Below are 115,343 nucleotides of genomic sequence, written 5' to 3'. Positions count from 1 at the left end.
TTGTTCAGGGTCGTTCTTTGAGAAGACCTTGATTACTTGAACCGTCATCGGCTCCGTAACAACGGCTTCATCGGAAGGTGTGAAGGTAACTGACTTGAAGTCCTCTTGGTCCAAATATGGCGACAACTTCGCCATGACTGTCTTGTCAATAACAGTACCCTTTTCGGCGATGATTTCACCAGATTCAGGATCCGCCAATGTTTCAGCCAACGTCAAACCGAGTAAACGAGTGTGTAAGTCAAGCTTTTTGTTAAGCTTGTAACGGCCAACTGGAGCGGTGTCGTAACGCTTTGGATCAAAGAAACGAGCCGTCAATAGACTCCGAGAAGAATCCGCTGTCTTAGGTTCACCTGGGCGCAACCGTTCATAGATATCTTTCAACGATTCTTCAACTCGAGAATCATCCGAATTCTTGTGAATATCCTTTTCTAAGGTGGCCATTAAGGCATCGCTTTGTCCTAAGATATCAATGATCTCATCGTCAGAACCGTAGCCCAACGCACGGACAAGTTCCGTCATGGGGATTTTCCGAGTCCGATCAATGCGGACATAAGAAATTTCCTTGGCATCGGTTTCGTATTCTAACCATGCACCACGGTTAGGGATGACTGTCGCACCGTAAATTTCACGGCCGTTTTTGTCTTCCTCTTCATTGTAGTAAACGCCTGGCGAACGAACCAGCTGGGAAACGATAACCCGCTCTGCACCATTGATGATGAACGTTCCTTGATCCGTCATTAACGGGAAGTCACCAAAGAATACGTCCTGGCTCTTGATTTCGCCAGTTTCGTGGTTGGTTAAGCGCAAGGTCACGTGCAGTGGCGCCGAATAGTTAGCATCGTGTTCGCGGGCTTCATCCACCGTGTATTTTGGTTCAAGTAACTGGTAGTCAACAAATTCCAATGACAAGTTGCCTTGGAAATCATCAATTGGCATGATGTCATCGAACATGTCACGCAGTCCTTCATCGAGGAACCATTGGTATGAATCCGTTTGGATTTCAATCAAATTCGGCAGATCAAGAACTTCTTTAATGCGTGCGTAACTTCTACGGGTCCGGTGTTTACCGTATTTAACTAAATGCCCTGCCAAGTTCTTCACTCCTTTGATATAAGTCTTCCAGTGAATAAGCTCGCCATATATATTACAAGTTGATTACAAAACACTTGAAACACAAATTTTGAGCATAAAAAAGGCAAAAGAAGCAATTCATTTCACAAAAAATGTAAGCGCTACTTTTGCTTTTCTATAAGGGCTTCAACGGACAATAGATCGCCTCGGCCATTTTTATTCACAGTGATATACGTTGATAAATATACGCCGTCAAGATGATTCTGTCAATGAGTTTGCATCCGTCGCTGCACGGTTTTTACTGTCGCCGCTAAGCAACCAAAATCATACATTCGTTTCATCAGCAACACCAAATAGAATCAATTTAAGTAACACTTGAATGCGTTCACGGTCGCTAAGGCCCGGTCCACCTAGTTGATGAAATTCCGCAAACAACGGCGCCAAACTCGTCATATAAAAATTTGCCGCAGTCATTGGATCTAGTCCCGACTTTAATGTCAGTTTATCTGAACTAAAAAAACGAACCAGTGGCTGCACGTAATCTTGACTAAAGATTCGTCCTAATTTCCCTTGATTTTCTGGCTTTAAATATTGGAAGCTACCATGAATCAGGCTAAAGGCATCACGGGGATGAATTGCAATCATAGCTTGAGACAAATCAGTCAATACCGTTAGACCATCGCCATCGCCGTCGTCAATAATTGCATTCATCCGCCCTGCCAATTCACGGCCAACTTCGCTGATTACTTCAATAAAGATAAGTTCCTTATCTGCAAAATGATGATAAAGGGCTGGTTGAGTTAACCCAACTGCGTTAGCAATATCACGCGTTGATGTTTCTGCATATCCTTTGTTCAAAAATAAGGTCCGAGCCGCGTCCAATATGCCTCGGCGCGTGTGGGCCAGTTGCTCCTCTCGACTCATAGGTACCTTCCTCACTCGCATAACTATTTACTCCAAGTTTGCCGGTTAACAGCCCAAAATGCAATTCACAAGGTTAACTTTCTGGATAAATCTTAACGATTTGCATTCATGTACCTAACAGACTAATGAGCTGTACTCAAAAAGAGCGCGGGGCATAAGTCGGTAAGTGACGAACACTAAGGGCGAACCGCCAATGATGATGGTTTTATTCATCGTTTGCCGTTCGCTTTTAGGCGGAGTCACTTGACTTATGTCCCGCATTTTGGCGATTTAGAATTAGAAATGAAATTTAGATTTTAGTTTTGTCCGAGATTCTTAAGCCTTTACTTCGGTTATGACTTGGCACTAACGGTTGTCTTTGCAGCTGGAACCGTTTTTGTTGTAATCGTTATCTTGCCAGATTTAGCGCCAACAGTCACCGCGTCGGTCGTCTTGATTTGACCAGCGATCAGTGCTTCGCTAAGGCGATCCTCAACCTGGGTCTGTAAGGCCCGGCGAATTGGCCGTGCACCGTACTCTGGATCAAACCCAGCTTCAGCCACCACATCAATCGCAGCTGGTGTAATTTTGACCTTGATTCCTTGGTCAGCCACCCGCTTCAAGACGATACCCGCCATTAACTTTACGATTTCGTGCAGTTCTGGCTTGGTCAAGGAGTGGAAAATAACCGTTTCATCAATTCGATTTAAGAATTCTGGACGGAACGTAAGTCGCAATGCCTGACGAATTTTATCGGACATTGCTTGGTAGTTGTCCGTTGCACTGGTTGCGCCGAATCCGACTTCTTTATCGTCTCGAACGGCAGTCGCACCCAAATTCGAGGTCATGATCAAAATTGTATTACGAAAATCAACCTTGCGTCCCTTCGAATCCGTTAAGAACCCATCATCCAATACTTGCAATAACAAGTTAAAAACATCGGTATCTGCTTTTTCGGCTTCATCCAAAAGTACCACTGAATAAGGTTTATTTCGAACCTGTTCAGTTAATTGACCCCCTTCGTCGTAACCGACATACCCAGGGGCTGCCCCGATCAACCGGCTAGAACTAAAGCGCTCTTGATATTCTGACATGTCAACCCGAATCATATTATCCTCTGAACCAAACATTGCCTCAGCCAAGGCTTTTGCCAGCTCAGTTTTTCCGACACCGGTAGGTCCAAGAAACATAAACGATCCAATTGGACGATTTGGATCTTTCAATCCAGATCGAGCACGACGAATCGCTCGTGCAACCGCAGAAATGGCTTCGTCTTGACCGACGACTCGTTCATGCAAAACTTTCTCTAGATTGAGTAGTCGTGACTCTTCATCTTTTCGAAGTTGCGTCAACGGTACGCCAGTCCATTCTGAAACAACTTCTGCGACATCTTCTTCAGTCACTTGCAGCTCGTAATGTGGCTGACCACTGAGCTTTTCATTGTCTTGTTCATCCAAGAGCTTATCAACACGCTTTCGCATTGCCATCTCTTTTTCACGAATCGCCGCAGCACCTTCAAAATCCTGATTCTCAATCGCAGCTTCTTTTTGTTGCTGTAAGTCGGTTAACTTATCTTCTTGTTTAGCTAATTTCGTCTTGTGACCAGCAGCGTCAATGCGTACTTTGGCACCCGCTTCGTCCATCAAATCGATCGCTTTATCAGGCAGAAAACGCTCCGTAATATACCGAGCTGATAGTTTAACTGCCGCATTGACAGCATCATCAGTAATCTCAACTTGATGATGTTCTTCATAACGTGGTTTCAACCCGGTTAAGATTTCCACCGCTTCAGCTTCTGTCGGTTCATCAACTTGAACCGTCGCAAATCGACGTTCCAACGCGGCATCAGATTCAATATACTTTTGATATTCACTTAAAGTCGTGGCGCCAATTGTTTGTAGCTCACCACGAGCCAAGGCGGGCTTCAAGATGTTAGAAGCGTCAATCGCACCTTCAGCACCGCCGGCCCCAATTAGTGTGTGTAACTCATCAATGAATAAGATCACATGTCCGTCATTGTAAATTTCTTCAATAACTTTCTTTAGTCGATCTTCAAATTCGCCTCGATACTTAGTGCCGGCGACCAATGAGCCCATGTCGAGCATCATCAAACGTTTGTCGCTTAAGTCTTCTGGTACGTCACCAGCGACAATCTTTTGCGCTAATCCTTCAGCAATCGCTGTCTTCCCAACCCCAGGCTCCCCAATTAAAACGGGGTTGTTTTTGGTTCGACGGCTCAAAATTTGAATGACCCGTTTAACTTCTTTACTACGACCAACAACTGGATCCATCTGATTATCCGCAGCCAAAGCCGTTAAATCACGTGCTAACGAATCTAGTGTTGGTGTCCCTTCTGCTTGCTGCTTATTGTTAGCAGCCTTGTTCATTTGTTGCCGGCGTCGTGGTGAGTCAGTAATTCCTAGCTTTCGCAGAATCACTTTGCGCGCTTGGGCTAAGTCAAGATTTAGTGTGACTAAGATACGCGAAGATAAAATACTTTCATCGGAAAGTAGTGCCAATAATAGGTGCTCGGTCCCAATCTTAGTCGCACCCAGTCGTTTTGCTTCATCACCAGCAATCGTGAGGATTTCCTTCGCCTTTGGTGAATAAGGAAGATAGGTTTCTTTGTCAACATTGGTTAACGTACCATAGCCGGTGAAACGTTCGATTTCTTCACGAACGTCCTCTTCAGTAATATTGAACTGTTGTAAAACTTTACTAGCGATCCCATTTTGTTCGATGGTTAAAGCAAGGAGCAAATGCTCAGTGCCAACCGCCTGGTGTTTAAAATACTTTGCCTGTTCTTGCGCCAAAACAAGTACGTCTTTGGCACTCGGGGTAAATAAATTATCCATTTGCTGTCCTGCCTTTCATTAACGCTCAGTCTTCAAACCGTAAACGATTCAGCACACCAATCAGGATGCGGGCACGCAGCGTATTTTCCACCTCATGGTCAGCCACGGCCAAGGTGTCTTTATCAATTGCCGCTAAAATAATATTGGCCTCGCGTTCCTTGAGTACACCGTCGTTGAATAATGAATTAATAATCGCGTAGGCGTCATGTTGATTAATGGCATCGCCCACGACATCGCTAAGCAGACTGTCAAGCACATCCGTATCTGCCAATAAATTAACTTTTTCGATCCGGATATAGCCGCCGCCGCCTCGCTTACTCTCTACGATGTAGCCATTCTGGATGGTGAAGCGGGTTTTGATCACGTAATTGATTTGCGAAGGAACGACATTAAATTGGTCGGCAATGTCAGAGCGGCGAATTTCCACCTGTTCTTCATCAGCCAAGATGCCCTTCAAATATTTCTCAATCACATCCGAAATGTTAGTTGGTCCTTCCATGATTGCTCACCCCAGTCTTTGACTAATATTGACTATATTATACGAACCCTGACTAAATTTGCAATCATAAAGGATTCAAAGGCTTCGGTAAGGTCTAAATAAACAAAATGCTAGTGCCACACGCAGAAGAAGATCATAAGCGAGCGCAAACGCAGGACATGAGTCAAAACCCATGTCCCGCGATTTGGCTTTTTAGCTTTGGCAATGAATTTTGTCTTCGTTTCAACCTTGCCCTTGCTGATCTTCACAAGCAAAACAGCTTCGTCATACGAGGCCCAGTATGGTAACAAAAATAATCATGGCTGCCATTGTTGCTGGTCAAGCGCCATTTGCCAAAAATTGAGTTCAAAGTACGTGCTCCGCGCAAAAGCGGCCATCATTTGTGCGCGTTCTGCCTGATCTGTTGCTGCCGCAACTTGGTCGGTTAATTCAATTTGAGTCGCCACAGCATCTGTGTAATCGGCTGCCTGATAACTATCTAACCAGGCCTGATAGACAGGCACCGGCGAGCTCACCCCTTGTAAGGCAGCACCAATATCCGCATACAGCCAAGCACATGGTAGTAGACCGGCGATGGCGGCGGCTGGCCCCGCTTGTGAGAGCGTCCGGTACATGTGCGACGTATAAGCATAGGTTGTTGGTGCCATCGGCGTCTGTCTCACATCGGCTGGCGTAATCGCTAATGGTTTAAAAAAAGTCGTTTGGGTTGTGATTTCGCCAGCGCGCAGGCCGTTTGCCAAATCTGTTAAAAGTTGTTTAACTTGTTTGTTTTCAGCCGCTTGCGCCGTTAAATCATGTACGCGTGCAAAGTCACGCAAATAGTGATGATCTTGAATAAGGTAATAACGAAAGGTTGCTTCAGGCAAGGTACCATCACGCAGTTGCTGAATGAATGGATGTTGAATGCTAGATTGCCAAAGTAACCGATTAGCTTGATATGCGGTCTGACTGAAAGACATGATAAAACTCCTTTACTGGGGAAAGCGCCATGTGTCTCAATCAGTATAGCTGATAAAACCCATGCCTTCATAAAGAAAGCACGGGTTTTACATAATCGATACTGGCTCTTTACAAACTGATCAAAACGTTAGCAAGTTCGCTTTGAGTCCGAGTAACAACGGGAAATCATGAATGGCCGACTTTCGCCCGACCATGATTTTGGGTTGGCCGCTCTTCAATGATGGCGAACGTATTTTGTCAGTGCACTACCGAAGTCTGATTAGTCAAATGAAACGACATTATCCGCCGTTCCTGTTTCGATTAACTGACGATTGTTATTTAAAGCAAATTGGACCATGTTACGAACCGCTGTCTTCGTATAGAACGCAATGTGTGGACTCACTAGGACATTGTCCCGTGACATCAAACGCTTTAGTCGGTCGTCTGGGATCGCATCAAACTGACCAAAATCGGCGTTGAAGATGCCAACTTCGCCCTCGTAAACATCCAAGGCTGCGCCACCGACTTTGCCAGAATCCAAAGCGGCAATTAAGTCATCGGTATCTAACAGATCACCTCGAGCTGGATTCAAGATGATCACACCATCCTTCATCTTACTGAAGGCCGCTGCATTTAACATGTGGTAGTTTTCTTTCGTGGCTGGTGCATGCAAAGAAATAACGTCAGCCTGCGCATATAATTCATCTAACGTGTCAACGTACATGCCCGTTTTTTCTAATTCAGGATTTTTGAAAACGTCATAAGCCACAACTTTAGCACCGAAACCTTGATAAATTTGAATGGCTGCTCGGCCAATTCGTCCAGTTGCGATGACCCCGACAGTCAATGTATTCAACTCAGTGGCAATATCTGGCGCCCAGCGTAAATCACCCTTTGCCTGCCGACGTTCGAATTGCTTCGTATGACGTAATAACCGCATTAATTCGGTGACGGTAAACTCCGCAATTGCTGCTGGAGAATAAGCCGGAACGTTGGTGACACGCAATCCAGTCCGTTTAACCGCTTCCGCATCAACATTATCCACCCCGACATTACGCAAAGACATATTTTTGACACCCAGCTCTGCTAAACGATCAATAACAGTCGCCGTATATGGTTTTTGTTGATAAACGACCGCCCCATCAAAACCGGCAGCTTGATCCACAGTGTCTTCAGTTAACAACTCACCAGTTGCTTTAACTTCAATTCCTTGGCTTTGCGCCCATTCATCCACATATGGCCGCTCGTCATCACGAATTCCGTAAGCAATAATTTTCATGTTAAAAACCTCCATTTGATTTCGGTAACAAACTGATTATACCACGCTTGAGTACGGTTCCATATGTTGCTAGGTCATCGATTGAATTATCTCGAATCAACTCGTTTAGTTCATCAATTTGGCTTTTTATAGCCTAGCGTTAACATCACCACTGCTAAGATGATTAAACTACCCCCTAGGCCATCAGCCCACGAAAATGGAATATGTAGCACTGTAATTGAGATTACTGTAGCTGCCAGGGGTTCAAAGGCATCTAAAAGGCTAGCCGTGGTGGGCGAGACATACTGCAAACTAACGGAATACATCACAAATGCAATTAAAGTTCCAAATAAGACAACCAGACCGATAGCAAGAAGCGTACGTCCAGTTAACGGCGGTACACCAACCCATGCCGGTTGAATGGCATTCATTGCCATCCCACCAATTAAAAGTCCCCAGCCATTGACATTGACGGCTCCGAAGTGCGGCAATAGTGGTCGTGGCAGCAATGTACTGGTCGCCACGGCAATTGCTGACATTAGGCCCCAAAATAACAATCCTGGGGAGACGGCCAAGTGATCGATTCGGCCGTGAGTGACAACAAAAAAAGCACCAGTCAGTGCTAATAACATCCCAATACTTTCCGCACGAGATGGAATTACATGATGAAAAATCAGGTAATAGCCGGCAATGACTAATGGGCCGAGAAATTGCAAAATGGTCGCCAGAGCGGCATTCCCATATTGAATTGCCAAAAAATAGAAAAATTGAATGGGAATGAGGCCGACTAAAGCAAAAACAATCTGCTGAAGAGCGGTCCTTCGATGGCGCCACACCGCTAATGGTTGACCACCAGAGAGGACACTGTAAATCAACAAGATTCCGCCTGCCAGCATCATTCTGATGGTGGTTAGCCACGCTGGTGTCACGGGATGGTCTCCGGTAAACAAAATTTGGGCGATGACTCCAGAAACGCCCCAGAGCATCGCCCCACCACTGGCTAAAAGAATGCCATTTAGAACCTGTGCTTGCCGCTTGTTCAACTATTTCACGCTCCATTTCAACTCATTTGGTCATGATGGTCATCTAATCCGGTATTAAGCCATTGACGTTGTTCGTACACTCGACCATACCATAAAATACCCGTAATCACGATACTCAGAGCAACTAAAGCTAATCCCAAGCGAGCGATCCCATGTTCGGCAAACAAAGCTACTAATAACACAAACAAGCCGAAAACCACTGTCAATGCCACCATTGTTGCTAATAGAACCCTACCACGCAGTCGTTTTCGATAACGCCATCCGAAAACAAGTCCAAACGACGCTAAGATAAAGGCGATCCACCAGACAACTAAATTCGTTAGGTTCTGCTGCGAGTGCGCGGGCCAGATCGTTAAAATCAGCACAGACACCAGCATTAACCCCCAAATCAATTTCAATAATCTTCCGGATCTTTTGGCCATAATCAATGTCGCCTCCATTTAAATGTAACCTGATGAATTTGAGACAATTCAGACTCACGTAATTGTTCTGGCGCCAAATGAAGCTGAAAGTGTCGCTCATCATTTTCTGGCTGACCGACTAGTTGCTGTTGTAATTGGATCACAATCGTTAAAAATTGGTCATTGGCTAAACCAGCAAGACAGTTCGCTGTGCCAATCGTTTCATCATCCCATTGAGCAACACCGCAACCAGACTCTTGGTCCAAAACAATTTCCATTAGCAGGCCAATGTTACTAAAAATTTGACTATGAGCCGATGTCAGCGCCTGTTCAAACCAGTGTTGAACTCGGATTGCGTCTCCTGTCAAAATCTGGTTATGGAAAGGACATGTTAACAAGCACGCTAAAAAGTCCTCATTGGGCAACACCATTGCGGCTTGAGCCGCTGCTAAATCATCAGTTGACTGAGTCACCTCTGTGGTTACTAAATTATCTAAATACGCCAACTGCCGCACCAGGCGCGCTTTACGGTGCTGCTTAAACGCTTGATCTAACCATGCAATTAGCACTTGCTGGGCCACTTGATTACGATTCGCCACTTGATCACTCCCTGTCAGTCAGTTAACTCGCCTATTTTCCATTAACATCAAGAGTTACTGTGCTTGACGCCATTCATGTACAATGGTTACCAGTTGATGGATCATTTCCTTAACTTCATCTAGATTGGCTGCTGTCGCGCCACTAGCTAATTCGTGACCACCACCGCGATGTTGCTTGGCCAGCTCATTAATAACTGGCCCCTTTGAACGTAAATGAACCCGATAGTCACCAGCCGGCGTTTCCACAAAAATTTGCCAGGCAATCACGTCAGCCAATCGACCAGGCGTTGATACCAGTTCATGGACAGCTTCGGTAGAAACGTTCAATTCATGCAGACGTTTTTGGGACACCACATAACTAGCTGCACCATCTGGATCAATGGTTAACTGATTCAAAATGTCTCCCATCAGCTGACCAATGCCTCGACTTAGCTCACTATCATGCCGGCTAACCGTTGCGGCATCAATTCCCGTCTCCAATAATTCGCTAGCAACGGCAAATGTATGTGCACTGGTAGCTGGGTATAAAAAGCGACCAGTATCTCCCACAATTCCAGCATATAACGCGATTGCGGCCGTTTGATTAAGTTTTAAAACACCATGACTGTCATTAACTAAATCAACAATCAATTCTGAGGTGCTGGAGGCTTTTGGTAAAACCCACATTGGCAATCCATAAGCGTCATCATTAGGGTGGTGATCGATTTTAATTAACTGATTACCAGTGGCGTACCGTTCATCATCAATTCGTTCGGTATTAGCCGTGTCGAGGACAATGACCAGTGCATCTTGATACTGTACGTCAGCAATTGTGTCCATAGTGCCAAGCCAGGCAAAATCTGCGGGCATTTCTCCCACTGCCCAAACAGACTTTTGTGGGAAAGCTGCCTGAATTATAGATTTGAGCCCCAGTTGAGAACCTAAGGCATCTAAATCTGGACGTTGATGACGATGTAAAATAATCGTTGGTGCTTCTTCAATTGCCGTTAAAATATCACTCGTTACACTCATGATCAATTCGCTCCTTACGCTGTTTGCTACTGCCATCATGCCATAACTAGACCCTTATTTCCAAAAAACGCCCCTATTTTTGTGCACTCTTCCCTTCATCACGTTATATCCCCCGTGTTCATCGCCTAATTGACTTGGCCTAGTCAAAAAAAATTACCATCAATTAGTGTTGGCAAATTAGTGGTAGTTGGCTGTTACAATGATCGAGCTTGGCTGGTTCAAAAAAAGCGTCAACACGATTGACCGTGTCGACGCTTTTTGTATGTAACGCTATATCTAATCGGGACAACAAGATTTGAACTTGCGACCCCTGCGTCCCGAACGCAGTGCTCTACCAAGCTGAGCTATATCCCGAAAAAGGAAGACCGCCACCAATTATTGGTGGCGGTCGCCAATGATGCACCCAGTAGGAGTCGAACCTACAACCTTCTGATTCGTAGTCAGACACTCTATCCAGTTGCGCTATGGGTGCATTCTCATAACAGACGTTACGAAAAGCGGAAGACGGGATTCGAACCCGCGACCCCCACCATGGCAAGGTGATGTTCTACCACTGAACTACTTCCGCATATTGTTGGTACAATGCCGACTAGAGGATTCGAACCTCCGACCCCCGCTTTACTAGAGCGGTGCTCTGACCAGCTGAGCTAAGTCGGCAAACGATGCGGATGAAGGGACTCGAACCCCCATGTCAAAAGACACTAGAACCTAAATCTAGCGCGTCTGCCAGTTCCGCCACATCCGCAGCATCTGATTCCGTTCCCTCATCAGACAACTATTAGATAGTATCATTTACGGTCAAAAACTGTCAACATGATTTCAGGGATTTTCTCGAAAAATGTGCAGAATTATGGCCGTTTTACCCAAAAATCAGAGTGAAGCCAGCTGGGTGATGTCGAACACTGACTGAACTTGACGAATTGGTGCTTTCTGTCAATCGGTCAGGCTGGCATAGCTCGACAAAAAAGGTGTTACAACCAGCAAGACAATTCTGGTTGTAACACCTCAAATAATTTAACAAACAGTGGATCCTTTAACTAACAACGCCCTTACTTGGCGTGTGCGTTTTCTTTGGTAATCTTCGTGATACCATGCATGTATGGCACAAGGGCTTCTGGAATCGTCACTGAACCATCCGCATTTTGATAATTTTCCAAAATGGCGGCAACTGTCCGACCAACGGCTAAGCCAGAACCGTTTAATGTATGCACTAAGTGAACCTTGCCATCTTCATCACGGTATCGAATTTGAGCACGGCGAGCCTGAAAGTCCTCGCAGTTAGAACAGCTGGAAATTTCTCGATAGGTTTCCTGATGTGGAATCCACACTTCTAGATCGTGAGTTTCCGCTGCCGTGAAGCTCATGTCCCCAGTTGCCAACGTAATCACATGGTAGGCTAAGCCCAATTTTTGCAAAATGTTTTCGGCGTTAGCGGTCATCTTTTCTAATTCATCATAAGAATTTTCTGGCTTAACGTATTTAACCATCTCGACCTTATTGAATTGATGCATGCGGATTAGCCCGCGAGTATCACGACCAGCTGATCCGGCTTCAGAACGAAAACTGGGTGTCAGCGCCGTCAAATATACAGGTAATTTTGCGACAGGCAAGACCTCATCACGGTAATAGTTTGTTAAGGGAACCTCCGCTGTTGGAATCAAAGTCAAATCTTCATCCTGGAGTTGATAAACATCTTCTTTAAACTTGGGAAATTGTCCCGTACCATACATCGATGCACTGTTAACCATGTACGGCGGGATCACTTCTTCATAGCCTTCTTCGGCATGCTGATCCAACATGAAATTATAAATGGCACGTTCTAACTTGGCACCCATGCCCATGTAATACACAAAGCGAGCCCCCGAAACCTTACCGGCCCGTTCAAAGTCTAGAATGCCAAGATCCTCACCGATTTCCCAGTGAGCTTTAGGTTGAAAGTCAAAATGTGGCAATGTGCCTATCTTGCGTTCTTCCCGCGAGTAATTCTCATCCGGACCAATCGGATCTGTATCGTGCGGAAAATTCGGTAATCGCGACATTTTATCATTAAATTCGGTCAAAACGTCATCTAATTTGTTATCCAACGCTTTAATGCGACTACCAACTTCGCGCATTTGAGCAATGGCTTCATCTGCATTCTCATGATTGCGTTTTGCAATACTGATTTGATCACTGGCCTGATTTCGCTCGGCCTTTAACTGTTCTGTCTGTTGCAGTAATTCCCGCCGCTGCTCATCCAAAGCCAACACGTCATCAATTTGTTCCGGTGCCACAGCCCGAGTTGCTAACTTTTCTTTTGCCTCTGCCGGATTATTACGAATTCGTTTAATATCTAACATCGCTGATAACCTCCATAAATTAAGTTGTATGCATAAAAAAAGCGCCATTCATCCCCCAAAAAAATTGGGACGAATGGCGTTAATTCGCGGTACCACCCAAGTTCATCGTAACCGATGCGCTCGAACAAGATAACGACTTTCGCCGTGTGGCATTACCCACCCACTTTTTTCGTTGCTGGAAAGACTGCTAATCGGTTTGCACCACCACCGACTCTCTGAACAAGCGTTGTCATAACAACTGTGTTTTAATCACTATTTAGTTAATTATTACAGATAGTGTAAGCCAAAATATTCTCCAGTGCAAGACACGTGACCAAAAGGATCGGATGGCTAGACAATTTCATCCAAAAACGTTGTCAATCAGTACCCTTGCACAATCAATTAAGACAGCCCGTCAACTATTGGTGTTGCCCACACGTTGAAATCTAGGTAGTTATTAAGCCGTGGCTAATTGCAATTGAGTCAACTTAGTGTCAATTTGTTGCAGTACAGCTTGAGCAGCATTGGGATCCTCGACGAAATCGAATTGATCCCCATCAATTTTCATCTTTGGTCCATGGTTGTATTGTTCATACCAGGCAGTGTACCGATGGTTGAGTTCTTGATAATATTCATACAAAGAGGGATCATTATCAATTTGTTCGTAGGCTCGACCCCGTTTTTGAATTCGATCAAGCATGGTATCAAAGGAAATATCGATATGAATAAGCAGGTCTGGATTCTTTGCATGCGTTGCATCGGGCAGTTCTTGCATCATGTTTTTCAGTAAGGAATCGTAGATGTTAACTTCGGTACCCGTTGACCGACCCAGATCAGCGTTTAGGTGAAACAACAATGAATCTTCATAAATGGAGCGATCCATCACACTATTATCATCAGCAAAGGACGCTTTGATCGCATCTAACCGTTTATTCAAGAAATAAATTTGAAGTAAAAAAGCGTACTTCTTTGGATCTTGATAAAATAACGGCAAAATCGGGTTGTCTTCCACTGACTCGTAGTAAGCCTGCGTATGCAGATGGTTTGCTAATAAATCCGTTAAACTTGTCTTACCCGCGCCGATCGTACCTGCTAAAACAATCATGTATAATCTCCCCTAAACTTCGTTGTTACCACGTTACGTGGTTAATCACCACACATCGTGAGCTCCATATAATCACCAATATATTGTAGCACGTCTCTTTTTTGCCGCCACATCTTGTAGCTTACAAGTGTAAAAGTAATCTGTTTGTCATTTAACCTTAGACCGGCCCATAAAAAAAGCTTACCCATCTTGCCGGGCAAGCTCACTTTTTAAGAACTAGCTAGTCACTCGTCTCCGAGGCAACCACGGAACCTTTAGAATCATGAGTAGCTGTTGAAGTTTGCGCAACGTTCTGTTGCTCAGCTTCATTGGCTGCTGCGTCATAACTTTCGCCAACTGTTCGTGGCGTTAAATCCACTTTTTCTAACGGAATCACGTGCGTATGATGCCGCAACTTATAATACAACCACAAAACTAAGAATAATGGCACACTCATATAGGTGATTAAAATGGCTTGAAAATCAAGCTGTGCAAAAGACTTTAAATCTTGGCCCACAATTACAACGATCCCTAAGACTAAGGCTAAGACGGGACCAAATGGGAACCATTTTGCATGATAACGTAGCTCCGATACTTGATGACCTTGCTTAATGAAGGCTCGTCGGAACCGATAGTGGCTAATGGCAATTCCTAACCACGCAATGAAGCCCGTCAACCCAGAAGCGGCCACCAAGTACATATAAATCATTGGTCCAAAAACACTTGTCAGGAACGTTAACAACCCCACAATGGTCGTTCCAATCAAAGACGCCATAGGAATCCCGCGCTTGTTGGTACGTCCAAAGAAGTCTGGCGCATACCCCTCATTCGCTAATGAATAAAGCATTCGCGTTGAAGCATACATGCCTGAATTAGCTGAAGAGATAACTGAGGTTAAAATAACCGCGTTCATGACACTGGCCGCAGCAGCTAACCCAGCTCGGCGAAAGACTAATGTAAATGGACTGATGGCAATATCAGAAGCACTCGATCCCAATAAATCTTTACTGGTATATGGGATAATACATGCGATGACAAAGATCGCTAAAATATAGAATAATAAAATCCGCCAAAAGACCTGTCGAATGGCCTTAGGAATACTCTTTTCAGGCGTGGCACTTTCGCCAGCTTCAATCCCGATCAATTCTGTCCCTTGGAATGAGAATCCAGCCACGACAAACACTGATAGCAAGGCCGGCACGCCGCCGACAAATGGTGCCTTGTGGTAGGTCAAGTTGCTAAAACCAGTTGCATGCCCACCCATGATGCCAAAAATGGTCAATGTCCCGACACCCAAGAAGACTAACACAGTGACCACTTTAATAATGGACATCCAATATTCAGTCTCTCCAAAAGAGCGGACAGATAGCGCGTTAATCGTAAAGATCAAGACTAAGGCAATCATACTAAAAATCCAAGCAGGCACATTAGGTAACCAAAATTGCATAACCAAAGCGGCCGTAGCAACATCAACCGCTAATGTAATTGCCCAGTTAAACCAATAGTTCCAGCCCATGGCAAACCCTAACGCTGGATCGACGAACTTTGTCGAATAGGCAGCAAATGATCCAGTCAATGGCATGTAAGTCGCCATTTCACCAAGACTCGTCATTAAGAAGAAGACCATGATACCAATTGCAATGTAGGCAACCAATGCCCCACCAGGACCTGCAGCGGAAATAGCGGATCCTGAGGCCACAAATAGCCCAGTTCCAATACTACCGCCTAACGCAATCATCGAAAGATGACGCGTCTTTAATTCACGCTTTACCGCGCGATTTTCATTTTCTGCCATATCGAGTTCCTCCCATTCATTAAAGAGAAGCACTTGATGTAATCTGAATAAATAAAAGGTCGGTCTGTTTGAAAGTGTTTTTCACACGCCAAACAAACCGACCACAACATTCATCCTGGTCAATCGTTGATAGCGCCCCGCAACGTTTTTATTTGCTGCGACAGTCCGTCAGCTGTTAACCAACGGCCCAACTAAGTCTTGAAACAGCAAGCCTTAATTTCGGCGACGCACCCTTTTGCCAGATGTCAACGAGTCTGTCCACTCTCAACCTGACGACTAATGATTGTCGCAACCTCTTCATTCGATATGTTCTGAGTATAGGAAGATGTTTAATAAAATGCAACCTTTATTTTCATTTTGTTTTAATGAAACCGGATTCATTAATCAACAAAATTCGTTTAATGGTTGTTGCTTGGCTCTTCGTGTAACAAATTGCGCAGTTTGCGAATAAAAAAAGCATAATTGTCCGTGCTTTCATTCCAATCAACCGTTGGAATGATTTCGGATTGAAGAATTCGCACCAACATTTGGTGAACTGAAACTTGCTCTAAAACAGTCCGATACTGGCGGTCAGCCATGGAAAATAAATCATTAAGCACTTGTGAGCCTCGATTTGCTAATGGCTCAACGTCATTAAACACACGGTCAATCAATCCGCTATTTGGAAACGAAGCAAAATCTCCCTCGACTGCAATGGCCGCATCCCAAACGGAAATTTGCCGAGCGTTGCGACCGATACTAAAGCCGCCCTGATTTCCAGAAACAGAGCGGACTAAGCCAGCAACGACTAGTTTACGCATAATCTTTCGCATATAAGTCTGTGAACCGCCTAAACGGGTGTGAATAACTTCTGACGTAATGGGCGCTGACGCATCTTGTGTGGCCAAGAGCGCCAAAATACAGGCGGCCTGTTCGACACCTTTAGTTAATTGCATAATTTCCCCTCCATTTGGTTAACCACTACCAATCGGCTCCCCATGACAAACCATTCATGAAGCTCCCATGGGGTTAGCTTGATAAAAGTCAGTAGCACTTAGACGATAAAAACATTCTTGTTTTCCAGGTGCAAAAAAATCATGTTCATTATGTTGTAACTGATGATCAAAACTAAAACCCATCTTTTTAAAAATATGCGCTGAGCGCTGATTATCTTCGAAGTAAGAGCCCCAAATATGCGTCAATCCCCGATTGAAAGCCTCGTTTAATGCAGCAGCGACCGCCTCACTCATGTAGCCATGACCCCAAACAGCCTCGTTTAACATGTAGCCTAAATCGCGCTGGTCATGAAGCAGTCGGCCCTCATCGTCTGTCTTGCCATAAAGACCGACTGTCCCAACAAATTGATTCGTCGACTTTACAACAATCCCCCATAGCCATCGCTGATGAAGTGTTTGGCGAATTAAAAAATGCCCCTCAAAGGAATTTTTAACCGGCTGAAAACCAGCCGGCAGGGCAACTTTAGGGTTGCTAACGATCGCTAAAAAAGCTTCATAGTCTGCTTCAGTTACGGCCCGCAGTCGTAACCGATCTGTTTCAATTGTCACAATCTTCAACCTACCCCGTCAATTAACTTTATTTCCATTCATAAAGTGACCTACTCGGTTGTACAATTAACCAAATTAGTTATGATTACAACTGAGGTGTTCTTCATGAAAACAATTCATCAATCATTAAATGGTCAAGCGTACTTCCACGGTTTTCTTCACGATTGTCCTGGACCGGCAGGACAAAAACATTTCCCAACTATCGTGATCGTTCCGGGTGGTTCATTTACCCATATTCCTGAATCTCAGGCAGAGCAAGTGGCACTGGCCTTCTTTGCTCGTGGCTTCAATGCCATTTATCTACGCTATTCATTTATCAGCGAGATAACGCCAATTTTACCAGTACCAATCATTGAATTGGGCCAAACAATGGTTCTACTTAAAGACCATTCTGACTGGCCAGTCGATGCAAATCAAGTCTTGATTTTGGGAATGTCCGCTGGCGGTCTTGTAACTGCTCTATATAACGACTATTGGTCGTCAAGTTGGTTAACAAATGCCATTGGCACGACCGCAGCCCAACTTGAGCCACGCGCCACCATCCTCTGTTATCCCGTCACTAATGTGCAACTTGGCTTTCCGACAACAGCAGCGACAATTGCCACTTGGACCAATGATCGCCAACGTGACGCCGCCGAAAGGCACGTAACGGCAGCCAACAAACCGACCTTTATTTGGGCAACCACCGAAGATCAGGCCGTGCCGATCACCAATAGTCTCGTCTACACCAAAGCGTTGTATGAACATCAGATTCCATTGGAAGCCCATATTTTCAATCACGGCCCCCATGGCTTAGCCCTGGCGGATCAGACGACTGCTTGGAAACCAGGGACCGATTTGCCACATGTCGCACACTGGTTTGAATTGGCTCTAGAATGGATCACCGATCTTTTAGCGGATGATTAAAAATGAGAGTTCAATAAGGCTACTTGTGATTTTTTCACACGTGCTATATCGACGCCTTTTCTACCTGTTTCATTTATGAAAATAATTAGTAGAAAATTAATGTCGAAAACGGTAGCCATTTTCATTTGAACCGTGTACAATGCTTTTTCGTGGTCACCTATTTGACCTTTTCATCAGGCAGTAGCCAGCCAATGAAAAGTGTAACTGATGAGGAGTTACCCACCCATAATATGGCTACTGTCATGATTCTTCGTGAATCAACCTGGCCGTTTTAACGGTACATTGTCCCGCGGAATTGTTTAGCACAATTCCTGAAAGGAGCGAGTCTCATGACATCATCCACTTTGAACGTTACATTACATTTTGCCGAAATCACTGATTTACCCGCAATTCAGGATATCATTAACGATGCTCGTGATTTTCTGGCTGATCAAAAAATCGATCAATGGCAAAATGGCTATCCAGAACCAGATGTTATCGCCAATGACATCAAACGCGGTGAGACGGTGGCCTTAAAAGACGATGAAGGTACCATTTTAGCCATCGCTTCTTTGGTCAAAGGACTAGATCAACCATACGAAGCCATCATTGATGGCGACTGGCGCGTTAAGGGGACAACAAATAATTATGTCTCCATTCATCGTGTGGCCATGGCGAAGGCCTCACGTGGTCATCACTTAACCCATGATTTTTTTGATCTCATGAAGGAGCAAATTGCTGCGGATTCCGACATTGAGAGTATTCGCATTGATACGCATCCAGAAAACTTTGGCATGCAACACGTTATCGAAACAAACGGTTTTGATTATATTGGTTTAGTCCCTGTGGTCGGTGGTCGGCCAGATGAAACTAATGTCGCTTATGATTTAGTATTAGACCGCGGCTAATTGCCTAATAATTCAAGCTAGTCTATAAAAAGTCCTTTCCGAAAAATCGGAAAGGACTTTTTATAACTATTTCAAAACTACTGTAAGCGGCTTACTGTTTTAAGCTAAGGCGCCCATTGGATCCCATGGTGCCAGTAATTCAGGGGTTTGTGCTTGTGCCTTCTGTAAAGCTTCTGGCATAAAGGTCTTGTTGACCACAACTTGGTAGCAATAAGCATCCATCCACGCGTCACTCATCACGAAGTAGCCCTTTTCACCAACTTTGTCTCCCCAAGAGTTTTCAACCTTCCATTTAGTTGGTTTACCATCTACCAGGTCAACACCGGTCAAGACCATGGCATGGGTCATCAAACTTTCACCATAGTCCAACCGTTCAGCCTTCGTCATGGCAAAATCAACGTCAAACAATTCGTCTTTGGCGTAAACTTGTAAATCCATAATCCCAGCTTTACGATCAGAACTTTGCCCAACATCACAACCAAACCAAACGCTCTGTCCCGCTTCAAGTTGTGCGATCGCCATCTGCTTAAAGTTAGCCATATCCACGTTTAAATGCTTCACTTGCCGGCCATTAACGACATTGCCAAGCATTTCAACGGTGTAAGTCTTATTGTAAGCTTTATCATCCGTTGGCGCGTTGATCACTGAGACGTATTGGGACAAATCCCAGTTAACATATTTGTCGTAAAAGGCTTTAGGCGTCAATCCTTGATCAATATGGTAAGTCTTATCCTGATCACGATACTCAAAGTCAAACTTCTGCGCGGGCTCACCTAAAGCATAAGCCAAAATCCGGTAAACTTCTTGTAGCTTACGATCTTTAATTTCGTCAATTTCCGCCTGTGTCGCATGATTAGCCACTAACTCACGTAAAGCGATCGCATCTTTACGCAACTTTTTGTTCAGCAACGCATTTAAGTCTGATGATGAAGATGAATTGAACGTCTCTGGCATCACTGACTTCGGCACAACGCCGTATTTTTCGATCACGGCACAAATCATGTCCCACTGCCCACCATCTTGCTGGGGCGTTGCCATCAAAAAGGCTACTTTACGATCATCCAACGGCTGATCCGCCGTGACCAAGACATTTTCGTAAAAGTAATTTGCTTTTTCAAACTTATCCCAGAAATTTGTGTAATTTTGGGACAATTCAAAATCGCCAGGCAAGTTAAAAGTATCCTTCATTGAGTGACGCATCGTATTTAAAGCAGCAAACATCCAGCAACGACCGCTTTGTTTCTGGTTAGCTACATGTCCCGTGTCTAAATCGATGGAAAAAACTGGCGTCAGATCGACATTGGCCGCATTATCTTGGGCGGTGGCTAAGATACCATTATGTTTAATTGACCGTTCAATCACCGCGGCATCTTTGCGATCCGCTAACTCTTCTTGGTACCGCTGAATTTGATCAGCTGTAATTTCACTACTCAAAACCCTCACACTCCTTTTCGTTGTTGGAATTAGTATACGACATTAGAAGTCGCTTAGAAAGCGAATCAGTTCCTAATCTCGTCGCAAATGTTTCTTTCTCCCTTTTTAAGCTAGCCTTATGCTGATCTTTTTATGCTGGTTAAGAATCAAAATCACGTCACACGAATGGAGCGATGCTCATGTTAAAAGATTCAGCCAACCTTATTGCTGCCAAAGTGGTCAGTGCTCATTGTCCACTGATCATCGCTGAAACAGAAACCGGGCAACGTTTTCAATTGCACCTAACCCGTCAGCAAAAACGGGATCCGTTATTTTGGGCAACGATGTTAGATATTTTGCAGGCCGAGATCTGGTTGCCCATCACCAAACATTATCATGAAGTCATCGATAGCGGCTGGCTGCTCCCCCAACCCGCAACTGCGGTCGCATCCGCGGAGATTTTCGACTACAATAAGCGTTAAGAAAGCTTACCTTTAGGAGGGGACCACCATGCAACAGCGCGCACGTGGCTTAATTATTGAAGACGATCATTCTGTTTCAGACGGCATTAAGGAATTGCTGGTTGACCTATTAGATTGTGATCAGGCCTTTGATGGCGAAGAGGGCGAATTTATGGCGACACAAGGGATTTATGATTTAATTATTCTCGACTGGATGTTGCCGTCTGAAAGTGGCTTAGATGTCTTAAAGGCTATTCGTACTCAGCATTTGGACGTCCCTGTTTTATTTTTGACAGCCAAGGACGGCCTTGATGATAAGATTCGTGGGTTTAACTTAGGCGCTGATGATTATTTGACGAAGCCTTTCCATCGTGAGGAACTAATGCTGCGTGTTCGAGCATTAATTAAGCGCACGGGGCACTTTCTGAACGAAAATGTCCTTCGGATGGGCGACATTGAGGTTAATTTGCAAAATCACGCGGTCATTATTCAAGAACAATCCGTCCAGCTAAATGGTAAAGAGTTTGATCTCTTAGTGTACTTCATTCAAAATCAAGGCACCATCGTGACGAAGGATCAAATCTTCGATCGACTTTGGGGGTTTGATTCAGAAACTTCTATCACAGTGGTTGAAGTTTATGTTTCTAATCTCCGAAAGAAATTAAAACCATTCGGTGCTGATCAATACATTAAAACATTGCGAAACGCCGGTTATTTGGTAGGAGTTGAGCCGTGAATAAAAAACAAGCAACACATGCCTTTGGTCGGCAACAATGGTGGCTATTCCTAAGCGAATTAATCAGCTTTGCCTTAATTTTTTTATCACTTGGCACGATTCTTTGGCGGGTCTTTCAGCCCTCGATTTACCAAGGTGTTGACCGCGGTATCCGGGTTCAACGTCAACTACTATTAAACAAACCGGTTACCGGTGGTGCACCAAGCCAAGACGCCTTTCGTGCGATCGCATTTCGAACCTCGATTCTCGTCTTTGATCGCAAAGGAAAATTACTGAATGGCGCTGTCAATACGCCAGCGACACGTCAACAGACCAGTCCCAGCGCTAAGAGCGATTCTAGCAGTTCCGCGCCCAATGGTCAGGATAACTATACGGCTGTTTTACAACAATTGAAGTTAAATAAGGGACATCTAAATGAGCTACACGATGTCCGTATCAATCAGCAAAACAATTTTCGAACGTTGACTTTTTATGTTCCCAAAACAAATTCAAACTTAGCTTACGCTGGCGACTACCTGATGATTGTCACCAATACTGATTCCGAAAAAGCTTCCATCGAAGTCTTCAAACGTGTATTAACGTGGTCCATGCTTATTTTTTGGGTCATTTCGATATTACTTAGCTATGTGCTAGCCCGTTTAAACATGCGACCGATCTTAAGGTCGTGGCAACTTCAACGCGAGTTCGTTGCCAACGCTGCTCACGAATTGCGTACGCCGCTAACGGTTATTCAAAATAAATTGGAATTAATGCTGACCCATCCTAATGATAAAATTATGGACCAAACTGAGCAAATCACCCTTTCATTGTCTGAAGTACGCCGGTTAAATTCTTTAACCAGTGATTTACTCTTACTTGCACGATCAGATTCAAATATGACGCAGATTCGTACAGAAACAGTGCCCATGAAGGCATTCTTAACTGAAGTAAGTCAGCCCTATTCCGAAATTGCTGCCAGTCAAGACAAACAATTCACCGAACAAATCGATCTAGATCGGCGTCTAACGATCGATAAACAGCGCATTCACCAATTAATCGTCATCTTTTTGGATAACGCACTGAAGTACACTGATCCAGGTGACACGGTAACCTTAATGGCACGTGTTGTGGGCACACGCTGGGAGTTACAAATTAAGGATACTGGCATCGGTATTGCTGATGCCGACAAACCACACGTCTTTGACCGTTTCTATCGCGTTGATAAATCTCGTAGCCGGGCAACTGGTGGCAACGGATTAGGCTTATCAATTGCGAAATGGATTGCCGATAGCCACCGGGGCCGTATTAGTATTACCGACAATGTGCCACATGGCACGATTTTCACAATTAGCTTCCCACTCACCCACCCCAAAAATTGAATTTCAATTCAGTCAAAAAGACCTGATTTTTCGTCAATGCGAAAAATCAGGTCTTTTACTTTTTAGCTGAATATTTGCTTGCGCAGTCAGCCATTCATTGGCTTAAAATTTCCTTATTAACAATCTGCATTTTGTGATTAAACGTATAGTGAATTGGCTGGCCATTAGGAACTTCAACTTGGCTAATCGCCTCATCGCTAATCTGCTCTAAATACTTGATCAAGGCTCTTAACGTGCTGCCATGCGCGACCACTAGCTGATTATGACCATCTAACAGATTCGGTACAATTACATCAGTCCAATATGGCTGTAACCGCGCTAACGTCATCGCCAGACTTTCTCCTCGCGTTAATACCGTCGCTGGTAGCTTCGCATATCGACGGTCCTGTTCATGGTCCGGATGGGCTAATAAGGGGGGTACGACGCGAAAGCCTCGACGCCATTGCGCAACTTGCCGCTCTCCGTACACTTGGCGTGTCCAATCTTTATTTTGGCCGCGCAACGCACCATAATGCCGCTCATTGAGACGCCAAGTCTTGTGTTCAGGCAACCACAGTTGGTTACATTCGTCCAAAACTAAATGGGTTGTTTCGATTGCCCGTTGTAGCAATGAAGTATGAACATCCGTAAAAGCAATCCCAGTTTGGGCGACAAGCTTTCCAGCTCGGTGTCCTTGCTCACGGCCACGTGGCGTTAGCGACACATCAGACCAACCTGTATAGATATTATCCCGATTAGCGGTACTTTCACCGTGGCGTAAGATAACTAACTCACTCATCATCCTAATCTTCTCTCTATGTTAATGATACTCATGCAATTGTATCGTAACATGTGAAAAATTTGTTGCAAACAAAAAAGGCCGCATCCATATCGGAACGGCCTTTAAAAATTGATTGATTTGCTTTAGAAATGAATGTAACCAGCTGCTTCGCTAGCAGAAATTGTTCGAGCATGATATGACATTCCACTAAAGTTACCTTCGATGATGTTAACTGTGCCGTTACCGTTAACACTAGTAACGTAAGCCACATGCATGTAACTAAAGTAAGCAACTGAGCCAGCCACTGGGTTGTGATCAACAGCTACGCCACGGGCAGCGGCGTTAGCACCCCAGGCATCCCCATTGCCAAGGTAAGTCCATTCAGAGGCTGGTACGCCAGAAGCTTGTAAGATACCGGCAACAAAGGCTGTACATTGACCTGCTGGATAACCTTGTACACCGCTGAAGAAGCCAGCTTCACCGGCAGCAGCAGCGTTACCGTAAACAGCTGCTGGTGCACTTGGATTAGTCGTTGGTGTTGTTGGAGCTGCATTGCTAGTAGCAGGCGCAGCACTTGGCTGTGCTTGACTAGTTTGTGATGCAGGGGCCTGGCTAGTTTGTGAAACAGGAGCTTGGCTAGCTACTGATGCAGGGGCCTGGCTAGTAGCTTCTGAAGAAGCAGGTGCTTGACTTGCTTGTGATACTGGTGCTTCACTCGCAACTGCACTGGCAGTGCCAGTAGTGTGAATTGTCTGGCCAACTAACAAGAAGTTCTGATTACTAATGTTGCTGTAAGCGGCAAGATCAGCGATAGACACACCAGTCTTTGCACTGATAGCTGACAAAGTGTCACCCGCTTGAACTGTGTAGTCACCATTAGCATCCACCGTAGTGGTTGCTGCAGAAGCCTCACTGGCTGTCGATGTTGCAGCAGCATCAGAGGCAGGCGCAGTGGATGCAGGAGCATCACTGGCCGCAGTAGTAGTTTGGGTGGCAGCTTCATCATTGGCGTCAGGAATAACCAATGACTGACCAACATAAATTAAGTTGGCATTTGAAAGGTGGTTAGCCTTAACAATGGCATCTACCGTTGTGTGGTTCTTTTGAGCAAAGTTCCAAACCGTGTCACCTTTAATTGTTTTGATCGTTGATGCATTTGCAGCGGAAACTCCAGCGAGAACACTGGCAGCACCGGCAGTAGTTAATAAAGCAGTTTTAATTGATTTTTTCACGTTAGTCACTCCTAGTCAATTCATCCCGTGTAACAGGTCGTATGTAACACTCACTGGTGAACATATTAAGCCATTCGTATGACAGGGCGATAGCAGCCATATAACACTTTGTTACGAACGTTACAAAAACATTACTTTTCTTCCTAAAAATACTTAAGAATCCCTTTGTATCAAGGTTTCACAAAGCATAAAGCTCATAAAAAAGTTAAGGATTTCTCAACTTTTATTCATTGGATCGCACCACTTAAGAACGAAGGCTTGTTAATTTTGTCACTTATTTCTCAAGTTTTCCCCGTCTTAACGTTTAATACATCTTTTGTTTTAATGTAACACGCTGTTGTTAATCAGCAATCAATGCCCGATGGGACCGTTCTTTAGCATTTTTTCAGTCACCTATATCTGCAAATATCGGTTGCTCGCCCGTGTCTTACTCTTTGCCACCCAGCTATTGGTTCTTTATCACTCACTACACAACATGTTGAATCACTAGCATCATCATGGGCACGAAAATTAAGGATAACAGAGTCGTTTCCGACACCATAATGGAGGCAAAATCTGCATCAGCGTGATATAGCTTGGCCACCACTGGGGCATTGGTCATCACTGGCATTCCTGCCTGTAAAATAAACACCTGTTTCATTAATAATGGAATATTGGCGGGGATGACCAATGCGAGCATTAACAATGGCGCAAAGATAAACCGACCCGCTAAAACACCCAAACTGCTTCGATTAAGCCGCATATTACGTAGCCCAGCATCAAAAACAGAAACACCGATAAATAACATGGACAAAGGAATTGTCAATCCACCCAAGTAGTTGAACGTTTGGTTGAGAAAATGTGGCAAGCGAATGTCCGCTAACACCAAAGCAACCCCAATTAAGAACCCAATTAGCGGTGCGGAAAAGATTTTTTTAAGCACCCCACTGACTGTTAAATGTCCATGCAACGCTCCGTCACGTTGAATAAACATCACGCCCAGCGTCCAAAAGATAGTGGTATTGGCCATGTAATAGACTAAAACATACGGCAAACTAGCACGGCCAAAAATCGCTAAATTGATGGGCAAACCGACAAAAACTGTATTTGAATTAAAGAACATTGATGTAAACAGGCCTCGACGACTTTCATCAATTTTTAAGACAAACACCAGTGCCCAGGCTAACCCCATTAGAATGAGCATTGATAGAACCGGAAATCGTAAGGCTGGTAAAAATTGGTCAAGCTGCCGCCGAGAAAAATCCTTCGTAATCGAAACAATCATGTACGGTGGTAACGCAACTTGGGTCACCAATTTGGCTAACAATTGTTTGGCAGATTCATCAAACCAGCCTCGCCACGCTAAAACGTAGCCTACCGCGACCATCAAGACGATCATGAACACACCTTGCGCGCTTTCAAAAAATATCGTCATTTTCTCATCTTCTATCTATTTGAGTTCTCGCTCAGTATAACACGCGCATTAACTGTAAAATTCTCAACTAAAATATCAAAAAGGCAACACCACCATGTTTGGTGAAATTGCCTTTTGAATCAAACTTAAACAACATTCAATTTTTTAATTACTTTAACCGTTTTGGCTCAGAATTTCGATGAAACAACCGTTTTAAATTGCGTCGCATCACTTGGAAAAAGGTCAGTGACCGTACAAGATGTTCTGCCGGGACATGCTCGCGAATTGCTCTTAAAACAACTTTGGGTTTTCTAGACGAAAATTTATAAGTGCCATTCTTCTTAGTCCGTAAAGCGTACCGGGGAATCCACCGTCCGCCAAACATCACCGAAGCGATGACGACATCTACTTCATCCCAAGGGATTTGAATGAATTTACTCGTATCCCGATCATTATAAAATTCAAACGCTTTATCACCGATCATGATTTGACCATAGTCACCAACTCCAAGGTAGGACGTCCCGGGTGTCGTCAATTCAACTTTTGCATTTAAGGATTCTACCATGTTACTCTCCTCATTCGATTAGAACTATGGTCATCAAACCATATTCTGTACCGTAAATCAATAGCGGCCGATTCTCACATTCCGTAAGATCCGACCGCTATCTGAAACTAATTCGTACAACAGCGACTGTTCAACTTAAAATTAGAACAATCCGATCACGTGTCCACCAACCCCGACAACGAAAATGCCTAAGATGATGACAATTGGTGAAACTTTCTTCTTCAATAACCACATGCACAAGAAAGTTAACAGTAAAGCCGCTAAGCCTGGAATCAATTGATCTAAGTTATCTTGTAAAGTCGTCACTTTAATGTTTGAAAGTGACAGCCCCTTCCCCAAATTATACTGGGTCAGCGCTTCTTGAATTCCTTTAGGACCTTTAGGCAACTTGTCCCATTCGATGTAAGCTCCTTTTTGTTGCTTAATCTTGGAGACCACCGGAACAAACTTAATGTTAACCCACCGTTCGATCAAGGCACCAATGACAAACATCCCCATCATTGAAGCCCCACGCGTAACTGATTGTAACAAACCACCAGATAAGTCTTCGGTGATTCGCGAACCAGCCCGGTAACCAAATTCTTGGGTGTACCACATAAAGCCCCAACGAATTAAGTTCCAGACGACAAAGAATAAGATTGGACCAAGAATGTTACCGCCTAATGCTAATGAAGCACCAAGCGCCCCAACAATTGGGCGAACCGTGTACCAGAAGACTGGGTCACCAACCCCGGCTAATGGTCCCATCATCCCAACTTTAACCCCTTGGATCGCAACATCATCCACTTCGGCACCGTTAGCCCGTTCTTCTTCCAAAGCTAATGTCACCCCGATAATCGGTGAAGCTAAGTATGGGTGAGTGTTAAAGAATTCCAAGTGTCGCTTGTAGGCAGCAATGCGGTCCTCTTTATTTTTGTACAATTTGTTCAATGCTGGAATTAATGAATAACACCAGCCACCATTTTGCATCCGTTCATAGTTCCACGACCCTTGAATAAAGGTGGAACGCCAAGCAACGTGCAGCCGGTCTCGTTTAGTTAGCGTAATTTTGTTATCAGCCATGTTCGTTTTCCTCCCTTAATCTTAATAATCGTCGAGGATATCGCCGAGTGGATCGCCAGTATTATTACTACCGCCACCCCCGTTATCGGAGTGACCACTGTCCAACTTCAAGTACATCAATGCTAATGAGAGACCTAATGTCCCGATCGCGATTAAAGTTAAGTCAGAAAGTGCAGCAATGACAAACCCAATGGCGAAGAATGGCCAAACTTCACTGGAAGCCATCATGTTGATGACCATGGCGTAACCAACGGCAACCACCATACCACCACCAATGGCCATCCCATCTGATAACCAAGCAGGCATTGCTTCTAGCATACTACGCACTTGACTAGCTGGAATAACTAGCAGTAAGGCAGCTGGAATTGCAATCCGCAATCCTTGTAGACAGATACAGACAATTTGCCAGAAATTGATCGATCGATAATTACCCTTTTCAGCAGCCGCATCCATCAAGTGAACAATTGCCACTGTAATCGTCCGAACAATCATCGTTAAGAATAAACCAGCAACGGCCAACGGAATTGCAATCGCAATCGCAGAACCGACACCTTTAGTACCTTGACCACCTTGAACCAAAATAATAGCAGATGCAACGGATGCTAAGGCAGCATCAGGAGCGACAGCCGCACCAATGTTGGCCCAGCCAAGCGCGATCATTTGTAATGAACCACCTAAAATTAACCCAGCAGCCAAGTGACCCGTAACTAACCCGATTAGCGTACAGGCAATGACAGGCTGATGGAATTCAAATTCATCCAAGATCCCTTCCATGCCGGCAAGGAATGCAACGAAAACAACTAAAATCATCGAAATAGCAGACATCTGAGAATCCTCCTTTTCTATGTGAACGCTTTATGCGTTATTTCCGAGGGCTTTGCGTGCCTTTTCGACGATTTCATCCATATTAGAGGAAGAATCATCTGGCACTTTACGAACGTCAAACTTCACACCGTCCGCCTTAAGCTTGTCAAAGGTTTCGATATCTTCCTTCCCCAATGACAGAACATTAGAAACAGCAACTTTACCAGCTGAGTGAGCCATTGAACCAATGTTTAGCGTCTTGATGTCAGCGCCACCTTCAATTGCTCGTAAAGCATCCTCTGGTGTTTCAAATAAAACCAAGGCTTTGGTTGCTCCGAAACGAGGATCCTTAGTGATTTCAATAAACTTGTCGATTGGAATCACATTTGCTTTCACACCAGGCGGTGTCGCCTCAACGATCATATTCTTTCGTAATGCATCTTTTGCCACATTATCAGAAGCAACAATGATCCGATCGGGGTTAACGGAACGCGTCCATGCAGTGGCAACTTGCCCGTGCAATAGACGGGAGTCAACCCGCGCCAATACGAACTTAATATGTCCATCGCCTAAGACTGTTCCTGGAGCGATGGCAGCTTTTGGTTGATTGTCATCAGTTGAAGCAGCAGGTGCTGCTGGTACCAATGACTCAGGCTTGGCCTTGACCCCATCCTTAGCCGTTTCGATGATGTGTGCCGCAATTTCTTGCGCCGAATCCATCGTCATTCGAGAACCATAAGCCTCAATCACCATCGGCAAATTCATCCCGGTGACAATTGCCCAAGTATCTTTATGTTCCTCAAAGAGGTTGCTGGCCTGATTAAATGGTGTTCCACCCCAAAGATCGATTAACAATAGCACCTGACTTGGATCGTCAAAACTGGCTACTGCTTTTTCAAATTTGGCATGAACATCATCTGGGCCTTCGCTTGGCAGTAAGGTGACTGTTTGAACATTGTCCTGCTTGCCGAAAATCATTTCACCAGATTGGTAAATGCCTTCAGCAAAGCCACCATGACTGGCTAAGATAATACCTACCATGAGTGTCCCTCCTAAAAATATAATTTGATACCATTAGTTAGTGTGATGATGTATTAGAAGCCATGTTGTTCGAGGAGAGCCATTAAATCCTGTGCGTGGTCTCCGGGCACTTTACGAACTTCCAAAGTAATCCCATCATCATGCAGTTGGTGGAAAGTCTGTGCATCATTCTTACCCACTGCAATTGCATCAGTGATCATTGTTTTGCCATCTGTAAAGCTCAGGCTACCAATGTTAACTGATGCCAATTTGACACCGCTATTTACCGCTCGCAACACGTCTTGTGGTGTTTCAAACAGTAGAAAGGCATGCACGTCATCGAATCGCTCATCAGAATAAATCTCAGCGAGTTTATCGACAGTAATCACATTGACTTTTACCCCTGGCGGTGCCGCCTGAGTAATCAATGTCTTCCGTAAATTATCGTGCGCCACGCCATCAGAAACGACCATAATCCGATTTGGAGCGATGGCTTTTGTCCAAACAGTGGCCACTTGACCATGCAGCAAACGTGAGTCAATGCGTGCTAAGCGGATTTCCATCGTCATTTATTCAGCCCCCTGCTCTAACGAATGTTGATCTAGGTGCTTCACACCAGCCTTAGCAATCTCCTCTAAATGTGGAATAACCGTTTCAAGGGGCTGGTTGCGAACTGTGTAAGCCTCAATTAACATCGCCAAATTCAGACCTGTAATTAGGGCCATTCGTTCCGGCTGTTTGGTAACTAGCCGACTAGTGATGTTAAACGGAGAGCCACCCCACAAATCTACAAGAAACAAAATTTCATCGTCCGCATCGAAACCATCTACGACAGTTTCGAACTTACGCTGTAACTCATCGGGCCCCTCATCAGGTGAAAATGAAACCGCCGCGACTTTTTCTTGCTTACCGAAAATCATATCAGCGGATTCCTTAATTCCCTCAGCGAAGCCGCCATGGCTGGCTAGCACGATAGCGAGCATTGCATCAACCTCCTTTCGCTTGGTCGTTATTCAAAAGTCGTTCATTAATTGCTGACTTATTGACGACTCGGGGATAAGTGTATCATAGCGCAAGTTAACTGCCAAAAAAAGCGCTTCCAGAAAATAATGAAAAATTTTTTGATACTTTAAAAAATGGCCGGATTATAATTGGCAATTAACTCTTCAGCACGTGATTAGCATAGCCTAGTGAAGCGCTTACATCAAGTAAAAAATCGTTGAGCCACTGTGCTTTCGTTTAAAATGGACTAGACAGGTTGATAGAAAGGCATTTTTATGTCATAAAAATTGATCAACTTTTTTGTCTCAATACTCATTCAGAGAAAATCTTTTTCTTAACTTTACTGAAATCCTAGGCGAGCCAAGTCAGCAACTTACAAAACATGGTGAATTTTGGGCCAGTTCTCTTTCTTTTTGTAAGTTGATTTGGTATACTAAATGGTAACTATTACTCTTTGCAACAAAAACTATCATAAAGGAGTCGTGTAAATGGCTAAAAAATCCAAGATCATTAAAGAACAACGTATTGAAGCAACCGTGGCAAAATATGCAGAAAAGCGGGCGACTTTAAAAGCAGCAAAAGATTATGCTGGATTAGCAGCACTGCCTAAAAATGCCTCACCTGTTAGAATTCACCGACGTGACCAAATCGACGGTCGGCCACATGCCTACTTACGTCGCTTTGGGCTCTCACGTCTTAATTTCCGTCAGCTTGCCTTACAAGGCAAAATTCCTGGTGTTCGCAAAGCAAGTTGGTAAGGTCACTTTATACGTAATGAACACCACCAACTCAAATTGTCCGTCAACGCTAATTAACAACCAAAAATGCCAATTTCCTTCTAGACGTTTCTAGAAGGAAATTGGCATTTTTGCTTAATCAACTGTTCATCTAATTCTTTTCAATCATTCATCCGTTTTCGCACTTAAATCAAGACTTGTTCTCAACTCATTGGTCACCCGTTGCTTTTCGCTATGGCCGACAACTTCAAAAGATTGTCCGTTAATCATCTGGCCTTGGCCTTGCATATGGTCGCTACTGATATTTTTAGTTGCTGATCGATAATTCTGAGCTAGCTTAACTAAATCCGAATTTGTCAAATCGGTTTGCGATTGTGAGGAAATCGAATTCAAGAAGCTCGAATTCAGGACCGTTTGGACAGCAATTGATTTCCGGAATAAAGCTTCCACAACCAATCGTTGGCGCGTTTGGCGCCCATAATCTCCTTGTGGATCGTCATAGCGCATCCGCGAAAATTTCAAGGCAGTTGCCCCATTCATATGATAGGTTTGTCCTTTTTCAAAGGTACTCCCCTCATAAGAGAAAGACAGCGGTGATGTCACCGTTACACCACCCACTTCGTTGATGGCCTTTTCTAACCCCCCCATATTTAACAGGGCGTAGTAATCAATAGGCACATTTAGTAAATTTTGAACGGTTTTAATCGTCGTGCCAACGCCACCATAAGCATAGGCCGCGTTAATTTTAGCTGGTGATTCATCTGGATAACCAGCAATATCAGTCATCGTATCCCGTGGCAAACTGACCAGCAACATCTTTTTGGTTTGCGGGTTAATCGTCGCAATCATGATTGTATCGGTTCGTCCCTTATAAGAACGTCCCAGAGCCCCTGTATCAGTTCCTAAAAATAGAATTGAAATAGGTTTTTTTGAATTCAAAACTGCCTTTGTGTCACGCGCTTTGGTAATGCCGGCCGACTTATATGCTTTACTCGTGGCCGAATTAATATTGTGATAGGCAACTGCGCCAAAACCGACAATCACGAGCAACAAGAGAATAATGATCCCCCAAAACCAACGCCATGGATGCCAACGCCGTGTGCCGTGTTGTTTCGGCTGCTTTGGTCCTTGTTGATTTGCGCTTCGGCGTTGCATGCGCGAATCCATATTGTTCTCATTTGGCTGGTTCTTCATCTCATGATCCCCCACGATAATTAACGATTTTGTTTTTTAAACTTCAATTTATTGTAAACCATCAGGCAAACTTTCACATCTCTTATTCTAGACTGAAGCTTTTCTTAAAGGTTGCATTCACCAGCATCGGCTCGACAAAGACCTCAAAGCGAAACAAGCTGAGTGACTTTGAATACTAGCGGAAGCTGACTGGTTGACGTTTTCTGCCAATTAGGCGGCCTTGAGGCACAGACATCAAGCTGGTGTAGCTGGGCAAAAATGGTAAACAACTGGTAAAGTTTGCCAACTTTCATTAGAATTGACTCAATTAAACCAGATTGTGAGGAATTTTACGATGTCGAACCCCTTAGACCAACTCCAACAGGTTTACCAAACGACAAATACGATCGCGTTGGCCACTTCATTTCATAACGAAGCCGACGTTAAAGTCATCAACTTCGTGTGGTTTTCCGACGAACCAACAACGATGTACTTTTCTTCCGTTCGCGGTAGCCATGCCCTTAATTTATATGCTGAACACGCCAATGCATCATTGACAACAATTCCATTTACCGGAACACCAAACAATCCGTTTATCCGCGCCCACGACGTGCACATCGCACCATCAAGCAAAACAATGGCAGACTTGCTTCCTCGTTATCTTGAATTAATTCCTAACTATCAACAAGTGTGGGATGCCATTGGCCCTACATTAGCGGTATATGAAATTCACTTTCAACAACTACATGTCGATCCAGGTCTCGGTCAACCAAAATTCGATCTTGATTTTACTGCAATAAATTAGCAAAACACCAAAAAAGCAGCTTCACCTGAAAACAGGAAGCTGCTTTTTATGCGGCCACCGAGACTTGAACTCGGATGATCGAAGGGATCACAAGATCCTTAATCTTGCGCGTCTGCCAATTCCGCCATGGCCGCATCAACAAGAAAGATTCTATCAAACATTCTCATTGAAGGCAACGGTTGATTTTAATTTGCTGGCAGCGACCTTTAATTAGGTTGCCCACTTAGAGCTGTGGCAAATTGGACTTTTACAGTGTTGTTCACTGTCGATCAGCTTCTAGTACTGTCAGGACCACACCTCGCTCAATCGTAAGATTCTAACCACTCAAACTTTACCCCCACGTTTAAATCAGGGTAAGAACACTTCATTCAATCAGGCGTGATGACTTCGTAAAATTTCAGTTTATTTTGCTACCCAACTTCGCGAACCAACTCGTCTAGCTGGAGACGGCCACCGCAATAACCACAAGCATACCGTTCAAGATTAACCCGCCGATGCCGAATAAATTGGCGGCCACATTTCTGACAATGATAATAATACTGCCGCCCAGAGTGCTTAGATTTCACCGATTGCTTGGGCGTCGGTGCGTAGCGGGAGCCACCAACTTGCGCCAGCAACTGCTTAAATTCATGACTACGATGTTGGTAGGGTAACCCTGCCAACGCAAGGTGATAATGGACTAACTCATGACGAATGACGCCAATCAAAGTTTCTCGATCAAAATCATTAATCATTCGCGGATTGATATCGATATGATGGTCTACTAAATGATAACGGCCACCAGTTGACCGCAAGCGGGCATTAAAAATAGCCTGATGTTTAAATGGACGACCAAAATCCTGCAGAGAAATTTCTTCTACTAGTGCTTGCAAAGCTTCATTTGTCATCTACCTCTCCTTTCCTGAATAGACACAGTGTAATTTTCGCAACTTAATGGTCAATGTAAGATCTGAATTTCATTGCCAATCTAACTCGACCAAAATGCAAGCGTGAGACTTAACACCGAATTGAGAGCGAGCACTAGCGAAAAAGTGAGCATCTTCCTTACTTTGGAAGGTGCTCACTTTATTGCTAGGCACAGCTCTCAGGCGTTTGCCGCACGTTTTGACCATGGCGACGTGGTGCACAAAAGCAACAAATCGCAACGCCTTTTATAAGTCATGGCCCAAACTCACCCGCTAATCAGATCTGATTAAGACATACGCAAGTTGACATCATTTTGACGTTAATTACGCTTGCGTTTGCATTAAAGTTTGCACCAACCGAATAATCCGGTTCATCGCCTCAGTCTGGTCCGTCTCAGCTTGGTCGAATTGTATTTGATCAACTTGATGACTACCCAAATTAACACTATCAGTCATGGCCTGACAAGCAGTGACATAGGTCGTGTAGGCTGTCACTAGACTCCGATGTTTTCCTAAAAAACGAGCCGGCGCTTGCAATTGCTGGAGTCGCTCCTGGAGGCTGCGATAGCGCTCCGTCCCATCTTGAAATTCGGCCTTGATATCCGCCAGATTCGCCGCGTCAATCTGATCCAAATGTGCTTGATCAAGCGCTTCACGTAACTTCGTATAATAAGGCTCTAGTCCTTGTTGAATCGTTTGTGTTTCTTCGATCACCTGCGAAAGCGTTCGCGCAAATGCTATCATTAAATTCTTTTTCAAAAGTCTTACTCCTGTCATCAATCAAATTAGTGACGGCGTGACGCCATCCGCTGGAACAATTTTACCACTTCCACGATCAAAATCATGGCAACCCCGGCGCTCAAGACAATCAGCCATTGGAAACCAGATAGCGTTGTGACGTGGAATAAACCATTAAAACCAGGAATTGCAATCGTCGCAGCTAAGAGAATGAAAGCTGCTAAGATGGCCCAGTTAAACGCCCGGTTTTTAAACAATTGAGCGGTGAAGATGGTGCCGTGAATCGATTTTGAGTTAAAGGCGTGGAATAGCTGAATCAAGCCCAATGTCGCAAAGGCCATGGTTAGCGCGTCGGCATGCACCTGCGTCGCATTTGCGTGGACGGGGAATGTTAATGCAAGCCAATAAACCAGTAAGGTCAAGCCACCCTCGAGCAGACCTTGATAGATAATGTTGCCAAAGACACCACCCGACAGGAAGTTTGACGAACGTCCCCGCGGTTTTTGTTGCATAATGTTTTTCTCAGCGGGTTCTAATCCTAAGGCAATCGCTGGAAAGGTATCCGTCACTAAGTTAATCCACAGAATATGCACCGGTGCCAAAATTTGCCACCCCATCATTGTCATAACAAATAGGGTCAATACTTCTCCTAAGTTAGCGGACAACAAGTATTGAATCGCCTTTTGAATATTTGCGAACACTTTGCGACCTTCGCGAACTGCCACCACAATCGTGGAAAAGTTGTCGTCAGCCAACACCATATCAGAGGCCCCTTTAGAAACCTCAGTTCCGGTGATGCCCATGCCAACACCAATATCAGCTGCCTTTAATGCTGGGGCATCATTAACCCCATCACCGGTCATGGCAACCACTTTGCCTTTTTGTTGCCATGCATTGACAATACGAACTTTATGTTCAGGAGCCACCCGTGCGTAGACAGAATATTGTTCCACTTGATCAGAAAACTCAGCCTCACTCAATGCATCAAGCTGTGCGCCAGTAATGACGCCAGCCTGATCATTAGCGTCAATGATCCCCAACCGAACCGCAATCGCTTTTGCCGTATCCGCATGGTCGCCCGTGATCATCAGCGGGCGAATCCCAGCCGACTTTGCTTCCGCAACGGCACCGGCCACTTCTGGTCGTTCTGGGTCGATCATCCCGACAAATCCAGTAAAAATTAAATCTTGCTCGACTTGCTTGCTAGTCATCTCGGCTGGAATTGTTGTGACTGGTCGATAAGCAAAGGCCAATACTCTCAAGGCTTGAACCGCCAATTGATGATTGATGGTCAATAATTGCTCACGTAATTGATCGGTCATTGGGCTAATCTCACCATTGCTTTGAATCCGAGTAACACGTTTCAACAATTCATCAGGGGCCCCTTTTACGGTTACCCACAATTGATCATTGGCCTCATTCATTTGGTTAACGGTCGTCATTAATTTACGTTCAGAATCAAACGGAATTTCAGCTACGCGGGGGTGGGCTGCCAAAAAGTCTTCCGGATTCACCTGATGGTCGATATTGTATTGAACTAAGGCAGTTTCGGTTGGGTCACCGACTAACTGATCATCGATTGTTTTAGTGTCGTTGTTTAATAAAAGTAAACTTGCTAGCAGCCCCTGATCATCTTCACTTGTCGCACCGGCTGTTTGCTTGGCGTCTAGCACGTCGCCATCCACAATCACTTTCTCAACGGTCATTTTGTTTTGTGTCAAAGTCCCCGTTTTATCAGAAGCAATAATATCCGTGCTCCCTAAGGTTTCAACCGCTGGCAAACGACGCACCAGCGCATTTAATCTGGCCATCCTTGTTGTACCTAGTGCTAAGGTAATCGTGACGATGGCCGGCAAACCTTCCGGAATCGCAGCCACAGCCAGTGAAATTGCCGTTAACAACATATTAACCAATGTTTCATTGCCACGAATCATCCCCACCACGAAGACAATAACCGCCACAACTAGAATTAGCACAGTTAGAACTTTCCCTAAATGCGCCAAATTTTCCTGCAACGGTGTTTTACGTTCCTGCGTGCGATCTAACATACCAGCGATCCGCCCAACTTGGGTCTGCATTCCAGTGGCAACCACCACCCCAGTTCCTCGCCCGTACGTTACATTACTATTCATAAAAGCTAAATCACTTAAGTCACCCAGACCAGCACTGGGATCCGTAATTGGGGCTAACTGTTTATCAACGGGAACTGACTCACCAGTTAAGGCCGATTCTTCGATTTGAAGTGACGCGACTTCGATTAATCGCAAGTCCGCCGGAACGATATCCCCGGCTTCTAACAAGACGATATCGCCAGGCACCAACTCATCACTTTTAACGGTCATCGTGGCGCCATTTCGTAATACATGCGCATTGGGAGCAGACATTTCTTGTAGCGCATTGATTGCCTGCTCAGCTTTTGCCTCCTGAAAGACGCCAAAAACCGCATTAAGGACCACTACCAATAAAATGATGATGGCGTCAATACCTTCACCGGTGAAGGCAGCAATAATTGCGGCCACAATCAAGACAATAATCATGAGGTCTTTAAATTGTGCAGTAAACTTTTCTAGCAAGCTTGTTTGACGTTTACCAGCTAAAGCATTTTCCCCATACTGCTGTTGGCGCGTTTGCACCGCTTGATTACTTAATCCGGTCGGCTGGCTATTGACTTGCTTTAATGCCCGATCTGTCGTCCATTGAGCAGCCTGTGGTAATTTATTTTGACTCATCTAATATTTCCCTTCCGCACGTCCATGAGGCCAAAAAAAGACTCATGAACGCACACTTAAAGTGTCGATCATGAGTCTCACTATTTAAGACAAAACCAGAACATGTCTTGCTGGTGGCGTTGTCACACTCTGTCAAGCTACTATCATTAAGCGACTAGTAGCCAACTAAAGCATTAGTTACTCCCTCATTTATCTGGAGTAAGTATACCGAGTTACAATCCGAAACGCAAGGGGGTTGACTTTGGTGCCGAACGTTTAAGAAAGTTATTAGGGCGCACGGCTGACTCATGGACAGTGCAGCCCTATGCTATAATGACACCCGGTAAGATAAGAGATTAATCAAGGGAGCTTGGCTTTCATGGAATTTGGAAAACTTAACGAAGCGGAATTTATGACATTTGAACAACGTCATCCCCAGGGGACATACTTACAAACAAGTTGGCAAAAACAAGTGTTGTCACAGCGGGGCCGATCAACTGCCTACGTGGGCGTTTATGACGATCAACAACAAGTTGTTGCAGCTGCTTTGGTCAGTTGGCAAAAGCTTCGCATCGGGCAATTATTTGAAATCGAAGGTGGTCCTTTGATGGACTACCGCAATCAAGTTGTTGTCAAAACCTTTGCCGATGGACTACAGCGTTTTGCCCATCAGCGTCACGGTCTGATGATTCGCTTCATCCCTAATTTACATCGAAGACAATTCAACGACGACGGCCAAGTGGTTAACCTTAGCAATGAAGATGTGATTGAATCAATGCAACAACTCGATTTCACCTACCAACCGATGATTGCCGGATTCTCAACAACTTTAGTCGGTTACGAATTCGCTAAAGATCTAACGGGCCTCACTGCCACAACACTGGTAAAAAGTTACGAGAAAGATGCCCAATATGGGGTGAAGAAGACGCAACAATTCGGAATTCAATTACGCGAACTCACCTATGAGGAACTCCCTCAATTCAAGAAATACACGCAAGCAACAGCTGATCGATTGCATTTTCACGATAAATCACTTGATTATTATCAACGAACGTTTAAGGCCTATGGCGACCATGTAAAATTTATCTTTGCTGAACTCAATTTTGAGACTTACATTGCCAATCAAACGGTTAAACTCACCGAACTCAATGAAAAGATTCGCACGTTAAATGACCAATTGGCGCAAAAACCCAATAATCGACACGTTAAGGCACAGCTTAATGAATTTACCGATCAGGCCCACCAACACGAAAAGCGGATCACTGAAGCGCAGCAATTAACAGATCAATATGGACAGATAGCTATTCTATCTGGGGCAATGTTCTTTATTCAGCCGCAAGAATTGACCTATATGTTTAGCTTCACTAATGAGACATTCAAACAATTCTATGCGCCTTATTTAATCCAAGATCATATGATGCACCTTGCGATCACACAACATATTCCTCGCTACAACTTTTTCGGTGTAGCCGGTTTGTTTGATGGGTCAGATGGGGTCCTCGCCTTTAAGCAATCCTTCGGGGGTCTAACAGAAGAACGCTTGGGCACCTTCACAAAGCCTGTGCGCCCAGTTGCCTACCACCTTTATGAAGCTTTGAAAAAGATCACCGGCCGAAATGAAGTCTAGCCTCATTTTTGGTTTGACCTGCGTGACACACAAAAACGCCATCCTCGGATGACGTTTTTTGTGTGCGCTAAATTCATTTCCAGAAATTATCAAAAATCGTGATGGGCATATGCCGTTTATGCGCCGTTCTTTGATACCAGGATTCAATCTTCTCGGCGGCCGCGGCATCGATTGTTTGCCCCTCTAGATAGTTATCAATGTCTTCATAGGTTACTCCTAAGGCAACTTCATCAGGTAAAGCTGGTCGTTTATCTTCTAAATCGGCCGTTGGTGTCTTCTGGTACAAATGTTTAGGGGCGCCTAATGCTTTCAGCATCGCTTTACCCTGCCGTTTGTCTAATCGATATAACGGATCAATATCTGTGCCACCATCACCATATTTCGTGTAAAAACCAGTAACCGCTTCAGCAGCATGATCGGTACCGACCACCGCTCCATGCAATTCACCAGCAATCGTATACTGAGCCACCATGCGCTCGCGTGCTTTGATATTGCCTTTGTTGAAATCAGAAACGACTAGGTCATTGGCTTCCACCGCTGCCACACCAGCATCCACTGCCGGTTGAACGTCCACTCGGAAAACTCGATCAGCCTGGATAAAACTAATGGCATCCATCGCATCACTTTCATCAGCCTGTTTCCCATATGGTAACCGGACAGCAACAAACTGATAGGCTTGATCCCCCGTCTCAGTCCGTAATTCAGTAATGGCCATTTGTGATAATTTTCCGGCCAATGTTGAATCCTGACCACCAGAAATGCCTAAAATCAAAGTCTTCAAAAGCGCATACTTCGTTAAATAGGCTTTTAAAAAATCAACGCTTTTTCTAATTTCCGTGCCTGCGTCAAAATCAGCACTAACTCCTAGCGCTTTGATAATGGCTGCTTGTTGTGATCTCATCATAATGCCTCCATTGCCTTAATTATCAAATTTTAAGGAGCTTACATAACCGTGCACTTCTTCAATGATATGTTGTTTATGGTCCCACAGTTTTTGCGATAAATCGACTGGATAAATTTGTGGATTTAAATCACGTTTGTATTCATCCCACAATGACGCCAATTGTTCAGCGGCAAAGGCTTTTGTATCCGCCAACTCAGGGATTTCATAGACTTGTTGCCCCTGATCAAAGATATCCACCAGGATAGGCCGAGCATTAAAATCGGTCACATCTTTATTGATGTAAGTATAGCTAGGATGAAACATATGCAGTTTATCCTCATGGTCCGGGCGTTCATCGGTTAGCGCCACATAGTCCCCTTCTGATTTGCCATCAGCACGCTTGGTGATTCGCCAAACTTGCTTTTTCCCAGGAGTGGTCACCTTTTCAGCGTTGCTTGATAATTTGATGGTATCCACCATTTTGCCCCGTTCATTTTCAACGGAAACCAATTTGTACACAGCGCCCAAGGCTGGTTGATCGAAGGCGGTGATCAGCTTTGTTCCCACTCCCCAGACATCGATTTTAGCACCTTGCATCTTAAGATTGGTAATTGTCTTCTCGTCAAGATCGTTGGAAGCGTAAATCTTCGCATCAGGGAAACCTGCTTCATCCAATTGTTCGCGGACCCGCTTTGAGATATATGCCATATCTCCCGAATCAATGCGGACGCCCAAAAAGTTGATTTGATCACCCATTTCACGAGCAACTCGAATCGCGTTAGGTACACCGGATCGTAGGGTGTCATACGTGTCGACTAAGAAGACACAATCCTTATGGGAGCGTGCATAGGCCATAAAAGCATCATAATCATTGCGATACGTTTGCACCAAGCTATGGGCATGTGTGCCACTCACTGGGATGCCAAAAATTTTACCAGCACGCATATTACTTGTGGCATCAAAGCCACCGATATACGCTGCCCGTGTGCCCCAAATAGCGGCATCTAATTCTTGCGCACGTCGGGTACCAAATTCCAAAATGCCATCGTTACCAGCAGCAGATCGAATGCGAGCCGCTTTCGTCGCAATCAATGTCTGATAATTAACAATGTTGAGCAACGCTGTTTCAACTAATTGACAATCGACTAACGTGCCCTCAACTTGAACAAGCGGTTCGTTATTGAAGACTAGGTCGCCTTCGCGAGCCGCTCGAATCGTACCGGTAAATTTAAAGTCGTGTAAATAAGCTAAGAACGCTGGCGAGTATTGATTTAAACTCGCTAAATAAGCTAAATCCGTTTCGCTAAAGCGAAGCTGCTTGATGTAATCGATTAACCGTTCTAAACCTGCGAACACGGCATAACCATTATGAAAAGGTAAATCGCGGAAATATAATTCAAAAACAGCATGACGGTCAGCCACGCCTTCTTCAAAGTAGGTCTGTACCATATTGACTTCATAAGCGTCTGTGTGAAGCGTCAAACTATCATCAGGGTAACGCGTTGCCATTGGAATTACGATCCTTCCCGATTGAATTTTATTTAACCCTCACATTCTACCATATCCCCCACTAATGCGGTGATTTGTGCAATGACATCCGCGAAAACTGGGCTCAAATCGGATTTAAACCACCCAGCCAAAGTAAAAGGCGTCAGTAAAAAAGTGATCTGCACGAAAGTTTCCGCACAAATCACTACTTTTAAAACAAAAATATAAATAAACTATCGCTCTAGATAAAATTCAAACCGACTACCAACATATTGGGTCCGTACATATTCAAATGGCGTACCATCGTTTAAAAATGAAACCTGGCGAAGTCGCAGAAGTGGCGCACTACGTTTGACATTTAAGTATTCAGCCACTCGTTCACTAGCGGTCATCGCTGACACGGTCTGCTGGGCATGCCCAACTTTTAAGCCGGCCTCGTCTTCCAAGACGCGATACAATGAATTGGTCACGTCTTCCTTAGAAAATCGCTTAATCAATCGTTCTGGTACCGTCGCGACTTCAAAACAAATCGGTTCATCATTGCCAAATCGAATCCGTTCCATGCGCAGAATTTGTTCGGTTGGCGCCAACTGTAATTTTTCACTTTCAGACAATGATGGCGCGGTAATGTGATAAGAGACGGTTCGTGAAGATGGTACCTTACCAGCCTGCTCCATCAACTCAGTGAAGCTGGTCACACCAGACATCCGTTCTTGCACCTTGCGATTAGCGACGTAGGTGCCGGCGCCGACACGACGCTCTAATAATCCTTCTTCAACCAACGTCTGCACAGCTTGTCGAAGGGTCATCCGGCTAACGCCAAATTGGATGGCTAACTCCCGTTCAGAGGGAATTTTGTCGCCCACTTGCCATTGCCCATCTTCAACTGCTTTACGCAAGCGATTATGAATTTGAATGTATATTGGTGAGGCCATCTTATCCATCCCTTACTTTTTTTGATATTTAATCGTCAAATCGACGCCCATAACTATAGGTCCGTTCCAATGTCTGTGTCCGATCCATCACGTTAAAGTCTGCATCTTTACCTGGAATCAAGGCACCCTTAGTCGTTAAACCGAATTCTTCAGCCTGGTTAACCGACGACATTTGGACAGCTTCTTCGATCCCACAACCGGTAAAGTATTGAATGTTGCGGAAAGCGTCGTCGTAACGTAATACTGAGCCAGCCAGATTGCCCGTCTCTAACCGCGCCTGTTTATCTTTAACAATTACTTTTTGACCGCCAAGTTCACTAATTCCTTCAGGCATGCCTTTAGCCCGCATGGAATCAGTAACCAAATCAATTCGTTCTGGTCCCTTCTGTTCGTAAGCGAGTTTAATCATGTCCGGAACAATGTGGAAGCCATCACAAATGAGTTCGCAATACATATTGTCTTCCAACATGGCATGACCGGTAACGCCAGGTTCACGGTGCTTGAATTCACGCTGTGCATTGTATAAGTGAGTGACATGGGTTGCCTTAGAAGCTAGCATCTGTTCACGAGTTGCATTACTGTGACCAACCGAGGGAACAATGTTGTGGCTGAGGCAATAAGCTTCAAAATCACGCGAACCGGGATCTTCTGGTGCATAAGTAATGAGACGAACACGATTACCAGACAGTTTATTCCAATTATCCAATAACTCGATGTTCGGATCAGTGATGTACTGCTCCGGTTGTGCGCCTTTGAAGGTGGCCGAGATAAATGGCCCTTCCAAATGCACCCCTTGGATGACTGGGTTCTCTTCAGCAGCAGCGGCGATCCCTTTCATCGCGTGATCTAAATGTTCCGTAGATTGTGTCATAGTTGTCGGGAATAGTGTCGTAACACCTTCATGAATCATATCATTGACCATTTCGTTAATTTGGTCAGCGTTACCATCCATTGAATCAAAGCTATAACCACCATGGACATGAACATCGATAAATCCTGGCACGATCACTTTGCCAGAGACAAATTCAACTTCATCTTCTGGTTCAGCCACGTAGTCACTCATTGGCCCAATCGCCTCGATGGACTTACTAAAGCGAATGTAACCGTCGTCAATCTTTTCTTCACCCGTATAAATAATCGCGTGCTTCAAAACCGTACTCATTGATCTTCCTCCTCATCATTGTGCCACATAGGCAACCACAAAGCTTCTGCAACGATGTGGTTCACTATGGGTCTAGTCCCAACATTGGATCCGCTTTCTAGTATAGATGGTCTAGACCATTTTGACAATGTTAAGCTTCTTGATCGCGTTTAATTGTCACGTCGATTCCCTTGACCACTGCCGTCATCAAACCTGCTTCCTCCATGGCCAATAAACCGGCAACCGTCGATCCGCCCGGCGAGGAAACTTGATCAATCAGATCAAACGGTGTCTTATCACTAGCCAAAACCATTTTTGCTGAGCCCTCTGTGACAGCGGCTGCAATTCGCGTTGCTTCCACCTTGGTTAAACCATGTTTAACACCAGCTCGCGCCAACGTGTCAATGAAGAAATCAACAAACGCTGGCGAACTACCTGCCAAAGCCGAAAAAGTACTAAAATCTGCTTCTGGCAATGCCGACGTACTGCCAATAGCGTCAAACAGACCTTTGGCGTCGGCCAATTTAGCCCCCGTGAGGTTGTTGTTAGCTGCTATTGCAGTCATACCAGCACCAATCGCCACGTTCACATTGGGCAATGTGCGCAAAACAGCTAAATCGTAACCAGCCACTTCTTCCATCGCTTGCAAACTCAAGCCAGCGACAATGGAAATCAAAACCTTTTGGTGGTCATTTAATTCATCACGAATTTCCTTTAATACGGCTTGTGCTGCCCCAGGAACAACTGCTAAGACAACAAAATCGCTAGCGGCAACAACCGCTGCGTTACTATCTGCTTGTTGAATACCGGTTGCTTCTGCAAACTCTTGATAGTGCGCCGGATGGGGGCTGTGAACTAAAATATCACTGGCTACCACGGTGTCTGTTTTGATTAAACCGCTAATAATGGCCTGTGCCATCCCACCAACGCCAATAAAACCAAGCTGCATGAGAAAACATCCTTTCAATATTTTGTGACTTTTATCAAACTATTATGCTCGTTTACCACTCCAAATTAAAACCCGGTCATACCCTTATTTAATAAGAATGTAACTGATATAGACCATTAATGCAACTCGAAGTAATAAATCAGCGTCAAACAACTCGTGGCGCTGAATTGCAACTGAACATCGGTCTCAAATGGGTTTGACTAATTGGCGGTGACCAACTAACGCCATAATTCGGCCAATGTCGATCATTAATGAGCTTGTTTTTCCAACGCCAGTAACGTTTTTTTCATTGCGAGTCCGCCACGATAACCACCTAAGCCGCCATCTTTTCGTAACACGCGATGACAAGGTGTGACAATGAGTACAGGGTTTTTAGCAATCGCGGTTGCCACCGCTCGAATCGCATCAGGTCGCCCGATATTTTGTGCGATAGTTGTATAATCACAAGTCATTCCATATGGAATTAAGCGGAGTGCAGCCCACACCGCTTGTTGTAAACCGGTCCCCGCACCTTCAAAGTCAACAGCTAAATCAAAATCTTTGCGTTTACCGGCAAAATAATCAGTGAGTTGTTCCAGATATGGCGCCATGATTAGCTCGTTTGACTGCGCGTTTAGCACGGCCAAATAGTCTGACAAATAGCGTTTTGCCTCGGCTATAGAAGCGTTTGGTGAACCCACAAAAACCAATCCTTGTTCTGAGGCTAATAATTGAAACTGGTCAGTTCCAACCCTTAAGACGGCCTGATACAGTTGTCGCATCTGCAACTCCTCCTTATCATTGGTGCGTGTCAAACCAGTCTCGAATTGCTTGAATTCGAGCAACTCGCAAGCTAGGTTTACCGATTCGGGATAAATCATGGTTTTCACCAGGGAAACGAACCATTTTCGCCTCAATCCCGTTCAGCTTTAGCGAAGTAAACCACTCTTCCCCTTGCCCAATGGGACAACGAAAATCTTGCTCACTATGCAAAATTAAGGTTGGCGTGTGAACACGATCCACATATTTCAATGGCGAGGCATCCCACAATGGTTTTAAATCTGTCACAGCCATTTGCCGTTGCCCGGTTAACTCCCACGGCAAGAAATAATAACCGATGTCACTGGTGCCAAACATGCTAATCCAATTGGCGATTGAGCGTTGCGTGACCGCTGCTTTAAATCGGTCGGTGTGCCCCTCAATCCAGTTCGTCATAAACCCACCGTAAGAACCACCGGTGACATACAGGTGTTCCCGATCAATTTTGACGTCACTAGCTAAAACACGATCTACGGCTGCCATTAAATCTTCATAATCACCTTGACCGTAGTGACCAATCACGCCGCGTTGGAAGGCCTCACCATAAGAAGTTGATCCGCGTGGATTGATGGCAATTACACCATAACCATAACTCGCATAAACCTGCAATTCGTGAAAGAAGGTCTCACCGTAATTAGCCCCCGGCCCGCCATGAATGTATAAAATAGCCGGATATTTTGCCATCGCTGGTGCATCCACCGGAGGCAAGTACCAACCGCGCACATGAAAGCCGTCGGCGGTGGTGAAATTAACGACCTGTGGTTTGACCAAGTCATGCTTTTCTTCGTAGGCCGCATTAGGATTAATTAAGGTCGTTTCTGTCTGAGTGTCCAAATCTAAGGCAACCAATTTTGCCACTTGTGTCCACTGTGATTGCATAAAATACAGCCGATGTTGTTTGATTCCTGTCGTAAAATCAGTGACGTGCCGTGGTCCGCCGGCCACCACCACTCGATTATCCGGATCATCACCCAACTGCCCTAAAACTAGTTGCAACTGTCCGGTAATCAATTGTTGATACACATATTGTTGATCATCAATAAACATTGCTGCTCGACCATGTAAATTTTGTTGAGCATCTGTGTTCATCACCAAATCACCGACCACCACGTCTGGGTTGGGCGTTAACTCAGTCAACTGCTGCTGGTCGATCGCATATGCATATAAATGTTGCGCGGAAATATTAGGAATTTCATTAGTAGATCCAGTCAGCAGTAAGACGGTATCACTTGGATTAAAAGCGACTGGCGCCAGTGTACCAAAGGAACTTGGGGACTTAACCGTCCGCTGTTCGCCTGTTTCAACGTCCAGGATTCTAGTCACTTGACTAAAATCCCAATCCACCTCCGGACGACCTGCAATGGCCACGGTCAGCTGGCGGCCATCGTGAGACAATGGTCCTAATGTGAACCGATCTTCACTTGTCCAAATTTCACTGGCAGTGATTTGCCCGACAACTTGCCGTTTGATGACGTACCGCTCATCTTCAGCAAAATACCCGAGATCATTATCTTTATAAACGGTCTTGGTATAGCTGATCGGTTTTGGAAACCGTGGATCGGCCTTAGCGGGTACAATTCCATTTCGTTTTAACGCGGTCTGATAGTAAATCACCTGACGCGTAGTATCAAAAACAAACGCTGCCACACCAAAAGACTCAAATGTCCGCTGAACTGGGGAACCGCCAGCTAGTGATTGTGTAAAGACTTGGCGTTTTTGGTGTTCATCTTCACTTGTAAACAACAGTACCGTGTCGGCCAGTTGAAGTTGGTTATCTGAACCGTTGCCAGTGCCCCACATGGTTGTCGTCTGCGTTCTAAAACCGAATCGATTAATCATTGTCACATAATCATTTTCCCGTTGCCGCATTTTTGTTGTGAGGTAAAAAACACCGGTGTCATTGGCCACCGGCTGCCCCATTGCCACTAGCTCAAAAAGATCTGTCACTGCCACTGGTTTTGCCATAGCATGAACCTCGTCATCCATTAGATTGATCAATCGCAAACGAACTTAGTTGCCGTTATTATAGGGCTTTTTCAACGCGCCGCCTACTACATCATTAAAAAACTCAGAAGGAAGCCGGCCAGTTTGATCCTGAGCACTAGCGGGCTGGCTGCGATTGGTGAGTTTTACCAATTGATGGCAGTTGGCTAGGCACAAGGATCAGCCCCGTGTAGCTTGACAAAAAATCGGACGAGTCATAGTACAGATGGTTTCCACGTCATAACCAATATCCTCCAGATCCAAGCGTCATTGCTTGCCAACTACAATTTTCGGTGGTCTTGCTGCCATTGTTTAATCTCAGCCAATCGCTTGGCAAAACGGGCTTCAGACCCTTGATGAGTTGGCTGATAATACGTGCGACCGATTAAGTTGTCTGGCATCGTTTGCATTGTTGTTAGTTTGTCCTCAGTATCATGGGCATACTGATAGCCTTCCCCATAATGCAGATCAGACATCAGTTTGGTTGGTGCATTACGAATCTGTAATGGCACTGGCTCTGCTAACGTGTGCAGTGCATCTGCTTTAGCCGCATCGTAAGCCGTGTAAATCGCATTTGATTTTGGCGCTAGCGCCAAATAGGTGACTGCGTGCGCCAAATTGACACTGCACTCTGGCATGCCAATCAAATGACTAGCCTGATACGCGGCCACGGCCAATTCAAGCGCCCGCGAATCCGCCAACCCAATATCTTCGCTGGCAAAACGAATGAGACGTCGTGCCACGTACAACGGGTCTTCTCCACCCTCTAGCATTCGAGATAACCAATACAGCGCTGCATCCACATCTGAGTTACGCATCGATTTATGCAACGCTGAAATAATGTTGTAGTGTTCTTCACCATGCTTGTCATATAAAAGTGATTTTTTTGAGACAAGTTGGGCGACGTCATTTTGATCAATCGTCGTCACTTCACCGACCCGTTGTCCGTTTAAAACTGCCATTTCTAATGTATTCAGGGCCACGCGAGCATCACCATTAGCGAAATCGGCAATAGCGGCCAAAGTCGTTTCATCGATGTTAATTTGTTGATCACCAAAACCGCGCTTGTCGTGAAGCGCTTGATGTAATAATTGAATCAAGTCGTCTTGCTTTAGTGGTTGAAGGACAAAAACTTTGGTCCGTGATAATAGCGCAGCATTAATCTCAAACGATGGATTCTCTGTGGTGGCCCCGATCAACGTAATACTTCCCTTTTCAACAAAGGGGAGAAAAGCGTCCTGTTGTGCTTTATTAAAGCGATGAATTTCATCTACAAAAACAACGGTTCGTTCGCCAACTTGTCGATTTGCCTCCGCCTCAGTCATCACATCACGGATTTCTTTGATGCCACTAGTGACGGCACTAAAGTTAATAAACCGCGCCTGTGTCCTTCTGGCAATGATCCGGGCTAGCGTCGTTTTCCCCACTCCCGGCGGTCCCCAAAAAATAAAAGAAGATAACGTGTCCTCATCAATCAGTTGCCGTAATACCTTCCCCGGCCCTAACAATTGAGTCTGGCCGACGAATTCACTTAAGGTCCGTGGTCGCATTCGACTTGCTAAGGGCTGGTTTTCTTCATTATCCTCAAATAAAGAGGTCTGTTCTGGCACGTGATCCACCTCCTAATCAAACGTACGTTCGTAAAGCTAGTATAACATTTTTTATACTCGGCTCAACCTGCGCGCTGACAACGTCCGCTCATGAATCACTATATATTTCAATCATCGAAACTGAACCCGACCAAAAAAGACCCGACTTCCGCAATCATTACCGGAAATCAGATCTTCATTTCAAACTGGGATAGCTGGATTCGAACCAGCGCATGACGGAGTCAAAGTCCGTTGCCTTACCACTTGGCTATATCCCAATGAATGGCGGAAGTTGGATTCGAACCAACGAACCTTTCGGGGCGGTTTTACAGACCGCTGCGTTTAGCCACTTCGCTATTCCGCCAATTAACAACCCGTTTATTCTACCGAATCTTTTTGATAAATTCAAGACTGTTATTCACGTTAATGACAAGATTCGCAACCGTGTGAGCCATTCGCTCATAAAGTCTGCATGGTCCCATTCCATGATGCGATGAGTGTTGTAGCCAACTGCTTGGTTAAAATAAGTGACGCCGTCTAATAATTTGGGGGTTGGTTTGATGTGTAAGTGACCAAACTGCGCAAAATCCGCCCCACCTTTGCTCAATACCTCGCCTAAACGCTGACTTCCCATCATCGCATTGGCCATATTCCAGAAACGATTGTCGCTAGTCACGTGAATATACTCACGCCGTGGCACAAAATGGGTGACATAAAAAATTCGTTTGTGCGCAACATTAGCTGCTAATAACTGTTTGGCCGTTTGATCAAGCACCACTTGTTCACGTTCCGGATCACTCATCGGTTGCTGAATCGTCCCGTCGAACCAATAAGCTCGTTTCCACTGAGCAAAATCGTCTTCACTACGTTCATTGAATAATTGATCCGCAAATGTGTAATCGTACCAACCGTTGTTGCCAATAATTCGCCAATCCGTGTTAGGAATGTCCACAAATTGATTGTGTAAATAATGCGCATTTATCCGTGTTTCTAACTCTTCATAGGTGACCCCAGCTGCCATGTCATGATTCCCAGCCAAATAATACACTTCGGTTCGATGACCTAGTTCATGTTGTAAAGCTTCAACGTAAGTGGTTGTTTTAGTAAAATCATTAAACGTATCACCAGCGATGATGTAATAATCCACTTGGCGATCAACAAGGACCTGAGCCTGCTTCTTCAACAGCTCGTGAGCGTCCAATCGATTAACATCAAAATGATTGTCACTAGTAATTGCCACATTGGCCATGGTGATCACCTCCTCGTAAACAAAAAATGCCTTCAGTATTATCTGAAGACATCTTAGCATATCCTAATTAGTTCGCGGCAATTTCAACATCTTTCATCAAACCAAAGACTGGTTTTCTGAAGATAAACAAGACAATTCCGAAGACAACACTAACGGCTCCAATAGCCAGGAAGTATGGCACTTCCGTTGATGAACTGTAAAATTGAACAATCTGGGCGTTAACTGCTTGCCCAGCCGCATCAGCTAGGAACCACATACTCATCATTTGCGACCGAAAAGCATTTGGCGCAAGCCGCGTGGTCACAGACAACCCAATTGGCGAAATGAGCAATTCGGCAATTTCAACGATCGCCCAGCTCCCAACAAGCCAAAGCAGTGATACTCGGCCAGAAGTCCCGCCGATTAAACCAGGTAAGGCCATAAACAGGTATGAAACACCGGCAATCATCAAACCATAGGCAAACTTAGTTGTCGTGCTTGGCTGCCGTTTACCCAGCCGCGTCCATAAGATGGCAAAGAATGGCGTATAGATCATGATAAACATCGGGTTTAATGACTGGAAGTAGGCTGCTGGCATCGTCCATCCACCGATGGTTAAGTTGGTCCGTTGTTGAGCAAATAGGGCGAGAACGACGGAGCCTTGTTCTTCAATGGCCCAAAAGAGCATTGCGGCAATAAATAACGGAATGTATGCGACAACGTGACGACGCTCATTATGGGTCACTTTACGACTCGACAACATGACGACAAAGTAAACCACAGGTGTGGCAATTGCGACGATACTGATGAGTAAAATAATATTCTTTAAGTTAAAGGCATCCATCAGAGCCATTAGGATAAGAACTAAAATCAAGGCAACGATCCCAAGTCCCCAACGAATCACCAATGGGCGAATGTCGCTACGTTCGATTGGATCAGAGGCATAAAGTCCATCTTTACTAAGGTACTTACGACCATCCAACCAATATTGGAGTAAGCCGAAGAACATTCCAATTGCAGCTAATGAAAAGCCAAGGTGGAAGTTAACTTTTTCACCAAGGGTACCCACGATGTAAGGGGCAAAGAGACTCCCCATATTAATCCCAAACACGAAAATATTAAATCCAGCATCGCGTCGACGGTCTTCCGTGCTATATAATGCACCAACCATTTCAGAGACATTCGGCTTTAGTAACCCAGTCCCAACCACGATTAAGCCAATTGAAGCAAATAGAGCTGATGCACCAGCTGGAACGGCTAAAGCAATGTGCCCAAACATGATTAGCACACCGCCCATAAAGACAGTTCGCCGTGGGCCGAAAACCCGGTCGCTCAAAAAGCCACCGAGAACACTGGACAAATAGACCAGTGATCCATAAATCGCCATAATCGAACTGGCTGTTGCTTGGCTGAAGCCAAGGCCACCTTTATCGATCGCAAAATACATATAGAACAGCAGGATGGCACGCATCCCATAATAACTGAACCGTTCCCACATTTCGGTGAAGAACAGCGTGGCCAATCCACGCGGTTGGCCAAAAAATGCTGTATCCGTGCTTTTAGTTTCCAAAAGAATCCTCCTAATTGATCCCCAATGATAGCCAACGGCCACAACTTTCGGGAATTCTTGTTAAAATACATATTCAATTAAATACCCGTTTTAAAAAAAACGATAGAATAATTATAGCTGTTATAAATGGCGATAGTCAAACTTTCTTTTAATTTATTCGCCATTTTTCATCGAACAATTCTAATGTTCTAACAATTCCCGCGTGTCGCTTGATCATCACAGAAATGGCCGCCAGCATTTTTACTTTTTTCCAATCGATAGAATTTTAAACGCCGATATTCTGGCTATCACCATATTTTACTAATAAAAAAAACCACGTCTAAACGTGGTTAAACGAGACTAGATTCGATGCCGGATAGGTGACTCGAACACCTGACCCTCGGTTTACGATACCGATGCTCTACCAACTGAGCTAATCCGGCAAGACTAATTGGCACATCTGATAGTATAGCGAACTTGGCCGTTTGCTTCAAGTATCTTTCTAAATCAAAACGTGGATCATCCAGCGACTAATTGGAAATCTCTTTTAACGGATTAAAGGATTAGCCTGGTGGATTAAGCAGGCACATTGTCGATTGCGATTGCTATCCTGAATTTCACAGGCATTCATCAGAAACGCCCTGGATCCACTCAGTTGATCCCCATTACGTCCAGTTTAGGCTAACTTCAATTTAACCCGGCTCTATTTCTAAGTGCGACCGTCTTGATTAGCATCAGTCTGTTTATTCCAAAAAGAAGTGGGTTTTGACATGAATCATCAGCTGTTTAGTTTCCATCACAACCGTCATCTTCTTGATTAGCTTGATTTGCCGTCTAACTTGGTCACTAATCGTCATCTTATTAGTTGAGATGAAGTCACAAAAAAATCGTCAATCCGCAGATTGACGATTCATATGCATGGCGACGGCCTACCCTCGCAGGGAGCGATCCCCCAACTACTCTTGGCGCGACGAAGCTTAACTTCCGTGTTCGGCATGGGAACGGGTGTATCCTTCGTGCCATCATCACCACACTCTGAGGGTTACCCACTCAAAACTGAATCTGATTCTTTTTATCTTAACCGGACCACCACTTCGTGGTTAAGTCCTCGACCGATTAGTACTAGTCCGCTCCATGTGTCGCCACACTTCCACTTCTAGCCTATCTACCTCATCATCTCTGAGGGGTCTTACTTCCATATAGGAATGGGAAATCTCATCTCGAGGCGAGTTTCACACTTAGATGCTTTCAGCGTTTATCTCATCCATACATAGCTACCCAGCGATGCGCCTGGCGGCACAACTGGTACACCAGCGGTATGTCCATCCCGGTCCTCTCGTACTAAGGACAGCTCCTCTCAAATTTCCTGCGCCCGCGACGGATAGGGACCGAACTGTCTCACGACGTTCTGAACCCAGCTCGCGTACCGCTTTAATGGGCGAACAGCCCAACCCTTGGGACCGACTACAGCCCCAGGATGCGATGAGCCGACATCGAGGTGCCAAACCTCCCCGTCGATGTGGACTCTTGGGGGAGATGAGCCTGTTATCCCCAGGGTAGCTTTTATCCGTTGAGCGATGGCCCTTCCATACGGTACCACCGGATCACTAAGCCCGACTTTCGTCCCTGCTCGACCTGTCTGTCTCACAGTCAAGCTCCCTTGTGCCTTTACACTCTACAAATGATTTCCAACCATTTTGAGGGAACCTTTGGGCGCCTCCGTTACCTTTTAGGAGGCGACCGCCCCAGTCAAACTGCCTACCTGACACTGTCTCCCGCCACGCTAAGTGGCGCGGGTTAGAGTGGCCGTATAACAAGGGTAGTATCCCACCAACGCCTCCTTCGAGACTAGCGTCCCGAGCTCTACGGCTCCTACCTATCCTGTACAAGTTATACAGACACCCAATATCAAGCTACAGTAAAGCTCCATGGGGTCTTTCCGTCCTGTCGCGGGTAACCCGCATCTTCACGGGTAATATAATTTCACCGAGTCTCTCGTTGAGACAGTGCCCAGATCGTTACGCCTTTCATGCGGGTCGGAACTTACCCGACAAGGAATTTCGCTACCTTAGGACCGTTATAGTTACGGCCGCCGTTCACTGGGGCTTCAATTCTGAGCTTCGCTTACGCTAACCCATCCTTTTAACCTTCCAGCACTGGGCAGGCGTCAGCCCCTATACGTCATCTTACGATTTTGCAGAAACCTGTGTTTTTGATAAACAGTCGCCTGGGCCTTTTCACTGCGGCTGCACGTTAGTGCAGCACCCCTTATTCCGAAGTTACGGGGTCATTTTGCCGAGTTCCTTAACGAGAGTTCGCTCGCTCACCTGAGGATACTCTCCTCGACTACCTGTGTCGGTTTGCGGTACGGGTAATTAAACGCTCACTAGAAGCTTTTCTCGGCAGCGTGACATCAACGACTTCCCTACTAAATTCGGTCCTCATCACAGCTTGGTGTTAAGCCCATAAGCATTTAACTCATGAACCACCTTGCTGCTTGACCAGACATTTCCATCCGTCTGGATCGTTTAGCCTTCTGCGTCCCTCCATTGTTCAAACACGTTTAACTAGTACAGGAATCTCAACCTGTTAGCCATCGACTACGCCTCTCGGCCTCGCCTTAGGTCCCGACTAACCCTGGGTGGACGAGCCTTCCCCAGGAAACCTTAGTCATTCGGTGGATCAGATTCTCACTGATCTTTCGCTACTCATACCGGCATTCTCACTTCTATGCGCTCCACCAGTCCTCACGGTCTGACTTCTCCGCCCATAGAACGCTCTCCTATCGCGCCACTTACGTGGCACCCACAGTTTCGGTAATGTGCTTAGCCCCGGTACATTTTCGGCGCAGAATCACTCGACTAGTGAGCTATTACGCACTCTTTAAATGGTGGCTGCTTCTGAGCCAACATCCTAGTTGTCTGTGCAACTCCACATCCTTTTCCACTTAGCACATATTTTGGGACCTTAACTGGTGATCTGGGCTGTTCCCCTTTCGACGGTGGATCTTATCACTCATCGTCTGACTCCCGGATAACACATCAATGGCATTCGGAGTTTATCTGAATTCAGTAACCCATGACGGGCCCCTAGTTCAAACAGTGCTCTACCTCCATGATGCTCTAATCCGAGGCTAGCCCTAAAGCTATTTCGGAGAGAACCAGCTATCTCCAAGTTCGTTTGGAATTTCACCGCTACCCACACGTCATCCCAGCCTTTTTCAACAGACACGGGTTCGGTCCTCCGGTGCGTATTACCGCACTTTCAACCTGCACATGGGTAGGTCACCTGGTTTCGGGTCTACTTCAACATACTCAATCGCCCATTTCAGACTCGCTTTCGCTACGGCTCCGGTCTTTCCACCTTAACCTTGCATGCTAACGTAACTCGCCGGTTCATTCTACAAAAGGCACGCTATCACCCATTAACGGGCTCTAACTACTTGTAGGCACACGGTTTCAGGAACTATTTCACTCCCCTTCCGGGGTGCTTTTCACCTTTCCCTCACGGTACTGGTTCACTATCGGTCACTAGGGAGTATTTAGCCTTACGGGATGGTCCCCGCAAATTCCGACGGAATTTCACGTGCTCCGCCGTACTCAGGATCCTGAACTGAGGGACTTTGATTTCGTCTACGTGGCTCTCACACCCTATGGCGACGCTTCCCAACGTCTTCGACTATCAAGGTCCTTGGTAACTCAAATGTTCAGTCCTACAACCCCAAACTGCAAGCAGTCTGGTTTGGGCTCTTCCCCGTTCGCTCGCCGCTACTTAGGGAATCGATTTTTCTTTCTCTTCCTGTTGCTAATGAGATGTTTCAGTTCACAACGTCTACCTTCAACTAGAGTATGTATTCCCCTAGTGATAACCAGCGGTTAAACTGGCTGGGTTCCCCCATTCGGAAATCTCCGGATCAAAGCTTACTTACAGCTCCCCGAAGCATATCGGTGTTAGTCCCGTCCTTCATCGGCTCCTAGTGCCAAGGCATCCACCGTGCGCCCTTGTTAACTTAACCTAACAGTTCTAAAGAACTGCGGTTGTGAGTTTAGCGAATAACAATTACTTGTTAAAAAACTCAAAAAACGCGGTGTTCTCGGTTTTTAATAAAAAGAATCAAGATTCAGTTTTCAATGTGCAATCCTAGCATCATTTAAGATGCATTTGAGGGTAAATCCCTCAAAACTGAACAACGTTTCCACTAATGTGTAAGGTTCCGATTTGTTTCCTTAGAAAGGAGGTGATCCAGCCGCAGGTTCTCCTACGGCTACCTTGTTACGACTTCACCCTAATCATCTGTCCCACCTTAGGCGGCTGGCTCCTAAAAGGTTACCCCACCGACTTTGGGTGTTACAAACTCTCATGGTGTGACGGGCGGTGTGTACAAGACCCGGGAACGTATTCACCGCGGCATGCTGATCCGCGATTACTAGCGATTCCGACTTCGTGTAGGCGAGTTGCAGCCTACAGTCCGAACTGAGAATGGCTTTAAGAGATTTGCTTGGCCTCGCGACTTCGCTGCTCGTTGTACCATCCATTGTAGCACGTGTGTAGCCCAGGACATAAGGGGCATGATGATTTGACGTCGTCCCCACCTTCCTCCGGTTTGTCACCGGCAGTCTCATTAGAGTGCCCAACTTAATGCTGGCAACTAATCATAAGGGTTGCGCTCGTTGCGGGACTTAACCCAACATCTCACGACACGAGCTGACGACAACCATGCACCACCTGTCTTTCCGTCCCCGAAGGGAACGTCTTATCTCTAAGATTAGCAGAAGATGTCAAGCCCTGGTAAGGTTCTTCGCGTAGCTTCGAATTAAACCACATGCTCCACCGCTTGTGCGGGTCCCCGTCAATTCCTTTGAGTTTCAACCTTGCGGTCGTACTCCCCAGGCGGAATGCTTATTGCGTTAGCTGCGGCACTAAGGGGCGGAAACCCCCTAACACCTAGCATTCATCGTTTACGGCATGGACTACCAGGGTATCTAATCCTGTTTGCTACCCATGCTTTCGAGCCTCAGCGTCAGTTACAGACCAGGTAGCCGCCTTCGCCACTGGTGTTCTTCCATATATCTACGCATTCCACCGCTACACATGGAGTTCCACTACCCTCTTCTGCACTCAAGTTGCCCAGTTTCCGATGCCCTTCTCCGGTTAAGCCGAAGGCTTTCACATCAGACTTAAGTAACCGCCTGCACTCCCTTTACGCCCAATAAATCCGGATAACGCTTGCCACCTACGTATTACCGCGGCTGCTGGCACGTAGTTAGCCGTGGCTTTCTGGTTAAATACCGTCACAATCTGAACAGTTACTCTCAGATTCGTTCTTCTTTAACAACAGAGTTTTACGAGCCGAAACCCTTCTTCACTCACGCGGCGTTGCTCCATCAGGCTTTCGCCCATTGTGGAAGATTCCCTACTGCTGCCTCCCGTAGGAGTCTGGGCCGTGTCTCAGTCCCAATGTGGCCGATCAGCCTCTCAGCTCGGCTATGCATCATCGCCTTGGTAAGCCGTTACCTTACCAACTAGCTAATGCACCGCGGGTCCATCCTGAAGTGATAGCCGAAACCATCTTTCAAGCGAAAACCATGTGGTTTTCGTTGTTATGCGGTATTAGCATCTGTTTCCAAATGTTATCCCCCACTTCAGGGCAGGTTACCCACGTGTTACTCACCCGTTCGCCACTCGCTTCATTGTTCTTTCAATCTAGTGCAAGCACCGTCAATCTAGAACCAAAGCGCGTTCGACTTGCATGTATTAGGCACGCCGCCAGCGTTCATCCTGAGCCAGGATCAAACTCTCAAATTAATGAGTTATTTGAAATAGCTCTTGTTTTTGTTACTTGGTTATAAAGTGAATTGACTTCACAATTTGTATTGCTTTGAACCGAAGTTCAAAGACCCTACACATTTGATTCGTCGAAACGTTGTTCAGTTTTCAAAGATCTACCTGTCTGCTACCAAATTGGTCTGTATCAGACAACTTAATTAGAATACCAGTTCCTCACTACTCTGTCAACAACTTTCAATAAATTATTTTCAAGATGTTTTGAATTGGTATATTTGCCGCTAGGAAGGAAAAATGTTTATTTCCTTTTTGACGACGTTTATTAGAATACCAGTCCTGAATCCACGGGTCAATCATTTTGTTACAATATCATTTGTTTTTAATGTTTTCCATTAATGCCAGCCAATTCCTTATTGTTTCCCGTATAACTGTACCCGTTTTTTCCATAATGGATATTGCTAAAAGCAGCGGAAACGCAAAAAAAGACACGCCTCAACGTGTCTTTAAGATGCTGCATTAATCTTCTTGGTCGAGATTATCTTCTGCGCGCATCGTTGGGAATAATAAGACGTCGCGAATCGACGGGGCATCAGTCAATAGCATGACTAGTCGATCAACACCGATTCCTAAGCCGCCAGTTGGAGGCATACCGTATTCCAACGCTTCAACAAAATCTTCATCAATCAATTGAGCTTCATCATCACCGGCATCGTGTTCCTTCGCTTGGGCTTCAAAACGCTCACGCTGATCAATCGGATCATTTAGTTCTGTAAAGGCATTGGCGAATTCATTGCCCATAATATAAAGTTCGAACCGGTCTGTGAAACGCGGATCATCTGGATTCTTTTTAGCCAGTGGTGAAATTTCAACCGGATGACCATAGATAAATGTAGGCTGAACCAGCGTATCTTGAACCTTATCTTCAAAGAACTGATTAATAATATGACCCACTGTCCAAAACGGTTCATAATGAATGCCGTTTTCTGTTGCTAATTGTTGTGCCTGTTCAAGATCCATTGGCTGCCAAAAATCAATACCTGTTTCAGCCTTGATGGCATCAACCATGTGAACCCGTTTGAACGGTTTGGCAAGATCAATCGTCGTGCCTTGATAGCTCACAATGGCATCTGTAGTCACTGCTTTAGCAGCGGCCTTAAAGATTCCCTCAGTTTCATCCATCACATCGTGGAAATCCCAGTAGGCAACATAAGACTCTAACATCGTAAACTCAGGATTATGTTTGGTATCAATGCCTTCGTTGCGGAATACACGGCCAATTTCATAAACCCGTTCCATCCCACCAACAATCAAACGTTTTAAATGGAGTTCTAAGGCGATTCGTAAGTAAAGTTCAATATTTAACGCATTATGATGAGTGATAAACGGCCGTGCCGCCGCCCCACCAGCAATGTTATGCAATACCGGCGTTTCAACTTCTTGGAAATCCAAACCATCTAGGTAATGACGAATAGCCGAAATGATTTTTGTACGCTTCTTGAATCGATCAAAACTATCATCATTAGCGATCAAGTCAAGGTAACGTTGCCGATAAATTTGTTCTTGATTCGTTAAACCATGAAATTTATCAGGGAGTGGCCGCAACGCTTTACTTAAGAAAGTTAATGCTTGCGCACGTACAGTTAACTCGCCCATATCGGTCTTAATGACATCACCTTTAATGCCAATAAAGTCACCGATATCCGCCCGTTTAAATACGTGGTACATCTCTTCACCAATGACATCTTTGCGAACATAAATTTGAATGCGCCCGCTACGATCCTTTAAATCGGCAAAGCCAACTTTCCCCTTACCACGTTTGGAGACCATCCGTCCAGCAATTGTTACAATATGGTCTTCATTGGCCAAAGTTTCCTTGTCTTCGTCACCAAACTGCTCATGCAATTGCGCAGCCAAATGTGTCCGGTCAAATCGATGGCCAAAGGGTTCAATCCCTTGATCGCGCAATTCTTGCAATTTTTCGCGGCGCACGCGCATTTGATCATTCATTTCTGTATCTTGTTTTGCCACATTAATCCCTCACTTCTGTCAAATTAACACTGCCACCATTTTACACTAAAAGTTAGCCTTGCCGAACACTTTCCGAAGTTTCCCGTGCTTGGCGGGCAGCTAATTGCGTCATGAACCGATCAAATAGTTCAATCATTTCAGCTGATGTTTCTGCGTTATTCAAGGCGACTTTTGTCCGCGCAGAGTGAGCTATTCCTTTCAAGTAGTAGCCGGCCTGGCCCCGAAACTCACGTGAACCAACGTGATCACCTTTTAAATCCACTAACCGCTGCAAATGTTCCTTAGCGATGGCAATCTTTTTATCTGCAGTTGGCTCTGGCAACAACTCCCCTGTTGACAAGTAATGCGCCATCTGGCCCAATACCCATGGGTTACCTTCTGCGGCACGACCCACCATTGCGGCATCCGCACCAACTTCTTCAATCATTTTCTTGGCGTCTGCCGGTGTTTGTATATCACCGTTTCCCATAAATGGAATATGAATCTGCTTAGCCACTTCATGCAAGATGTGCCAATCAGAGTGGCCCTCGTAAAATTGATGACGTGTTCGCCCATGCATGGCCAATGCGCAAGCACCGCCGCGTTCGGCCGCTAAAGCATTTTCCACTGCGTAAAGATGGTCGGGATCCCAGCCAGTACGCATCTTGACGGTCACTGGCTTCTTGACCGCATCTGTCACATAAGAAACCATTTCATAGACTTTATTGGGGTCTAACAACCACCGAGCACCGGCCTCCGTTTTAACCACCTTGTTAACAGGGCAGCCCATATTAATATCGATAATATCCGCCTCAGTTTGTTGATCTACATACTGGGCCGCTTGAACTAGGGTTTCTTTCGTCCCGCCGAAAATTTGAATACTCATTGGATGCTCAGCTTTCGAAACACTCATCATCGATAGCGTTTTTTTATTTTGATACATAATACCGCGGTCTGAGATCATTTCGCAGACAACCAAGCCGGCCCCAAATTCCTTACAGATAACGCGAAAAGCTTGATTAGTCACTCCAGCCATCGGTGCAACTACAATCTGGTTAGGAATCTCCACTGAACCAATTTGCCACTTCATCTTTGCACCTCCAAATTTTATGCCTGCTGTTCGGTAATAATTGCGGCCAAGTCTGCTTCACTGAACTTATACCGGTTGCCACAAAAACGGCAAACCGCTTCGGCACCATGATCCTCATCAATCATTGCTTGCAATTCATGAGCAGGCAAACTACTTAAATCGGTGGCAAAACGGGCCTTCGAACAATCACACTGAAAAGCCACGGGGACTTTTTCCAAAATATTTACCCGCGACTCACCAAACAAGTCAGTCAAGATGTCTTCTGGTGTCTTCCCATCGCGTAGCAATTGCGAAACTAACGGCATGTCTTTTAAAGATTGTTCCAGTTGACTAATCGCCTGATCGTCAGCCCCTGGCAAAACCTGGATCATAAAACCGCCAGCCACACCAATCGTATTGTCGTTTTCTACAAACACCGATACCCCAACTGCTGACGGGATTTGTTCCGACTGAGCCAAATAGTAAGTGAAATCATCCCCGATTTCCCCACTTACTAGACCGACCTGCCCCGTGTAGGGTTGATCCAAACCTAAATTTTTTGTAACCGATAAAAACCCATTGTGACCCACTGCGCCGCCAACATCGATGTGTCCAGCCTCATTAAGGGGCAGATGAACGTGTGGATCGATGATGTACCCCTTAACAATACCATTGGCATCTGCATCGACCACAATTCCTTTAGCTGGACCGTCGCCAGCTACTTTGACGGTCATTGTTTCTTGCCCTTTCAATAAAGAAGTACCGAGTAATAGTGATGCCGTTAACGTCCGTCCTAACGCTGCCGAAGACGCACTCCACGTATCGTGGCGCCGCTGCGCTTCCGCAACCACTCCTGTACTTCTCACGGCATAAGCGCGAAAATTACCGCCATCAATTATGCTTTTTACTAAATAATCGTTCATTTCAAACTCCCTCGTTAACTATCCATCACTCACTGATGGCGTAACCCAAAATTTCTGAAAGCAAGTATACCGCACTCCATAAAAAAAGTCAGTTACGCGTGAACTCAGGTTGGGATGGGGAGACAAAAAAGTATCTCGTCAAACTTGACGAGATACTTTCCGCGTAACCAACTTAAATTATTCGTTTGAATGTGAATCTGAATCTGATTGTGCCGATGATGTAGGTGCCTCACTAGCAGATTCTGGTTGACTCGTCGCCGATTGTGGTGCGCTTGTCGCTGTAGAATCACTGGTAGATGCACTGAGCGCATCATCATGTGCTGCAGCACGTTGCGCCTCACGCTGTTCGAGCGCACTCTTAGCTTGTTCAAAGGTTGCTGCTTGCGCATCAGCATTGGTTGGCTGAGCTTCTGGCATCTTACCCGTCTTAAACAAACTTAGAATCTGCTTCTCATCCAACGTTTCATATTTCAAAAGCGCTTCGGCAATCAATTTATGCTGTTCACGGTGACTCTGAATAATGTCACGGGCTTCTTGGTAACCCTCGCTCGTTAACCGACGAACTTCTTCATCAATCAACGCAGCGGTCTCTTGTGAATAAGGGGGTTGTTGGCCGTATTGAGCACCTAAGAACGGTTGCCCATCACTCTCTAACGTAACCATCCCCAGCTTATCACTCATCCCATACTGGGTAACCATTGCCCGAGCAATGCCGGTTGCTTGTTCAAAGTCATTAGATGCACCGGATGACTCAGAGTTAAAGATAATCGCTTCAGCAGCACGACCACCCATCAACCCGGCGATCTGCTCTTGTGCATCTTTTTTACTCATTAACATCTGGTCTTCACGTGGCAACATGATTGCGTAACCGCCTGCACGACCACGTGGGACAATCGTAACTTTGTGCACGACTCGCGCATCATTTAAGACCAAGCCCACAATCGTATGGCCAGCTTCATGGAATGCCACCGTTCGACGCTCTTGATCTGAGATAACCCGATCGTGCTTAGCTGGACCAGCGATGACGCGATCTTCGGCCTCATCTAAATCGGCTGCATCAATTTGCGTCTTACCGCGACGAGCGGCCAACAATGCAGCTTCATTCAATAGGTTTGCCAAGTCGGCACCTACAAAACCAGGCGTCTGTTTCGCAATTTCTTTTAAATCCACATTAGCAGCTAATGGCTTGCCCTTGGAATGTACTTTCAAAATTGCTTCACGGCCCTTAACGTCAGGACGACCCACTAAGATCTTGCGGTCAAAACGACCTGGCCGCAATAACGCAGGGTCCAACACATCAGACCGGTTCGTAGCGGCCATGACAATGACCCCTTCATTACCCGTAAACCCATCCATTTCAACTAACAACTGGTTCAACGTTTGCTCGCGTTCATCATGGCCGCCACCCATGCCAGTTCCCCGTTGACGACCAACTGCATCGATTTCGTCAATGAAGATAATCGAAGGAGCACTCTTTTTGGCTTGGTCAAATAAATCACGAACTCGGCTAGCCCCGACCCCAACAAACATTTCCACGAAGTCAGAACCAGACATGGAGAAGAACGGTACGCCAGCTTCACCGGCAACAGCCTTGGCCAGCAACGTTTTCCCTGTACCTGGCGGGCCCTCAAGTAAGACGCCGGCTGGAATGTGAGCACCTAATGTCGTAAATTTATGCGGATCTTTCAAGAACTCGACCACTTCGACTAGTTCTTGCTTTTCCTCTTCTTCACCGGCAACATCGCTGAACCGAATTGTATTACTCTTCGGATCAGCAGGCTTAGCTTTAGATTTCCCAAAGCTTGCCACACCACCACGGCCACCTGCACCGCCTTGACCAGCCTGCCCCATCATCATGTAGAAGAAGAAACCAATCAAGATGACAGGCAAAATTAAGCTAATTAAATTAATCCAAAAACCGCTGGATTCTTCCGGCTTAGTATCCATCTTGACATTATGTTTAGACGCCGCATCAGTCACCTGTTGGACGCTAGCATTATTCTCCAAAATAGAACTGGTAAAGTTCTTAGCAGTTGTCGTTTGACTACTACCAATCCCAAGGCCGGTACTACCAGAACCAGAAACTTTTTGTGCCTTTCGATACTCACCGGTGATTTTATAAACTCCACCAGCCGGTTGTACCTGAAAGTTTTTAACCTTGTTTTGCTTTAATTGACGGACAAATTCGCTGGAACGAATGTTCTGGGTTTGAGATCCGGAGTTATTGCCAAAAAAGAAATATAAAATTCCCATAAATGACAAGAAGATCACGATCCAAAACAAACTATTCCGAACCGGCCCATTTCGGCGTGTATTCATGCATTGCCTCCTGACGGCATAGACGTTATTCAGACCATGATCAATGGCCTGATCAGGGTTAATCCCTGTTGATGAAACATACTATATCACAATTGACCTATCTTGACCAAATAAAAATCACGCCTTTTTCGGTCAATTTTATTAGGCACAGATTTTTCACTCAGGACGGTCACCTTCATATACGGATGGTTTTAAAACACCCACATATGGCAAATTACGATAGAACTCTTTGTAATCAAGTCCATAACCAACCACGAATTCTTTCGGCAATTTGAAACCCACATAGTCGGCTTTAGCCGCGACCACTCGACCCTCAGGCTTATCAAGTAACGTACAGACCTTGATGTCCTTAGCCTGTCGCTGTTTCAACAGATCGATCAAGAATTGTAGGGTACGTCCAGTATCGATAATATCTTCCATAATAATGACATTACGTCCAGCTACATCAGCGCTAAGATCGTGGACCAATTGAATCTCGCCAGCTGAAGCAACGCCACCGTGATAACTGGAGACATCAATAAAGTCCACTTCGGCCATAATGTCCATCTCGCGCATCACATCAACCGTCCATAAGATCGCACCCTTAAGTACCGAAATTAAAATCGGCCGTTTGTCCTGATAATCCTCAGTGAGCTGCTGCCCCAGTCGGTGAGCTGCTTCCTTAATGTCTTCAACACTATAGAGCGTTCTTTCAATATCGTTATTCATTCGCTACTCCCCGTCTAGTTTTATCGACAATTCAATTAGTGCGCCATCGTTACCCACTGCTACTTTTCGACCAACTAGCCACAACGGACGACCAGTGTTGGTCGTTACGATGAGTTGTGCTTGACGTTGTTCAACAGGTACCTTTTGATCGATCAAAATTCGGCGCACTTGCTGATGATGCCCACCATGCAAGGTAAGCAGATCAGTTTTTTTTGCCAACCGTACGACCAATGGCCACTCAGATGCCTTAACGCGAACGTGAACGCTGTGACGCTGTGGTTGCATCGTCACAACTTGTTGAGCATCACAAGCATCTAGCCAGCCCCCATTGCTTAAGGGGTGTCGTTTGTTCAATGTTACCATAGTTTTATTTTCAAATTGAAGCGACAACTCAATTTTCTCAGGCGTTTGCGTTCGCCTTTGAAAGAAATAATTGTCATAGCGACGGACGAGTTGCCAATTTTTATCTAAGTTGAAATGGGTCTGTGGCGGACCACTAGTCAATCCACGAGCGGCATTTTGCCAAGCACCAGCGGCAATATTAATTGGTCCTTGTTGACGTAAAAAATCTTGTTTCAGTAAAAAGCTTGTTGGTAACTCATGCTGGACAACTTTAGTCACCTGGCCGCCAATTTCCGCCAAAATTGTTTGGGCCTGACCGCGCAGATAAAACGTCACTTGCTGCTGATCCACAATCGACTGACTAAAGTCTGCGACAAATCGGGGATTTTCTTGCTTGATGAGTGGAATGAGCTGTTGGCGAACTCGGTTACGGGTCGCCGTCAGCTCTTGATTTGTTGTATCTTCAAAACTCATAATCTGCTGGCGTCTCACAAAATCCCGCAGCATCGTCTTAGATACACCTAGCAAGGGACGAATTAAATGCCCATTCGCAAAAGGGCGTCGCCACTCAATCGCTAAATTACTCGTGAACGATCGGCCTTCGATCATCGCCATGAGCGCCGTTTCGACTTGCTCATCTTGTTGATGTGCCGTCGCCAACACATTGGCTTGATACTGGGTCATGACCGTTCGGAAAAAATTATAGCGCACCTGACGCGCAGCTGCCTCTAAGCCGGACTTAGGATGTTCGCGTTGTGGCCAATGCTTGACAACTAATTTAATATCGCTGCTAGCTAAATACTGACGGAGGTAATTTTCTTCCTGGTCACTTTGGGCCCGTAACTGATGATTGACGTGTGCCACCACCAACCGTGGTCGCTGTGCTTTTGGTAGCTGTCTAAATAATGTCAATAAGGCCATCGAATCAACGCCAGTGGACACTGCTAATACAATCGTATCTTCTGGCTGCCACAGATGATGTGTCCGATTAGCTTGCAAAAACAACCGCATCACTTTGTCGATATCGTTTTCCTCCTTAAGCCTGCCTTTAGAAAAAAAGCATCACGGTTTTAAAAACCGCAACGCTTCAATACACTGCTATTGACCTAGCTACGTCGCCCACCGCGGCCGCCTCGCTTACCTTCAGTGTTGTGCTTTAAAGTTGCCAAGCGCTGCTCGCTATCCTTTAAAAAGCTCGCCATCATTCCATCAAAGCTGCTGTCAATCGGTTGTGACTTACGCCCGCGACTGCTATGTACGTTGGCGTTATTTACTCGCTTAGGTGCTGAGGTATGTGGACGGTCATGGTGCGACTCAGTATTAGACGATTGTGTCTCGAGTGCTTTCATGGACAAGGCAATCTTCCCCTTGTCCACGGATATGACCTTGACGCTAACCTCGTCACCAACACTCAAGACATCGTGAATATCTTTGACATAATTATTTGAGACCTGACTAATGTGAACGAGTCCACTTTGATGATCGCCTAAATCGACAAATGCACCAAAATTAGTAATTCCCGTCACTTTCCCTGTCACCTTACTACCAACTTCCACTGCCATAGAAAAAATAGCCCTCCTGAGCACCTAAACCTACCGGTAAAATTAAAATTATTTTAACATAAAACAGTCGCAGATAGTCACTGCGGCTGTTGGTTTGCCCGTTTTCAGTTAATTTTATTTCGAATTACTTGGTAGGTTGTAGACAATCTCACCATTCTTCGAATATAAGTATTTCGACCGAATCAATTGCGTTAAATAGTCATCATTATGCAGCTGTTTCACCTTTTGGTTCAGTTGACCATGTTCAGCTTTTGCGGTACTCAATTGCTTTTGAGCAACCTCAGTTTGCTGATTAATTTGATGAAGACTAGCTAAATTTTTTCCGTAGGCCCATACACATAAGACTAGTGCGACGGCAAAACCAATTAAAATTCGAACAGCTCGACCACGACGTTGTTTACTCAAAGCCAGCTTTTGGGCATGATGAGCCACTTCACTAGCGCGTAAACGCTGTACATAATCGTTATTCAACTGATGAACCGTCTGTTTATCTTGCATGTCATGCCCCACCATTAATGGTCAACTTCGATTGTATTCAATCAACTTATTAACTAGAGTATAACAACGGCTAAAATAGATGTAAATGACAAAACCATTACACCTCAACGTTTTAGGGCATTTTTAGGGGAACGTACTTTCGTCATGCAATTAAAATTGTAATTATAATTCAGCGTTAAAATCTCGAGCATACGCTTCATTGATGACTTTATACATCTTATCAGCATCATCTTTTTTAACAATTTCCATCAGATTTAAAACTTGAATGGTCAGTGTTTTATTACCAAATGAAATGACTAATTTATCATTCACATTGACATTACTGGATGACTTCGCTTTATTTCCATTAATCGTAATTCGGCCTTGGTCAGCAATTTCCTTTGCCACCGTGCGCCGTTTAATCACTCGTGATAATTTCAAAAACTTATCTAATCGCATCTTTCACCTCGTCAAATTCTGACTTAATTTCGCTTTGTTAGTTTTAACAATCGCCTTCCACCCGGCAAGGTTAACCACTCTCGCATCGAAAACAATTGTCCCCATAACGCTAATCCAACAAAGACGCTCATCCCAATAACCACACAAATCGCAACCATCAAGATAGCTGACCCACGCGTTAGTGGCAGCCACAACTGGAATAACCAACTAGCTAAACCAGCTAGTCCTCCCATTGTACCAACGGTTCCTACCAATTTGCGGACAAAACTACCATGAGTCAAGGCTGTTCTCATCGATGTTGGACTACCCAACCATAATATTAGCATCATTGCCGCCAAACTAATCACCGTCAGCCAACTAGCGCCATTAATTCCCCACACGTAAACGGCCCAATAGTTAAAACAGCCTTTAACAATGAGCCCAGCAGTTAACGCAATTAGCGATAGTCGATACTGATTCATGCTCTGCAAAATACTATTATACGTACTGATTAAGCTAGCGAAAATGATACTGAGACAATAAATTGCTAAAGCCAAGCTACCAGTCTCACTGCCAAAGAGAACTAAATTTATGAGTGGCATGAGCACGACTAATCCAATTGTGGCGGCAGCTGATAGGGCAAGACTAATATGAATCAACATGGTTAGTGTCATTTGAATTGCCTGTTGACGCTGTTGACGCCAGGCAACGCTTAACGCTGGTAATAAAGTTGCCGAAAAACTGGTTGCGACAACTAGACCTAACTGTATTAGCGGTTGAGCTCGATCATAAACGCCTTTGAGCGATTTAGCAGCTGGGTCAGTAAGCCCACTAGCAACTAAACCACGCTTCACCGTAAATGAATCAACGAGTTGCAATAGGATAACAACCGCCGCAAATAAACAGATGGTACCACCTTCTTGCCACAAACGCCCCATCAAAGTTCGCCAATGATCGTTTGTAGCTACTGGTTTTGTTGCTGGTAACGGCCTGAATAGACTTCGATAAGTTTGTCCAAAGACGATTAAGGCGGCAACAGCTCCGAATAACGCCCCGCTCATGGCCCAAGCGCCCATCCGATACACATTCCAATGCTGGTGCGCAGCTAACCAGGCGACAACAATAATGACCATCACCCGCACGACCTGTTCCAATACTTGTGAAATCGCAGTGGGCCGCATATTAAACTGACCTTGCGCCAAACCGCGGCCAACAGCTAAGAATGGCAAAAATAACGCCATGCCAGCAACTACCTGAATCAGTGGTGTTAAACCAGTGTCACCCATCGCCGCTGCAATGCCATGACTCCCCACAAACAAACCGATGAACAAGCATAAGCCAAAGCCAGCTAAAATAACAAAGATTCGGCGAGCAACTAACCGTTGGCGCCATGGATCTGTCACCTCAGCGATTAATTTTGAAATAAATACTGGCAGGCCACTCAAGGCGAAGGTCATTGCAATCCCATACAATGGATAGACTTGCTGATAAACGTAGAAACCCGTATTCCCGACTAAATTTTGCAGCGGAATCCGGTACACGGCACTAAGAACCTTAGCAATAAGCGCCGCTAACGACAATAACAAAGCCCCATTGACTAACCCCCGACGAGCTGTTTGGGTAGGCTTATCCGTTGCTTTGGCTTGTGGATGTATCTTCATGCGGACTCCTTTACTCCAAGATTCTGTAGCCAAGACTTAATCGGCTGCGTTCGTCGAAGCCGTTTCAGCAGTTCTTGTTTCCGTTTGAACACCGACCGTCTCAGCCAACGCAGTCACAAAGGCACTCAATGATGCAAGCCATTGTGTCTCCGTCATTTTAGGCTGAATAACTAATTTGACGACCAATTGTCCCGCATTATCACTTACTGTGGCGCGTAACTTTGTTTCGGATAAGGCTTTAAAAATCGCCTCTCCTGACAAGATTCGACTACCTTCTGCAGACAAAGTCACTAAAATCACATCATCGGTACGGGCAATCTTACTGATGAGTGCCGCATCGGCAGTCATCTTTAAATGACCCACTGCCAACAAATTAGCGACTGCTTGAGGATAATCGCCAAAGCGATCAATTAAGTCCTCATCAACTTCCACGTACTGGGCTTCGTTGTCTAATTCACGAATTCGTTTGTATATTTCAATCTTCTGCCGTTCGTCAGCAATATACTCAGAGGGAAGATATGCTTCAATGCCCAATTCGATTTCCGTATCCGATCGCACTTGGACAGATTGTCCACGCTTTTTAGCGACAGCTTGCGAGAGCATCTGGGTGTACAAATCATACCCGACCGAGTCAATAAAGCCATGCTGCTGCTGACCTAACAGGTTTCCAGCCCCTCGAATAGACAGATCACGCATCGCAATTTTAAAACCAGAACCCAATTCAGTGAAATCGCGAATTGCTTCCAACCGCTTTTCACTTTCTTCGGTCAATACTTTATTGGGTTGATAAGTAAAGTAAGCATAAGCCACCCGATTGCTGCGTCCGATTCGACCTCGCAATTGATACAGCTGTGACAATCCCATATGATCAGCGTTCTCAATGAACATAGTATTTACGTTGGGAATGTCAACGCCGGTTTCAATAATTGTAGTCGTGACTAACACGTCGTACTCACCGCGAATGAAATCGTATAGAACACTTTCCAGTTGCGTTTCAGTCATTCGGCCATGGATATATGCCACGCGGGCATCTGGAACAAGTTGTTTCACATTGTCGACCACGCGTTCAATATCGTCAATGCGGTTATGCAGATAAAACACTTGGCCACCGCGGGCAAGTTCCCGGTTGATGCCATCTTGAACGGCAACCGGATTAGCCTCCATCACATACGTTTGAATGGGATAACGGTTCGCAGGTGGCGTCTCAATGACGGATAGATCGCGAACTCCAATCATCGACATGTTCAAGGTTCGTGGGATGGGCGTTGCCGTCAAAGTCAAGACATCCACTGACGCGCGCATTTGCTTAATTCGTTCTTTGTGTTTAACGCCAAAGCGTTGCTCTTCATCAACCAGTAGCAATCCTAAGTCCTTAAAAATGACATCTTTGGATAACAAACGATGCGTACCCACGACAATGTCAATTTCACCGCTTGCCACACCGGCCAGGGTCGCTTTCATTTGCTTGGGCGTATCAAACCGAGACAATATCCCGATTTTAACGGGAAAACCATCGAAACGCGCGGTCATCGTATCATAGTGTTGTTGCGCTAAAATTGTTGTTGGGACCAGAAAGGCGACTTGTTTCCGATCTTCAATCGCTTTAAAAGCTGCTCGCAAGGCCACCTCTGTTTTGCCGAAGCCGACATCGCCGACTAACAAACGGTCCATTGGCTTAGGCTGTTCCATATCATGCTTGATTTCATCAATACTCCGCAGTTGATCTGGTGTTTCAACGTAAGGAAATGCCGCTTCAAACTCAGCCTGATAGGCATCATCTGGCGGGAAAGCGTGACCTTTTTGCGCGGCTCTGGCGGCGTATAGGTCAACCAGCTCGTCGGCAATGTCTTCGATTTTACTGGCAACTTTACGTTTTGTCTTCGCCCACTCGGTTCCACCGAGCTTATTCACCCGTGGTTTTTTATCTTCAGACGAAACATACTTTTGAATCAAATTTAACTGCGTGACGGGAATGAAAATCTTCGCATTATCTTGGTAATCGATCGTAATGTAATCTTGGTGAACCCCATCCACTTCCAAGGTTTGCATTCCTTCAAAGCGGCCAATCCCGTGGTTGATGTGAACCACATAATCGCCAGGTTTTAATTCTGTATAACTCCGTAATCGTTCGGCATTGGCTAATGTTTGCCGTCGCGGTCGCTTTTTGGTGACTTTGGCAAACATTTCATTCTCAGTCACGACGACCAAGCCAGCTGCCGACAACTCGAATCCATTTTGCAAAGTGGCCGGCACCACTTGAACAGCGCCCTGGGTCAAGTTGCTGACCTTATCTAAACTGGCTTTTATCTCGAAATCGTGTAGGGTGTCATTGACCTTACTGATCCGGTCTTGATCATTGACCATGATAACCACGGTCTGGTGTTGTTTTTGCCAACGTTCAATTTCCGTCTTTAAAACCGGTAGCTGACCGAAAAATTTCTGCATATCCCGGCTAATAAAATTCGTCAGTTGATCAAAACGCATATTGCCCATGCCTTTTTGAAAAAGCGAGAAAAAGACTTGCACCTGTTTGATCTCACGGATCGTTTGCCGAAAATCATGGCCTAATGGTTGTTCTGGCAACATCGATTGCGTCCGCAAACGATCCGTGATCCAGTTGGCTTCATCTGTCGAAATCTGCCGATCTGTTTCAATTAACCGATTGTAATCATCGAATAAAACAACTCCATCAGTAGTCAAGTAATCCAGCAGCCCTGCCGGCTCTTGGTAAAACAAATGCGCGTACAACCCCAATTCGGGCACCGTGCTTGGCTGGGCATCATCTACGAGTAATTCGTCAAAGTGGGCCGTTAGCTGTTGACGCTCATCACCACTTAATGTGTTTGCGTACTTATCAACGAGCTGGCTTAGTTTCGCCTTACCACTGCTTAACTGAGTCGGATTCATCACTAATTCTGTAGCTGGTAAGACAGTGATCTGTTCAATTGTTTCGAGACTCCGTTGATTCTCGGGGTCAAAAGTTCGCAATGAATCAATCTGGGTATCGAAAAAATCCACTCGCACTGGATAATCAGCATCTAACGGATAAATATCAAAAATGGATCCGCGAACAGCAAAATCACCAGGACGAGCGACCAACTGCTCGTGTACATACCCCATCTGATGGAGTTGGTTTTGTAAGTCGCGTAATTGATAGTCTTGGCCGGTTACCAAAGTAAAGCTCGCCGCGGCAAAATCACTGGGTTGCGGCAAATACCGACGCAATCCCGCCAAATCACTGATAACGACAATTGGCGCTTGCCGTTGCAAGGCGTGTAAGGCACGAACCCGATCAGCTCGAGCCTCAGGCGAACTTACGGCTATTTCGGTGGCTAACATTTCCTCCGCGGGAAAGTTAAACACCTGCTCATCAGGCAGCACATTGGTTAAATCGTCAGCTAGTTGACCAGCATGAAAAGCCGTATCTGTCACCATCAATAACGGCTGCTTTAAATCTGCTAATAGTGTACTCAGTAAAAGTGAACGAGCTGAACCTGCCATTCCGGTCACTAATTGCCGGCGTTTATTGGTTCCTGCCAGAATCTGTTGGTACTCCGGCGCCGACCGCATAAAATCTTGTAATTCCATAATCTTCCTTCCGTATGACGATCATTAAAATGCACCAGCTGCTGACCCTTAATTAAACGAATTCATCACCTGATCAAACTCCGTCCCTGATAACCAGGCTTCAACTGCCGCTTGAGCATCATCCATCCCTGCTCGGATCCCCAATGTTTGCGCCTGGGTAAAGCGACCTAAAACGTAGTCAACGACACTGACAGAGGCAGGATGATCAATGCCAACGCGGACTCGTTTAAAGGCCGGTGTACCTAAATGGGCGATCAAACTTTTAATGCCATTATGACCACCAGCCGACCCTTTTTGTCGCAGCCGTATTTTACCGACTGGCAAATCCATGTCATCGTGAATCACGACTAAATCATCTAAGCTCACGTGATAATAGTCCATCAATGGCCGAACGGCACGGCCCGAATCGTTCATATATGTTGTTGGTTTAACCAATAATACTTTTTCATGTCCGATGAGTGCACTACCTATGAAAGCTTCTTGGCGCGCCCGTTTAAACGTAACACCATACTCATCCGCTAATTGATCGACAACCATAAACCCGACATTATGCCGTGTCCGTTCATACTCAGCACCAATGTTTCCTAACCCTACGACCATCTTCATTTATCTGTCCTTGCCCCACTCTTGATCATTAATTTTGTCTTTCCTACTATGCAAAAGGGCTGATCGATCGGTTTCCCTATCAATCAGCAATATTCGCTTCAGTTAAAATTGTTTTCAGACTTGTATTATAGCACATCCTCATCTCGAAGCGCCTAGGCGACACTGGTCTAGGACGACTTAATGCGGTATTTCACAAGGCCTCCATATGTTATACTTACACCGGTTACAAAATAAAAATTTAGTTATAGAGAGGATGATTATTTTGGCTACAAATCATCAAAAAGTATTGCTTGTTGGTGACGGAGCAGTAGGTTCAAGTTACGCTTTCGCCATGGCACAACAAGGCCTCGCAGAAGAATTCGTCATTGTCGACGTCTTGAAAGATCGGACTGAAGGGGACGCTTTAGACCTTGAAGACACCTTGGCATGGCTCACGCCAAAGAAGATCTACTCTGGTGAATACAGCGATGCTAAAGACGCTGATCTCGTTGTTATCACAGCTGGGGCACCACAGAAGCCCGGTGAAACTCGCCTAGACTTAGTGAACAAAAATTTAAAAATCTTGTCAACGATCGTTAAACCAATTGTTGACGCTGGTTTTAGCGGCATCTTCTTAGTGGCGGCTAACCCAGTTGACATTTTAACTTATGCGACTTGGAAATGGTCAGGCTTTGACAAGAGTCGGGTCATTGGTTCAGGAACTTCATTAGATACTTCCCGTCTACGAGTTGCATTAGGCAAGAAGTTCAACGTGGATGCGCGTGACGTTAATGCTTATATCATGGGTGAACACGGCGACTCCGAATTTGCTAACTTTGATGAAGCAACGATTGCCGGCAAGCCATTACTACAAATTGCTGAAGAAAATGGCGTTTCTCGTGATGACCTAGCCACAATTGAAGATGAAACACGGCACAAAGCCTACGAAATCATTAACCGTAAAGGAGCCACTTTCTACGGCGTTGCAACTTCATTGATGCGGATTTCACGGGCAATTTTGCGGGATGAAAATGCGATCTTGCCAGTTGGCGCTCCACTAGATGGCGAATACGGCTTAACTGATACCTTTATTGGTTCACCTGCCGTCATCAATGGTCAAGGAATTGACCGTGTGGTTGAAGTACCATTATCGGCTGATGAAAAAGAAAAGATGGCAGCTTCTGCAGCAACTTTAAAAGAGGTTCGTGATAACGGCTTCAAAGAAACTGGCCTATAATTTGAATCAGCTTATTAGTTACCTTGACTAATGCTGCTCTAACCGATGTCTAACTTAGGCATCGGTTTTTTTAGACTACTTTTTTGATTTAAATCCGTCATGACACCATCCTTGATCCCCGATTGTCGTTAAGGTGTGGTATGATGAAAACAACATTCTTACCATTTTTTAATTTTTGGAGGTCGCTGCATGTTATTAAAAACGCTCGTTAAACCTTACGACAGTATCACCACAGTGCGTGAGGATGTCACTTTAGAAGAAGCTTTGAAAGTGTTAGAAGATTCCGGCTTCCGTTGTGTACCAATTTTAGACGAAACTGGCAAGATTTTCCGCGGTAACATTTACAAAATGCACATTTATCGACACAAATCACGTGGTGGTGACATGAGCTTACCAGTTACTACCTTGCTCAAAAATGCAACGAAATTCATTTCCATCAATGATGCCTTTTTTAAAGTCTTTTTCTCAATCAAGGATCTACCTTACATTGCAGTATTAGATGAAAATAACTACTTTTATGGCATTTTAACGCATACTCGTTTGCTAGACATGTTGTCTCAAAGTTGGAATTTCAACGTTGGCAGTTATGTCTTAACCGTGGTTTCCCAAGGTGAACGTGGTGATTTAGCTAACATCTCAAAAATCATTACGAAATACACTTCCATCGCTTCGTGTATGACACTAGATGTGCAGGCCGGTGAATTGGTCCATCGAACCCTCTTCACCTTACCCGCCGATGTCGACGAAGAACGTTGTCAAAAAATCATCAAGGCTTTAAACCGTAAACAATTTCGCGTTTCCGAAGTTGAAAATTTACAACTCGAATAACCAACTGTAACTAAAATCGGCACCGCTCAGCTAAATTACTTAAGCTGAGCGATGCCGATTTTCGTCTGTTAATTTATATTTTGAGTTCAATCACGTTCGACTAATCCAACACTAATTCCTAGTGCACGATCGACCCGATTCATTACCGAATCATCTAAATGAGTCACACGATCACGAAGACGTTGCTTGTCAATGGTGCGAATCTGTTCTAATAAGATTACCGAATCCTTGCCAATACCATTACCCTTGGCGGGCACCCCGACATGGGTCGGCATCTTCGGCTTACTGATACGAGCCGTGATTGCCGCAACGATTACCGTCGGGCTATAATGATTGCCGATATTATTTTGTACGATTAGCACTGGTCGCATGCCACCTTGCTCTGATCCCACAACAGGGGACAGATCGGCATAAAAAATATCCCCGCGCCTTACTTCCACGTTTGCCAACTACCTAAGAACCTCTCTTTAAGTCAATATGTAAATGGAGCGACTGCTCCATTGCTACGAAGACAAGCTGCTTAACGATCTAAGCGAGCAACTTCTGCCTCCGTTGCGGAAAATTCATCAGCGATTTCTTCATTCAGTTGTCCCATGGCTAAGTAGCCTTGCGCCAATTGATTAAAATCAGCTGATTGGTGATTCTCCAGAAAGTGACCGAGAACAGAATTAATTAATTCATTCGGATCCAAACTGAAAAATTCACAGTATGCATTGAGCTCAGTTAGCGTCGCATCATCAAAACTAACTGGTACTTGACGTCCATCCTTTGCCATGCTGACTCCCCCGCATCCATCCTTCTACCAATCGCTTGGTGCCTACATTTTAGCATGTTTTAAGTGAAAATTATCAATTACACAAAACTGTAATATTTGACGGCCGCTAGCTAGTTTTCATAAACCCGTTGGATACGCATGTTGAGATTGGTCGCAATCTCGTAATGAATGGTTCCCGCATACGTTGCAATGTCTTGCATCGTAATTGTCTCTGCTCCATCTTCGCCGATTAACGTCACTAATGCGTCAACTGGATATTCACGAGGCAATCGAACCATCAACTGGTCCATGCAAACCCGGCCGACAATTTCACAGCGCTGACCGTCCACCAAGACGTAGAAGCCTTGCATTCGTCGGGGATAACCATCCGCATAGCCAATCGGCAAAGTTCCAATCCATTCATCATGTCTAGCCGTGTAGGTTGCCCCATAACTAACTGAGTCCCCAGCTGCCAAACGTTTGACAAAAGCTAGCCGTGTCGTAAGACGTAACGCCGGTTCTAACGGATATGGACTGGTCAAACTGCCTCCCGAAGGATTTAAACCGTAGATACCCACGCCAAACCGAATCATATTGCCATTACAAGCTTCATGCCATAATGATGTGGCGGTATTAGACACATGCACATAACGCGGACGTCGCGGTACCACCGCCATCATCGCTTGCCAACGTTGTACCTGATGATCAAAATAGCGATGATCAGCTTCATCGGCCGTCGCAAAGTGGGTAAAAATCCCTTCGAAATTAAATTTGTTCGGATATTGGGCTAAAACAGTCAATCCATCAGCTAATTCGGTCGGTTTCTGAAAACCAATTCGCCCCATCCCCGTATCTAATGCGAGGTGGATGCGCAATTGCCCAGTAAGCATTGGTGCTGCATCAGTCAACCACTGCTGATCACCCACAGTTAGCGCAATATTATGCTCACAGGCAATCTGTGCCCAAGTGACCGGTGTAACACCCAATACCAAAATTGGGGCGGTGATACCGGCTTCGCGTAGGACCAACGCTTCATCTAAGATGGCCACACACAGCCCGGTGGCACCAGCAGCCAAGGTAGCTCGAGCCATTTCAACCAGTCCATGACCATAGCCATTGGCTTTGATAACGGCAAACATTTCCGTCCCCGGTTTGGCGCGCTGCAATTCGGCCTGAATGTTGTGCCTAATTGCCGCAAGATTGATGTGCGCGATGGTTGGCCGGTGCCGCCCAATAATCTGTGACGTCGTTGTATCTGTCAAAAGAATTGCCCCATTTCAAAAGTTAAATAATCACCAATCACCCGATTTAATCCTAATGGATCTCAGGCTGTTCTAAAATCACTTGAGTCATGACTTGCGTAGCCGTGTGGGAGATAGAAATGTGCGCTGGCCCATTAAATGGGTGCATTGTTAACATCGGCTTGCCTAACTTATCGTCAAGAATTTCAAGATCTTGAAATCCGACTGCATGTCCAAGACCAGTGCCTAATGCTTTGCTGTAAGCTTCTTTAGCAGAAAAACGTCCAGCTAAGAACTCCAGTTTGCGCTGACCTTTCAGTGTCGCCATAGCCAATTGTTCATCCGCCGTGAGCACCTTCGCCGCAAATTTTGGAAACCGTTGATTCAAATCCGCTACCCGCTCGATATCCGTTAAATCAATCCCGGTGCCAAAAATCATGCTATTCGCTCCTGTCTCTCTTTACTATCGATCTAGACTAGTGACATCTAAGCGAAATTATAGCATAGAACTGCGCATCAATTCGGTGCCAATGTTTTAAAGATCAGAGCGGAACATGCCTGGGTGATGTCGAGCACTAGCGGGGACTGACTGGTTGGCGTTCATTGCCAATTAGGCAGGCTGGGCTAGGCACAGACATCAGGCTTAGCGAACATAAAAAAGCCCCCGTCGGCGATCAACCCGAGCAGAGGCATGAATAAATATTAATAATTAGTTATGCTTAATGGAATAGCTACGTTTGCCACCGCCATTGCGGCTGCTGTTACCATTACGCGAGCCGGAGCGATGATCATAATGTCCGCGATTACCATTTTCGCGTTCACGTGATGATCGACTGTTATGTCCGTTACGGCTGTTGTTACCACCACGGTAATTCCGACCGCCACCATTTCGGCTCCGGCCACCACCGCCACCACCGTGACGCCGTGGCAATGGACGTTCTGGTGTAATATGGACGGGCACATCATGCTCATCACCAGGTGTCAAATTGCTTAGCAAGGCTGCCACTAAGTCATTGGCATCATAGTGAGCTAATAAATCAGCCGCTTCTTGGTCAAATTTATCGGTATCAGCATGTTCAACAAGCTCTGCGACTGTATTTTCTGCAGCAGCTAACTGCCCAGCAAATGCTTCAGCAGCTGAAGGTGGCTTCAATGGTAACATCCGCACCTTCGTTAGCTTTTCAATCTCACGCAGATAATCCATTTCGTTTGGCGTTACAAATGTCAAACTAGTTCCATGATGCCCGGCACGGCCAGTCCGGCCAATTCGGTGAACATAGCTTTCGGGATCTTGTGGGATGTCATAGTTGTACACATGGGTTACCCCAGAAATGTCCAAACCACGAGCGGCCACGTCCGTTGCCACTAAAATATCCAATTTACCATCACGGAATTGTTTCAAAATTTGTGAACGCCGTTGTTGGGTTAAATCACCATGAATCCCGGCAGCATTATACCCACGAGCTTCCAAACCTTTCGACAATTCATCGACGCGCCGTTTTGTCCGACCAAATACAATCGTTAGATCAGGATCTTGTACATCAAATAACCGCGTCATTAAGTCAAACTTTTCATATTCTTTTGACTTTACGTAGAATTGATCCACTAAATCAGTGGTTAATTCCTTAGCCTTAATTCGGACTTCTTTAGGAGCACTCATGAATTGAATGCCAATCCGCCGAATCTTATCTGGCATTGTTGCTGAGAACAGCAGGGTTTGACGCTTTTCAGGCACCATCTTGATGATGCTTTCGATATCATCAAGGAAGCCCATATCTAGCATTTCATCAGCTTCGTCTAAGACTAACGTTTGCACGTGATCTAAACGAATCGTCTTCCGATTAATATGATCAAGTAATCGTCCTGGCGTACCAACGACAATCTGCGGGTGGTTCTTAAGGCTGTTAATTTGACGACGAATGTCTGCGCCACCATAAACAACTTGGACCCGTGCCCGTTCATATTTACCCAAGCGATATAATTCTTCTTGAGTTTGAATGGCTAATTCCCGTGTTGGTGAAACAATCAATGCCTGAACATTTGGGTTTTCGGTATCGATACGATCCAAAATTGGTAACCCAAAGGCCGCCGTCTTCCCCGTCCCAGTTTGAGCCTGACCAATGACATCATCACCAGCCAAAACCAATGGAATGGTCTGTTCTTGGATCGGGGTTGCTTCTTCATAGCCACTTTCATCAATGGCTTTTAGCAGGTCTTTATTCAGACCTAGTTCTGCAAACTTCAAATTAGTTCCTCCTCAAATCAAAAGGTTTCGTCAACACTAGCAAAAATCCGTCTGCTAAAGCGTGAAAACGGCCGTCCTGATTCGTTTTTTCTTGTGTGATATTCAATTTTTAACGCGTGCACGTTTAAAAAACGCAACTGTAATAGTTTAACGCGTTACGCAGCGATAAGCAAATGTTTCCTAGTCTGAACTAGCCGTCTTAAGTTCGCTAGGCTCTCGCAATCGCCTTAGTGTATAAAAAACAATGACGTCCCCAAATGGTAACGTCATTGTTGATATAAAAACTCAATTTAACTTTGTAAAGCCGTTAAAACCGTTTCCAAGTGCAATCCATGACTAGCCTTCAAGACAACTTCATCGTCGGCAGTAATATCAGCCAATAATTCCGCGATTAACTGTTCTTTACCCGCTGTTGGATAATAGTGAATAGCTGCCTTCGGATAACTAGTCGTCAGCGTTTGAGCTAGTGCTTGCATGTGTGGACCAATCAAATAAACTTCCTCAATCTGATCTGGAACTAATGCCTCAGCCACAGAAGCATGCAGCGCATCAGCATCTTGACCTAACTCTAGCATGTCACCAAGAACTGCAATGTGGCGACCCTTTGCTGGTGTTTGCGCAAACAAACGCAGGACATCTTTCATCGCTGTCGGGTTAGCATTATAAACATCACTTAAAATGGCCTCACCCTTGGCACCAGTCAACCACTGTGTCCGATTCTTGGTAATGGCCACCGCACCTAAACCCTTCACGAGATTCGCTGTCCGAATGTGAAATAACTGGGCGACCGTCAAAGCCGCTAATGCATTATTAACGTTATAGTCACCCATCAAAGGAATCGTAAATATTTCATCAGGCCATTGGTTCACAGTAAACGTCGTTGTGTGCAAATTTGTATCCTGATTAATTTGTGTCGGATATAAATCGTTAGCGCTTTGTTGTCCAAACGTCCGCTGTTCATTAGCAATGTTTTGGGCACGACTCACCAGTAGTGGCTCATCCCCGTCGTAAACAAAGCGACCGTCCGCTTTTAGCCCGTGAGTAATTTCCATTTTTGCATCGGCAATCTTATCGCGTGTACCGAAGAACTCAATATGCGCTTCACCAATCATCGTAATTACCGCGACATCTGGCGCTACTAACCGACTCAATTCATCCAGCTGGCCGAAACGATCCATACCTAATTCAACGACCAAAACTTCCGTATTTGCTTCCATCGAGAGTACCGTGAATGGTACCCCTACTTCATTATTGTAATTAGCGTAAGTCTTCACCACGTTGTATTCCGTGCTAAGCAAACTTGCCGTCATGTCTTTCGTTGTTGTTTTCCCGTTGCTGCCAGTAATCGCAACTACTTGTGGATTAATCTTGGCCAACCAATAGGCGGCCAATTGCGTCATCGCGATTAGTGGATCATCCACGATTAAAACTGGAAAGTCGTGTGGCGCATGGTCAGCTTCGTCGGCAGCCCATAAGCTCGCTATCGCCCCATGCTCGCGTGCACTGTCAATGAATTCATGACCATCATGCTCGCCACGAAGCGGTACAAATAGCGACTCGGAAGCCAACTGTCGACTATCAAAGTGTACAGATGTCACCGTAATAGTAGCTGACTCGCCTAAATCATTTTGTGCATCAACTGCCTTCGCAATTTCTGCTAACTGCATTTTCATGATAAACCCCTCATATCACACCATTTAACTGGCTGTGTTCACGCCATTTCGACTAAATTGCGTGATAAACTACATTAGTCAATCAATCACAATTGTTTATGATTATACCATATCTCATAATTCAACTAAATTTCTTGCAAGACGCCACTCAACACGGCACAATTAAACTAAATTATCTGATGGAGGTTTTCATGCAAAACGTTCTGTTCGTTTGTCTTGGTAACATTTGTCGATCGCCAATGGCTGAAGCCATGTTCCAACGACTCATCAACCAAGCTGGTTTACAAAGTAAAATCCAGACTGAATCAGTCGCCACCAGCAATTGGGAAGAAGGTAACCCGCCTCATCCTGGCGCGCAACATATCTTAGCTGAACATGGGTTATCGATTGCCAATCATCGCTCCCGCCCCATTACCACCGCTGACTATGATCAAGCTGACTGGATCATCACGATGGATCGTGAAAATGTCGCCAATTTACGAGAATTATTGCCCACTAATCAATATTACAAAATCCATCTGGCTTATGACGTCATTCCCACTGAAAGCGGCAAAGAAATTCCCGACCCGTGGTACTCACACAATTTTGCCTTAACCTATCGCCAGTTGGCTGAAGTATTACCGCTATGGTTGGCAAAAGTCCAACAAAATCTATCATAACCTGATGTGGTTTTTAACCTATCCTGTTAGTCCCCAGCTGAGCATTTTATCATGTTCAGCTGGGAATTTTTCATTGCTTCCGTTAAATACACCGCCTAATACTGCTCGTTAGTACTTCATTCCATTGGGCCCTGCCTATTGACTACCTCACTTTTCTAATCACCAATCTCCCAACAATTTGTGGAGAACAAAAATTGCGCCCATTATCCATCATTTGTACACTTATCTCATTAACTAATTTGGGGGCGTCATCATGAAAAATGGCATTCTGTTTGAAAAAAAGCGAGAAACGAGGGGATTTCCGCTGATCGATTATGATCGAGGTGCCTCGACAAAACATTTGGTCATCTTATTAATTGTCACAATTTTGGCTTCGCTCATGCTTGTTTTCGCCGACCCAATTAAGAATGTATGGCTTAATTTTATCTTTGAAAATATCGTGCCATTTATCATATTTATCATCGCGTTTAATACTTTGTCTGGTTCTAAGATTAGCCAATTATTCAGACGCTTAACTTGGCGAGATTTGGGGTTCGGTCTGGTCATGTTAATTGCCGGCACAATTTATAGTAACGTAGCGGTTACTCTATTAAAAGAACTCCACTATCAGGCAGTAGCTGACTCGACGACAAGTGTTCTACTCCATACGGCTAAAGATGTCATACTCGAAAAGTTTACCGTATTGGAAATTGGCGACGTTCTAGAAACCTTTTCTGAAGAATTTCTCGCTCTCTTTTCATTTTTAATTGTCGCAGCGCTTATCCAAAGACACACACAGTTGTCGAGAAATAAAGCTCTCGTAATCTCCTGGATCATTTCCATGTTCATATTTGGTGCCATGCATTTTAAGGCCTATGATTTTCATTTCCTCGAAATGTTTTTTGCCGTTGGCGTCTCTCGCTTCTTTGATACTGGTGTTTACATTCGGACCAAAAATATTTTTATCACTTTTCTATCACATTTTTTGTTTGATTCATTTGGCTTTTTAGCCGTAACGCTTAGAGTCTTGACAGGACTTTAACCAGTTATACCTGGCAAAATTTCAAACGCCCACGCATGCATTTGATTTGCAGCGTGGGTGTTTTTAGACCTTCGTTAAATGTCAATCCTCGTACACAAGTCGCTCGTAGTTGATTTTAAGAGCTCCTAATCCTCTTCGTTGATTATGCTAATTTATCGATCAAACTCGTTTCATGCCATTGGCGGAACCTGATAACTAAATTCCAGCAGACTTGTCTCGTAGTAGTAGGAAAAAGAAATTAGGCTTTTATAGCTCGACAAAAAAGCGAACAACGGCATTAGCCATCATTCGCTTCAAGCGTAGTTATAAGCTGCATTTTATCAGCCAGCTTAGTTTACGTTAACTTGATCAGTTTACTTCAAACCATACTTCTTGTTGAACTTGTCAACCGCACCATCGGCTTGAGTGAACTTCTGCTTCCCAGTGTAGAATGGATGTGAGTCAGAAGTGATTTCAACCCGGATTAATGGGTAGGTGTTGCCGTCTTCCCAGTCAGTGGTTTCTTGAGAAGTCGCCGTTGAGCCTGAAATGAACTTAAAACCAGTGGTTGAGTCCATAAAGACAACTTGGTGGTAATCTGGATGAATGCCTTGTTTCATGAGTGTAATCTCCTTTGCCATGAGTCATTTGCTGAGTCATAGTTACATGTAATCAACCCAAACAATATACCATGAATGAGTCTAGCGCGCAAGGTCACTAATACTCAAAGACACCGGCATCGGTATCTTCAATAATTTGGACTTGTGCGCCTAATGCTTTAAGCTTTTCCGAAATACGATCATAGCCTCGTAGAATGTTTTCTGCATTGTTAATGGTCGTTTTACCATCTGCCATCAAAGCAGCGATAACTAACGCCGCGCCAGCACGAATTTCGCCAGCTGCGACTGTGGTGCCAGTCAATTGATCACAATGATTGACTACAATCATCTTATCTTCCAGCGTGATATTTGCACCCATTCGGTTGAGTTCAGCAATGTGCTTTGTGCGTTCTGGGTAAATTGTGTCGATAATGAGACTAGAACCGTTAGCTAAGCCCATCAGCGGGGTAATCGGTTGCTGTAAGTCGGTGGCGAAGCCTGGATAAGGCATCGTTTTGACTTGAATTGGTGATAGATCATTAGATTTATGCACATAAATGCTATCTTCACTGATATCCAATTTAACACCTAGCTCTTGTAGCTTGGCAGTAAACGCTTCGAGGTGTTCTGGAATAACATTTTGGATATTAATCCCTGAACCGATCGCTGCGGCCATGGACAAATATGTGCCAGCTTCAATGCGATCGGGAATGATTGTGTGTGTATTCGACGCTTGGAGCGTTGACACGCCCTCAATACGGATCACATCAGTCCCGGCGCCGCGAATTTTTGCACCCATATTATTCAAAAATGTCGCCAAGTCAATAATTTCTGGCTCTTTGGCCGCATTTTCGATCACTGTCAAACCGTCAGCTTTCACTGCCGCTAAGATGATGTTCATCGTCGCGCCCACGGAAACCAAATCCAAAAAGATCCGCGCCCCATGCAACCCTGCGCTAGCGTCAATATGCACAGCATCATCAATTTCGGTGACTTGGGCGCCTAAGGCTTTAAATCCCTTAATGTGCTGATCAATCTGCCGCGGACCGATATTGTCACCACCAGGAAATGAAACAGTCGCCCGTTTAAAACGACCTAATAAAGCCCCCATGAAATAATATGAGGCTCGTAAACTCTTAATCGCTTTTCCAGGCAAGGCGTTTTCTTCAATCTGGGTGGGATCAATGTCGAGTACACCATTTTCAAAATGGGAGGACACGTTCATTGAATCGAGAATTGCCATTAAATTATGGACATCCAAGATGTCAGGCACCGAATCAAATTGAACCGGTGTATCAGCCAAAATTGCTGCCGGAATCAAAGCAACTGTGCTATTTTTGGCACCGCCGATAGTCACCTCACCAGATAAACGGTGACCTCCTTGGATGATCATTGATTTCATGCGTTATTCCTCTCTCATCACATCAGCTGCCGCAAGCAGCCATATGTTTACACTTAAATTTATCTACTGCTTCATTTGCTCAACCACTAATGGGGAGCACGCAATTATCTTCAATACTAATGAACGAACCTTTAAAACACAATAAGAGGATCCGCTTCTCAGTATATTTTTAGAAAATGTTTTAGAACCAAAAACATCCACTAAGTGATTGAATCTGCCAAGTCTTCAATCGAACCTAATGGATGTTATTAATTGTCGTAATAAACGCAACTATTGACGACTAATGTGCTCGTCATCAGCAGCTTTCACAAAGGCCTTAAAGAGCCCTTCTGGACGATCCGGACGAGATAAAAATTCAGGATGATATTGCGCGGCCACGAAAAATTTGTTCGTTGGTAACTCAATCACTTCAACCAACCGGTTATCTGGAGATGTTCCTGAAAAGACTAAACCATGTGCGGTCATCTGTTCACGGAAAGCATTGTTGAATTCGTAACGGTGACGATGACGTTCAGAAATAACCTCTTCATTATCATAAGCAGCGGCCGTTAACGTCCCCGGCTTCAATTTCGCCGGGTAGGCGCCAAGTCGTTGTGTGCCACCGAGGTCTTTGACATTTTCTTGATCAGACATCAAATCAATCACTGGATATGGCGTATCCGGATCAATTTCTGTCGAGTTAGCATTCTTCAAGCCAACGACATCACGGGCAAATTCGACACATGCCATTTGCATTCCTAAGCAGATTCCTAAATATGGCACATCGTGTTCACGGGCATATTTGATGGCCAAAATCTTACCTTCAGTTCCGCGACCACCGAAGCCGCCCGGCACCAGAATCCCGTCAGCATCAGCCAATAATTCATCCACATTATCAGCGTTGATCTGTTCGGAATTGAAATGATTGATCTTAACATCCGCATCCACTACGTAACCAGCAGATTTCAATGCCTCGTTAACAGAAATATACGCATCTTGAAGATCAGTATACTTGCCCACCAAGTCAATCGTAATTGTCTTGTGCAGGTTTTGAACATGTTGCTCTAACTGCCGCCATGCGGTCATATCAGCTGCAGGGGCATCAACTTGAAAGTGGTTCAAAACAATGTCATCCATGTGTTGGTCTTGCAGTGCTAACGGTACCGTGTACACCGTTGGCACATCCATCGATTCAACCACGGCCTCAGGCTCAACATCACAGAAAGAAGCGATCTTATTGCGCATCGATTGCGTAATTGGTTTCTCTGTACGAACGACTAGCATATTAGGCTGAATTCCTAAACCGCGTAGTTCCTTAACACTATGTTGGGTAGGTTTCGTTTTCATTTCACCGGCAGCCCGCAAGTATGGAATTAATGTCGTATGGATATAGAAAACATTGTCGCTACCAACTTCTGTCTTCATTTGCCGCAAGGCTTCGATAAATGGTAATGACTCAATATCGCCGACTGTTCCACCAATTTCAGTAATCACAACGTCAGCATCTGTAGTCTGACCAGCTCGCATGATTTTTTCTTTAATCGCGTCGGTAATGTGAGGAATAACTTGGACAGTCGCCCCCAAGTAATCCCCACGACGTTCCTTTTGTAAAACTTCTTGGTAGATTTTCCCCGTTGTAACGTTTGAGTATTTATTCAGGTTAATATCAATAAAACGCTCGTAGTGGCCTAAATCCAAATCAGTTTCCGTACCATCATTGGTGACAAAGACTTCACCGTGTTGGTATGGACTCATCGTCCCTGGGTCCACGTTAATGTATGGATCAAACTTTTGAATGGTGATCTTTAAACCACGATTCTTCAGCAGTCGTCCTAACGAGGCTGCAACGATCCCTTTCCCAATTGACGAAACCACACCACCGGTGACAAAAATGTATTTGGTCATCTAAATAAATGCTCCTTCTCTTATTTTGCGGGGAATATCTAACAACGAAAAAACTCCCAATTCAAAAGAATTGGGAGCCTTAATTACAACTTAACTGTGCCCGTTCACTGAACGGGGCCCAAAAAATATAATACCGACTTTATGCATGTGGGTCAAGAAAAAAGATCAGAACGCTCGCCATCGCGGGTGAAGGTGAGCACCAACAGATAATCGTAATTGGGCGGTCTTGGCCCGGTTACGGTTGTTAGTTGGGCGCAACCTTCAGCGATGGCGAGCGTGTTTAGGAAAGCGTGTGTACCAGCCCGGGTAAAGACGAGCACCAACGGACACCAAAAAAAGTAGCGTCTACAGCCATCGCCATAGACGCTACTTCCTAATGAGACAGTCGCACAATTTAAAGGCTCCTATTCAGGATCATCCTCATCATCGCCGTTTTCTTCGTCATCATCATCGTCGTCATCATCATTTAATTCGGCGAGCTGACCCTCGATGCCATCTGGTAACTCTTCATCAGTGTCATCGTTTTCGGTATCATCATCGTCATCATCAAAATCATTGTCTTGCGTATCTGGTCCATCTTGACTGTCATCATCATCTGACTGACCAAAGTCGTCATCTTCTGGATCGTCATCATCGTAGTCAATGACATCATCGTCATCAGCCGCGTCCGCCAAAAAGGCATTAACCTTACGACGCTTTTTACGCTTTGGCTGGTCTTCGTCTTCTTCACCGTTAATCGTAGCTTCATCGATCGAGTCAAATGGGTACCACGTCCGCAGACCCCATGTGTTATCTCCGAGGGAAATGAAGCTGCCATCAACGTTTAAGTCAGTATAAAATTGCGCCAAACGTGCGCGAACTTCTTCATCACTAGCGCCGAGGTACGTCTGAACCTCATTGGTTAGGTCAGCAAAGCCCATTGCTTCACCGTGCTGTGAGAGAATTGCGTGAGCAACTTCAATCATCGACAATTCTTTTTTATTTTGACCTTCGAAAATTTTAAGTTCCAAAATAAGGCCCGTCCTTTCGAGAGTGTACATCTTATCATAATGTCTTATACAGCAAATTGCAATCTAATTTGATAATCACCAATCAAGCTTTTCCCAGCCATTAATTCATAATCGACTGCGATGCGGCCAGCACTTAGGTCATCATTAAGCCGCACGTTTAATTGAGCCGTAGCTACCTCAATGGACATTGTGCCGTATGGTGTTCGATAACTGGTCGTCACTGCTTGACCATCTAGGAAATGTAACCGCAAACCATTGTCGCCGCTGCGCGTTAGCGTAATGTCTTCTGAACTAGTCAGCTTAAACGTCACTGGTGTCGGCGTCCCATTATCATCCTCCACATAGCGTAAGTAAAGCATGTCGTTGACCATAATCAGCCGGCCGGGCAAGGTGAAATCGAACTGTTCCGTTTCACCAGCCTGCGTGATATTTGTTTGCAAATAAACTGTGACCGTTTGTTCAAACTGCTGTGCCACCTTGACCCCCCACTTTCTGCTAACCATTTAACTCTAGCTTTAAATTATACCTTAATATTAATCAATTCGCTCAGATGATGTTCCAACCAAACCGTCAGCCATGGTAACCGTGCAGACTTGGCCTTGTTTGGGTATAATAGTCGCAGTGATAAAAACGCTATCATCCTTAATCCTTATGAGAAATCAGGTGTTTTTAATGACCGATGCTCTAAGCCTCGCTCAAACGACTATGCTCCTGTCACAACATTTCACCAAGACTGAGGGCTTAGCCACATTTGCCAACATGAATGCGTTGCTAAGTTTAATTGAACACGAATCCCAACCCTTGTTACATTTTTGGATGCTCGACAACAATGTCATTATGGGCTTACGAGATGCGGACCTTCCTCATCTTGAACAAGCTTATCCGATTTTAGGGGAACATGATTATGTCGGCTTTGTGCGCAACTCTGGTGGTCTGGCGGTGGTTTCGGATCCCGGCGTTTTAAACGTCAGCCTTTTCTTTCCGCCAAGTTTGCTCAAAATGGGGGTCAACGAAGCCTACGATCAAATGAAATTACTCGTCGATCGGGCATTTCCTGAACTTCCCATTGAGGCGGGAGAAATTCCGCGTTCTTATTGTCCGGGCACCTACGATCTAAGTGTCAACGGTCACAAGATTGCCGGCATGTCGCAACGTCGCCGCAACGGTGGCACTGTGATCATGTTATACCTCAGCGTCAATGGCAACCAAAATGCACGCGCCCAACTCATTCACGATTTCTACACCGTCGGGCTCGGACACGAAGAAAATAAATGGGATTTCCCAGATGTCGATCCCGCCACGATGATGAACGTCGGCGATTTGTTACCTCAATCTTTGACCATTGAAGAAGCCCAGGCGCGCTTTGTCAAAGCCGCTCAGCTAAGCGGCACACAGTTAGCTAAACAACACTTAGCCGATTTGATGACAGAACCAGAATTTGGTGCTCAAATTGACTTTGAAACCAAACGCTTACTGCAACATCAACCGACATTTAACCAGCCCGATCAGACATCACACTAACCCAAATTCAGTTGTTTCAAGGAGAATGCATGGACTATCAAAGTCAATTACTGCCTCGTGAAAAAGTCTTTCGCGATCCCGTTCATAACTACATTGCTGTATCGCATCAGGTCATTTTGGACCTGATTAACACAAAGGAGTTTCAACGACTACGGCGCGTTAAACAGCTCGGTGTGACCGAAGAGGTGTTTCACGGCGCTGAGCATAGCCGCTTTGGTCACTCACTAGGCGTCTACGAAATTGCGCGCCGTATCTGTGATAACTTCAAAAATGACTACCCAAGCCAAGCAGCCGGAGACGGGCTGTGGAATGACGATGAACGTTTAGTGACACTGTGCGCTGCATTACTTCATGATATTGGTCATGGTGCTTACTCACACACGTTTGAACACATCTTCCACACGAATCATGAAGCAGTCACCGCGCAAATTTTGACGTCTCCCAGTACTGAAGTCAATGCAGTGCTGCGCCAAGTTAGTCCAGAATTTCCCGCACAAGTGGCCAGTGTAATTCAGCACACCTATCCAAATCCACAAGTAGTCCAAATTATCTCGAGTCAATTGGATGCCGATCGAATGGACTACTTATTGCGTGATGCTTACTTTACCGGTGCTGATTATGGCCGCTTTGATCTAGCTAGAGTGTTACGCGTTATGCGCCCTTATCAAGGCGGCATCGCCTTCACCATTGACGGAATGCATGCTGTCGAAGACTATATTTTAAGCCGCTTTCAAATGTATCAACAAGTCTACTTTCACCCAGTGTCCCGCGCCATGGAAGTCATTTTGGATCACTTACTTTTACGCGCCAAAGATTTGTATGACAATCAACCAATTCGTCAAGAAGGCTTTCGTCCACTATTACTGGAACCTTTCTTCAACCATGATTGGACGTTAGTTGACTATTTAAAGCTTGACGACGGCGTCTTAAACACTTATTTTCTGCACTGGGCCGATAGTGATGACGATATTTTACGCGATCTCGCTCGCCGCTTTTTAAATCGCAAGCCGTTAAAATCCGTTGAATATGATAGTGATACGACAGATTTGTTGCCCATTTTACGCGATCAAATTGAAACGGTCGGCTACAATATCACCTATTACACGGCCACTAACGATAGCTATGACCTACCATATAATGCAAACCCACATCACTCCCGCAAGCCCGCCGCTGAGATTCAACTGATGAAAGCGGATGGTTCAACGATTGAGCTGTCCGCTCTCAGCACTTTGGTGGCAGCCATTACCGGTCGTGAATCGGGGGATCAGCGGTTCTTTTTCCCACGAGAAATGCTCAGCCAACATGCTGAAAGTGATCTTTTTAATCCTATCTACCAAGAATTTCAGACCTATATCAAAAACGATCAATTGATTCACCCACAAGGAGTCTAACCCATGACCATTAAATTAATTGCAATCGACATTGACGGCACGCTACTCAATGAAAATGGTGACCTGAATCCAGCCACTATTTCAGCAGTTCAAGCTGCGCGCGATGCCAATATTAAAGTTGTCCTGTGTACAGGACGACCGCTAACTGGTGTTGCAAATTATTTGAAGCAGCTTGGTTTATCTGGTGATGATCAATATGTCATTACCTTTAACGGCGCGCTTGCTCAAACTATCAGTGGTCGCATTTTGGTTCACCATACGCTGGATTATCAACAATACCGTCAATTAGAAAATTTAAGTCACACCTTAGGCACCCACTTTCACGTCGAAACAGACCAAGCTATTTACACAGCGAACAGAGATATTAGCCCTTACACCATTGGCGAAGCTTATTTGGTCAACATGCCCATTCGCTATCGTGCAGTCGACGAAATGCCCACGGATCTGACACTGTCAAAAGCGATGTTTATCGATGATCCAAAGCTGGTTGAAGCCGCTTATCAGGCGTTACCAGCTGAAGCCAAACAACAATTTTACTTTGTTCGCAGTGAACCTTATTTTCTTGAGGCGATGAATCAGGCTGCTTCGAAAGGTAACGCCATTACTGGGCTGGCTAGTGATCTTGGTTTAACCATGGCCGAAGTCATGGCCCTCGGTGATCAAGGCAATGACTTATCCATGATTCAAGCCGCTGGGTTAGGCATCGCCATGGGTAACGCTATCCCCGAATTAAAAGCAGCTGCTCAAGCTGTCACTTTGACCAATCGTGAAGACGGCGTTGCTGTCGCCATTCAAAAATACGCGCTAAACCATTAATGGTTACACCAAACCAATCTTCAATTTGACTACTTCCCACTAAAAAGACCACGATTCGCAATGTTTTACACTAAACATTGCGAATCGTGGTCTTTTAATCGACCCAGATATTTTCATTTAACCGCTATTTTCTCCACAGTAGCTGTCTAGCTTAAGTTCTTAACTTTTTAATCGCCATTTACGCTAGCCTACAAGGTTAAAATAACGGCTAGGCCAATCAAAATCAGTCCGCTAATCCATAACCAACCGTTCCAAGCTGAAACACGCAACGGTTCATTCTTTTTCAAGGCGATATCCTTTTGATTAACGCGGTCATCTGCTTGTTGATCCTGCTTTTCTTTATATGTTTTTCGACGCCGACGAAATCCCGTAAATAAATGGGCATGAGATAACTGCATCACCGCACCGATGACAATCAAAAATAAACCAATCATAAAATACGCGTCGGAAATCTTAATCAAAGGAACATGGCTTATCCAAGCGACCACCCCAGCCACCAAAAATAGCCCCAGTCCACCTAAGGACCAACCGATGGGTGTGTTTTTTGGTTTCATTTCAGCTCCCCCAATCTTTTATCATGATACAAAAATACCGCAATTACTTGCGGTATAAAAGTCTTTTTAAAATTAGTAACGGGCAGTACTGACTACGGCGTCGTCAATAAATTGGTGACTTGCTGCGTATTGGCATCATATCGATAAATTCCCGTCAAGTTGCTAACCGCCGGATCCGGTGCTTGGGAGCGAACATCAATTTGATATTGTTGATGACCCAAATCTGACACTTGATACTGCCGACTGCCATCCGTTTCTACAAAGCCCATCTGTTGACGAAATGCATTTAAAATTGTCGTTTGGTTAACTGATGACGTCTGTGTTGCTGTCGCACTCGTCTGACCTGACTGCGACTGAGCCACAGCTGATGACGGCGCCTGCCTGGCTACGACGGAACTGTTAGCGCTGCCTTGTTGAGCAACATTCGCCGCGACAGAGGTTGAGCCTATTTGTGCAGTAGAATTAATTTTAGAAGCTACTTTAGAAACATTCTGACTTGAACCAGCCCCCGTAGTGCTGGTGTTCACGGACCCATCATTAGCCACACTGGTTGCTGTTGCCATAGAAGATGAATTCGTGGCAGATGTCGCAACTGAGCGAGGCTTTTGCTGACTCGTTTGTAATGTCTTACTTGTCTTACTAATCTCTGCTTGTGCCGTTGTACTTGTCTGGATCGCGTCAGTATTAGTGCTGCAAGCCGCTAGACCCGCCGTACTGATGACAATTAAACTGCTAACGATCACTTGTTTAAGCAATAGATGTTTCATCTTTCATACCCCCAGTGGCTTGACTAACTTGAAGCCCTCTCACTGATCTTAGTATACCATTCAATGACAAATATTACGTAAACATGTCTATCACATTACAACACGTTAGAAAATCTTAACTTTGATTTTATACAAACAGTCCCATATGATTGCCAAATTATGGCGGCATCATATGGGACTGTTAAAGTAACTATCAGTTGGATTTGTTCACTAATGCGAGCGACCATCACGGTGGAAACGCGTCTTAAATAATGGACTAACTGGTTTGTTTTCATTAATGCGTTTGATGGCATCCCCGACTAACGGTGCAATGGAAACCTTGACGAGTTTATCAAATTGCTTTTCAGCCGGTAAGTTAATCGAGTCGGTGACAACGACTTGTTTAAATGGTGATTCTTTCAGTCGATCGACGGCTGGTCCTGAAAGTACCGCATGAGAACAACAAGCGTACACTTCCTCAGCGCCGGCCTCCATCAGAGCCCGCGCACCTAATGTGATCGTGCCAGCCGTGTCAATCATATCATCAATCATGATACATTTTTTACCCTTAACATCACCAATAATATTCATGATCTCAGCCACATTTGCCTTAGGACGCCGCTTATCAATAATCGCAATTGGCGCTTTCAAAAACTCGGCTAAGGCCCGGGCCCGCGTCACTCCACCGTGATCAGGTGAAACAACGACAGCATTTTCAGCAATATGGTTCGTGATGAAATAATCTGCCAACAATGGTGCGGCCATCATGTGATCCACTGGAATGTCGAAAAAGCCTTGAATCTGGGCGGCATGTAAATCAAGCGCCAAAAGTCGAGTTGCGCCAGCTTTTTCAAACATGTCCGCAACCAATTTGGCAGTAATTGGTTCACGCGAACGCGCTTTTCGATCTTGGCGCGCGTAACCATAATAAGGGACAACCAAGTTAATTGTATTCGCACTAGCCCGGCGCAAAGCGTCGATCATAATCAATAATTCCATCAAATTATCGTTAACCGGTGCTGATGTTGATTGAATCAAGTAAACATTGTCGCCACGGACGCTTTCTTCAATGTTGATGCGAATTTCGCCATCGCTAAATCGATCGACGGACGTTTTGCCTAATTCAACACCAACTTCTTCAGCAATTTTCTCCGCCAACGGCCGGTTTGAGTTTAGAGCAAAGATTTTTAGCTTTGGGTCAAAGTATTGAGTTGCCATGTTTCCTCCACGCGGATGATGTGATCACAGTCTTTTTCGTTCTAATCGTACCTATTAACTTGCCTAGACGCAAGCATCTACTGTCCGGATTTGATTAAGCATCTTCTGGCTTGTGAGGTAAGCGATCCCAGTAATCTGGTTTATTTGTTTGCCGGGCCCGAGCAATCGCCATATCATGGAAAGCCACGTCTTTGGTGATTGTGGAACCAGCCGCAATAAACGAATGATCCGCCACTTGCAAGGGGGCAACTAGGTTCGAATTACTACCAATAAACGTGTGATCACCGACGATTGTTTCGTGTTTAGCAACCCCGTCGTAATTGACAAAGACCACACCACAGCCAACGTTGATGTCCGTTCCTAAAGTAGCATCGCCAACATAAGTTAGGTGGCCCACCTTCGTACGATCACCAATATTGGCCTTTTTAATTTCCACAAAATTACCCAAGTGAACATCATGACCAATATGCGCTTGCGGACGAAGATGGCTCATCGGACCAATGTTCGAACCGGATTCCATTTCGCTATCTTCAATCAAAGAAGAAGTCACCGTGACGTGATCATGAATCCGACCATTGCGAATCTCAGAATTGGCACCAATGAAACAATCTTCACCAACCTCGGTGTGTCCCTTTAATTGGACATTTGGTTCAATAATCGTATCCGCACCAATTTTGACATCAATATCTACATAAGTATGTTCCGGGTCAATGAAGGTCACACCGTTAGCCATATGTGCATCATTGATCCGTTTGCGCATGACCTTCGTCGCCTCAGCTAGTGCCTGACGATCATTAACGCCCATCGACTCGCTAAAATCGCTCATCCGATAAGCGCCGACTCGTTGACCCGCCTGTTTCAAGATCCCAATCACATCCGTTAAATAATACTCGCCTTGCGCATTGTGATTGGTGACTTGATGCAAGGCTTTAAATAACGCTTGATTGTCAAAGACGTAAACTCCTGTATTGATTTCATCAACAGCCGCCTCTTCAACAGTAGCATCCTTTTGTTCCACAATTTTTTCCACCAAACCAATATCGTTACGAATAATCCGTCCGTAACCGGCTGGATCAGGTGCGATGGAAGTCAATACTGTGCCAACATCACCCTTAGCTTCATGATAATCAAATAGCTTTTGCAACGTTGCAGCTCTAAATAAAGGGGTATCCCCACTTACAATCAAGGTCATACCATCTGCATCACCAAGAATGTCTTCAGTCTTTAAAACGGCGTCACCAGTCCCTAGTTGCTGCTCCTGCAAGACGTATTTGGTACGATCTCCCAACTCATGTTGCACATCTTCTGCGCCAAAACCGACCACCGTCACAATTTCATCCATGTTGGTTTGCTCAACCTGAGTCAAGACATGATCAACCATTGTTTTACCGGCTACCCGATGCAGAACTTTGTATAACTTGGACTTCATCCGTGTGCCTTTACCTGCTGCTAAAATAATTGTATTCCGAGAACTCATGCTAACTCCTTTAATTAACGTTCATTGCCAAAGACCCGCGTTAGATAATTCCCCGGGGTGGCTTTAATTGGTTCTGATTCACTTTGCAAAGTTTCCACATGCAGTAACGAGGTAAATGTCTCTGACTTACGATCACCATTAAAACGACCTTCGCCAAAGACCGTAATACCGGCCACTTCACTATCCAGTTCACGTACCAAACTAGCTAACCCAGAAATCGTGCCACCACCTTTAACAAAATCATCGACAATCAATACCCGAGAACCAGCAGGCAGCGCTCGTTTGGCAATTTGCATTTTTTCAATTGCCGTTGATGAACCTGAAACATAGTTGACACTAACCGTAGCACCATCGGTAATTGCGCCATCTTGGCGGGCAATCACAAATGGCACATTTAACTGTTCGGCGACAGCCTGGGCAATCGGAATACCTTTTACAGAGACGGTCAAAACTAAATCAATGGTTTGGTTCATATACTGCGTCGCAATTAGACGACCGATTTGTCGTAACACTTCCGGTTGGCCCAATAAGTCAGACAGGTAGACGTAACCTCCTGGCATTACCCGATGCGAATCAGACACCTGTTTGCATAAAGCGTTAATATAAGCTTCAGCATCTTCTTTCAAAATATAGGGAATAAATCGTGCACCACCGGCGGCACCTGGCAAGGTTTCTAACAAACCAGTCCCACGTTCTTGAAAGGTCCGTTTTAAAATGGTGAGATCCTCGCTAATGGAGGATTTTGCCGACTCATAGCGTTCAGCAAAAAAAGACAGCGACACCAAAGTGCGCGGTCGTTCCAGTAAATACCGGGTCATATCGATTAAGCGATCTGATCGTCTAACTTTCACGTTAAATTACCTCATCCTCGTTCTAATTTTATGCGAACAAAAAGCGTTCTTTCCCTGGTTAATAATAGCACAATGTTCGGCTTTGTTCTTGATAAAATTTGCATAAAGAACGACTGGCTGAGCATGTCTAGCGGTTGGGCTCTCCAAACTCTTTTCTGAAGCAAACCGCCCATAAATTTCCAAGTAGTTGATTTAAGACCACCTAAAAAAACCATCCTCTCCGTAACGAGAAGACAGTTTCTGATAAGAAAACGATATTAATCGTGGGTGGCTAGTCGATTGACGCCTAACCCAATAAAGTAGATAACCACCTCAATCGTCGCGATAAAAAATGACACCGGCCAATTCGTCCAGTAACTCAAAGCCAACCCTAACCAGACACCAATGAGCGCAAAAATCATGGACAGGCCAATCATCGTACCAACACCGTGAACAAAATACTTAGCAGCCGCGGCGGGAAGCGTCAATAGAATAAAAATTAGCAGTGAACCCACAATCTGTGCGGCGACACTAACGGAAAAGGCCAATGCAACCAAGAAAATAATCGACAGCAGCGTTCCATGCACGCCCGCTACCCGAGCCCCGATTGCGTCAAACGAATCAAATTTAAGCGAACGATAAACGGCCAAGATCACGATCATTACAACGATCGCCAAGACGGCCACTTGTACGACTGAAGCGCGGCTGATTCCGATTACTGACCCAAATAAGATGTTAGTTGCCGAGCTGGCATTTTGATTTGACAACGCCAGAAATAAAATTCCCAGCCCAATGGCTAACGCGGAAATAGACGTGATCGAGGCTTCTCGCCGGGAGGCTTTCTCACTCAATTGACCGACCGCCACAGAGCTCACTGTTGTGAACAACAGCATTCCAGCCAATGGGGTCCAGCCAATAAACAAGCCAAATGCCGCCCCAGCAAACCCAATTTCCGATAACGTATGGGTCAGAAATGACATGTTGCGGGCCACAACAAAGACCCCAACCAGCCCACTCACCAATGCAATCAGTGTTCCGGCAGCAAAAGCATTTTGCATAAAAGGATAGTTAAGCATGTGCGGCCTCCAATACTGATTCCTTCAAATCGGCCACATGACCAAGTTGATACCCACCTGCTTGCATAAGCAAGTAATGCGACGAAAAGGCCTTTGTTAACGGAATATCATGGGTAACAAATAGCACTGCCGCCTGGTTTTCTTGCTGATAACGCTTCACGAGATTCAGCAATTCATACTTCATGTTGTTATCTAAACTAGCTGTTGATTCATCTAAAATCAGCAATTGCGGTTTCCGAATCAAAGCTTGAGCTAGATAGGCCTTTTGCAGTTCTCCCCCAGAAACTTTTCCTAGTGGCGTCCGCGCAATTCGCGTTAAATCGGTGGTGACGATCGTCTCGTTTATCCGCTGTTTCTCCGCATGACGCCACCAAGGCCGCCAGTTATGGTCCAACGCTAAACCAACAAAATCGCGAACCGTTAGCGGATATTCCGTATCGATATTTCGAAATTGTGGCACATAACCAATCGTCACGTTTGCCCGGTTAGGATGCCACATCACGGAGCCACTCGTTTGCCGTAATTGATGCAATAAAATTCGAATCAGAGTTGTCTTCCCGACGCCGTTTTCACCTAAAATACTCAGAAATTCTCCCTGATGGAGCGTAAACGACAAATTCTTAAAAACAGCCTTGTTAGGAAACGTCATCGCTAAATCCTTAACAGATAGCAGTGACGCAGCTTTGTTTTCCATCGATGTCACTCAATCGCCTCTCTTTAGTTAGCCGTCATGATCAAAAATTTATCGAATAACGGACTAACATTTGATTTTAAAAAGTAATGATTACAGTTTAATAGTGTAGCGAATCTGATGCGTGAATGCAATTAAGAAATTAATTGCATTCCATTTCGATCCCTCATCAATCGTCAACTAACTAAAGCTTCGCCTTTAACCAGTGTCGTTAGCGTTAGCGCAAAGTGCTTGCGATAAGGGCAGCGTGGGATGATCGCCAGTGTACGACAATGTAAAAGTCTAAACAAATCCTCGCCATAAAGCGATGATCTCTAGAAGTTCACATGTCTGACTCACGCTCTGATTTTAAAAAAGATTGACGGCCTTTAGCTTTCACGTTACAGTTGAGCCAATAATTTTAGTTAAAAAGAGGAGGACGTCCGCCAATGCGCCATTAAGCCTGTCGTCATAAAAAAACAAACATCAGAAAATCGGGTAGACAGTCATTCGAATCTATGATGATGTTCACGTTTGTTTTTTTGGGGTGATCGATGCTTTAGCGTGGGGATGTCCTTTTGTGTACCCTTTTTTTCATAGACTTCGATCAACCCTTGTTTATCATTAAAGGAGTTGATTTAATGTTCATTCTACAAGCAACCAAGTTACAAATTTCCCGTCAACGAAAGCTATTAAATATCGACCAATTAGTCATTAACCCTGGTGATCGCATTGGTTTAATTGGCGCTAACGGTGTCGGTAAAACTACACTACTCGAAGTCCTTACTGGCACCTTGGTTCCCCGTGCTGGTCATGTCGATCGCCGCGTTACACCAACGATCGTGACACAGCTACATGAAATTTCAGCACAGAGTGGCGGCGAGCAAGTCAAACAGGCATTAATTGCCGCCTTCCGCGAGCAACCGGCCTTCTTAGCCCTAGATGAACCATCTGCCAACTTAGACCAAACTAATCAGCAATGGCTTATCACTCATCTGGCCCGTTATTCTGGGACGCTGCTCATCATTTCCCATGATCGGCATCTATTAAATGCCATCACGACTACGACTTGGTCAGTCGCTGATCAACAGCTAACGAGCTTTTCTGGGAACTATGACGCCTTTCAAACTACTCAGATGGCTCAACGTCAACATCAACAAGCAACCTACCAAGTGCAACAGCGAAAGCAGCGGCGCCTCGCTGAGGCGGCCCAACGGCGCGAACAAAAAGCCGCCCATGTTGTGAAACCAAATCGCCATCAGCACAGCAAAAATGAACTCAAAAATTTAAAGTCAGTTTTGAGAAATAATCAAGGTAAACTCAGCAAGACGGCTAGTCGTTTGCAAAAACGGGCCCAGCTTGAGCCGGTTCAAAAACCGAAACACACGCCGACTGTAACCTTACATGTCCAGCAATTTGCGTCATTAGGGCGTCACACACCGCTTACGCTTGAGCACTTTACATTGTCTGCCGCTAAACACCAGTTAAGCGCAGACCTAAATCTGACGGTTAAAACTGGCGAACACGTTGGCATTGTCGGACCTAATCAAATTGGCAAAACCACGCTGTTACGCTCAATTTTAACGAACAATAAGCGCGGAATTACTGTCAATCCAGCGGTTAAGTTTGGTCATTTTGCGCAAAACATGAGTCGTCTTAACTTAACAAAATCAGTTTGGACAAATGCGGTTGCTAATAGTGAACAACCTCGGGTGACTTGTCAAACCGTTTTAGCCCAGTTTGGCTTCACCACAAGTCAGCTGAATCAACGAGCCGGGCAGTTGAGTGGCGGCCAACGGGTCAAACTCGCCTTAGTGACCGTGCTCCTGAGTGATGCAAATGTCCTTTTATTGGACGAGCCCACCAACTTTTTAGATTTGCCCACCTTAACCGCCTTAGAAAATTTTCTAGCTAATTATCCGGGCACTATTTTGTTTGTTTCACACGATTATGAATTTGTTGAGCATGTCGCCACTCGTAAATATAAACTATCTGCTGAGGGGCTCACCGTTCAACCCGTTGCTGATCAAACCGTGAAATCCAAACCGACCGCCAACCAGACACTACTAGATGAATTCCGTCATGAATTATCCATCATTGAACCAGACACCTCGAATCACTCGATTAAATAGGCCAAAGCGAGGCCGTGAATGACTGTTCAAATATAGACAGTCATTCACGGCCTCGCTATTTTTTATACCTAATTTTGATTTAATGAATCAGCGATCGCCGCAAAAAAGCGAGCACCGTTCGTCGGTAACGGTCCGGATGGGTGCGAATGGCTCGAATATGTGGCGCTTGTCTATCAATCATCAGTTGTTTGGGGACATTGGCCGCGTCATATAACGCATAGGCGTCCTGCACCGGGACAGTCTGATCTTCACCACCATGAATCATCAAAATAGGCAAGTGATTTTGACGGACTTGAGCCAAAATATCCCCTTCGCGAAATGCGTAACCGGCTAGATGCTTGGCAAACGAATTGGCAATCGGCATTAAGGCCGTGCTGGGCACGTGATATTTGTGCCAAAGTCGAAATTTGCCTTCTTGAAAAACTGATCGGTAACCACTATCCTCAATGATTCCTTTGACATTTTTAGGTAAGGCCTGACCGCCTGCAGCCATGACCGTCGTCGCTCCCATGCTAATTCCAAGCAGCACAATTTGCACAGTTAACCCACAACGCTCAACCACAGTATTAATCCATTGCTGATAATCTTTTCGATCTAACCAACCATAACCAATCACGTTTCCGTCGCTGCGTCCATGTGCTCGCGCATCTGGCATCAGCACGCTGAAACCTTGCTCGATCATCAATTTGGCCCAAGGAATCATCTGTTCACGGGCATGGTGTAAGCCATGCGCTAAAATAACAACGCCGTAGGATGGTTGGTAACCAGCAATAAATGTTGCGCGTAAAGTTAATCCATCAGGAGTCTCAATGGACCATGCTTGTCGTTGTTGATTTTGATACCACTGATTCTCATCAGGCGTATTTTCTTTCAAAGAAGCACTAATTCCGGCTCGCTTTTGCTTACTTGACCAATTCATTGCCAAGTAGTAGACCCCATAGCCAGCGCCCACTAAAGTGGCATAACTACCAAGACCGACCAACGCGGTTCGTTTGACTAATTGTCTGACTTTATTCACCTGTTAATCCTCCGTTGAACAAGGTGCCTCACTTAATTGCACTGCTGCGCCCAATCGTACTGGCCGTACCACATAAACCTCGCGACAGAAACCAGCCAATCCGTTAGCCACCCGTTGCGCCCGGGATCGTTTGCGACAAATCCCATAGACAGTTGGGCCGGTGCCAGTCATTTCTGCCGCATCAGCACCAAAACGCAACATTTGCGTCTTGAGCCGTTGAACCACGGGATACCGCCGCGCCGTGATCGGCGTTAAAACATTCGCGGTCGCCTGACAAATGCCATCATAGTCACTGGCATGAATAGCAGCCAGTAAATGCGGCGTAGACGCATGTTCCAACCGACCATAATTAATTTGGCGCAAAATTGAAGGCGTTGAAACACTCGTTTGTGGCTTGGCAATTACTAACCACATCGGCGGTAGTTCGGGTAAGGGTTCTACTTGTTCACCACGCCCTGTTACGTGGGCGGTCTGGCTCCAGACACAATACGGAACGTCCGCATCAATTTTCAGGCCTAGTTCGCACAATTGCGCCGGCGTTAAATTCAACGACCACAATCGATTAAGCCCTCTTAACACTGCGGCTGCATCAGCAGAACCGCCACCCATTCCCGCAGCAACGGGAATATGCTTTTCAATCGTGATATTCACTGCTTCTTTACGGTGATAAGTATTGGCGAGTAACGCCGCAGCTTGATAGGCTAAATTTCGCCGATCATTGGGCAAAAAACCAGTATCCGTCATGACCTTAATTCGTCCATTGCGACCTAAAGTCTTAATCGTCACTAAATCTGCTAGGTCAACCGAAGTGAGGACCATATCCCACTCTTCACTACCATCCGCGTGATGAAACGGCGTATCGAGTAATAAGTTAAGTTTGGCAGGCGCCTTTTCCAAAATCTCCGTGGTGTCACCCCCAGTTAACCGAATTGTTATTTTTTCTATTTTACCCCAAACAAAAAACACCTTCCACTAGGGAAAGTGCTTCATGCGTGAGTTCGCCGTGATGATTACTGTTCATCAAAAGCGATTTCAATATTTTTAGTTAACACATCTGTGTAACTGTAAGAGACTCGTTCAAATGAGTTCTCCTCCTGATCGAGGTCAACCACAAAAACAGCCGGATACGTTTCCCGCAGAGTGCCGCGACGCTTAGTCACCTTTTTGCGACCAGCCTGAGCGACGACCATCAGCTTTTGGCCTAATTTGGCGTCCAACTTAGACTTGATACTTTGTAATGTTGCTGGCATGCAATTCACCTCACATGCATAATAGTATAGCATGGTCAAGCAAAAATTACAATTGTATCAGAGCGTGAGCCAGACCGGGTGAGACCGAGCACCAACGGACAATCATAATTGGGCGCTTTCTGCCCGGTTGTGGTTGTTGGTTGGGCACAGGACTCAGGTCTGGCAAGCGCGTTTATGCCAGAGTGTGAGCCAGACCGGGTGAGACCGAGCACCAACGGACAATCATAATTGGGCGCTTTCTGCCCGGTTGTGGTTGTTGGTTGGGCACAGGACTCAGGTCTGGCAAGCGCGTTTATGCCAGAGCGTGAGCCAGACCGGTTTGAGACCGAGCACCAACGGACAATCACAATTGGGCGCTTTCTGCCCGGTTGTGGTTGTTGGTTGGGCACAGGACTCAGGTCTGGCAAGCGCGTTTAAGCAAGAGCATGAGCCAGATCAAGTGAAACCGACGCCCTAACCTAAAAAACACCGCGCTCATGTAATCTGTTGGTCAGTGCAATAAAACCCGCCAATGACAGTCGTTCTGCTCTAATACTTGGCTCTAAAGCTAAATCATCCAACGTCTCGGCCATAACTGCTTTGGTCGCTGGTGCCTTGCCAAATAGGCTTTGCAAATTATTCCATAAACTCTTGCGCCGGTGAGCAAAACATCCCTTAATCAAATGAAATAAAGCCGCCTCATCAAACGGCAATTCGGTTAACGGTGCACGCGGTGTCAACTTAACGATCGCTGAATCAACATTAGGTTGAGGAATGAAGGCCGTCCGGGAAACGGTAAAAGCTAATTTTGCTTGCATCCGATAATCCACGGCCAAAGTCAATGCACCATAGGCTTTGGTACCTGGTACCGCGCTCAACCGTTCAGCGACTTCTTTTTGCATCATGACAACAATTGACGCAAAATCGACTGCGGCATTCATGAGCCCCATCAGAATCGGTGTGGTGATATAGTAGGGCAAATTTGCTACCACCTTAACCGACGTAGCACCTGGTAAATGCTCAGCAATCGCTGAAGCCAAGTCAACCTTTAGAATGTCTGCGTTCACAATTGTGACATTCGGGTAGGGCGCCAGCGTATCAGCCAACACCGGCAGTAATTGCTGGTCTAATTCAAACGCCAATACACGTTTGGCCCGTCGTGCGAGTTGCTCGGTTAATGCGCCAATGCCTGGTCCGACTTCAATAACATCGTCTGATTCTGTCACCTCAGCTGCATCAACGATATTGGTTAAGATATTTGGGTCCGATAAAAAATTTTGTCCAAGACTCTTTTTGACCGCGATGCCATAGGTATTCATGATCGCTCGCGTTCGCAGCGGTGTCGCAATATCGGGTCGTTTTTGTTTATCGCTCATGCTGATTCCCTTCTAGTTCTTGATCAAGTTGTGCCACCGCCTCGATAAAATCAGCACGGGGAATTTGAAATAGCTGGAGTCGTTTTAACAATTGCTTACCATTTACATATCCCAAGTTAAGCAACTCGCCCAACCGTTCGCGCCGCTGTCGGGAAGTTTGATCACCAATTAAATGAGCAGCAAGCAGGTCGCTTTGAAAAATAACCGCTTCAAAGTGATCAGTGCCGGTCGCAACATGTGCTAAAGCCGCTTGAATAACTGCTGGATCAGCATGTTCAATTCCCAAGCTACCACCAGCATTCTCTGGTACGCCCTGTTTGCGCGTGATAAATGCATGTTTGGCTTCTGGTACCGCTCGACTAATGAGCTTGCGTAAACGCTCACCGTTAAAGTCTGGATCCGTCATCACAATAATGCCACGTGTTGCTTGCAGTTGTTTTAACTGAGCTAACATTGTTTGGCTTAGCGCTGATCCATTTGTTTCAAACGTATCTGCTTCAACCGCCTGTAAAATTCGTTTCGTATCATCCTTACCTTCAACAACAAGGACTTCTTTTAACTTCGTCATCAATCTTCAATCCTAAAAAAGTCATTGGCATTGTCATAAGTTGCTGCAGCAACGCTTAGTGGCTCAATGTCACGTAATTTCGCAATTGCATTGACTGTATCGACAATTCGCGCCGGTTCATTTTGTTCACCGCGATGCGGCGTCGGAGTCAAGTATGGCGCATCCGTTTCAACCATCATGACATCAAGCGGTGTCACTTTGACGGATGCATGCACTTCATGAGCATTCTTAAAACTAGCCACCCCTGAGTAAGAAATGTGCATGCCCAAATCTAAAAAGCGTTTGAGCCATTCTGGATCGCCATTGAAACTATGCATGACTCCACCAATATCACGAATATCTGCCGCTTTTAAGATCGCATACGTGTCTGCAAATGCATCTCGATTATGAATGATAACCGGTAACTGAAGCTCTTTGGCAATCGCTACTTGCCGCGCAAAAATCCGTTTTTGATCCTCAATATGTTGGTCAAGCTGATCCACATGGTAATCAAGGCCAATCTCGCCTAACGCTTTCACACGGTCATCTTGTAGTTGCCCAATTAACGTTTCTTCTGCTGCGTCCGTGTATTGATCGGCCATTTCTGGATGCCATCCCACCGCTGCCCACATGGTCTCGTACCGATGAGCAAGCTCGATACCGCGCTCATTCAGCACGGCATCTGAACCGACATTCATCATCCGCTCCACACCAACTGCTTTCGCATGCTGATTAAATTCAGCGGCATTCTCATAAAACGCATCATCATTCAAATGGGTATGTGAATCAAAAATTTCCATAAATCCCTCTAAGTTATTTGATTAAGCACCTGGTGTTTAGCCCAGAATATCCCCGTTATTGAGTTCATCTGGAACGATAACCAACGTGACTTGACCCTCGTGTTCTGTTGATAACAACATGCCCTGACTAATCTGCCCGCGCATTTTACGTGGTTTCAAATTGGTCACCGCTAAGACTTTTTTGCCGGTAAGCTTTTGGTAATCTGGATACCACTCATGAATGCCAGACAAAATTTGCCGATTTTGTTGATCGCCAGCATCTAGTCTAAATTGTAACAACTTATCAGCCCCTTCAACGGGCTTAACTTCAATAATCTGGGCGACCTTGATTTCAACTTGATCAAAATCTTCAAATTTAATGGCCGATTTCGTCAAATCAAGCGTCACATTTTCTGGTTCCCATTGAGAATCAGCCGCCGCGGCCATCGCGGCCCGCCCCTTCTGCTTATCAGATTGTGTCATCTGTGCTTGAATAAAGTCAATTTCAGCTTTTGCATCTAATCGTGGAAAAATGGGGGTTCCCTTAGCAACAACCTGTACTTTAGCCGGTAAGTCGGCTAATGATAATTGTTGAATCTGCATGTCTTCAGGTTCGGTGGATAAACCCAGTTGTCCCAAAATGGCTTTCGGCGCATGCGTCATAATTGGCTGTAACAGTAGCGCGATCACCCGTAAGCTAGCCACCAAATGGCTCATTGCTGCCGCCAAGCGCCGGTCGTCACCAGCCTTTTCAGCCTTGGCTAATACCCAAGGTTCGGTTTCATCGATATATTTATTGGTCCGCGCCACTAACCGCCAAATGGCACTGAGCGCATCAGCATAATGCAACGAAGCCATTAACTCGTGATAACGACTGATCGTATCAGTGGCCGTTTGTTCAAGGTCCATGTCTGGCCCGTTAACACCACTTTCAAACACCGGTACGCTACCCTTGAAGTACTTGTTGACCATTGCAACCGTTCGGTTTAACAAATTGCCAAGATCATTAGCCAGATCGTAATTAATCTTGTCGACAAAATCCTCCGGCGTAAATAGCCCGTCATTACCAAATGGCATCGCTTTTAATAAGTAATAACGCAAGGCATCAAGGCCATAACGTTCCACCAGCGTTTCTGGATAGATGACATTCCCCTTTGATTTACTCATCTTGCCATTTTTCATCAGGAGCCAACCATGGCCAACAATGTGTTCAGGCAATGGTAACCCCAAAGCGTGCAACATAATCGGCCAATAAATCGCATGGAAGCGCACAATTTCCTTGCCGACCACTTGGACGTTGGCTGGCCAAAATTTCTCGAAGTTAGTCGAGTCTTTGCCATCATATCCTAGTGCCGTAATATAGTTGGATAGCGCGTCAATCCAGACGTAAATCACATGACGTGGATCAGATTTAACCGGCACGCCCCATTTATAACTCGTCCGCGAAACCGACAAATCCTCTAAACCTGGTTCAAGGAAGTTCTTAATCATTTCATTCATTCGTGTGCTTGGAATCAAAAAGTCAGGATGAGTCTTGTAATAGTTCAACAACCAGTCTGCATACTTGCTCATCTTGAAGAAGTAAGATTCTTCATCCGTCCAGACGACTTCGTGACCAGATGGCGCCTTTCCGCCGGTCACATTGCCTTGCGCGTCATGAAAAACTTCGGCCAACTGAGATTCAGTAAAGAATTCTTCATCGTCAACCGAGTACCAGCCCTCATAACGCCCCTTGTAAATATCGCCTTGGGCTAAGAGTTGCTCAAAAATTGCCTGCACCGCTGCTTCATGATCCTTATCTGTCGTTCGAATAAATTTGTCGTTGCTGACCTCTAGCAATTTCCAGAGATCTTTAATTTGCGTTGCCATCTGATCAACGTATGTTTTCGGATCTAGGCCCAATGATTCAGCCTTTTCTTCGATTTTTTGACCATGTTCGTCCGTTCCCGTTAAGAAAAAGACATCATTGCCCATTAATCGACGATAGCGAGCCTCTGCATCAACGGCAATCGTGGTATATGAGTTACCAATATGTAGCTTTCCTGAAGGATAATAAATTGGGGTTGTAATATAATAAGTGGGCTTTTTTTCTGCCATGAAACAATCGCTCCTTTGACTCGATGAAACCGCGTGGTTCCCGAATAATTAACAGTCAGTATACCATACTATCACTCAGTGCGAAGCAGACTGGGTGACGTCGAGCACTAACCAACAGAGGCAAATTGATGGCTTTGATCAATCAGGTTCTGTTGGTTAAGCGACAGTGTCAAATCTGCATAGCACGACAAGATCGCCCAGTGCGAAGTAGACTAGATTAACGCTGAGCACTTTTGCCTAAAACAATTCGATTTGGGTTGGTCCTAAACCAGTAAAATGTAAGTCTAATTCATCCCGCAACATTTCTGCATTAGCAGCCGCATCGCGGTGTCCGTTATTGTTGAAGATCACGTAAGTTTGTTCAACTTGCTTGGCAACATTGCTAATTGCTTGCCCAAGGGTTTGAATTTCTTTCGCTGAATAATGATAGTTGGTCCGCTCGTGCTCCCAACTTCCTTCCCGTTGCAACCACCCCCGCCGATTTTGCCCATGAAGACGAAAATAGGCGGCAGTTGGTGTGGTCACAATTGGTGTAAAGGGCACGCCAGCATTTCCATCAAATGGTTCATCAGCAATGACATAGGTCAAGTTGAGTGATTTTAAATAATTGAAAACATCTTCGCTCAAACCACCTTCATACCAACTCGGATCTCGAAATTCAATACCGACTGGCAAATCAGCCATCTGAATCCGTACTTCCCGCAAGTAGCGAATATGTTCGAGTGTGCGGGTAAAAAACGGCGGAAATTGGAATAACACCATTGCTAGCTTGCCACTGGTTACTAACGGCTTAATCGCCATTTTAAAAGCCTTGAACGTCGCCATCCGTTCCCTTTCTGAGACTGGCGTGTGACCATCATCATGATGCGTCATGGTTGAGTGGGCTTTCAAAATGTACTTAAAACCATCTGGTGCCTGACGAACCCATTTTTTAATCGCAGATGGCGCAGGAACGCCATAAAAAGACGTATCTAACTCCACCAACGGAAAGACGCCTGCGTATTCGTCAAACCGTACTTCTCGTTGTTCATCGTGGATCAGATGTGGATGTCTTGTCCATGTTGATAAACCAATCGAAATCATTATGTCTCCTCCAAACAGCAATCTCAGGCGTAACTAGCCGAATTTTTGCGATTATCCGCATCAAGTCAACCGACTATCGTCAAAAACACAAAACGAGTTTGGGACAAAACCAAAATCTATATTTCACCGCTAACCTAAATAGCTAAAACGTGGGACATAAGTCAATTGACTCCGCTTAAAAGCGAACTTCGAATGATGGATAAACCGTCATCATTCGAAGTTCGCTTTTAATGTTCGTCACTTACCGACTTATGTCCCACTCTCAATCACAATTCTCAATTTTAAACTAATCGCGTGCTACTTGAATTGACGCACAACTGCTGTTTCTTCATCAGATAACCGCATGCCCTTTAGATGGCTAATCAGTGCCCGTCCCTGTCGTCGATAATTACCGCGAATGCCGGAAAATGACCAGCTAATCAGTGCAAAGAGCATCGTGACAACCCCCGCATTCGTGCGACTCATGGCCACACCGAACATCATGGCCGGCTGTGCACCAAAAAAGACTTGCCAGGCTCCATAAAACATCAGAAAATCAAAAATCAGTTGGAACCGATTCATCCAGCGCATCTGCGCCAGTAAATTACCAAGTCGGGCAAAAATATCCTCGCGAGCCAAGCCGACCACCTGCCTTCCCTTTTTAATTAAGTTAATTGTAAAAAATTCTCATGAAAAACGCAATCAATACGATGCAGCGCCTGTCGCATCACCGAACAAAAAGTGTCGCCAACAAACACCCTTGCTTGACACTAATCAACTTGCAATTTAGCAAAGAACTCACGTGCATCGCCGGTGAATTGCGCGGTAACGTCTCCAGCCTGAATCGCCTCATTATTGACCACCAAAACTTTTGCAGTTGGACGTCGATAACTGATCAACCCGGCGAACGGATAGACTTTAAATGAGGTGCCGACGATAACTAATAAATCGGCTGCTGCCACCGCCTGGACCGCTTGTTTTAAAACAGAATCACCGATTCCCTCTCCGTATAAAACGATATCAGGCCGAATGACGCCGTGATCTCTTTGATGATACATCGACTGTAAATAGTCTTGCCAAGTCACTGACTGACCATCAAGGGTGCAATAACAACGAAATAAATTCCCGTGAAATTCCACGACAGCGTCATTCCCCGCACGACGATCTAGATTATCAATATTTTGCGTGATTAATGAAGCCCGGCCTGCGCGACATAATGCCGCAATTTTCTCATGAATAACGTTCGGCTGGGCATCGGGAAAGTACATATTCTCTTTAACAAAGTCATAAAATAGCGCTGGCTGTTGTTCAAATAAATCGTGACTCAACAATATTTCTGGTGGTAGACCATGGAATTTTGATGAATAAAGGCCAGCCTTTGAACGATAATCAGGGATTCCTGAAGCCGTGGACACCCCGGCGCCCGTCATGAACGTCACATGTTGGGCCTGATCAAACAATGCTTGATAATTAACGGCCATGTCAAACTCCTTTTATGCTCTACGCAGGTGGGTATTCAACGAATGATATAAGCGATTTTTTGCGCGTCAAAGAAGTCTTTGACCGGCATATCATATAGTTGTTTAAAATAGCTAGCCGTATCTGATTGAGCTGAATCCGGAATTGCCAACACAAACGAGTTTTGCCGATCAGATCGGTTAAGTCCTACATAAGCACGTTCGCCGGTTTGGGGATTTTTCAAATCAGAATGGAAGATTTCAAACAACTGACGCATGTTTAATCGCAATTGACGTTCACTGAGAACACTTGAAATAGTGGTGAAGGCGGTGCTATTCAACGGCGGCAGCTGCCAGGCTTGCAGTTGTTCGTCAAACGCCTTGAACAATTTTACAATTGTTCGCCGCATTCCAAAGGGGGTATCAGCTGTTTTCTCGATCATCCCCATATATAATTTTTCAGCAGCCGCAAAGCTCATTGGAAAATTCGTCGTTAATTCCGTTCGGTGGCGTTCAATTTCTTCACCAAAAAAGACCAATGCATCCAGCATCACCAATAAACGGAGCGCATTTTGCGCGTCATCTTGTTGACCAGTTTCTGGTTGAATCGTCGCAAAAACACCGTCATAGTATTGGCTTTTAATCGTGTCATCAATCAATCCATGGCCAGCCAGCGCCGGAAAAATCACCAAATGATTGGCAATGTTGAAAAGTTGTGTCGACATCGCCATTAATTGCGTATCTAGTTCATCATCACCAAACGTCAGATTGAAGTAAATTTGTGGAAAACCTTGTAAGAGCATCAACAGATGACTTAATTCATGGGCAGCCGAATATTGTGGCGCTGTAATGTCATCAACCCAGATTAACAACCGATCTTTTAATAGTCGTTGTTCGACCTGATCATCACGCACATAACCTGCATGTTGGTCACCAAATTGAACCATTACAGTGCCAGGAAACAAGTCATTAACTTGATCTAGCAGCGCTTGAACCGTGGGGATTAACTTAATTTCTGCCATGTTGCCTCCTTATTTCGAGTCGCTTAATAATTCCGCTAATAGTCGTTTTGCATCTGCGAGTGTTGGTCGCGTTAATGCCTTCAGTTTTGCCACTAATTTAATCACTTGTGCTGGCGTCGCACCAGCAGCCAATGCTAAATTACGATATTGTAGGGCCATGTGGCCCGGTTGGATACCCTCGGAAACTAAGGCCCGCAACGCGGCCAAATTTTGCACAAGACCTAGCGCAACCGCCAATTGATTCAATTCAGTAACGTCTTGAATGTCAGCAATTTGACGATTGATTTTCGCCAATGGTAATGATGCGGTCACCCCGCCGACTAGTCCTAGATGCATCGGCATGGTAAGTTCACCATTTAATTTATTTTCGCGCAGTTGCCAAGTCGCCAAGCCACGATACTGGCCTGTCTGTGCCGCATAAGCATGCGCACTGGCTTCCACTGCACGCCAGTCATTACCAGTTGCGACAACGAAGGCATCAACGCCATTCATAATTCCCTTGTTATGGGTCACTGCCCGGCTAACATCGCGTTGAGCTAGTTCACTTAAACTAACGATTCGCTGTGCTACACCTGCACCAGCAGCTGCATCACCCTTAGCTAAGCGGGCAAATGACACTTGCGTCGTAACCTTGACGAGACTAGCCTGACCATCGTTAGTTAAAATCGCTGTCAATGGTTGGTGGCCCAGATGTTGAGCTAATTGATCTCTCAAGCCATTTAAGAGGTCATTCATCGTGTTGGCCCCCATGGCAGCACCAGTATCCACAGTCAGATCCACACTAGCAAAGCCATCGGCCAAATCACGAACGATCAACGTCTTAATCTGACCGCCATGATCGATTAGGCTTGGATGCTCGGCCAATGCCCGCCGCTTTAGTTCAACTTCATTTGCGGTCACAAACATCCGTAATTGTTCAAAATCAATACCTTCAAACAAAATTTGCCCAGTCAATGCCTGTCCCAGAGTCTGTGCGACCACGCCACCATCGTCCAGCGTCATTAAACTGCCATAGCTTGCCGCGGCAACAACAGATGGCTCTTCGGTCACCATTGGTATTTGATAAGCCTGCTGATTCATCAACAAATTAACGGCGATCCCTTCTGGCAGACGATAGGTGGTCAGATAATTTTCAGTTAAAAGTGCCTCAGCATCGGTGGCATTATTCTTAACCATGGCGACTTGGTCAGCGCTCAGAGCTCGTTGTTGGGCAATGTATTGGCGCCGCTGTGCTGGTGTTAAAAAGCGAAACGAGCGTTGTTCTTGATTCACAACTAGGCCTCCATTTTTTGTTGATTTAAAAGTTAAGGATGGGCTTGATATTTAGGATGTTGACTGACATATTCGGATACAATTCCTTCCCGTACGCCACTTTCCGAAAAAATCACGCGGTCTGAATCCAGCAATTGTAATAACTCGACAAGAGGTAACATCCCGCCAACGATAATATCTGCTCGATCATATTCAAGTCCATCAATCGCTTGCCGTTGCGAATTATCCTTGGAGATTAAGCGATCAAATGTGTCAAAGACGGTCTCCGTTTTCAAGCGATAACCGTGAATGTCTTCGACGCGCACCATCTTTTGTGCTTTACGGTTAATACGGGCTAACGTGCGATTGGCACCGCCCAGCAAGACGATCGGCAAATGCATGGCATCATTAAGCCACCAAATATCCTGCAAACGTTTACGAACGAAGACTTGCCCGGAAAAAAGATTGCCAGCGGTAATAATGTTTTCAAAATGGAATTGCTCGGATAAATTAACGGCACCAAAGGGCACGCTGATCAAATTCTTGGCCTTGCGGTTAGCGACATGAATTAATTCACAACTGGCGCCACCGGTATCCAAAATGATGCAATCATCCAACGGCAAAGCATTGACAGCACCTAAAAAGTCATAATAGGCTTCGTCGTCACCAGATAATACCTGCAATTTAAGACCGACTTCTTTTTGAACCCGACTAAGAAATTCTGTTTGGTTGACCGCTTGACGCACTGCCGCCGTTGTAATGGCTCGCACCGTCAGATTGGGAAGATTCGCATACAACTTTTTGAAACTAACGAGCGCTTTGATGGTTCGATCCATAGCCACTTTTGTCAACCTTTTTTCGGCACCCATGCCTTCAGAAATACGGGTATCCTCTTTAATTCGCTTAACCTCTTTAAATGACCCGTCATTTTCGATTTGTGTGATTCCCATACGGACGGAATTCGAACCCAAATCAACAATCGCTAAATTTTCCATGCATCTTCGCCTCATTTTCAACGCATCATTGTTGTTACTTGCGTTGCGTAAAATAATTAATACCCATTGCATCACGAACCTCAGTGAGCGTTTGGTTAGCCACTTCATTAGCCCGGGCTGATCCTTGTGCTAAGACGTCATACACATAATCAAGATTGGCGGCATACTCTGCCCGTCGTTTACGGATCGGTGCTAGTGTTGCTTCTAAAACTTCATTTAAGTAACGCTTTATTTTAACATCTCCCAGTCCGCCAGCCTGATACTGCGCTTTTAATTCTGCGACATGGGCTTGATCAGGGTCAAAGATATCCAAATAGGTGAAGACGGTGTTCCCTTCAACATGACCTGGATCACTCACCTTGATGTGTTGTGGGTCGGTATACATCGACATCACTTTTTGCGTCACCGTGTCCGCATCATCAGCCAAGTAAATTGCATTATTCAATGACTTACTCATTTTAGCGTTCCCATCTAACCCAGGAATTCGGCCCTCACCCTTAGGTGGAAAAACGCCGGTCGGTTCAATCAGCACAGAAGCATTATAGGCGCCATTAAAGGCACGGACAATTTCACGAGTCTGTTCCAACATGGGCTCTTGATCATCGCCAACTGGCACCGTCGTGGCTTTGAAGGCGGTAATGTCAGCGGCCTGACTGACCGGATAAGTTAAAAAGCCAGCGGGAATACTTTGGCCAAACCCTTTCTGAGCAATTTCTGACTTCACAGTTGGATTTCGTTCCAATCGCGCCAATGTCACTAAGTTCAAATAAATCATGGTCAGTTCATTTAATGCCGGAATTTGAGATTGCACTAGGATGGTAGACTTTTTAGGATCAATCCCAACTGCTAAATAGTCCAACGTAACTTCAGTCAGACTGCGTCGAATTTTTTCTGGATCACGTGCATTATCAGTCAATGCCTGCATATCAGCGATCATAATAAAGGTGTTGTATTCCCCAGAATTTTGCATCGTCACCCGATTACGCAGTGAGCCAACGTAGTGTCCGATATGCAACTTCCCGGTTGGTCGATCACCTGTTAAAATCACTTTTTTTGTTTCTGCCATCTAATTGGCCTCCTTAAAGGGTAGCTTCGCTAAAATAAAACCGTCCTATCATGACCGCTTCTCACACGAAAAGAAGGTCATCATAGGACGGTTACCCGCGGTGCCACCTAAATTGGATCGCTTACGATCCCACTTAAAATTATTTTCGATGCAAACGACATCCTAGCCCACTTCGTCACCTTGGCTGACTCTCACCATCTCAACCTTGCTGTTTTATGGTGTCTACTCCACTACGATGCTGATTGTTTGACACAATCCGTCTTAATTAAGTATACCGACTTTTAAAAGAGCTGTCAAAACGCACTAGCTAGCGATTTAAAACTGTAATTCATCATCGTTGACAGGTCCGTTTTTGGCGGCTAAGATGGTCAGAGTTTATTAATGTTGCGACTGACACAATGGCACCTGGAGGCGTCAACTTGAATAACGATGAACAGCAACTAGAACAGCAACGACTTGACCAGGTGATGACCGAAATCACGCGTCAACAAAAAGAAGGACAGCAACAGCTCACCCGTGCTCACGAAGAAACCAGCGCCGTTCAGAAGAACTATGCGGATAACGCTTCGGTTAACACGTTTGAAATCGACGACGCGATGGAAACCAACGCGCAACTTCAGCAGCAACGCCAATTGGTCTATCTAGCAGTGACTAACGAAACGACCATTGGACAACAGTTGGACCAACTTGATCAACTACACAAATCAGCATACTTTGGCCGGATCGATATCAAAGATACTGATGAAGATCATCCTGATACCCTATATATTGGCACATTTTCTTTGACGGATGCCAATCAGAATTTTCTCATCTATGATTGGCGAGCGCCAATTGCCAGCGTCTACTACAATGGCACTTTAGGT

General features: G+C 45.2%; 100 protein-coding genes, 9 tRNA genes, 3 rRNA genes and 1 riboswitch (2 of these 113 running past the window's edge). Of the genes, 17 read left to right on the top strand and 95 right to left on the bottom strand.

What is annotated here, in order from left to right:
* From rpoB to ACYQ0Y_RS09045, 20 genes are all read right to left on the bottom strand, one after another.
* On the bottom strand, positions 1-1,092 hold the 5' portion of the coding sequence (gene rpoB / locus ACYQ0Y_RS09140) for a DNA-directed RNA polymerase subunit beta (RefSeq protein ID WP_407884266.1). Its footprint begins 2,526 nt before the window's first position; the window shows 1,092 of its 3,618 coding nt (coding positions 1-1,092); its start codon is at positions 1,090-1,092; the stop codon falls past the left edge of the window.
* Between the two features lie 303 nt (positions 1,093-1,395).
* Entirely contained in the window at positions 1,396-1,995 is a 600-nt protein-coding gene (locus ACYQ0Y_RS09135; RefSeq protein ID WP_407884268.1) for a TetR/AcrR family transcriptional regulator, read from the bottom strand.
* 332 nt (positions 1,996-2,327) lie between these two features.
* Positions 2,328-4,829: an ATP-dependent Clp protease ATP-binding subunit gene (locus ACYQ0Y_RS09130; RefSeq protein ID WP_407884270.1), complete on the bottom strand. Its 2,502-nt coding sequence runs from the start codon at positions 4,827-4,829 to the stop codon at positions 2,328-2,330.
* A 25-nt stretch (positions 4,830-4,854) separates the two neighbouring features.
* Complete coding sequence (locus ACYQ0Y_RS09125; RefSeq protein ID WP_407884272.1) at positions 4,855-5,328, bottom strand: CtsR family transcriptional regulator; 474 nt, start codon at positions 5,326-5,328, stop codon at positions 4,855-4,857.
* A gap of 296 nt (positions 5,329-5,624) precedes the next feature.
* Positions 5,625-6,287 carry a thiaminase II gene (gene tenA, locus ACYQ0Y_RS09120; RefSeq protein WP_407884274.1) on the bottom strand — a complete coding sequence of 221 codons (663 nt, stop codon included), beginning with the start codon at positions 6,285-6,287 and terminating at the stop codon, positions 5,625-5,627.
* A gap of 260 nt (positions 6,288-6,547) precedes the next feature.
* Entirely contained in the window at positions 6,548-7,546 is a 999-nt protein-coding gene (locus tag ACYQ0Y_RS09115; protein ID WP_407884276.1) for a D-2-hydroxyacid dehydrogenase, read from the bottom strand.
* Between the two features lie 113 nt (positions 7,547-7,659).
* Entirely contained in the window at positions 7,660-8,568 is a 909-nt protein-coding gene (locus tag ACYQ0Y_RS09110; protein ID WP_407884277.1) for a DMT family transporter, read from the bottom strand.
* 17 nt (positions 8,569-8,585) lie between these two features.
* Positions 8,586-8,990, bottom strand: a complete 405-nt coding sequence (locus tag ACYQ0Y_RS09105) for a hypothetical protein (RefSeq protein WP_407884279.1) — start codon at positions 8,988-8,990, stop codon at positions 8,586-8,588.
* A 2-nt stretch (positions 8,991-8,992) separates the two neighbouring features.
* A complete protein-coding gene (locus tag ACYQ0Y_RS09100; RefSeq protein WP_407884281.1) occupies positions 8,993-9,568 on the bottom strand; it encodes a hypothetical protein in 576 nt (191 codons plus the stop codon).
* Between the two features lie 54 nt (positions 9,569-9,622).
* The gene (locus tag ACYQ0Y_RS09095; RefSeq protein ID WP_407884283.1) at positions 9,623-10,579 is read right to left on the bottom strand and encodes a DHH family phosphoesterase; all 957 of its coding nucleotides are present in this window, start codon (positions 10,577-10,579) and stop codon (positions 9,623-9,625) included.
* Between the two features lie 280 nt (positions 10,580-10,859).
* A tRNA-Pro gene (locus ACYQ0Y_RS09090) sits at positions 10,860-10,933 on the bottom strand.
* 44 nt (positions 10,934-10,977) lie between these two features.
* Positions 10,978-11,051 (bottom strand) — tRNA-Arg (locus ACYQ0Y_RS09085).
* A gap of 24 nt (positions 11,052-11,075) precedes the next feature.
* Positions 11,076-11,147, bottom strand: a tRNA-Gly gene (locus ACYQ0Y_RS09080).
* 15 nt (positions 11,148-11,162) lie between these two features.
* Positions 11,163-11,236: transfer RNA gene (locus tag ACYQ0Y_RS09075), tRNA-Thr, on the bottom strand.
* A gap of 6 nt (positions 11,237-11,242) precedes the next feature.
* Positions 11,243-11,324 (bottom strand) — tRNA-Leu (locus ACYQ0Y_RS09070).
* A 304-nt stretch (positions 11,325-11,628) separates the two neighbouring features.
* A complete protein-coding gene (gene serS, locus ACYQ0Y_RS09065) occupies positions 11,629-12,918 on the bottom strand; it encodes a serine--tRNA ligase (RefSeq protein WP_407884285.1) in 1,290 nt (429 codons plus the stop codon).
* A gap of 436 nt (positions 12,919-13,354) precedes the next feature.
* Entirely contained in the window at positions 13,355-14,002 is a 648-nt protein-coding gene (locus ACYQ0Y_RS09060) for a deoxynucleoside kinase (protein WP_407884286.1), read from the bottom strand.
* Positions 14,003-14,222: 220 nt separating this feature from the next.
* Positions 14,223-15,776, bottom strand: a complete 1,554-nt coding sequence (locus ACYQ0Y_RS09055; protein WP_407884288.1) for an amino acid permease — start codon at positions 15,774-15,776, stop codon at positions 14,223-14,225.
* Between the two features lie 121 nt (positions 15,777-15,897).
* Positions 15,898-16,082: riboswitch (Lysine riboswitch) on the bottom strand.
* 92 nt (positions 16,083-16,174) lie between these two features.
* Positions 16,175-16,711 carry an Rrf2 family transcriptional regulator gene (locus tag ACYQ0Y_RS09050; RefSeq protein WP_407884290.1) on the bottom strand — a complete coding sequence of 179 codons (537 nt, stop codon included), beginning with the start codon at positions 16,709-16,711 and terminating at the stop codon, positions 16,175-16,177.
* A gap of 54 nt (positions 16,712-16,765) precedes the next feature.
* The gene (locus tag ACYQ0Y_RS09045; protein ID WP_407884292.1) at positions 16,766-17,320 is read right to left on the bottom strand and encodes a GNAT family N-acetyltransferase; all 555 of its coding nucleotides are present in this window, start codon (positions 17,318-17,320) and stop codon (positions 16,766-16,768) included.
* Positions 17,321-17,425: 105 nt separating this feature from the next.
* Between ACYQ0Y_RS09045 and ACYQ0Y_RS09040 the strand changes: the two genes are divergently transcribed.
* Positions 17,426-18,226 carry a lp_1002 family arylesterase gene (locus ACYQ0Y_RS09040; protein ID WP_407884294.1) on the top strand — a complete coding sequence of 267 codons (801 nt, stop codon included), beginning with the start codon at positions 17,426-17,428 and terminating at the stop codon, positions 18,224-18,226.
* Positions 18,227-18,555: 329 nt separating this feature from the next.
* Positions 18,556-19,113, top strand: coding sequence for a GNAT family N-acetyltransferase (locus ACYQ0Y_RS09035; protein WP_407884296.1), 558 nt, complete (start codon positions 18,556-18,558; stop codon positions 19,111-19,113).
* Positions 19,114-19,212: 99 nt separating this feature from the next.
* On the opposite strand, the gene ACYQ0Y_RS09030 is transcribed toward ACYQ0Y_RS09035, so the two are convergent.
* Positions 19,213-20,547 (bottom strand): C1 family peptidase, encoded by a 1,335-nt coding sequence (locus ACYQ0Y_RS09030; RefSeq protein ID WP_407884298.1) that lies wholly within the window; start codon positions 20,545-20,547, stop codon positions 19,213-19,215.
* A gap of 179 nt (positions 20,548-20,726) precedes the next feature.
* Here ACYQ0Y_RS09030 and ACYQ0Y_RS09025 point away from each other — a divergent pair, with 179 nt between their 5' ends.
* The 3 genes from ACYQ0Y_RS09025 to ACYQ0Y_RS09015 are packed head-to-tail and all read left to right on the top strand — an operon-like array spanning position 20,727 to position 23,081.
* Positions 20,727-21,008, top strand: a complete 282-nt coding sequence (locus ACYQ0Y_RS09025; RefSeq protein WP_407884300.1) for a hypothetical protein — start codon at positions 20,727-20,729, stop codon at positions 21,006-21,008.
* Positions 21,009-21,036: 28 nt separating this feature from the next.
* Complete coding sequence (locus ACYQ0Y_RS09020) at positions 21,037-21,723, top strand: response regulator transcription factor (RefSeq protein ID WP_407884302.1); 687 nt, start codon at positions 21,037-21,039, stop codon at positions 21,721-21,723.
* Positions 21,720-23,081, top strand: coding sequence for a sensor histidine kinase (locus ACYQ0Y_RS09015; RefSeq protein ID WP_407884303.1), 1,362 nt, complete (start codon positions 21,720-21,722; stop codon positions 23,079-23,081). The genes ACYQ0Y_RS09020 and ACYQ0Y_RS09015 overlap by 4 nt, the downstream gene beginning before the upstream one ends.
* A 94-nt stretch (positions 23,082-23,175) precedes the next feature.
* Here ACYQ0Y_RS09015 and ACYQ0Y_RS09010 read toward each other — a convergent pair whose 3' ends face one another.
* The 9 genes from ACYQ0Y_RS09010 to ACYQ0Y_RS08970 all read right to left on the bottom strand — a co-directional run bounded on the left by ACYQ0Y_RS09010 (position 23,176) and on the right by ACYQ0Y_RS08970 (position 30,900).
* Positions 23,176-23,859: a 2,3-bisphosphoglycerate-dependent phosphoglycerate mutase gene (locus ACYQ0Y_RS09010; protein ID WP_407884354.1), complete on the bottom strand. Its 684-nt coding sequence runs from the start codon at positions 23,857-23,859 to the stop codon at positions 23,176-23,178.
* 125 nt (positions 23,860-23,984) lie between these two features.
* On the bottom strand, positions 23,985-25,073 hold the full coding sequence (locus ACYQ0Y_RS09005) for a LysM peptidoglycan-binding domain-containing protein (RefSeq protein ID WP_407884305.1): 1,089 nt from the start codon (positions 25,071-25,073) through the stop codon (positions 23,985-23,987).
* 466 nt (positions 25,074-25,539) lie between these two features.
* Positions 25,540-26,487, bottom strand: a complete 948-nt coding sequence (locus ACYQ0Y_RS09000) for an AEC family transporter (RefSeq protein ID WP_407884307.1) — start codon at positions 26,485-26,487, stop codon at positions 25,540-25,542.
* 148 nt (positions 26,488-26,635) lie between these two features.
* Positions 26,636-27,031, bottom strand: coding sequence for a DUF956 family protein (locus ACYQ0Y_RS08995; RefSeq protein WP_407884309.1), 396 nt, complete (start codon positions 27,029-27,031; stop codon positions 26,636-26,638).
* Positions 27,032-27,172: 141 nt separating this feature from the next.
* Positions 27,173-28,093 carry a PTS system mannose/fructose/sorbose family transporter subunit IID gene (locus tag ACYQ0Y_RS08990; RefSeq protein WP_407884311.1) on the bottom strand — a complete coding sequence of 307 codons (921 nt, stop codon included), beginning with the start codon at positions 28,091-28,093 and terminating at the stop codon, positions 27,173-27,175.
* Positions 28,094-28,114: 21 nt separating this feature from the next.
* Positions 28,115-28,918: a PTS mannose/fructose/sorbose transporter subunit IIC gene (locus ACYQ0Y_RS08985; RefSeq protein WP_407884313.1), complete on the bottom strand. Its 804-nt coding sequence runs from the start codon at positions 28,916-28,918 to the stop codon at positions 28,115-28,117.
* Between the two features lie 30 nt (positions 28,919-28,948).
* Positions 28,949-29,938 carry a PTS sugar transporter subunit IIB gene (locus tag ACYQ0Y_RS08980; protein WP_407884315.1) on the bottom strand — a complete coding sequence of 330 codons (990 nt, stop codon included), beginning with the start codon at positions 29,936-29,938 and terminating at the stop codon, positions 28,949-28,951.
* A gap of 53 nt (positions 29,939-29,991) precedes the next feature.
* A complete protein-coding gene (locus ACYQ0Y_RS08975; RefSeq protein WP_407884317.1) occupies positions 29,992-30,486 on the bottom strand; it encodes a PTS sugar transporter subunit IIB in 495 nt (164 codons plus the stop codon).
* The gene (locus tag ACYQ0Y_RS08970) at positions 30,487-30,900 is read right to left on the bottom strand and encodes a PTS sugar transporter subunit IIA (RefSeq protein WP_407884319.1); all 414 of its coding nucleotides are present in this window, start codon (positions 30,898-30,900) and stop codon (positions 30,487-30,489) included.
* A gap of 507 nt (positions 30,901-31,407) precedes the next feature.
* On the opposite strand from ACYQ0Y_RS08970, the gene rpsN reads away from it, so the two are divergent.
* Positions 31,408-31,677 (top strand): 30S ribosomal protein S14, encoded by a 270-nt coding sequence (gene rpsN, locus ACYQ0Y_RS08965; protein ID WP_407884321.1) that lies wholly within the window; start codon positions 31,408-31,410, stop codon positions 31,675-31,677.
* Positions 31,678-31,821: 144 nt separating this feature from the next.
* On the opposite strand, the gene ACYQ0Y_RS08960 is transcribed toward rpsN, so the two are convergent.
* The gene (locus ACYQ0Y_RS08960) at positions 31,822-32,850 is read right to left on the bottom strand and encodes an LCP family protein (RefSeq protein WP_407884323.1); all 1,029 of its coding nucleotides are present in this window, start codon (positions 32,848-32,850) and stop codon (positions 31,822-31,824) included.
* 334 nt (positions 32,851-33,184) lie between these two features.
* On the opposite strand from ACYQ0Y_RS08960, the gene ACYQ0Y_RS08955 reads away from it, so the two are divergent.
* Positions 33,185-33,634: a pyridoxamine 5'-phosphate oxidase gene (locus ACYQ0Y_RS08955; protein ID WP_407884325.1), complete on the top strand. Its 450-nt coding sequence runs from the start codon at positions 33,185-33,187 to the stop codon at positions 33,632-33,634.
* A 49-nt stretch (positions 33,635-33,683) separates the two neighbouring features.
* On the opposite strand, the gene ACYQ0Y_RS08950 is transcribed toward ACYQ0Y_RS08955, so the two are convergent.
* The 4 genes from ACYQ0Y_RS08950 to ACYQ0Y_RS08935 form a co-directional block, all read right to left on the bottom strand.
* Positions 33,684-33,768 (bottom strand) — tRNA-Leu (locus ACYQ0Y_RS08950).
* Positions 33,769-34,044: 276 nt separating this feature from the next.
* Complete coding sequence (locus ACYQ0Y_RS08945; RefSeq protein ID WP_407884327.1) at positions 34,045-34,521, bottom strand: SprT family protein; 477 nt, start codon at positions 34,519-34,521, stop codon at positions 34,045-34,047.
* 342 nt (positions 34,522-34,863) lie between these two features.
* Positions 34,864-35,298 carry a hypothetical protein gene (locus tag ACYQ0Y_RS08940; RefSeq protein ID WP_407884329.1) on the bottom strand — a complete coding sequence of 145 codons (435 nt, stop codon included), beginning with the start codon at positions 35,296-35,298 and terminating at the stop codon, positions 34,864-34,866.
* Between the two features lie 26 nt (positions 35,299-35,324).
* A complete protein-coding gene (locus tag ACYQ0Y_RS08935; RefSeq protein WP_407884330.1) occupies positions 35,325-38,006 on the bottom strand; it encodes a cation-translocating P-type ATPase in 2,682 nt (893 codons plus the stop codon).
* A gap of 358 nt (positions 38,007-38,364) precedes the next feature.
* On the opposite strand from ACYQ0Y_RS08935, the gene ACYQ0Y_RS08930 reads away from it, so the two are divergent.
* Positions 38,365-39,612, top strand: coding sequence for an aminoacyltransferase (locus ACYQ0Y_RS08930; RefSeq protein ID WP_407884332.1), 1,248 nt, complete (start codon positions 38,365-38,367; stop codon positions 39,610-39,612).
* 73 nt (positions 39,613-39,685) lie between these two features.
* Here the strand turns inward: ACYQ0Y_RS08930 and nadE are convergent, their stop codons facing one another.
* From nadE to pth, 28 genes are all read right to left on the bottom strand, one after another.
* Entirely contained in the window at positions 39,686-40,513 is an 828-nt protein-coding gene (gene nadE, locus ACYQ0Y_RS08925; RefSeq protein WP_407884355.1) for an NAD(+) synthase, read from the bottom strand.
* Positions 40,514-40,531: 18 nt separating this feature from the next.
* A complete protein-coding gene (locus ACYQ0Y_RS08920; RefSeq protein WP_407884334.1) occupies positions 40,532-42,004 on the bottom strand; it encodes a nicotinate phosphoribosyltransferase in 1,473 nt (490 codons plus the stop codon).
* Between the two features lie 212 nt (positions 42,005-42,216).
* On the bottom strand, positions 42,217-42,918 hold the full coding sequence (locus tag ACYQ0Y_RS08915; RefSeq protein ID WP_407884335.1) for a GntR family transcriptional regulator: 702 nt from the start codon (positions 42,916-42,918) through the stop codon (positions 42,217-42,219).
* Between the two features lie 28 nt (positions 42,919-42,946).
* A complete protein-coding gene (gene nagA / locus ACYQ0Y_RS08910; protein WP_407884337.1) occupies positions 42,947-44,080 on the bottom strand; it encodes an N-acetylglucosamine-6-phosphate deacetylase in 1,134 nt (377 codons plus the stop codon).
* 130 nt (positions 44,081-44,210) lie between these two features.
* The gene (gene proC, locus ACYQ0Y_RS08905) at positions 44,211-45,008 is read right to left on the bottom strand and encodes a pyrroline-5-carboxylate reductase (RefSeq protein ID WP_407884339.1); all 798 of its coding nucleotides are present in this window, start codon (positions 45,006-45,008) and stop codon (positions 44,211-44,213) included.
* Between the two features lie 248 nt (positions 45,009-45,256).
* A complete protein-coding gene (locus ACYQ0Y_RS08900; protein WP_407884340.1) occupies positions 45,257-45,769 on the bottom strand; it encodes a methylated-DNA--[protein]-cysteine S-methyltransferase in 513 nt (170 codons plus the stop codon).
* Between the two features lie 16 nt (positions 45,770-45,785).
* Positions 45,786-47,771, bottom strand: a complete 1,986-nt coding sequence (locus ACYQ0Y_RS08895) for an alpha/beta hydrolase family protein (protein WP_407884342.1) — start codon at positions 47,769-47,771, stop codon at positions 45,786-45,788.
* 299 nt (positions 47,772-48,070) lie between these two features.
* Positions 48,071-49,339: a replication-associated recombination protein A gene (locus tag ACYQ0Y_RS08890; RefSeq protein WP_407884357.1), complete on the bottom strand. Its 1,269-nt coding sequence runs from the start codon at positions 49,337-49,339 to the stop codon at positions 48,071-48,073.
* Between the two features lie 245 nt (positions 49,340-49,584).
* Positions 49,585-49,656 (bottom strand) — tRNA-Gln (locus tag ACYQ0Y_RS08885).
* 5 nt (positions 49,657-49,661) lie between these two features.
* Positions 49,662-49,742: transfer RNA gene (locus tag ACYQ0Y_RS08880), tRNA-Tyr, on the bottom strand.
* A 54-nt stretch (positions 49,743-49,796) separates the two neighbouring features.
* Entirely contained in the window at positions 49,797-50,627 is an 831-nt protein-coding gene (locus tag ACYQ0Y_RS08875; RefSeq protein WP_407884344.1) for a metallophosphoesterase, read from the bottom strand.
* Positions 50,628-50,694: 67 nt separating this feature from the next.
* The gene (locus tag ACYQ0Y_RS08870; protein WP_407884346.1) at positions 50,695-52,176 is read right to left on the bottom strand and encodes a peptide MFS transporter; all 1,482 of its coding nucleotides are present in this window, start codon (positions 52,174-52,176) and stop codon (positions 50,695-50,697) included.
* 349 nt (positions 52,177-52,525) lie between these two features.
* Positions 52,526-52,598 (bottom strand) — tRNA-Thr (locus tag ACYQ0Y_RS08865).
* A 473-nt stretch (positions 52,599-53,071) separates the two neighbouring features.
* Positions 53,072-53,188 (bottom strand): 5S ribosomal RNA (rrf, locus tag ACYQ0Y_RS08860).
* 63 nt (positions 53,189-53,251) lie between these two features.
* Positions 53,252-56,170: ribosomal RNA gene (locus ACYQ0Y_RS08855) — 23S ribosomal RNA — on the bottom strand.
* 215 nt (positions 56,171-56,385) lie between these two features.
* Positions 56,386-57,960 (bottom strand): 16S ribosomal RNA (locus ACYQ0Y_RS08850).
* The 16S, 23S and 5S rRNA genes sit together here with 1 tRNA gene alongside, the layout of an rRNA operon.
* A gap of 495 nt (positions 57,961-58,455) precedes the next feature.
* Positions 58,456-59,946, bottom strand: coding sequence for a lysine--tRNA ligase (lysS, locus tag ACYQ0Y_RS08845; RefSeq protein WP_407883465.1), 1,491 nt, complete (start codon positions 59,944-59,946; stop codon positions 58,456-58,458).
* A 73-nt stretch (positions 59,947-60,019) separates the two neighbouring features.
* Positions 60,020-61,036: a tRNA dihydrouridine synthase DusB gene (gene dusB / locus ACYQ0Y_RS08840; protein WP_407883422.1), complete on the bottom strand. Its 1,017-nt coding sequence runs from the start codon at positions 61,034-61,036 to the stop codon at positions 60,020-60,022.
* 17 nt (positions 61,037-61,053) lie between these two features.
* The gene (gene hslO, locus ACYQ0Y_RS08835; protein WP_407883420.1) at positions 61,054-61,938 is read right to left on the bottom strand and encodes an Hsp33 family molecular chaperone HslO; all 885 of its coding nucleotides are present in this window, start codon (positions 61,936-61,938) and stop codon (positions 61,054-61,056) included.
* Positions 61,939-62,115: 177 nt separating this feature from the next.
* A complete protein-coding gene (ftsH, locus tag ACYQ0Y_RS08830) occupies positions 62,116-64,257 on the bottom strand; it encodes an ATP-dependent zinc metalloprotease FtsH (protein ID WP_407883418.1) in 2,142 nt (713 codons plus the stop codon).
* Positions 64,258-64,413: 156 nt separating this feature from the next.
* Positions 64,414-64,965: a hypoxanthine phosphoribosyltransferase gene (hpt, locus tag ACYQ0Y_RS08825; RefSeq protein WP_407883416.1), complete on the bottom strand. Its 552-nt coding sequence runs from the start codon at positions 64,963-64,965 to the stop codon at positions 64,414-64,416.
* Positions 64,966-64,968: 3 nt separating this feature from the next.
* Positions 64,969-66,318 (bottom strand): tRNA lysidine(34) synthetase TilS, encoded by a 1,350-nt coding sequence (gene tilS / locus ACYQ0Y_RS08820; protein ID WP_407883463.1) that lies wholly within the window; start codon positions 66,316-66,318, stop codon positions 64,969-64,971.
* A gap of 95 nt (positions 66,319-66,413) precedes the next feature.
* Entirely contained in the window at positions 66,414-66,869 is a 456-nt protein-coding gene (locus ACYQ0Y_RS08815; protein WP_407883415.1) for a S1 domain-containing RNA-binding protein, read from the bottom strand.
* 114 nt (positions 66,870-66,983) lie between these two features.
* Positions 66,984-67,367 (bottom strand): FtsB family cell division protein, encoded by a 384-nt coding sequence (locus ACYQ0Y_RS08810; protein ID WP_407883413.1) that lies wholly within the window; start codon positions 67,365-67,367, stop codon positions 66,984-66,986.
* 162 nt (positions 67,368-67,529) lie between these two features.
* Positions 67,530-67,805: an RNA-binding S4 domain-containing protein gene (locus ACYQ0Y_RS08805; protein ID WP_407883411.1), complete on the bottom strand. Its 276-nt coding sequence runs from the start codon at positions 67,803-67,805 to the stop codon at positions 67,530-67,532.
* Between the two features lie 23 nt (positions 67,806-67,828).
* Positions 67,829-69,445, bottom strand: a complete 1,617-nt coding sequence (locus tag ACYQ0Y_RS08800) for a putative polysaccharide biosynthesis protein (RefSeq protein ID WP_407883409.1) — start codon at positions 69,443-69,445, stop codon at positions 67,829-67,831.
* Positions 69,446-69,481: 36 nt separating this feature from the next.
* A complete protein-coding gene (gene mfd, locus ACYQ0Y_RS08795) occupies positions 69,482-73,033 on the bottom strand; it encodes a transcription-repair coupling factor (RefSeq protein ID WP_407883407.1) in 3,552 nt (1,183 codons plus the stop codon).
* A gap of 48 nt (positions 73,034-73,081) precedes the next feature.
* Entirely contained in the window at positions 73,082-73,639 is a 558-nt protein-coding gene (pth, locus tag ACYQ0Y_RS08790) for an aminoacyl-tRNA hydrolase (protein WP_407883405.1), read from the bottom strand.
* 253 nt (positions 73,640-73,892) lie between these two features.
* Between pth and ACYQ0Y_RS08785 the strand changes: the two genes are divergently transcribed.
* Positions 73,893-74,855 (top strand): L-lactate dehydrogenase, encoded by a 963-nt coding sequence (locus ACYQ0Y_RS08785; protein ID WP_407883403.1) that lies wholly within the window; start codon positions 73,893-73,895, stop codon positions 74,853-74,855.
* A gap of 189 nt (positions 74,856-75,044) precedes the next feature.
* Complete coding sequence (cbpA, locus tag ACYQ0Y_RS08780; RefSeq protein WP_407883401.1) at positions 75,045-75,683, top strand: cyclic di-AMP binding protein CbpA; 639 nt, start codon at positions 75,045-75,047, stop codon at positions 75,681-75,683.
* Between the two features lie 86 nt (positions 75,684-75,769).
* On the opposite strand, the gene ACYQ0Y_RS08775 is transcribed toward cbpA, so the two are convergent.
* From ACYQ0Y_RS08775 to ACYQ0Y_RS08750, 6 genes are all read right to left on the bottom strand, one after another.
* Positions 75,770-76,132, bottom strand: a complete 363-nt coding sequence (locus tag ACYQ0Y_RS08775) for a type II toxin-antitoxin system PemK/MazF family toxin (RefSeq protein WP_407883399.1) — start codon at positions 76,130-76,132, stop codon at positions 75,770-75,772.
* Between the two features lie 71 nt (positions 76,133-76,203).
* Complete coding sequence (locus ACYQ0Y_RS08770) at positions 76,204-76,458, bottom strand: antitoxin (RefSeq protein WP_407883397.1); 255 nt, start codon at positions 76,456-76,458, stop codon at positions 76,204-76,206.
* Positions 76,459-76,568: 110 nt separating this feature from the next.
* Positions 76,569-77,699 (bottom strand): alanine racemase, encoded by a 1,131-nt coding sequence (gene alr / locus ACYQ0Y_RS08765; RefSeq protein ID WP_407883395.1) that lies wholly within the window; start codon positions 77,697-77,699, stop codon positions 76,569-76,571.
* 52 nt (positions 77,700-77,751) lie between these two features.
* Positions 77,752-78,117 (bottom strand): holo-ACP synthase, encoded by a 366-nt coding sequence (acpS, locus tag ACYQ0Y_RS08760; protein ID WP_407883393.1) that lies wholly within the window; start codon positions 78,115-78,117, stop codon positions 77,752-77,754.
* A gap of 270 nt (positions 78,118-78,387) precedes the next feature.
* A complete protein-coding gene (gene cshA, locus ACYQ0Y_RS08755) occupies positions 78,388-79,923 on the bottom strand; it encodes a degradosome RNA helicase CshA (protein ID WP_407883391.1) in 1,536 nt (511 codons plus the stop codon).
* 290 nt (positions 79,924-80,213) lie between these two features.
* The gene (locus tag ACYQ0Y_RS08750) at positions 80,214-81,596 is read right to left on the bottom strand and encodes a UDP-N-acetylmuramoyl-tripeptide--D-alanyl-D-alanine ligase (RefSeq protein ID WP_407883389.1); all 1,383 of its coding nucleotides are present in this window, start codon (positions 81,594-81,596) and stop codon (positions 80,214-80,216) included.
* A 191-nt stretch (positions 81,597-81,787) separates the two neighbouring features.
* Here ACYQ0Y_RS08750 and ACYQ0Y_RS08745 point away from each other — a divergent pair, with 191 nt between their 5' ends.
* The gene (locus ACYQ0Y_RS08745; RefSeq protein ID WP_407883387.1) at positions 81,788-82,255 is read left to right on the top strand and encodes a low molecular weight protein-tyrosine-phosphatase; all 468 of its coding nucleotides are present in this window, start codon (positions 81,788-81,790) and stop codon (positions 82,253-82,255) included.
* A gap of 253 nt (positions 82,256-82,508) precedes the next feature.
* Positions 82,509-83,276 carry a CPBP family glutamic-type intramembrane protease gene (locus tag ACYQ0Y_RS08740; RefSeq protein WP_407883385.1) on the top strand — a complete coding sequence of 256 codons (768 nt, stop codon included), beginning with the start codon at positions 82,509-82,511 and terminating at the stop codon, positions 83,274-83,276.
* Positions 83,277-83,629: 353 nt separating this feature from the next.
* On the opposite strand, the gene ACYQ0Y_RS08735 is transcribed toward ACYQ0Y_RS08740, so the two are convergent.
* From ACYQ0Y_RS08735 to ACYQ0Y_RS08715, 5 genes are all read right to left on the bottom strand, one after another.
* On the bottom strand, positions 83,630-83,875 hold the full coding sequence (locus ACYQ0Y_RS08735; protein ID WP_057810130.1) for a type B 50S ribosomal protein L31: 246 nt from the start codon (positions 83,873-83,875) through the stop codon (positions 83,630-83,632).
* A gap of 97 nt (positions 83,876-83,972) precedes the next feature.
* Positions 83,973-85,256 carry a UDP-N-acetylglucosamine 1-carboxyvinyltransferase gene (gene murA, locus ACYQ0Y_RS08730; protein ID WP_407883382.1) on the bottom strand — a complete coding sequence of 428 codons (1,284 nt, stop codon included), beginning with the start codon at positions 85,254-85,256 and terminating at the stop codon, positions 83,973-83,975.
* A 270-nt stretch (positions 85,257-85,526) separates the two neighbouring features.
* Entirely contained in the window at positions 85,527-87,140 is a 1,614-nt protein-coding gene (gene pyrG / locus ACYQ0Y_RS08725) for a CTP synthase (protein WP_407883380.1), read from the bottom strand.
* 404 nt (positions 87,141-87,544) lie between these two features.
* Positions 87,545-88,150 (bottom strand): DNA-directed RNA polymerase subunit delta, encoded by a 606-nt coding sequence (gene rpoE, locus ACYQ0Y_RS08720; protein ID WP_407883378.1) that lies wholly within the window; start codon positions 88,148-88,150, stop codon positions 87,545-87,547.
* 44 nt (positions 88,151-88,194) lie between these two features.
* Positions 88,195-88,626 carry a YwiB family protein gene (locus ACYQ0Y_RS08715; RefSeq protein ID WP_407883376.1) on the bottom strand — a complete coding sequence of 144 codons (432 nt, stop codon included), beginning with the start codon at positions 88,624-88,626 and terminating at the stop codon, positions 88,195-88,197.
* Positions 88,627-88,822: 196 nt separating this feature from the next.
* Here ACYQ0Y_RS08715 and ACYQ0Y_RS08710 point away from each other — a divergent pair, with 196 nt between their 5' ends.
* The 3 genes from ACYQ0Y_RS08710 to yidA are packed head-to-tail and all read left to right on the top strand — an operon-like array spanning position 88,823 to position 91,878.
* Complete coding sequence (locus ACYQ0Y_RS08710) at positions 88,823-89,671, top strand: lipoate--protein ligase family protein (RefSeq protein ID WP_407883374.1); 849 nt, start codon at positions 88,823-88,825, stop codon at positions 89,669-89,671.
* A 29-nt stretch (positions 89,672-89,700) separates the two neighbouring features.
* Complete coding sequence (locus ACYQ0Y_RS08705; RefSeq protein ID WP_407883372.1) at positions 89,701-91,062, top strand: HD domain-containing protein; 1,362 nt, start codon at positions 89,701-89,703, stop codon at positions 91,060-91,062.
* 3 nt (positions 91,063-91,065) lie between these two features.
* A complete protein-coding gene (yidA, locus tag ACYQ0Y_RS08700; RefSeq protein ID WP_407883370.1) occupies positions 91,066-91,878 on the top strand; it encodes a sugar-phosphatase in 813 nt (270 codons plus the stop codon).
* Between the two features lie 188 nt (positions 91,879-92,066).
* Here the strand turns inward: yidA and ACYQ0Y_RS08695 are convergent, their stop codons facing one another.
* The 7 genes from ACYQ0Y_RS08695 to ACYQ0Y_RS08665 all read right to left on the bottom strand — a co-directional run bounded on the left by ACYQ0Y_RS08695 (position 92,067) and on the right by ACYQ0Y_RS08665 (position 98,473).
* The gene (locus ACYQ0Y_RS08695) at positions 92,067-92,432 is read right to left on the bottom strand and encodes a DUF3899 domain-containing protein (protein WP_407883368.1); all 366 of its coding nucleotides are present in this window, start codon (positions 92,430-92,432) and stop codon (positions 92,067-92,069) included.
* Between the two features lie 92 nt (positions 92,433-92,524).
* Positions 92,525-93,199, bottom strand: a complete 675-nt coding sequence (locus tag ACYQ0Y_RS08690) for a hypothetical protein (RefSeq protein WP_407883366.1) — start codon at positions 93,197-93,199, stop codon at positions 92,525-92,527.
* A gap of 210 nt (positions 93,200-93,409) precedes the next feature.
* Positions 93,410-94,396: a ribose-phosphate diphosphokinase gene (locus ACYQ0Y_RS08685; RefSeq protein WP_407883364.1), complete on the bottom strand. Its 987-nt coding sequence runs from the start codon at positions 94,394-94,396 to the stop codon at positions 93,410-93,412.
* Between the two features lie 94 nt (positions 94,397-94,490).
* Positions 94,491-95,873 (bottom strand): bifunctional UDP-N-acetylglucosamine diphosphorylase/glucosamine-1-phosphate N-acetyltransferase GlmU, encoded by a 1,383-nt coding sequence (glmU, locus tag ACYQ0Y_RS08680; RefSeq protein WP_407883363.1) that lies wholly within the window; start codon positions 95,871-95,873, stop codon positions 94,491-94,493.
* 14 nt (positions 95,874-95,887) lie between these two features.
* Entirely contained in the window at positions 95,888-96,724 is an 837-nt protein-coding gene (gene purR / locus ACYQ0Y_RS08675) for a pur operon repressor (RefSeq protein ID WP_407883361.1), read from the bottom strand.
* A 257-nt stretch (positions 96,725-96,981) separates the two neighbouring features.
* The gene (locus ACYQ0Y_RS08670; protein ID WP_407883359.1) at positions 96,982-97,779 is read right to left on the bottom strand and encodes a metal ABC transporter permease; all 798 of its coding nucleotides are present in this window, start codon (positions 97,777-97,779) and stop codon (positions 96,982-96,984) included.
* Positions 97,772-98,473, bottom strand: coding sequence for a metal ABC transporter ATP-binding protein (locus ACYQ0Y_RS08665; protein WP_407883357.1), 702 nt, complete (start codon positions 98,471-98,473; stop codon positions 97,772-97,774). The genes ACYQ0Y_RS08670 and ACYQ0Y_RS08665 overlap by 8 nt, the downstream gene beginning before the upstream one ends.
* Positions 98,474-99,090: 617 nt before the next feature.
* On the opposite strand from ACYQ0Y_RS08665, the gene abc-f reads away from it, so the two are divergent.
* Positions 99,091-100,581 carry a ribosomal protection-like ABC-F family protein gene (gene abc-f, locus ACYQ0Y_RS08660; protein ID WP_407883355.1) on the top strand — a complete coding sequence of 497 codons (1,491 nt, stop codon included), beginning with the start codon at positions 99,091-99,093 and terminating at the stop codon, positions 100,579-100,581.
* A gap of 79 nt (positions 100,582-100,660) precedes the next feature.
* On the opposite strand, the gene ACYQ0Y_RS08655 is transcribed toward abc-f, so the two are convergent.
* From ACYQ0Y_RS08655 to trpS, 14 genes are all read right to left on the bottom strand, one after another.
* Positions 100,661-101,599, bottom strand: a complete 939-nt coding sequence (locus ACYQ0Y_RS08655; protein ID WP_407883353.1) for an alpha/beta hydrolase — start codon at positions 101,597-101,599, stop codon at positions 100,661-100,663.
* Between the two features lie 3 nt (positions 101,600-101,602).
* Complete coding sequence (ispE, locus tag ACYQ0Y_RS08650) at positions 101,603-102,529, bottom strand: 4-(cytidine 5'-diphospho)-2-C-methyl-D-erythritol kinase (protein ID WP_407883461.1); 927 nt, start codon at positions 102,527-102,529, stop codon at positions 101,603-101,605.
* A gap of 80 nt (positions 102,530-102,609) precedes the next feature.
* On the bottom strand, positions 102,610-102,849 hold the full coding sequence (locus ACYQ0Y_RS08645) for a Veg family protein (RefSeq protein ID WP_407883351.1): 240 nt from the start codon (positions 102,847-102,849) through the stop codon (positions 102,610-102,612).
* Between the two features lie 458 nt (positions 102,850-103,307).
* Positions 103,308-104,204, bottom strand: coding sequence for a 16S rRNA (adenine(1518)-N(6)/adenine(1519)-N(6))-dimethyltransferase RsmA (rsmA, locus tag ACYQ0Y_RS08640; protein ID WP_407883349.1), 897 nt, complete (start codon positions 104,202-104,204; stop codon positions 103,308-103,310).
* Entirely contained in the window at positions 104,194-104,772 is a 579-nt protein-coding gene (gene rnmV / locus ACYQ0Y_RS08635) for a ribonuclease M5 (RefSeq protein ID WP_407883347.1), read from the bottom strand. The genes rsmA and rnmV overlap by 11 nt, the downstream gene beginning before the upstream one ends.
* Positions 104,772-105,551, bottom strand: coding sequence for a TatD family hydrolase (locus ACYQ0Y_RS08630; RefSeq protein WP_407883345.1), 780 nt, complete (start codon positions 105,549-105,551; stop codon positions 104,772-104,774). Before ACYQ0Y_RS08630 ends, rnmV begins: the two co-directional genes overlap by 1 nt.
* 36 nt (positions 105,552-105,587) lie before the next feature.
* Positions 105,588-107,627, bottom strand: a complete 2,040-nt coding sequence (gene metG / locus ACYQ0Y_RS08625) for a methionine--tRNA ligase (RefSeq protein WP_407883343.1) — start codon at positions 107,625-107,627, stop codon at positions 105,588-105,590.
* Between the two features lie 237 nt (positions 107,628-107,864).
* Positions 107,865-108,710 carry a DUF72 domain-containing protein gene (locus tag ACYQ0Y_RS08620; RefSeq protein ID WP_407883341.1) on the bottom strand — a complete coding sequence of 282 codons (846 nt, stop codon included), beginning with the start codon at positions 108,708-108,710 and terminating at the stop codon, positions 107,865-107,867.
* A 297-nt stretch (positions 108,711-109,007) separates the two neighbouring features.
* Positions 109,008-109,328: a hypothetical protein gene (locus ACYQ0Y_RS08615; RefSeq protein ID WP_407883339.1), complete on the bottom strand. Its 321-nt coding sequence runs from the start codon at positions 109,326-109,328 to the stop codon at positions 109,008-109,010.
* 131 nt (positions 109,329-109,459) lie between these two features.
* Positions 109,460-110,170, bottom strand: a complete 711-nt coding sequence (locus ACYQ0Y_RS08610) for an NAD-dependent protein deacylase (RefSeq protein ID WP_407883338.1) — start codon at positions 110,168-110,170, stop codon at positions 109,460-109,462.
* 35 nt (positions 110,171-110,205) lie between these two features.
* The gene (locus tag ACYQ0Y_RS08605; protein ID WP_407883336.1) at positions 110,206-111,168 is read right to left on the bottom strand and encodes an IpaB/EvcA family protein; all 963 of its coding nucleotides are present in this window, start codon (positions 111,166-111,168) and stop codon (positions 110,206-110,208) included.
* A 9-nt stretch (positions 111,169-111,177) separates the two neighbouring features.
* Positions 111,178-112,440 (bottom strand): 3-hydroxy-3-methylglutaryl-CoA reductase, encoded by a 1,263-nt coding sequence (locus tag ACYQ0Y_RS08600; RefSeq protein ID WP_407883334.1) that lies wholly within the window; start codon positions 112,438-112,440, stop codon positions 111,178-111,180.
* Between the two features lie 32 nt (positions 112,441-112,472).
* Positions 112,473-113,414, bottom strand: a complete 942-nt coding sequence (locus tag ACYQ0Y_RS08595) for a Ppx/GppA phosphatase family protein (protein WP_407883332.1) — start codon at positions 113,412-113,414, stop codon at positions 112,473-112,475.
* Between the two features lie 34 nt (positions 113,415-113,448).
* The gene (gene trpS / locus ACYQ0Y_RS08590) at positions 113,449-114,480 is read right to left on the bottom strand and encodes a tryptophan--tRNA ligase (RefSeq protein ID WP_407883331.1); all 1,032 of its coding nucleotides are present in this window, start codon (positions 114,478-114,480) and stop codon (positions 113,449-113,451) included.
* A gap of 467 nt (positions 114,481-114,947) precedes the next feature.
* On the opposite strand from trpS, the gene helD reads away from it, so the two are divergent.
* Positions 114,948-115,343, top strand: the 5' portion of a protein-coding gene (helD, locus tag ACYQ0Y_RS08585; RefSeq protein ID WP_459935474.1) for an RNA polymerase recycling motor HelD. 1,872 nt of this gene lie beyond the right edge of the window; the window shows 396 of its 2,268 coding nt (coding positions 1-396); the start codon lies at positions 114,948-114,950; the stop codon falls past the right edge of the window.

Source organism: Furfurilactobacillus curtus (assembly GCF_054657915.1).
The sequence above is the reverse complement of the archived record's forward strand: the minus strand, read 5'-3'. Positions and strand labels throughout refer to the sequence as shown.

Excerpts from the sequence above, each read along its gene's own strand:
- ACYQ0Y_RS09135 (WP_407884268.1), bottom strand. The coding sequence starts at position 1,995 with ATGAGTCGAGAGGAGCAACTGGCCCACACGCGCCGAGGCATATTGGAC.
- ACYQ0Y_RS09130 (WP_407884270.1), bottom strand. The coding sequence starts at position 4,829 with ATGGATAATTTATTTACCCCGAGTGCCAAAGACGTACTTGTTTTGGCG.
- ACYQ0Y_RS09125 (WP_407884272.1), bottom strand. The coding sequence starts at position 5,328 with ATGGAAGGACCAACTAACATTTCGGATGTGATTGAGAAATATTTGAAG.
- tenA (WP_407884274.1), bottom strand. The coding sequence starts at position 6,287 with ATGTCTTTCAGTCAGACCGCATATCAAGCTAATCGGTTACTTTGGCAA.
- ACYQ0Y_RS09115 (WP_407884276.1), bottom strand. The coding sequence starts at position 7,546 with ATGAAAATTATTGCTTACGGAATTCGTGATGACGAGCGGCCATATGTG.
- ACYQ0Y_RS09105 (WP_407884279.1), bottom strand. The coding sequence starts at position 8,990 with ATGGCCAAAAGATCCGGAAGATTATTGAAATTGATTTGGGGGTTAATG.
- ACYQ0Y_RS09095 (WP_407884283.1), bottom strand. The coding sequence starts at position 10,579 with ATGAGTGTAACGAGTGATATTTTAACGGCAATTGAAGAAGCACCAACG.
- serS (WP_407884285.1), bottom strand. The coding sequence starts at position 12,918 with ATGTTAGATATTAAACGAATTCGTAATAATCCGGCAGAGGCAAAAGAA.
- ACYQ0Y_RS09060 (WP_407884286.1), bottom strand. The coding sequence starts at position 14,002 with ATGATTGTTTTAGCAGGTACGATCGGCGCGGGTAAGACAAGTTTAACG.
- ACYQ0Y_RS09055 (WP_407884288.1), bottom strand. The coding sequence starts at position 15,776 with ATGGCAGAAAATGAAAATCGCGCGGTAAAGCGTGAATTAAAGACGCGT.
- ACYQ0Y_RS09050 (WP_407884290.1), bottom strand. The coding sequence starts at position 16,711 with ATGCAATTAACTAAAGGTGTCGAACAGGCCGCCTGTATTTTGGCGCTC.
- ACYQ0Y_RS09040 (WP_407884294.1), top strand. The coding sequence starts at position 17,426 with ATGAAAACAATTCATCAATCATTAAATGGTCAAGCGTACTTCCACGGT.
- ACYQ0Y_RS09035 (WP_407884296.1), top strand. The coding sequence starts at position 18,556 with ATGACATCATCCACTTTGAACGTTACATTACATTTTGCCGAAATCACT.
- ACYQ0Y_RS09025 (WP_407884300.1), top strand. The coding sequence starts at position 20,727 with ATGTTAAAAGATTCAGCCAACCTTATTGCTGCCAAAGTGGTCAGTGCT.
- ACYQ0Y_RS09020 (WP_407884302.1), top strand. The coding sequence starts at position 21,037 with ATGCAACAGCGCGCACGTGGCTTAATTATTGAAGACGATCATTCTGTT.
- ACYQ0Y_RS09010 (WP_407884354.1), bottom strand. The coding sequence starts at position 23,859 with ATGAGTGAGTTAGTTATCTTACGCCACGGTGAAAGTACCGCTAATCGG.
- ACYQ0Y_RS09000 (WP_407884307.1), bottom strand. The coding sequence starts at position 26,487 with ATGACGATATTTTTTGAAAGCGCGCAAGGTGTGTTCATGATCGTCTTG.
- ACYQ0Y_RS08995 (WP_407884309.1), bottom strand. The coding sequence starts at position 27,031 with ATGGTAGAATCCTTAAATGCAAAAGTTGAATTGACGACACCCGGGACG.
- ACYQ0Y_RS08990 (WP_407884311.1), bottom strand. The coding sequence starts at position 28,093 with ATGGCTGATAACAAAATTACGCTAACTAAACGAGACCGGCTGCACGTT.
- ACYQ0Y_RS08985 (WP_407884313.1), bottom strand. The coding sequence starts at position 28,918 with ATGTCTGCTATTTCGATGATTTTAGTTGTTTTCGTTGCATTCCTTGCC.
- ACYQ0Y_RS08980 (WP_407884315.1), bottom strand. The coding sequence starts at position 29,938 with ATGGTAGGTATTATCTTAGCCAGTCATGGTGGCTTTGCTGAAGGCATT.
- ACYQ0Y_RS08975 (WP_407884317.1), bottom strand. The coding sequence starts at position 30,486 with ATGACGATGGAAATCCGCTTAGCACGCATTGACTCACGTTTGCTGCAT.
- ACYQ0Y_RS08970 (WP_407884319.1), bottom strand. The coding sequence starts at position 30,900 with ATGCTCGCTATCGTGCTAGCCAGCCATGGCGGCTTCGCTGAGGGAATT.
- rpsN (WP_407884321.1), top strand. The coding sequence starts at position 31,408 with ATGGCTAAAAAATCCAAGATCATTAAAGAACAACGTATTGAAGCAACC.
- ACYQ0Y_RS08960 (WP_407884323.1), bottom strand. The coding sequence starts at position 32,850 with ATGAAGAACCAGCCAAATGAGAACAATATGGATTCGCGCATGCAACGC.
- ACYQ0Y_RS08955 (WP_407884325.1), top strand. The coding sequence starts at position 33,185 with ATGTCGAACCCCTTAGACCAACTCCAACAGGTTTACCAAACGACAAAT.
- ACYQ0Y_RS08945 (WP_407884327.1), bottom strand. The coding sequence starts at position 34,521 with ATGACAAATGAAGCTTTGCAAGCACTAGTAGAAGAAATTTCTCTGCAG.
- ACYQ0Y_RS08935 (WP_407884330.1), bottom strand. The coding sequence starts at position 38,006 with ATGAGTCAAAATAAATTACCACAGGCTGCTCAATGGACGACAGATCGG.
- ACYQ0Y_RS08930 (WP_407884332.1), top strand. The coding sequence starts at position 38,365 with ATGGAATTTGGAAAACTTAACGAAGCGGAATTTATGACATTTGAACAA.
- nadE (WP_407884355.1), bottom strand. The coding sequence starts at position 40,513 with ATGAGATCACAACAAGCAGCCATTATCAAAGCGCTAGGAGTTAGTGCT.
- ACYQ0Y_RS08920 (WP_407884334.1), bottom strand. The coding sequence starts at position 42,004 with ATGGCAACGCGTTACCCTGATGATAGTTTGACGCTTCACACAGACGCT.
- ACYQ0Y_RS08915 (WP_407884335.1), bottom strand. The coding sequence starts at position 42,918 with ATGGCCTCACCAATATACATTCAAATTCATAATCGCTTGCGTAAAGCA.
- nagA (WP_407884337.1), bottom strand. The coding sequence starts at position 44,080 with ATGAGTACGGTTTTGAAGCACGCGATTATTTATACGGGTGAAGAAAAG.
- proC (WP_407884339.1), bottom strand. The coding sequence starts at position 45,008 with ATGCAGCTTGGTTTTATTGGCGTTGGTGGGATGGCACAGGCCATTATT.
- ACYQ0Y_RS08900 (WP_407884340.1), bottom strand. The coding sequence starts at position 45,769 with ATGCGACAACTGTATCAGGCCGTCTTAAGGGTTGGAACTGACCAGTTT.
- ACYQ0Y_RS08895 (WP_407884342.1), bottom strand. The coding sequence starts at position 47,771 with ATGGCAAAACCAGTGGCAGTGACAGATCTTTTTGAGCTAGTGGCAATG.
- ACYQ0Y_RS08890 (WP_407884357.1), bottom strand. The coding sequence starts at position 49,339 with ATGCGACCACGGACCTTAAGTGAATTCGTCGGCCAGACTCAATTGTTA.
- ACYQ0Y_RS08875 (WP_407884344.1), bottom strand. The coding sequence starts at position 50,627 with ATGGCCAATGTGGCAATTACTAGTGACAATCATTTTGATGTTAATCGA.
- lysS (WP_407883465.1), bottom strand. The coding sequence starts at position 59,946 with ATGAATGATCAAATGCGCGTGCGCCGCGAAAAATTGCAAGAATTGCGC.
- dusB (WP_407883422.1), bottom strand. The coding sequence starts at position 61,036 with ATGAAGTGGCAAATTGGTTCAGTGGAGATTCCTAACCAGATTGTAGTT.
- hslO (WP_407883420.1), bottom strand. The coding sequence starts at position 61,938 with ATGAACGATTATTTAGTAAAAAGCATAATTGATGGCGGTAATTTTCGC.
- ftsH (WP_407883418.1), bottom strand. The coding sequence starts at position 64,257 with ATGAATACACGCCGAAATGGGCCGGTTCGGAATAGTTTGTTTTGGATC.
- hpt (WP_407883416.1), bottom strand. The coding sequence starts at position 64,965 with ATGAATAACGATATTGAAAGAACGCTCTATAGTGTTGAAGACATTAAG.
- tilS (WP_407883463.1), bottom strand. The coding sequence starts at position 66,318 with ATGCGGTTGTTTTTGCAAGCTAATCGGACACATCATCTGTGGCAGCCA.
- ACYQ0Y_RS08815 (WP_407883415.1), bottom strand. The coding sequence starts at position 66,869 with ATGGCAGTGGAAGTTGGTAGTAAGGTGACAGGGAAAGTGACGGGAATT.
- ACYQ0Y_RS08810 (WP_407883413.1), bottom strand. The coding sequence starts at position 67,367 with ATGCAAGATAAACAGACGGTTCATCAGTTGAATAACGATTATGTACAG.
- ACYQ0Y_RS08805 (WP_407883411.1), bottom strand. The coding sequence starts at position 67,805 with ATGCGATTAGATAAGTTTTTGAAATTATCACGAGTGATTAAACGGCGC.
- ACYQ0Y_RS08800 (WP_407883409.1), bottom strand. The coding sequence starts at position 69,445 with ATGAAGATACATCCACAAGCCAAAGCAACGGATAAGCCTACCCAAACA.
- mfd (WP_407883407.1), bottom strand. The coding sequence starts at position 73,033 with ATGGAATTACAAGATTTTATGCGGTCGGCGCCGGAGTACCAACAGATT.
- pth (WP_407883405.1), bottom strand. The coding sequence starts at position 73,639 with ATGAAGATGGTCGTAGGGTTAGGAAACATTGGTGCTGAGTATGAACGG.
- ACYQ0Y_RS08785 (WP_407883403.1), top strand. The coding sequence starts at position 73,893 with ATGATTATTTTGGCTACAAATCATCAAAAAGTATTGCTTGTTGGTGAC.
- cbpA (WP_407883401.1), top strand. The coding sequence starts at position 75,045 with ATGTTATTAAAAACGCTCGTTAAACCTTACGACAGTATCACCACAGTG.
- ACYQ0Y_RS08770 (WP_407883397.1), bottom strand. The coding sequence starts at position 76,458 with ATGGCAAAGGATGGACGTCAAGTACCAGTTAGTTTTGATGATGCGACG.
- acpS (WP_407883393.1), bottom strand. The coding sequence starts at position 78,117 with ATGATTTTTGGCACCGGGATTGATTTAACGGATATCGAGCGGGTAGCG.
- ACYQ0Y_RS08750 (WP_407883389.1), bottom strand. The coding sequence starts at position 81,596 with ATGAAAATGCAGTTAGCAGAAATTGCGAAGGCAGTTGATGCACAAAAT.
- ACYQ0Y_RS08745 (WP_407883387.1), top strand. The coding sequence starts at position 81,788 with ATGCAAAACGTTCTGTTCGTTTGTCTTGGTAACATTTGTCGATCGCCA.
- ACYQ0Y_RS08740 (WP_407883385.1), top strand. The coding sequence starts at position 82,509 with ATGAAAAATGGCATTCTGTTTGAAAAAAAGCGAGAAACGAGGGGATTT.
- ACYQ0Y_RS08735 (WP_057810130.1), bottom strand. The coding sequence starts at position 83,875 with ATGAAACAAGGCATTCATCCAGATTACCACCAAGTTGTCTTTATGGAC.
- murA (WP_407883382.1), bottom strand. The coding sequence starts at position 85,256 with ATGAAATCAATGATCATCCAAGGAGGTCACCGTTTATCTGGTGAGGTG.
- pyrG (WP_407883380.1), bottom strand. The coding sequence starts at position 87,140 with ATGACCAAATACATTTTTGTCACCGGTGGTGTGGTTTCGTCAATTGGG.
- ACYQ0Y_RS08710 (WP_407883374.1), top strand. The coding sequence starts at position 88,823 with ATGACCGATGCTCTAAGCCTCGCTCAAACGACTATGCTCCTGTCACAA.
- ACYQ0Y_RS08705 (WP_407883372.1), top strand. The coding sequence starts at position 89,701 with ATGGACTATCAAAGTCAATTACTGCCTCGTGAAAAAGTCTTTCGCGAT.
- yidA (WP_407883370.1), top strand. The coding sequence starts at position 91,066 with ATGACCATTAAATTAATTGCAATCGACATTGACGGCACGCTACTCAAT.
- ACYQ0Y_RS08695 (WP_407883368.1), bottom strand. The coding sequence starts at position 92,432 with ATGAAACCAAAAAACACACCCATCGGTTGGTCCTTAGGTGGACTGGGG.
- ACYQ0Y_RS08690 (WP_407883366.1), bottom strand. The coding sequence starts at position 93,199 with ATGAAACATCTATTGCTTAAACAAGTGATCGTTAGCAGTTTAATTGTC.
- ACYQ0Y_RS08685 (WP_407883364.1), bottom strand. The coding sequence starts at position 94,396 with ATGGCAACTCAATACTTTGACCCAAAGCTAAAAATCTTTGCTCTAAAC.
- glmU (WP_407883363.1), bottom strand. The coding sequence starts at position 95,873 with ATGAGTTCTCGGAATACAATTATTTTAGCAGCAGGTAAAGGCACACGG.
- ACYQ0Y_RS08670 (WP_407883359.1), bottom strand. The coding sequence starts at position 97,779 with ATGCTTAACTATCCTTTTATGCAAAATGCTTTTGCTGCCGGAACACTG.
- ACYQ0Y_RS08665 (WP_407883357.1), bottom strand. The coding sequence starts at position 98,473 with ATGGAAAACAAAGCTGCGTCACTGCTATCTGTTAAGGATTTAGCGATG.
- abc-f (WP_407883355.1), top strand. The coding sequence starts at position 99,091 with ATGTTCATTCTACAAGCAACCAAGTTACAAATTTCCCGTCAACGAAAG.
- ACYQ0Y_RS08645 (WP_407883351.1), bottom strand. The coding sequence starts at position 102,849 with ATGCCAGCAACATTACAAAGTATCAAGTCTAAGTTGGACGCCAAATTA.
- rsmA (WP_407883349.1), bottom strand. The coding sequence starts at position 104,204 with ATGAGCGATAAACAAAAACGACCCGATATTGCGACACCGCTGCGAACG.
- rnmV (WP_407883347.1), bottom strand. The coding sequence starts at position 104,772 with ATGACGAAGTTAAAAGAAGTCCTTGTTGTTGAAGGTAAGGATGATACG.
- ACYQ0Y_RS08630 (WP_407883345.1), bottom strand. The coding sequence starts at position 105,551 with ATGGAAATTTTTGATTCACATACCCATTTGAATGATGATGCGTTTTAT.
- metG (WP_407883343.1), bottom strand. The coding sequence starts at position 107,627 with ATGGCAGAAAAAAAGCCCACTTATTATATTACAACCCCAATTTATTAT.
- ACYQ0Y_RS08620 (WP_407883341.1), bottom strand. The coding sequence starts at position 108,710 with ATGATTTCGATTGGTTTATCAACATGGACAAGACATCCACATCTGATC.
- ACYQ0Y_RS08610 (WP_407883338.1), bottom strand. The coding sequence starts at position 110,170 with ATGGCCGTTAATTATCAAGCATTGTTTGATCAGGCCCAACATGTGACG.
- ACYQ0Y_RS08605 (WP_407883336.1), bottom strand. The coding sequence starts at position 111,168 with ATGGCAGAAATTAAGTTAATCCCCACGGTTCAAGCGCTGCTAGATCAA.
- ACYQ0Y_RS08595 (WP_407883332.1), bottom strand. The coding sequence starts at position 113,414 with ATGGAAAATTTAGCGATTGTTGATTTGGGTTCGAATTCCGTCCGTATG.
- trpS (WP_407883331.1), bottom strand. The coding sequence starts at position 114,480 with ATGGCAGAAACAAAAAAAGTGATTTTAACAGGTGATCGACCAACCGGG.